This is a genomic window from Halomonas sp. McH1-25 (genome assembly GCF_022348165.1).
Taxonomy (GTDB): Bacteria; Pseudomonadota; Gammaproteobacteria; order Pseudomonadales; family Halomonadaceae; genus Modicisalibacter.
Window position 1 is genome coordinate 1 of the sequence record NZ_JAKRFI010000008.1, and the last position, 113,719, is coordinate 113,719.

Here is a 113,719-nt window from a genome sequence, read left to right on the forward strand (position 1 = left end):
CCGTTCGGCGGGGTCAAGGCCAGCGGTTACGGGCGCTTCGGCGGCAAGGCGGGGATCGAGGAGTTCACCGAATTGCGCTGGATGACCCTGCAGCTCGGCCCGCGCCACTATCCCATTTGAGCGGTCCATTCAAGCGCCGAGCCAAGGTATATCGCGCCAGCACTCACTCACCTATCTGGAGAAATACAATGACGATAAGAAAAACCCTCCTGACCAGCCTGTTCTTCGCCAGCGGCATGTCCCTGGCGACGACCGCACTGGCACAAGACACCGTCACGCTTCGTCTACATCATTTTGCGGCACCGACAACACCGGTCCAGGTTCAATACCTGGAGCCTTGGGCCGAGCGGATCGAAGAGCAATCCAACGGGGTCATTCAGGTCGAGATATTCCCCGCCATGCAACTGGGAGGGTCCGCGCCATCGCTTTACGATCAGGCCAAGGATGGAGTCGTCGATATCATCTGGACCCTGCTCAGTTATACGCCTAATCGCTTCCCCGAATCGGAGGCCTTCGATCTTCCTTTCATCCCCACCACTGGCGAAGCGACCAGCATGGCCGCTCACGAATACGCCACGCAGCACATGCAGAAGTCGCTCGAAGGCGTCTATCCGATCGCCGTCTTTGCGCACACGCCCGGTAAAATCCATACCAAGGATGTCACGATAGAAGATGCCGACGATGTCGAGGGCCGCACACTCAGGGCCCCCTCGAAAGCCATGAACCGCTTCTTCGCCAACCTGGGTGCGCGGGTCGTCGGTATGCCCTTTCCCCAGATTCCCGAAGCGGTTTCCCGGGGCGTCATCGACGGACTGACGCTGCCGTTCGAAAGCGCCGATGCCCTGGGCGTGCTCGACATGGCGAAAAACCATACCTTCTTCGAGGGAGATCATGGGCTGTATACCGCCATGATGGTGCTGGCCATGGATCAGGACTCCTACGACCGGCTATCGCCCGAGCTTCAGAAAGTGATCGATGACAATTCGGGGCTTCAGGAAGCTCAGCGCATCGGCCAGGTCATGGACCAGGCAGAGCAGGCCGCCATCGATAAGGTGGCGTCTCGCGATGACAGCAAGATGATCTATATCGCTGCAGATGCTCAGGCTGCATGGAAATCGGCGGCCGACGATACGATTCAAGAGTGGATTGGCAATATGAGCGAGCGCGGCCTGGACGGTCAGCAACTGTATGACGATGCGACAGCGCTGGTCGAAAAATACACCCGTCAGACTCAGTAACCTCTCTCCGGCCCCTCTCGATCACGAGGGGCCTTACCTACTCGCTTTTCCCGTTCAGTCCAGCGTGTCGAGCGCCAACGAATAACCCTTGCTGCCCAAGCCGGCAATCACGGCATCGGCGCGCAGCGAGACGTACGAATGGTGGCGGAAGCTCTCGCGCTTGTGAATGTTGGAAAGGTGCACCTCGATCACCTTGCCCTCGAAGGCATTCAGGGCATCGAGGATCGCTACCGACGTGTGAGTGTAAGCTGCCGGGTTGATCACGATCAGCCCGGTGCCGTCACGCCGTGCGGCATGGATGGCATCGATCAGTTCGCCTTCATGGTTGCTCTGCAGGCACTTGATATCCCATCCATTGATCGCCGCCTTCTCGTAAAGGCGGTTATTGATGTCGTCCAATGTCTCGTAACCGTAGATTTCCGGCTGGCGTTCGCCGAGCAGGTTGAGGTTGGGTCCGTGCAGGACGAGCACCTTGTGCGAACTCATTGACATTGCTCCTTCAGCAGCTTCTGTTTGTAGTGGGCGAACAGGGTCTCGGCCTGTTCGTCGGCGAGCTTACGCGTCTCGCCATCCTCGCAGAAGAACTTGAAAGCATCCACGCCCTGAAACACGAACAGGCTGACGCCACTCATCACCTGGGCGCCGGCTTTGCGGGCCGCCATGATGAATTCAGTGACCGCAGGCACGTAGACGGCATCGAAGATCCAGTGTTTCGCCTCGATGAGGTCCTTGGGCAGCGGACAGCCCGGGCTCTTTTCGTGGCCGATCGGCGTACAGTTGACCAGACCATCGCAGCGCCGGGCAGTATCGGCCAGGCTGCCCGGCGCTATCGTCGAGGCTGGAAAGCCGGCCTGGTTCAGCTCGTTGGCCAAGTTGGCGGACTTGCTCTCGTCGAGATCCATCAGGATGACCTCCTCGGCACCGAGCTTGCCCAGCCCGAAAGCAACGGCCTTGCCCACCCCCCCGGTACCGATTAGCAGCACACGTCCGGGAGGACGCTCGCCCAAGGTAGCCCGATAGCCGCTGATGAACCCGCTGAAATCGGTGTTCTCGGCCTGGATCTGCCCGTCTGAGAAGACCAGCGTGTTGGCCGAACCGACCAGGCGGGCGCCTTCCGATGCACGATCCGCAAGATGAACGGCGGCTTCCTTGTAGGGATAGGTGACATTGACACCCCGGTAGCCTTCGGCCATGACCTTGCTGACCTGGCTTTCCAGCGATTCGATGGGCATCTCGTTGGCATCGAACAGGTCATAGGTGGCTGGAATCCCGGTCAGTTCGCCAAGCCGCCTGTGCAGGTCCGGCGAGCTGGAATTCATGATTGCCTTGCCGATCAGGCCGAGTCGCATTGGCATTTCTCCTTATCGTGAAACCGGTCGCTTCTGGCTAGCCTGGGCTGCCAGGCGGATCGGCGCGTTGACGGCGCCGAACTGCGTATAGTTGCCACGCCGCTCGACCACTTCGAAGAAGAAGCGCCCCATGAAGGTCTCGGTATAGGCGTGGAAAAATTCCCCATCATCGTTGCGATCGTAGAGGATGTTGCGAGACCGCATGGCCTCGAGCAGGTCGTCATCCAGGTCGAAGCGTGCCGCCAGGTCGTCGTAGTAATTGGCAGGAATTCGCAGCATCGGCAGGCCACGGGCGCGCATGGCGTCGATGGTGTCGAAAATTTGCCCGGTGGCAAAGGCAATCTGCTGTACGCCTCCCTGATGCTCGGACAGGAAACGCCCCGGCAGGGTGTCCCGGGCGGAGGAGACGGTCAACGGAATGCGAATCGAACTGTCGGGGCTGATAGCCGCCTGGCTGACCACCATGCCGCGCGGGTCGGCAATTTCATGTTCACTACCGGCATCGAAGCCGAATACGGTGCGATGGAACAGCAGCCAGCCGAGCAATTGGGTCGGCGGCAGCACGTAGGACAGGTGGTCGACATTGAGTAGCCCGGCGTCGTCGACGTCACCATCCTCGAATAGCATGAAGTCGGTTTTCCACTGCACGTCGCGAGCCTGCGCATCGTTGACCAGATAGACCAGGCTGCCTTCGATACCGCGCAGGGCGGGAATTTCCATCTCGCCCTCGCCCACCGGGCCATGGAATACCGGTGCCTTGTAGAGCTTGGCCCGCGCCATGGCTGCGTCGAGGTCACCTACCCGGAATCCTACGGCACAGACCGAGGTGCCATGCAGCAGACGGAAAGTGTGCGCAAAACTATCGGTTTCGAAGTTGAGAACCAGATGAATGTCACCTTGGCGCCACAGCTCGACATTCTTGGAGCGATGCCGCCCGATATGCCGGAAGCCCAGTGCGGACAGGAATTCGCCAAGTGGTGCGGCACTTTCCTCGTCCAGGGTGAACTCGATGAAATGAATGCCCGAGTAGGCGGAGGCAGGCGGCTCCGCCAGTGACCAGGCTGCTCCCTCGGCGAGTTGCTCCAGCCAGATCAGCGAGCGCAGGCCATCCAGGGCAGTGGCCTCGGTTGGTGCGGCACGGAAGGCGTCATTGAAGATTTCCAGCGATAGCGGCCCTTCATAGCCGGTCTTGACCAACGCCTGCATGAATTCACGCAGCGGCAGACGGCCCTGGCCAGGGAAACAGCGGAAATGGCGACTCCACTGCAACACGTCCATGTCCATCAATGGTGCATCGGCGATCTGCACGAAGGCAATCTTGTCGGCGGGAATACTCGCCATGGTGTCGAGTTCGAGTCCACGCGACAAGATGTGGAAGCTGTCCAGTACCACCCCCAGTGCCGGATGGTCGGCGCGCTTGACCGCCTCCCAGGCATCGCGATAGTCACTGATGTGCCGCCCCCAGGCCAATGCCTCGAACCCAATGCGCAAGCCGCGCCTGGCGGCCCGCTCGGCTAGCTCGCGCAGGTCAGCGGCGACCCGATCCAGATCGTCGATGCACTGTGGCGACACGTTACTGCAGACCAGCAGGAAGTCCGTGCCCAGCTCTTCCATCAGATCGAACTTGCGCTCGGCACGCTCGAAGTTACGGGTCCGCTGGGGTTCCGGCATGCCCTCGAAGTCGCGAAAGGGTTGGAACGCCACGATCTTCAATCCCAGGCGTTCGCACAGGGTACGCAATTCAGAGGGGGTCCCGTCGAACGACAGCAGGTCATTCTCGAAGATTTCGACGCCGTCGTAACCGGCACGTGCAACAGCTTCCAGCTTGCTTCGCAGGTCACCGCTCAGGCATACGGTGGCAATGGCTCGCATGACAGTCTCCTGATGGCCGGGGGAAGTGACGCCATAACCAAGGTTAGTCACGACTGCCGGCAATGTTCGCATAGCGTCCTTTAGTTCGCATTATGGACGTTTTTCTGGACCTATTGTCAAGCAGGCCTACCGCTACAGAAAGCCTCTCGGCCGATTTTAGGGGGTGGTAAAGTAGCCAAGGCTACAAGCATATAGCGATATGACGCGCTTTTGTGAAACTGCGTTCTACATTAGTCGTAACCATGCGGAAAGTACATTGACACCATCCTGTGTCGACTCTAGTTTTGTTCGCAGTAAGGACGAGCATTCGGTTGGCGAACAAGCGCATTCAAAAGCCGCATTACTGCATCAAAATAATCAGATCCTCGGAGGACACCTGCCATGATGAAGAACATTCTAGCGACCTTGGTCGTTTCGACTGGCACGCTGGCCTTAGCTGCCTCTGCCTTCGCTGACTATCCGGAACGCAATATCGAAGGCATCATCCAGTGGGGCGCCGGCGGCGCCACCGATAACGTGGCACGCAGCCTGACGCCACACGTCGAGGAAGCGCTGGGCACCAGCATCGTGCTGACCAACCGCCCCGGTGGCACCGGCGTCATCGGCATGAACACCGTGCTCACCAAGCCGGCCAACGGTTACACCGTCCTCTACGGGGCCGAAAACCCTCAGCTTTACCCGATCATGGGCCTGGCCGACTTCACCTACGATGACATGACGCCGATCAACGTGATCGGCCAGGGCTTGGTCGTCATCGCCGCGCCGGCCGACAAGGAGTGGGCCAACTTCGGTGACTTGCTTGATGAGGCGCAGGCCAACCCGGGCACCCTGCGCATGGGTGGCACCGGCGCCGGCGGCCTGCCCAGCACCGTGCTGGCAATGATCAATTCCGTCGACGAGCTGGACGTGCGTAATGTCACCTTCGGTGGTGATGGCCCCGGCATTACTGCGATGCTGGGTGGACATATCGACTTCATGCCGCTGAGCCTGGCAGCCGCACAGGAACACATCGCGTCTGGTCGTCTCAAGGGCTTGGCTATCCTGACCAAGGAATCCATCGAGGAATTGCCGGACGTACCGCCGATTACCGAGTCTCTACCGCAGATCGAGTCCTACCTGCCGTGGGGTCCGTTCTGGGCAGTTGCCGTGCGTGAAGATACGCCCAATGACATCGTGAAGACATTGTCCGATGCCTACGAGCAAGGTGTCGCCAATGAGCAGTTCCAGCAGTTCCTATCCGAGAACGGTGCCCAGTCGCTCAACCTTCAGGGTGAAGAAGCAGAACAGTTCCTGAATCGTTGGCAGTCCGTCACCGCCTGGGCGCTGGAAAAGGCCGGTTCCGCCAAGGTGTCTCCCGAGGAAGTCGGTATTCCCAAGCCGTAACATTAGCGCGTAGAAACGGCGGAAGAGGCATGCCCCTTCCGCCGTTTCTACATGGAGATTCCCATGTCCAAACACACCAAACTCCAGCCAGGCGAGCGCGTTTTCAATATCTTGCTGCTGCTGTTCAGCCTGGGGGTACTTTACGAGGCATACCGGATTTCTGGACCGGGCTTCGAGTCGATCAGCTCCCCCGGCGCCTTTCCCGTTGGTTTGGGCCTTATTCTGATCGCCTCGATGATCGTGATCATCGCCGGCCAGTTTCGCAAGCCCAAGCCGGACACCAAGGGTGCCCTGGACGAAGCCCGGCAGTTCCTGCAGTTACACTTTCCGCTGCCCATCGTCGTCTTCTCTGCAATGGCCATCGGTTACCTGCTCTTGCTCGAACCGCTCGGCTTCGTCATCGCCACCTTGCTTTTCCTGTTCGTATCGATGGTTTACCTGCGCCATGGCCGCTTCGTGTCTTCGGCCATCATTGCCGCCGTTGCGATCGCCATCATCTACGCCCTGTTCAAACTGCTGTTCCAGGTCTACCTACCCTGACGAGGTCTTCCCATGGCTGACTCGCTTGCCTATTTCCTAATGTCGTGGACCGACCTGTCGCTGTTGACTCTGACGGCAGTCGGGACCTTTGCAGGCATCTATATCGGCGCCATCCCCGGTCTCTCGGTGACGATGGCGGTATCGATCCTGATTTCCTTCACGTTCGCCTGGGACGTCAACGACGCCTTGGCACTGATGGTCGGCGTGTTCTGCGGTGGCGTCTACGGCGGCTCGCGCACAGCCATCCTGCTCAATATCCCCGGTGCCCCTTCGGCAGTGGCCACGTCGTTCGACGGCTATCCGCTGGCCCAGCAGGGTGAGGCCGGGCAGGCCATTGGCCTGAGCACCGTCATGTCAGTCATCGGCGGCCTGCTCGGCGTTCTGGTGCTGGCCAGCACCGCGCCGGTGCTATCGGAATTCGCATTGCAGTTTGCGCCGCGCGATTACTTCCTGATTGCCGTGCTCGGTCTGCTGCTGGTGGGTAGTCTGGCAGCGGAATCGCTGTCACGCGGCATCTTCGCGGCTTCGCTGGGCGCCGTCATCGGTCTGGTGGGCATGGACCCGGTCACCGCCGAGGGCCGCTTCACCATGGGCAGCATGCAACTGTTGGGCGGTATCCACTATGTGGTGGTGATGATCGGTCTGTTCGGTGTCGCCGAAGCGTTCTTCCAATTGCATCAACTCAACGTCAAACCGGTACGTCAGAACGTCGAGAAAATCATTCCGTCGCTGAATTTGGTGCTGAAATTTTTGCCGCTGTCGATTCGCACCTCGATCATCGGTGTCATCGTCGGTGCGCTGCCCGGTACCGGTGGCGATATTGCCTCGCTGTTTGCCTATGACCACGCCAAGCGCTCGGTCAAGAATCCCTCCAAGCCGTTCGGCAAGGGTGCCTATGAAGGCCTGGTTGCCCCGGAGAGCGCCAACAACGCCGCCGTCGGTGGTGCCTTCGTGCCCATGCTGACGCTGGGCATGCCCGGCGACGCCGTGACCGCGGTAATGATTGGCGCCCTGGTCATTCATGGCCTCAATCCCGGCCCGATGCTGATGGTAACTACGCCGCATATCTTCTGGTTCGTGGTAGGGGCATTGGTACTTGCCAATATCTTCCTACTGATCTTCGGGTTGATGGGCATCAAGCTGTTCGCCAAGGTGGTCGAACTACCCAAGGCGATCCTGATCCCGCTGATTCTGGTGCTGTGTGTGGTGGGTAGCTACTCGTTGAATAACAGCATGACCGAGGTCTACTGGATGCTCGGCTTCGGTATTGCCGGCTATTTCCTGAAGATATTCGGCTTCCAGATGGGCCCGATCATTCTCGGCGTGATTCTTGGCCCGCTGATGGATAATTCCTACCGTCAGGCCATGGCCTCGGTGGGTGACAGCCTGCCGGCGTTCTTGACCGAGCTGATCACCAATCCGCTGTCGATCGTGCTCACCATTGCCATCGTCCTGTTGCTGTTGAGCAACTTCCCGCTGAAGCGGATGATACGGGGCAGCAAGAACGCCTCGTGACGACCTGCCCGGGCCAATACCCCGGGCATGCTTTTCTGTTGGAGTACTTGGATGAGGTCATCCTGGGATAGCCGCTTCGATGCCCTGGTCTTCGACTGTGACGGCGTGATACTCGACTCGGCAAGCCTAAAGCGGCAGGTCTTTGCCGATTTCTATGTCGACGAACCCGAGCCTTCTCGCAACGCCATTCTGGCCTATCTGGCCCGCGGCGGCGGCCAGCCCCGGGACGTCAAATTCCATCATATCGAAGCCCATATCCTCGGTCGGCCCATCTCGGAGACACGCATACGCGAGTTGTCTAGCGCCTTCGCCGAGCGCGTCGAAGCCAGGGTCGCCGAGGCACCTACCATCCCCGGTGCGATCGACTTCCTACGACGCTGGCATGACGTCCTGCCCTGCTACCTGCTGTCAGCTACCCCGCAGGCAGAGCTGCGGCGTATCATCGCCCAGCGCGGTTACGATGCACTATTCGAGGATGTCATTGGCGCCCCACCCGACAAGGTCAACGGTCTGCTCAACCTGATCACACGCCACGGCTACCGTCCCGAACGCACCGTGATGATAGGCGACTCCTATAATGACTATCGCGCCGCACGCTCCAACGGCACGCATTTCCTGGGCATCATCGATACAGATGCCGCACACTCACCGTTTCCGGGCAATGTACTAACCACACCGGACCTACATGGGCTGAATGCTGCCCTGGAAAAGCTGGGGTAATACCGGTAGCGAGCAGGCGTCCTTCATGCCGAATCCGCCTCGCTACTGGCCCGGCGTATCGACGAGGAAGATGTGAAATTCTTGCTGTTGAGCTCGGCGACCATCCTGCGCAACTTGCGGCGCTGGCGGATCGAGGCCAGACGCCGGGTATCCCAGGTCACCGGGGTCAAGGTGCAATAGTGTTCATTGTCGATCAGGTCGAAGCTACGCTCGGAACCTACCGGCATATCCTCCGATCCATAGACGCCGATAATGCGGATGGTCAGGCACTCGAACTGCAAATCTGCGCTCTTGGGACGATGGCCGGCCATCTCGATGTCTCCCTCGCGGGCCAGGCGCTTGATCAAGCCATCGAACGTGCCGATGTGCAGGAAGCCACCGGAATCGAGCGGCCCCTGACGCGTATTATCGCTGACATTCCCCTGCGTCAGGGTCCGCCGTTGCCCATCGCTGCCGTTACCCGGGTCGTCATCCTCGCTGTAATCCTGCTCGAAGTCGGTCACGTCCATGGTGATGGTGCCTTTCGAGGTCTTAAGCTCGGCGATGATGTACTCGATGAAGATCGACTCGGCACTCATGTTGCTGATGATGCACAGTGCATCGATGTCTTTCTTCTTGCCGCGGTTGATGATCAGGCGCGGGCGACGCTGACGCCGGAAGCCCAGATAGAGCAACTGGGCATACACCAGCCAGATGAGCAGCGTGCCAACGTTGGTAAAAAACATCAGCACTTTCGAATGCTGCGATATCCAATCAAACATAGACTTCCCTGTCTCTCGGCCGACTCGATCCGGCTTACAGCTTCCTGCCGTCATGCGATGCCGCATGTACCGGGATGGAGCGTAACCATGGCCCGTCATGCACGCTTCGGCATTATCCTGAATCAAGCATAGATCAAAAAAGCGCCACCCTTTCGGATGGCGTCCGTCATACGCCGCTCTGCGTATCAGCTCGTCCCGCCCGCTGCATCGGGCTCCAGCCAGCGCTGCCACAGGGCGGTCACGGTCTTGCGGTGATCATGGTAGTCATCGTCTCTTACCCGAGCAGTGGCTTTGGCCAGCGCATTGCGGTGCGATACGTGCCGATAGGTCAGGTAGGCATCGCGCAAACGCGCGGCATCGCCGGCGGTAAGCCGGCCGCTGGTCTCCAGGGTCTCGAGAATGCGCATGTTGTCGCTGTACTCCATCAGTGCCGGCGTCTCGGCGCTCATGGCCAGCACGGCATACTGGCACAGGAATTCGATGTCGATCATACCGCCGGCATCCTGCTTGAGATCGAACAGCCCCTCTTCACGGTCGCTCTGGCTGCTGCCCAGATGCTCGCGCATCTTGCGGCGCATCTTGACCACTTCGCTACGTAGCGCCTCGACGTCCCGCTCACGCCCCAGGGTCTCGCGGCGGATCTCGGCGAAGCGCTCACCCAGGCTGCGATTGCCGGCGACGACCCGGGCGCGTACCAGCGCCTGGTGCTCCCAGGTCCACGCCTCGCGACGCTGGTAGTCGGCGAATGCGTCCAGCGAGGCGACCAGCAATCCCGAATTGCCCGAGGGACGCAGGCGCATGTCGACCTCGTAGAGCGCCCCGGACGGCGTCACGGCGGTCAGCAGGTGAATGATGCGCTGGCCCAGGCGAGTGAAGAAGACCGCATTGTCGATGGCGCGCTTGCCGTCGGTGCTGCCCTGCGGCGCGCCGTCATGCAGGAACACCAGATCGAGATCCGAACCGTAACCGAGCTCGATGCCCCCCAGCTTGCCGTAGCCGACGATCAGGAAGTTGGGCTCGCTAGACCGTGAGCCATCCTTCGCCATGGGTAGGCCATGCTTGCGCGTCAGGTGGCGCCAGGCCATGACCAGTACCTGCTCCAGCACGACCTCGGCGATATAGGTCAGGTAGTCGCTGACCTTCATCAGCGCCCGGGCGCCGGCAATGTCGGAGGCCGCGACGTGCAGTACCTGGGCGTGCTTGAAGATACGCAACGCCTCGAGCTGGGCTTCCTCGTCCTCCTCGGGAATGCGCGCCAACGACTGGCGCAGCTCGTCGGCCAGCCGCGTCTTGTCGGCCGGCGTGTAGAGCGTCGCGGGCGTGAGCAGCTCGTCGAGCAGGATCGGATGCCGGGCGATCTGATCGGCGATCCAGGGACTGGCGGCGCACAAGGTCATCAGATGCCCCAGGGCTTCGGGGTTCTCGCGCAGCAGCGCCAGGTAGGCTGTTCGCCTCAGCACCCCTTCGATGAGCGGGAGGACGCGTTCGAGCACGGTGTCGGGCACCTCGCTCTCCGCCACGGCGGACAACAGCAGCGGCATGAGTGCGTCCAGACGCTCGAAGCCGATGCGCTGCATGCTCTGCACCGCTCGAGATTGACGCAGCGTGCGCAGCCGGCGCGCCGCCACGTCCGGATCGCCGAAACCGGCGCTCTCGAGCAGGTCGCGATCCTCTGCCTCGGTCAGCTCGCCACGCCACAGCGCACGCCACTCGTCGAGGGGTATCTCGTCCTCTTCGGTGGCTTCGGCAGTCGACTCTGGCGCCTCGGAGGTTTCCTCCGGGTCGGCGATCACCGCGTCGAAATGCCGACGTATCCGCTCGCGCACCTCCTCGAGCGAGGCCACCAGGGCCGGCCAGTCGTCGTACCATTGCTGTCCCGGACGGCTCATCGCCAACGCCAGGCGCTCCCGATCGATGTCGTCCTCGGGCAGCGTCTGGGTCTGGCGATCTTCCATGGCCTGCAGGGCATGCTCCAGATCGCGCAGGAAGACATAGTCGGGTTCGAGCTCGTCGATGACCTGTTGCGGCAGCAGGCCGAGCTGCGGCAATCGCTGCATGGCCGTCTTCAGCGACGTGACTTGCAGTTCGGTATCGCGCCCGCCACGGATCAACTGGAAGGCCTGGACGACGAACTCGACCTCACGGATGCCGCCGGGACCGAGCTTGATATTGCCGGCGATGCCCTTGCGGCGCACCTCGCGGTTGATCAGCGCCTTCATCTCGCGCAGCGATTCGATGGCGCCGAAGTCCAGATACTTGCGATAGACGAACGGGCGCAGGCTGGCCAGCAGTTCGCGGCCCGCCTCGATATCGCCGGCCACCGGCCGGGCCTTGAGCATGGCGTAACGCTCCCACTCGCGACCCTGGTCCTGGTAGTAGCTCGTCAACATGCCGAAGTTGCCCACCAGCGGCCCGCCATCGCCCAGCGGGCGCAGGCGCATATCGACGCGGAACGCAAAACCGTCGGCAGTCACTGCATCCAGCGCGGCGATCAGCTTCTGGCCGAGCCGGGTGAAGTACTCCTGATGGTCGTATTCGCGCTTGCCACCCTGGGTGGTGCCCTTCTCGGGAAACCCGAAGATCAGGTCGATGTCGGACGACAGGTTGAGTTCGCCGGCGCCCAGCTTGCCCATGCCCAGCACGATCAGGCGCTGCTCGCTGCCGTCCGCGCGCGGCGCGGGACGTCCCCAGCGCGGCGCGAAGTGTGCCTCCAGCCAGCCCAGCGCGCCATCGAGGCAGACCTCGGCCAGGCGCGATACGCTGGCTGCGGTGTCCCACATGGACAGGCCGTTCGGCCGGGTCAGGTCGCGCCACACGATGCCCAGCATGCGTGCCCGGCGGAAGCGGCGCACGGCAGCGTGCATCTGCGCCTCGTCCCCGGCGCTTTCCAGCGCATCAGCAAGCATCTGGCGCATCGTCTCGACGTCGGGCGCAGCGTCCAGTTCGCCACCCTCGTCGAGCATCGCCAGCCAGTCCGGAAACCGCATCAAGGTCTCGGCAGCGAACTCGGACACCACCATCACATGGGCCAGCTGCTCGCGATGTGCCGTTGATAGAGCGAGCCAGGCCTCACTGGGCGGCTCTACCCGGCGCATTTCCGCCAGATTATCGGCCTGACTCAACGACTCGCGCAGGCGTTGCTCCACCCTGCGCAACGTGTCGTGAAGCGAGGTGGGAATATCCGTCGCCGGCAGAAAGGAATCGGGAAGGGCCATGGGCATCTCGTGCTGAGTGATCGAATGCCCCTCAGCATAGCGAACGGGCCATGGCGGAAGAAGGGGCGGCCGCACGACCAAAGTTCACCCCGAGAATCTTGCCGCCTGGTGCGTGCGGCATCCATAGTTATTCAGCCAATGGTCTGCGTTTCGTATTGTATGAAAGGTCGACCACTATCGATGACGTTCTGCAGGGGTTCGCCACACCATGAGACTCAACAACAAGACGGCTCTGGTCACCGCTGCCGGGCAAGGCATTGGCCGCGCCACGGTCGAACGCTTTGTCGCCGAAGGCGCCCGGGTGATCGCTACCGACATCGACCCTCGCCTGCTCGAGAGCCTGGAAGGCTCGGGATGCGATATCGCTCCGCTCGACGTGACCGATCGTCATGCCATCGAACGCCTGGCCGACGAAACCGACGACCTGGACATTCTCTTCAACTGTGCGGGGATGGTACCCGGCGGCACGATCCTCGACTGCGACCGCGAGAGTTGGCAGCGCAGTCATGCTCTCAACGTGACCTCGATGTTCGACATGATCCAGATCTTCCTGCCGGGCATGCTCCAGCGCGGCGGAGGCAGCATCATCAACATGGCGTCGCTGGCGTCCAGCATCAAGGGCGTGCCCAACCGCTTCGCCTATGGCACCACCAAGGCCGCCGTGATCGGCCTGACCAAGTCGGTGGCCACCGATTTCATGACCCAAGGCATCCGCTGCAACGCCATCTGTCCGGGCACCGTGGAGTCGCCATCGCTGCACGAACGGATCGAGGCCCAGGCCCGTCAACAGGGGCGCGCCAAGGAGACGGTCTATCAGGAGTTCATCGATCGCCAGCCGATGGGCCGCCTCGGCCGTCCCGAGGAGATCGCCGCCCTGGCGGCCTTCCTGGCCTCCGACGAATCGGCCTTCATCACCGGCACCTGCCAGTTGATCGACGGCGGCTGGGCCAACTGACCTTCGCCAGCACGACAATCGAGGAGACTCGGCACCATGCAAACCGTAGTCTGTACCCAACCGCAGCAAATGACGCTGAGTGACGTGCCCGAACCGACCTGCGCGCCCGGCGAGGCCCTGCTGCGGATTCGTCGGATCGGCATCTGCGGCACCGACATTCATGCCTTCGGCGGCAACCAGCCCTACTTCGACTATCCGCGAGTGCTGGGCCACGAACTCGCCGGCGATATCGCCGCCGTCGGCGAGGGCGTCGACGCCGAACTGGTCGGCCAGAGCGCCTACGTCATCCCCTACCTGCATTGCGGCGAATGCCGGGCCTGCCGCCAGGGCAAGACCAACTGCTGCCAGGCCATCCAGGTCATCGGCGTGCACCGCGACGGTGGCATGGCGGATTATCTCAGCGTGCCCGTCGATCACCTGGTGACCTCGCCACGCCTCTCGCCGGACCAGCTCGCGCTGGTAGAGTGCCTGGCCATCGGTGCGCATGCCATCCGGCGCAGCGCCATCCAGCCGGGCGAACTGGCGGTCATCGTCGGCGCCGGGCCGATCGGCCTGGGCATCCTGCAGATCGCCAAGGCCCGGGGAGCCCGCACCGTGATAGTGGACACCAACCGCGACCGCCTGGCCTTCTGTCGCGACACCTTCGGTGCGGACGACGTACTGCATGCCATCGACGACGATCTGGAAGCCAGTATCGCGCGTCACAACGACGGCGCTCTGGCGGACGTCGTGTTCGACGCCACCGGCAACCCCGCCGCCATGAATCGCGGCTTCGATCTGGCCGGACATGGGGCGCGTTACGTACTGGTCAGCATCGTCAAGGCCGACATTACCTTCAGCGACCCTGACTTCCACAAGAAGGAACTCACCCTGCTCGGCAGTCGCAATGCCACCCGCGAGGACTTCGAGACCGTCACCCGGCTCATCGAGAGCGGCGACCTACGGCCCACGGCGATGATCACTCATCGCGGCCCGCTGGCCGAGGTGCCAGCGCTAATGCCGCAGTGGTGCGACCCCGCCACCGGCGTGATCAAGGCCATGGTGACCTGCGACACCCATCCCGACTGAGAGAGACGCCAAGCATGACCAGACAGCTTTCTGCCCAGGCGTCCATCGTCCAGTTCGGTACCAGCCGATTTCTGCTGGGGCACGTGGCTGCCTTCGTCAGCGTCTCGTTGGCGGCCGGGCACAGCGATCAACGTATTTTAGTGGTTCAGACCTCCTCCCGAGAGGAAGGCAAGCGCAAGGCCCGCGCCCTGGCCACACAACGCACCTACCCGCTGCACCTGCGCGGGCGTCGCGACGGTCGGGACATCGACGAGCAATGGACCGTCGACAGCGTGGCCGACGCCGTGATTGCCGACGAGGAGTGGCACACGCTGGAGCGCCACTTCGTGGCCCATGCCACCCATGTCGTCTCGAATACGGCGGATGCCGGCTATGTAGTCGGTGACGACAGCAGCCTTGCCCCGGTGCCCGCAAGCTTCCCGGGCAAACTCACCAAGCTGCTCAAGGCCCGCCACGCCGAGGGCAGCGCGGGCCTGATCCTGCTGCCCTGCGAACTGGTCACCGACAACGGCCAGCGTCTCAAGGCCCTGGTGGTCGACCTGGCCCGACGCGACTACCCCGACGATGCGGCTTTCCTCGACTGGCTCGAGACCGAATGCCTATGGGCCAACACCCTGGTGGACCGGATCGTCTCGGCGGCGCTCGAACCGGTGGGAGCGCTTGCCGAGCCCTATGCTTTATGGGCCATCGAGGAACAGCCCGGCCTGACCCTGCCCTGCCGACATCCCGACGTGATCCAGGTCGACGACCTGACGCCGTTCGCGATGCGCAAGCTGCACCTGCTCAACCTGTCGCATACCTATCTGGTGCATCGCTGGCAGCAGGCGGGGCGCGACACGCCACTGACGTTCGTTCGCGAAGCAATGGCCGACCCTGCCCTGTACCACGATCTGAAACGGGTCATCGACGAGGAAGTGATTCCGGCACTGGCGACACGTCTGGAGCGTGAGTCGCTGGTACGTTATCGCGACGAGGTCTTCGAGCGCTTTGCCAACCCCTATCTCGATCATCGGCTCGCCGATATTGCCCAGAACCACGCCATGAAATGCCAGCGGCGAATCCAGCCGGTCATCGACCTGGCCGAGCCTGCCGGCATCGCCACACCCGGCCTCCACGACGCCATGCAGGCCAGCGACGACGACTGGTCATAGAATTTGGGGTTGCTGCGCCTCTTGTGGCTTGGTCAAGCCCGCGCCAAGCTACGCTCTATCTGAAAAATGCCTGCGCTCAACCATACGGCGTTAAAAATCGACTCAAGATGCTCATTTACCCATGTAAACTCGAGCGCGAGCCCGGTCCGTCTTTCGTCAATTTTTGCCTTGTCTGGTTATCGCTCGCCGATTTTTCAAACAGAGCTTAATGTGATGTTCTGCCAAGGAGGGGCACATGCAGCATCTGGATCTACAAGTCATCGAACGGGCCATGCGCTGGGCGAATGCCGGCGAGACCGTCTGGCTATGCACGGTGCTCGCCACCTTCGGTTCGTCGCCGCGCGAACCCGGCTCGATGCTGGTGGCACGCGGCGACGGCAGCCACGTCGGCTCGCTGTCGGGGGGCTGCGTCGAGGAGGACTTTCTGGCGCAGTTGCGTGACGGCACCTTTTCCCAGCCCGTCGAGGTCATCCGCTACGGCAACAACGATGCCGATGGTCCACAGGTGGCGCTGCCCTGCGGCGGGATTCTCGATGTCCTGATCGAGCGGCTGGAACCCAGCGACAGCAACCTGCTGCACCTGGAAGTCCTGCATGCCACCCTGCTCGGCCGCCGGCCACTGATCCGCCGTGTGCTGCTCGAGGACGGCCGGGCGCATTTCGTCGAGGGCGATGCCCAGGGACCGCGTGTGGAGCGCGATGCCCAGAGCGTCAGGGTGCGTGTCGGTCCGTCGCTGCGCCTGATCGTTGCGGGCATCTCGCCGGTCGCCGCGGTCTGTGCCGATTTCGCCCGTACGCTGGGCTTCGAGGTGATCGTCTGCGACCCGCGCGCCGAGGCTCGGGCCGGCTTCGACGTGCCGGGTGTCGAGGTGCAGAACGCGATGCCGGCCCTGTTCATCGCCTCCGGTGCCTGCCATGCCGCCACGGCGGTCGTGGCGTTGACCCATGATCCGCGTATCGACGACCTGGCCATGATCGAGGCGGTGCGCACCCCGGCGTTCTACATCGGCGTGATGGGCTCGAAGAAAACCTCCGAGCAGCGCGCCGAACGACTCGCGCGCTCCGGCGGGCTGAGCGACGACGAGATTGCCAGGATTCGCATGCCGATCGGCCTGGACCTGGGCAGCAAGACCCCGGCGGAAATCGCCATGGCGGTCATGGCCGATATCCTGCGTGTGCAGCGCGGTCGGCCCCGGGATGCGCTATGAGCGGCCCACCCGCACCGACTCGCGTCATTGCGCTGGTGCTCGCCGCTGGCCACTCCCGGCGCTTCGGCACCGACAAGCGTCGGGCCCGTCTGGATGATGGCCGCCCCCTTCTGGCGGCCACCCTGGGCTTGGCCATGCGCTGCTTCGAGGAGGTCTGGGTGGTCCTTCGCCAGAGCGAGCAGCCAGCCGAGCTGGGCATCGATCCAGACTGCACCGTGGTGCAGGCACCCGGTGACGCGATTGGCCTGGGTACGAGCCTGGGCGCTGGCGCCAGGGCGCTGATCGAGGCGCAGGTCAACGCCACTGCCGTCGCCGTGATGCTCGGCGACATGCCGTGGATACAGCCGGCGACATGCCAGGCATTGAAGGAAAGAGCCAGCCCCGAACGTATCGTGCGCCCCCGTCATGCCGGCCAACCAGGCCATCCGGTCCTGTTCGGATGCGACTTCTGGCCCGACATGGCCCGTCTACGTGGCGACCGGGGTGCCCGTGACGTATTGAGCGCTCATGCTGCGGCCTGCCGTTACATCGACGTGGACGATCCCGGCATCCTGCTTGATATCGACGTTCCCGCCGACCTTGATTGTTGAGGTGCGAATGTTCATCGAAAAGTCGGCGAGCGCAGCCATTGTCTAACCGTGTACTCTTTCCCAGAGCAACAATCCCCAGGTTAGCCCGGCCATGATCAACGACAGCATGACCGCCGCCGAGCCGATGTCCTTGGCACGCCCGGACAGCACATGATGCTCGGGGCCAATGCGATCGACCACGGTTTCCACCGCGCTGTTGAGCAACTCGACGATCAGCACGAACACGCAGCTGCCGACCAGCAGGATCCATTCCACCGGCGTCTCGCCGATCCACCAGGCGAAGGGCAGCAACAGGGCGCAGATGCCCAGCTCCTGACGGAAGGCCGCCTCATTGAGAAAGGCGGCCTTGAGCCCCTTGTAGGAATAACGGGTCGAATGCTTCAGGTGGTTCCAGCCGGTGTGGCTCGGTTTCATGCGCAGGCTCTCGTGATGTGCCGAATCGACAATATTCAAAGAAAAAGCAATGCCATTCCAGACGTTATCCTACATGCAGCCGCAAACGGGAAAGTTTCATCCTGTCGGTTTCATTCAGGCCTGCAGCGTAGCGAGACAGCCTCAGGGACCATGGTCGCGTTGCCCGTAGTGCGCCTCAGAGACTAGGCTGAAGCATCGTTTTACGCATCGATTGACCATCCGTCGCATCAACGCCAGGAGAATGCCATGCCCCGTGTCTTGATGGTCCGTGATCAGCAGCCGCGCTGTCAGGTCGAGGACATCGACGACGACCAGTTGCCGAACCGCGCAGTCACCGTCGATATCGAGTATTCCGATCTGAATTACAAGGATGCCATGGCGGTCACCGGCAAGGGCAAGATCGTACGCGACTATCCGATGGTGCCGGGCGTGGATTTTGCCGGTGTCGTACGCGAGTCGAGCGACGACCGCTATGGCCGCGGCGACCGCGTGATCCTTACCGGCTGGGGCGTGGGCGAGCGCTACTGGGGCGGCTATGCCGAGACCATGCGCGTCGATGCCGGCTGGCTGGTGCCCTGCCCCGACCCGCTGACCACCCGTGAGGCCATGCAACTGGGCACTGCCGGACTGACTGCGATGCTCAGCGTGATTCGCCTGGAACAGGCCGGCCTGCCGGCAGGCAGCAAGGTGCTGGTCACCGGGGCGACCGGGGGCGTGGGCAGTTGGGCCGTGCAGATGTTGGCCCATCTCGATTACGAGGTGCATGCCGTCACCGGCAAGCCCGACCAGAGTCAGTGGCTCAAGACGCTCGGGGCGACGGAAATTCACGACCGCGCCGAGTTCGAGTCCGATACCCGTGCGCTGGAGAAAGGCCGCTGGGCCGGGGCGGTGGACAGCATCGGCGGCAAGGTGCTGGCCAATATCCTCGCCCAGATGGATTATCACGGCCGTGTCGCGGCGGTCGGCCTGGCCGGCGGCGCCGACCTGCCGACCACGGTGATGCCGTTCATCCTGCGTGGCGTCTCGTTGTTGGGCACCGACAGCGTGATGATTCCCTTCAAGCAGCGTCGGGTTGCCTGGCAGCGCCTGGCAGCGCTGCCCAACGGACTGTTCGCGAAGATGCATGTCGACGAGATCGGCCTCGACCAGGTCAGCGACGTCGCCGAGGCGATGATGGCCGGCAAGACCTACGGACGCGTGCTGGTCGACCCGCACAAGTAACGCTTTCACAAGGGCAGGTTGGCGCGCCTTGGTAACTCACCCTGGCTTTGCGCTAGAATCAACGCCTTGCGCTCTTAATGGATCGGGTTCGCCAGCCATGCCCCTGCGTATTGCCATCAACGGTTATGGCCGTATCGGCCAATGTGTATTGCGCGCCCTCGTCGAACGGCGCGCCCAGGCGGGCCTGCAGGTCGTAGCGATCAATGAGCTGTCCGACCTCGCCACCATCGCCTACTTGACCCGTTACGACACCACGCATGGGCGTTTTCCCGGCCACGTCGACACGCGAGGCGGCGAACTGCTCATCGATGGCCAGCCCATCCGCATTCTGTCCGAGGCCGACCCCGACCGCCTGCCCTGGGCCGAACTGGACATCGACCTGGTTTTGGAATGCTCGGGCAGTTTCAAGGATCGCGCCACTGCCGAGCGCCACCTGACCGCCGGGGCCAAGCGTCTGCTGTTCTCGCAGCCGGCCGAGGCGGACGTCGACGCCACCATCGTCGGGGGCATCAATGAACACACACTGCAGCCCGACATGCGGGTCATTTCCTCGGCCTCGTGCACGACAAATTGCCTGATCCCGATTCTCACCGTGCTCGACGAGGCATTGGGCATCGAGCACGGCGTGACCACGACCATTCATTCGGCGATGAACGACCAGCCGGTGATCGACGCCTACCACAAGGCCGACCTGCGCCTGACACGCTCGGCCATGCAGTCGATCATTCCCGTCGACACCGGATTGGCACGTGGCATCGAGCGTCTGATGCCGGCCCTGGCCGGACGTTTCGAATGCCTGCACGTGCGTGTGCCGACCATCAACGTCTCGGCCATGGACATGGCGATTTCCGTTCGCCGGCGCACCGATGCCGCCGAAGTCAATGCGCTGCTGCGCGACGCCAGCCAGACCCGCCTGGCCGGCCGGCTTGGCTACACTGAAGAGCCCATGGCCTCGGTCGACTTCAACCACGACCCGCGCTCGGGTATCGTGGACGCCACCCAGACCCGCGTGGCCGGCGGCCACCTGATCAAGATGCTGAGCTGGTTCGACAACGAATGGGGCTTCGCCAACCGCATGCTCGACATCGCCGAGCGCCTGGCAGGTTTCGAGGCCCCCAGCGAACCCGCCCTGCGCCAGCACCGCTTTGAAACGTAACGCCGGTTTGCAACGAAAAGAGGAACGAGCCACATGAACGTGCGCAAGATGACCGACCTGGACCTCGCTGGAAAGCGTGTACTGATCCGCGAAGATCTCAATGTGCCGGTCAAGCAAGGACGCGTCACCAGCGATGCCCGCATTCGTGCCTGCCTGCCGACCATCCAGGCGGCGCTGGATGCCGGCGCCAAGGTGCTGCTGATGAGCCACCTGGGCCGCCCCACCGAGGGCGAGCCGGCCGAGGAATTCTCCCTGGCGCCGGTAGCCGAGCACCTGAGTGGACTGCTGGACAAGCCGGTACGCCTGGTCAAGAACTATCTCGATGTCTCCCTCGACCTGATCGCCGGTGAGGTGGTGCTGCTCGAGAACGTGCGCTTCAACGAGGGTGAGAAGAAGGACGACGAGGCGCTGGCCCAGGCCTACGCCAAGCTCTGCGACGTCTACGTGATGGACGCCTTCGGCACGGCCCACCGCGCCCAGGCCTCGACCCACGGCGTGGCCCGCTTCGCCCCCGACGCCTGCGCCGGCCCGCTGCTGGCCAAGGAGCTCGAGGCGCTGGAGAAGGCCCTGGCCACACCCGAGCGGCCGATGGTGGCCATCGTCGGCGGCTCCAAGGTCTCGACCAAGCTCGAGGTGCTCAACGCACTGTCCGAGAAGTGCGACCAGTTGATCGTCGGTGGCGGCATCGCCAACACCTTCATTGCTGCGTCCGGTTACAACGTCGGTAAGTCGCTGTATGAAGCCGACCTGGTCGATCAAGCCAAGGAACTGATGGCCAAGGTCGAGATCCCGCTGCCTACCGACGTGGTCGTTGCCACTGAATTCTCCGAGTCCGCCGATGCCGTGATCAAGCCGGTCGACGAGGTCCAGGACAACGAGATGATCCTCGATATCGGCCCCGAGACGGCATCGCTCTTCGGCGGGCTGCTCAAGAATGCCGGTACCATCCTGTGGAACGGTCCGGTTGGCGTGTTCGAGATCGACCAGTTCGGCAAAGGCACCGAGGCATTGTCCAAGGCCATCGCCGAGAGCAACGGCTTCTCCATCGCCGGCGGCGGCGACACCTTGGCCGCCATCGACAAGTACGGCATCGAGGACAAGGTCTCGTACATTTCCACCGGGGGTGGTGCCTTCCTCGAATACGTCGAGGGCAAGGAACTTCCCGCCGTGGCTGCATTGGAGGCGGCCGCGAAGTAAAATACAGGGACAGCCAACCCTAGCGTCTGCCGGACGTCGGTCACGAGACCGAGTCCGGCTATTCAATTCAGGAAAGCAGAAACACATGGCCCTGATCAGCCTGCGTCAATTGCTCGACCACGCCGCCGAATACGGTTATGGCGTCCCCGCCTTCAACGTCAACAATCTCGAACAGATGCGCGCCATCATGGAAGCCGCCGACAGGACCGACTCGCCGGTCATCGTCCAGGCCTCCGCCGGTGCCCGCAAGTACGCCGGTGCGCCCTTCCTGCGCCACCTGATTCTCGCCGCGGTCGAGGAGTTTCCGCACATTCCGGTGGTCATGCATCAGGACCACGGCACCAGCCCCGCCGTGTGCCAGCGCTCCATCCAGCTCGGCTTCTCCTCGGTGATGATGGACGGCTCGCTGGGTGAGGACGGCAAGACGCCGACCAGTTACGAATACAACGTCGACGTGACCCGGCGCGCCGTCGAGATGGCGCATGCCTGCGGCGTCTCGGTGGAAGGCGAGCTGGGCTGCCTGGGTAGCCTCGAAACCGGCATGGCCGGCGAGGAAGACGGTATCGGCGCCGAGGGCAAGCTTTCCCACGAGCAGATGCTCACCGATCCGGAAGAGGCCGCCGACTTCGTCAACAAGACCCAGGTCGACGCCCTGGCCATCGCCATCGGCACCAGTCACGGCGCCTACAAGTTCACCAAGCCGCCCACCGGCGACACGCTGTCGATCTCGCGCATCAAGCAGATCCACGAGCGTATCCCCAATACCCACCTGGTCATGCACGGCTCCTCCTCGGTGCCGCAGGAGTGGCTGGAAATCATCAACGAATTCGGTGGCAAGATTCCCGAAACCTACGGCGTGCCGGTCGAGGAAATCGTCGAGGGCATCAGGCACGGCGTGCGCAAGGTCAACATCGACACCGACCTGCGCCTGGCCTCCACCGGCGCCATTCGCCGCTTCCTGGCCCACAATCCGGCCGAGTTCGACCCGCGCAAGTATCTCAAGGAATCGGTCAGCGCGATGCGCGATCTGTGTATCGCCCGCTACGAAGCCTTCGGCACCGCCGGCAATGCCAGCCGGATCAAGCCGCTCAGCCTGGATGCCATGTTTGAGCGCTACGCGCGCGGCGAACTGGACCCGCAGGTGAACTGAGACGCCCCGTCCTCAAGAAGGTCTTTCCCCCGGGAAAGGCCCTCAGGTTGATGACAAACCCGGTCCAGTTGGACCGCGAATGCTAATGAGCAGGATCGGGGCAGGCTGGCGCGAAGGTCATTCGGCATGGATGCCGAATGTAGCGCCCATGGATGGGTTCATAGCGCCTTCGCAAAAGCCTGCCACGATCAGGAACAGCACTTTGTCAGTAGTCTCAAGGCTTTTCCCTGGGAAAGGCCTTTTTTGTGGCTATCCTTCGGGGTCATGCAACGACTCAGGGAGGAGTCCGTGACGGGAAGTTTATGGATCATTGCCGCCGCCTTTCTGTGGGGCATCGGTGGCGGCCTGGCCGGCATCCTCATCGAGCGGGGCTGGGATCCGCTGGTGGCGGCTTTCTACCAGGGAGCCATCGGTTTCGTCTTGCCGTTCGTCTGGCTGCTGCTGCAGCCGAAGCGTCGCTGGCAAGGCAATCGCGCCCTGACTGCCTGGTCGGTGCTTGCCGGCCTGGGCATCGCCGGCAATATCTCGCTCTACTTCCTTGCCATTCAGCACATCAATGTCGCGGTGGCGGCCACATTGATGTACACCGCACCGATCTATGTCTATCTGGTGTCTTTCATCGCCGGGCTCGAACGCCAGACAGTCACCAAATGGCTGTGCATCCTGCTGGTCATGGCCGGGACCGTCCTGCTGACCGGCGTGCTTGGCACCGAGGCATCCAGCCTATCCCTTGCCGGCGTCGCCGCCGGGATCGGGGCCGGGCTGGCCTATGCCGTGTTCATTTTCGGTTTCAAGCATGCCTCGTTGTTCGGACAGCCTCATCTGGCACTGAATATCGTCCTGTTGACGTTCGTCGTGGTGCTGCTTCCGTTCATCGATTACCGACAGGCGGCCAAGGCCGCCGTATCCAGCGATATCGGCTGGTTCATTCTGCTGGGGCTGTTCGGCACCGGCATTTCGTTCCTTTTCTACCTTTACGGGCTGCGCCGCACCTCGCCCACGATTGCCTCGATCGTTGCCATGGTGGAACCCGCCACGGCATCCCTGTTCGGCGTCGTGATCCTCGGCGAGACATTGAATCTGGCCCAAGGTATAGGCATGGCGCTCATCCTGCTGACCGTGACCTACCTCAGCACACGCCAGGCTTGAGCATCCTCGTCATGCGATTCAGCGGGACGTATCGAACGCCAGCAGGTTGTCGAAGGCATCGGAGAAATAGCGCTCGTAGGTATCCTTCTCCACGTAGCCCAGATGCGGTGTGGCAACGAGGTTGGGCAAATCCAGCATGGGGTGCGCGAGCAACGGCTCCTGCTCGAAGACATCGATTCCGGCACGCCCCGGCCGCCCATGACGTAGCGCTGCTTCCAGCATGCCAGGGCCGATCAGCTCGGCACGGCTGGTATTGATCAGCATGGCATCGGGCGACATCGCCGCCAGATCCTCGGCGCCGACGATGCCGCGCGTATCGTCGTTGAGGCGCAGGTGCAGGCACAACACGTCGGCGCGTTCGAACAGGTCGCGCTGGCTGGCGGCCACTTCGAGCCCGGCGGCGCGCGCCCGCTCCTGCGAGCCCTCGCGGCCCCACACCAGCACCCGCATGCCGAACGCCTGCCCATAGCGGGCCACCAGGCTACCGATCCGCCCCAACCCGAAGATGCCCAGCGTGCGGCCATGCAGGGCGGTCCCCAGCGTGCGCTGCCAATGGCCGGCCTTGAGGTTCTCGACCTCCTGGGGCAGATGACGCGCCGTCGCCAGCACCAGCGCCCAGGTCAGCTCCGCAGCGGCGTGCGGCAGTCCGGACCCGGTGACGACCTGCACGCCGTGCCGCTCGCAGGCCTGCCTGTCGATATGGGCAGCGCCGCCGCCGGTCTGGCTGATTACCTTCAGGTCGGGCAGGCGCGACAGCAGCGCTTCGTCGATGCGCGTGCGCTCGCGAATCAGTACCAACCCCTCGACGCCGACCAGCCGCTCGGCCAACGCCTGCGGGTCACGGCAGGTGTCGTTGAAGACCAGCACCTCATGCCCGGCGAGACGGGTGAAAGCGTTCAATGTACGTACCGCATCCTGGTAATCGTCGAGAATGGCAATTTTCATGGCGAACCTCATGAAGTGGGGTAACGGGACGGGGAAAACGCTGACTGCCTACGACACAGTACGAGTCGGATGATTTGCCTGCTACACTTCGGGCCCTTGCCGTTTCGCCGAGCCCACCTTTCGATGCGTAGGACATAGCATGGTTTCCTCTTCCCCGTCTCTTCATCCTTCGCTAACGCTGCGTCACGGTGTCTGTCTGGCCGCCATTCTCGCCGTTCTGGGCTACCTGCTGTTGGGTCCGGCAGAGCCTATGCTATGGCGGGCCAGCGTTATCATTGCGCTTTCCATCGCACTGTGGGCCACGGGCTGGCTCCCCCAGTGGCTGACGGCATTCGTGTTCTTCACGCTGTGTACGGTCGCCGGTGTCGCCCCGGCCGGTACGGTGTTCGAAGGCTTCGCCTCGGCGGCGACCTGGCTGGTGTTCTCGGGGCTGGTGATCGGTGGGGCCATCCATCACACCGGACTGGGCAACCACCTGGCCAACCGGGTAGGGCCCCGGCTCTCGTCGTCGTACACCACGGCGATCGTCGGCGTGGTAACGCTGGGGGTGTTGATGGCGTTCGTCATGCCGTCGGGCATGGGACGCATCGTGCTGATGGTGCCGATCCTGATCACGCTGGCCGATCATCTCGGCTACGCAGCCGGCCGCCAGGGACGCACCGGCATCGTCCTGGGCGGGATCATGGGTACCTTTCTGCCCACCTATGCCATCCTGCCTGCCAACGTGCCCAACACTGTGCTGATGGGGGCGGCCGAAGCCGTTCTCGGCGAGCCGCCGACCTACAGCGGCTATCTGCTGCTGCACTTCCCCGTGCTCGGCCTGCTCAAGGCGATACTCCTGACGGGACTATTGCTGAAACTCTATCCCGATAGCGATCCGACTCCCCTTTCCCGGCCCACCCCCGATAGCGCCTCGCTGGGATGGCATGAACGTGCCCTGGCGTTGCTGCTGGGCATCGCCGTCGTGTTGTGGTTCACGGATAGCTGGCACGGAATTTCTCCGGCCTGGATCGGCATGCTCGCCGCCCTCGCCTGTCTGTTTCCCGGTACCGGGCTGATGCCCGACAAGCCGATGCAGTCGTTGAATTTCGAGCCGTTTGTGTATGTCGCCGGTATCGTCAGCCTGGGCGCACTGGCCCATGACAGCGGTCTGGGCGATCGGATCGCCGAAGGCGTGCTGACGCTGTTGCCGTTATCGACGGCAGCCGACTGGCAGATATTCGGCATGCTCTCGGGCCTGGCCACCGCCCTGGGCACATTGATCACGCTTCCTGGTGTGCCGGCCGTCCTGACCCCATTGGCCCCGGAACTGGCCAATATCACCGGCTGGTCGGCAGACGCCATCTACATGACCCAGGCCGTGGGCTTCTCGACCGTGCTGCTGCCTTATCAGGCGCCCCCACTCATCGTCGGGATCCTCATGGCCAAGCTGTCGCTTCGCGAAGCAACACGGGTCTGCTTGATCATGGCAGCAGCGAGCATAATCCTGCTCTGGCCGCTCGATTACCTGTGGTGGCAAGTGTCGGGCTGGCTCTGAAGACGTCCGAGCTTTCCTATAAAAAGCGAGCGCGAAAATGATGCTCACCCGGAGCAGTATCGTTGTACACCGCTTCGAGCAGTAACGGGTCCAGCGCCGGATCGTCTACCTCCAGCAGGCCACACTGGCAGAGCGCTTGGCGCAGGGTCATTTGTGCATCGAGGCGCTCGTAAATCACCCGTACGCAACAGGGCATACGCTCGCTATTGTCGGCAACGCCCAGCTTGAGCCCGGACAATCGCGATACGCGGCTTTGAAAGCTGGGAAACAGGATGGTCTGGGTGAGTTCGTGCCCATTGATGGTTTCGTGATCGATGAGGAAGATGCGTTCGGCGAGCTTTAGCGCAACCCCTTCGTAGCGGTTGTGGCAGGGACGCCCACCGGGATGGGGGTGGAGGCGCTCGGTACGCTGATAGACGATGCCGTCGCCGCGGGACTCGAGAAACACCAGTGTGCGCAATAGTTTGCCCGGCTGCGCCATCGAGCGGTAATACTCGAAGTAGCGTCCAAGATAGCGCTCCATTCCCTCGCTGCCGCGTGCCCAGAGCGCTGCAGGCCAGGCCGGCTCGCCAGCGGGCACTGCCGCCTTGCGCCCTGCCTGCACCAATGTCTGGAAGGTCTCGTGCGGCATCGCCAACTCGTCTTCCTTCACGCCGAAAAAGGTGCAGATCTGTCGCAGCGCAACATTGCGCGGCCGATAGCGCCCGCTGAGATAGCGGTTGAACTGGGCACGGTTGATCGACAGTCGCCGGCAGACATCGGCAATGGAAGGGTAGTAGCTACAAAGCAGGCGCAGGTTGGCGGCGAAATCGTCGTGCATGGTTGTCGTTCCCAAAGCCTGTCGTTCTGTCAGGCAGGTGGTGCAGTCTGGTGCAGTCGATGCCGCGCATAATGCACCAGAGTGCAGCGCAGCGCCAAATTCCGCATCCGGTTCCAACTGGTTAAATGTTCTCCGCGCTACCAACAACACAACAGCGGAGGCATCTGCATGCTCGATTTTCTCAATGACCTGCTCTGGGGCAAGGTCCTCCTCGTACTATTGGTTGCAGTGGGAGTTGGCTTCTCGCTGGCTTCACGTTTCGTCCAGTTTCGCTATTTCGGTCGCATGTTCCGTATCCTTGGCGCCAGCGAGGCCTTTCGCAAGGACAAGTACGGCCATCTCAGCTCCTTCCAGGCTCTGGTCCTATCAGTCGCCGGTCGCGTCGGTGGCGGCAATATCGCCGGCGTTGCCGTGGCGATCACGTTGGGCGGCCCCGGCGCGGTATTCTGGATGTGGGTGGTCGGCCTGATGGGCATGGCCACCAGCTTCCTCGAGTGCACCCTGGCGCAGACCTACAAGCAGGCCGTCGGCGACGGTACCTACCGTGGCGGCCCGGCCTATTACATCGTCAAAGGACTGGGCAAACGCTGGGCCTGGCTGGCTGGCCTCTATTCGCTGCTGCTGTTGCTGACCTTCGGCTTCAGTTTCACTGCCCTGCAATCCTATGCCGTGTCCACCTCCTTCAGCGATGCCTTCGGTGTCCCGGTCCTTTACAGCGGCATTGCGCTGGCCATGGTCGTCGGCCTGATCATCTTCGGCGGGATCAAGCGCATCGCGCGGATTTCCGAAGTGCTGGTACCCATCATGGCCGGCGGCTACCTGCTGATCGCCCTGCTGGTGTTGGGTCTCAATATCGAGAAATTGCCCGAGGTTTTCGTGCTGATCGTCAAGAGCGCGTTTGGCCTGGAGCCTGCCGTGGCCGGCGGTATCGGCGCCGCCATCATGATGGGCCTCAAGCGCGGCCTGTTCTCCAACGAGGCCGGGCTGGGCAGCGCTCCCAACGTGGCTGCAGTCGCCTACGTGCCGCACCCCGCCAACCAGGGCGTGGTCCAGGCCTTCTCGGTGTTTATCGACACCGTGGTCATCTGCTCCGCGACCGCGTTCCTGATCCTGCTCAGTGGCATCTACGATCCGGCTGCCGGCGGCAGTGTCGAGGGTATTGCCCTGACCCAGGCCGCATTGGCCGACCACGTTGGTGAGTGGGGCCGTGCCTTCGTCAGCGTCGCACTGCTACTGTTCGCTTTCAGTACCATTCTCTACAACTATTATCTGGGCGAGAACAGCCTGAACTTCTTCAGCCGCAACAACCAGAACCTGTTCAATGCGTTTCGTGTCGCCATCGTATTGCTGGTGTGCTGGGGTGCGACCACGGATCTGGGCACGGTCTTCGGCTTTGCCGATGTCACCATGGGCCTGTTGGCGGTGGTCAACCTCATCGCGCTGATTCTGCTGTTCAAGCAGGGCCTGCGCATCCTCAAGGACTTCGACAACCAGATTCGTGACGGCATCGACCATCCGGTCTTCGATGCCAACCAGCATCCTGACATGAACCTGGATCCAGCCTCCTGGGAACTCGAGCCGGAAGATCGTGACCGGTTGCATCGCCGACTCGGCAATGCACCGGATGTCCCCTCGTTCTGAGGCGACTTGCCCGCCCCCTCCAGCGGAGCCCCGTGCACGGGGCTCCGCTACGCTGCTTCCCTGAAAAAGCGAACGCCGACATGAATACAGTGACAGAAACAGGCCTGACAGCTGGCAAAAACCCGGTGGCGCCTTCACTGCCTGATAATGTGTGCATGCCGAGCCTCTCGGTGGGAGTTTGCCCATGACGCGTGTGCTTGTGCTACATACCGGCGGCACTATCGGCATGCAGGCGTCTGCGCATGGCTACGTGCCTGCGCAAGACTTTGCCGAGCGACTCGCCACGCACCTCGTCGCCGATGCCCGGCGATCATTGCCTGACTACGACCTGGAAGAATTGCATCCATTGATCGATAGTGCCGACCTGGCGCCGAACGACTGGAATCGCCTGGTCGCTCGGCTGGCCGTGCACTGGCCGGCCTATGATGGCTTCATCGTATTGCACGGCACGGACACGATGGCCTATACCGCCTCGGCGCTGTCGTTCATGCTCGGCGCGCTGGATAAACCCGTGCTGCTGACAGGCGCCCAGATTCCTCTCGGCGAGCCCCGCAGCGATGCATTGGACAACCTGGTCACGGCGTTGCAAATGGCGGTGCACCCTGATGTGCCACGTGAGGTGGGGATCGTTTTCCATCAGCGCCTGTTGCGTGGCAACCGCGCCCGCAAGGTGCATAGCCAAGGCATGGCCGCTTTCGACTCGCCCAATGCCCCTTGGCTTGGCGAGGCCGGAATCCAGTTGCGCTTCACTTCTCGAGGTCTGCCAGCAGGCGCCGCGCCCGATTTCACGCCGGTGGGTTTCATTGCTGATGCGGTAGCACTATTCACGGTGCATCCCGGTCTCTCTGCGACACTGCTTGATAATGTGCTGGAGCACGCCGGGCTGAAGGCGCTCGTATTGTCCACTTACGGAGCCGGCAACCCACCGGGACTCGAGGGCCGGCTCGTCCCGGCACTGCATGAGGCTAGCCGACGCGGTGTCGCCATCTTCAACCTGACGCAGTGCCTGCAGGGCCATGTCATCCAAGGGACGTACGCAACGGGAGGGGCATTGACGGCTGCCGGGGTGACCGGCGGGCAGGACATGACGCCCGAGGCCGCGATCAGCAAGCTTCACGTACTGCTAGGACGTGGCGTGACCGGGGAAGCTCTAAAGGTGGCCTTCCTGTGTCCGGACCGTGGCGATATTACCCCAGGTTGAGCTGACAGCTCCTGCAATGCCGAGTCAAGGCTCCAGCTTGTCCAGTACCTTGCGGGCCCGGCTCGCCCCGCGGGCCCGACGCACGGCTTCCTGGCCGGCACGCCGTCCGACAACACGTGCCACGCCCGCCAGCATCCCGGTCGCCGCGCCCCACACCAGGGCATCACGCCATTTCACATCGGGATCGTCGGGGTTCATGGGCGGCTTGCCCAACTGACGCTCATAGGCTTTCACGGCACATTTGCGTGCCGTCACGCCGGCGGCAACCGCGACACCCGTACTGAGCAATGACCAGAGTCTGTCCTCGCGCATGATTAATTCCTAATTGAGCAAACGTCACACTACGTCAGCGTAGACGCGTGTCAGTCATCATGTCGAAACCTAGGTTATTGCAGCGCAGCAAAAACTAGCCTATCAATGGTGGCGTATTCTCGCCGTTTCACTCCAGCATCCCTTGCGACAGGAGCCTCACCATGCGCCAGACATCGCACAATTCCCCTCTCTCCACTTTCTCACCAGCGGCTTTTTTCGATATCTGGAAAGTCGGGGTCATGTCGTTCGAGCTATGGACGACCTCGCTGGCGACCATCGCCATGCGTAACCAGCTCTGGTGCACCCAGGCGCCGCACAGCGCAAACATGATCAAGGAAAACCAGCGCATGGTGACCGAAAAGCTCGAGGCGAGCATGGAGATCGGCCTGGCGCTGCAAAAGGCCATGTTCAACATGGCTGCCGGCACTTATGCGCCCTGGTGGGTAACCAGCCGCAGCGCCCTGTTGCCGCTGCATCGCCGGACCATGGCCAACTCGCGTCGGCTTTCCCGGCGCCGGTAAGATCGATTCCGCATTCTTCTTGATCTGCGTCTTGGTAGGACATGTTCGATCTTTCTACAGTGAAGTCAGGCACTGCTTCGCCAAGGAGAGAGCGGCATGAGATCCCAGTCGATATATCGCAATACCTTCGCCATGCTACTGGCTGCTGGCCTAGGGGTGTTTTCCGCCACCGGCCAGGCCCAGGAGAACGCCGACGCGAGTATGGTCCGTTCCATAGAGCAGGCACCCTACGGCACCTATCTGACCGATCAAGAGGGCATGAGCCTGTACCTGTTCGATCAGGATACCCAGGGTGGCCCGAGTACCTGTCTCGATGCCTGTGCCAACGCCTGGCCTCCCTATACCACCTCACTGCCGCCCGAAGCCGGCGAAGGAATCAGCGAAGACAAGCTCGGGACCATCCAGCGCGAGGGAGGCACCCAACAGGTCACCTATGCCGGCTGGCCGCTGTACTACTTCCAGGGTGACAAGCAGGCCGGCGACGCGCTCGGCCAGAACATCAGCAACCTGGGGGGTCGCTGGTTCCTGGTCTCGCCCGAGGGCGAACCGATCACCGAAGGGCAACGCAGCGAAGAACCCGCCATGGAGATCGCCCCCAGCGAAGGTGAGGAACCGGCCAGCCGGGGCCAGGAGGTTCACGACCGCACCGAGGACGTCGAAGGCGCGGATTACGATACCTGAGGGCTGATCGCGCCCCAACGTGTCGGGCATCAGCGTCGTCCGACACGTTCCCTTCCCCATCGCCTCCGTTCGTCTGCTACCATTCTCGGCTTCGTCGACTTCCGTGGTACTGCCATGACGTTGCTTCGGGGCTTTCTGCTACTCACCGGTTTCTTTCTGCTCGGCGAATCGATCGCCTTCGTTCTCGCCTGGCCCGTCAGCGGCGGCGTGGTCGGCATGATCCTGATGACGCTGTTCCTGATGCTGCGCGGCCGCGTCAATGAAGACCTCGGTACGGCCAGCCAGTCGCTGATCGCTTTTCTGACCATGCTGATCATGCCCGGCGTGGTGGGAATCTATTTCCTGGGCGAGGAACTCGCCGGACAATGGCTGGCGATTGCCGGCAGCCTGGTCGTCGGCACGCTGTTGAGCGTGCTAACCACGTTGTGGCTGATGGCACGTTTCATGCCCCGCGCAGACCGGGAGACCACGCGTGACTGATCTGGTTCAGCGCTGGCAAGCCCTGCCCGAGCATTTGCTCGATACGCCGCTGCCGGCCATCGCCATTACCCTGCTGGCGTTCATGCTCGGCACGCGCCTGTTCCGCCTGCTCAAGCAGCCCAGCTGGTGCCCGCCGGTACTGATCGCCAGCGCCGTGGTCGCCCTGCTGCTGTGGGGGCTCGACATCGAGTTTTCACGCTATCGGGAGGGCGCCGCATGGCTGATGCTGCTACTCGGCCCGGCCACGGTGGCACTGGGCGTGCCGCTCTTTCAGCAGTTTCATCACGTTCGCGCCCTGTGGCGGCCCGTGCTGCTCACCCTGCCGCCCGCGGCGATGCTGGCGGCAGGCTATGCCGCCGGGCTGGCCTGGGCGTTGGGCGCCTCGCGCGAGGTCATCGCCTCGCTGGCGCCCAAGTCGGTGACTGCCCCCATCTCGCTGGGGATCATCGAACAGACCGGTGGCTCGGCGTCGGTACTGATGGGCGGACTGCTGGCCACCGGCGTGGTCACCACCTTGGCGGTCAGCCTGTTCGCCCCGCGGCTGGGTATTCATGACGAGCGTGTGCTGGGCTTCGTGCTGGGAATCAACGGACACGCCATCGGTACGGTGCGCGCCTTCGAGATCAGCCCGACCGCCGGCGCCTTCGCCTCGCTGGGCATGGGCCTGACCGGGATCTTCACCGCCCTGTTCCTGCCGCTGGCCTGGGCGCTGATCGCCGGTCAGTAGCCGGCCGACGGTTCGCTGGTCTGCATGTCGCCGCGATAGCGCGCCAGGGTATCCACCGCCGCCTGGCGCAGCAGGATGATATCCAGCGCCACGGCAATGAAATGGCATCCCAGCGCCGCATAGCGGCGGGCGTCGTCCTCGAGTGGCGCCAGGATGCCGCAGGCCTTGTTCGCGGCCAGCGTCGCCTGGATGGCATGTTCGATATGCCGCTGGACTTCGGAATGGTTCGGCTCGCCGGGATAGCCCAGGGCGGCAGACAGGTCCATCGGCCCCACGAAGACCGCATCCACTCCCTCCACGGCGGCGATCGACTCGACGTTTTCTACGCCCAGTTGCGTCTCCACCTGTACGATCAGGCATATTTCCTCGTGCGCCCGGGCCATGTAGTCGGCAACGTCACCCCAGCGCGAGGCGCGTACCAGCGCGCCACCCACGCCACGCATGCCATGGGGGGAATAGCGCATGGCGCGCACCAGGGCGCGAGCCTGCTCGGCAGTCTCGACCATCGGCACCATCAGCGTCTGGGCGCCCACATCGAGCAGTTGCTTGATCAGAGCCGGGTCGTCATTGACCGCACGCACCACCGGGGCGGTGGCATACGGCGCCACCGCCTGCAATTGTGCCAGGATCGAAGGCACCGTATTGGGCGCATGCTCGCCGTCGATCACCATCCAGTCGTAGCCTGCCGTAGCGCACAGCTCGGCCGCATAGCCGGTGCCGAAACCGGCCCAGATGCCATATTGCGGGCCGCCACGCGCGACCGCCGTCTTGAACAGGTTGGGAGGCAATTCCATGGTTCGCTCTCGCTGACTGTATGAAAGGATACCACCTGAAGTGTGTCCGCTACGGCAGCGAATGGCGAGGAAATACCGACCGACACGACTAACGTCTACCCCGCCTGAATTGCCTAGGCCCTGCGAGCCACCTAGGATGGGAACGGTTCCATCGACACCGGACCCAGCATGTCCTCGCTACCCGCCGCCTCGCGCTCCACCATTCTCGAAGTCGCCCGCGATGCCGGCGTCTCCAAGACCAGTGTGTCGCGCTATCTGGGCGGCGAGCGCCACCGCCTATCGATCGCCATGCAGACACGAATCGCCACCGCCATCCAACGCCTGGACTATCGCCCCAACCAGATGGCGCGAGGCCTCAAGGGTGGACGCTCGAAACTGGTCGGCATGCTGGTGGCGGATATCCGCAATCCATTCTCGGTAGCTGTCCTGCACGCTATCGAGCAGGCCTGTCGTGCCCGCGGCTTTTCGCTATTGGTCTGCAATACCGACAACGACCCGGACCAGGAGCGCGATCATCTGGCCTTGCTGGCGTCATATCGCGTCGAAGGCGTGGTCATCAACGCCGCCGGGCGGCCCAGTGCCCAGCTCAAGGCGCTGGCCGACCAGGGAACGCCGATCGTACTGCTCGATCGCAGCCTGAACGACGTCGAAGCCGATGCGGTCGGCCTCGACAATGCCGGTGCCATCGACATGGCGCTGGGCCACCTGCTGGACCGGGGCTATCGCCACGTGCTGTACGTGAGCGAGCCGCCCGAGGGTGCCAGTTCGCGTCAATTGCGCCTGGAACGCTTTCGTCAGCGCCTGGCCCAGGTACCGGAACTCACCGGCGAGACGACCTGCCTGCCCATGCAGCGCGACAACGATGCACTGCGCCAGACGCTCCACGAGTTTATGTCCGGGGGCGGTCCGGTGCCGCGAGCCATCCTCTGCGCCAACGGCAACGTCACTCTGCAGGTGGCGCATGCCTTGAACGCCCTAGGAGTGACCCTGGGCGAGACAGGCCTGCTGGGTATCGATGAGCTCGACTGGTGCGCCCTGGCCGGCCCCGGCATCACCACCCTGGCCCAACCGACCGAGGCCATCGGTCAAGCCACTGTCGCCAGTCTCATGCAGCGCCTGGAACCCACGGGCCGCCAGGCGCCGCCGCGACGCACCGAATATGCCGCACGCCTGATCGCACGCGGCTCGACGCGACGCCCCTGATGGCCCATTCATTCATGACTGCCCCATCCGCTCGACACCAGGAGCCACCATGACACGACAGACCGCCCCCGAGATACTGACTTTCGGCGAAGCCATGACGCTGTTCGCCGCCGAGGAAACCGGCGACCTGGCCGAGGTCGAGCGTTTCCGGCGCGGCATCGCCGGCGCCGACACCAACGTCGCCATCGGCTTCGCCCGCCTGGGATTCCATGTCGGCTGGCTGAGCCGGGTCGGTGACGACAGCTTCGGCCGTTTCATCCAGCATACGCTGGAAGCCGAAGGCCTCGACTGCCGCCATCTGCAGCATGACCCCGACCATGCCACCGGCCTGGTCTTCAAGACCCGCGCCGAGCGTGGCGAGGATCCGCATGTGGAATACATACGCCGCGGCAGCGCCGCCAGTTTCCTGTCCACGGCGGATGCCGCGGCGGTGGAGTTCCCGGCGGTACGTCACCTGCACGCAACCGGCATCCCCCCTGCACTGTCTCCCTCGGCACGCGAGCTGTCGAACCACATGCTCGAGCGCGCCCGCGACGCCGGCGCCAGCATCTCCTTCGACCCCAATCTGCGTCCCAGCCTATGGAAAAGCGAACGGGAGATGTGCGAGACCATCAACGACCTCGCCGCCAAAGCGGACTGGGTACTGCCGGGGCTTGCCGAAGGTCGCCGTCTGACCGGGCTGGAAAGCGCGCATGACATTGCCGGCTTCTATCTCGATCGTGGCGCCAAGGCGGTGATCATCAAGCTCGGCCCCGAAGGCAGCTTCTACCGTAGCCATGAGGACAGCTTCACTGTCGAGGGCTTCAAGGTCGTCGAGGTCATCGATACCGTAGGGGCCGGCGACGGTTTCGCCGTAGGGGCGGTCAGCGCCCTGCTCGACGGGCTGTCGCCGCGCGCCGCGGCACGTCGTGGCAACCTGATCGGCTCGTTGGCGGTGCAGGTGCCCGGCGACATGGAGGGCCTGCCCCATCGCGACACGCTGACTGCACTCGAAGCCAAGCTTCCGGCGCTGGACTGAACCGACAACAACCTGGATACCCCACAATGAAAAAACGCATCGTCGCCTTTCGCCGCCTCAACGACCAGCAGATCGCCCAGCTGCGCAAGCAGTTCCACGTCGACTACTTTCCCTCGCTCGATGGCGTCGACGATCCCGGCTTCCGCGAAGCCCTGGCCGAGGCTCACGGCCTGGTCGGGGCCAGCTTGAAGATCACGCCGGAACTCCTCGACGAGGCACCTCACCTCGAAGCCATCGCCAGCATCTCGGTGGGCTACGACAACTATCCCGTCGACGAACTGACCCGGCGCGGCATCCTGCTCTGCAATACTCCCGACGTACTCACCGAGACCACCGCCGATACCGGCTTTTCGCTGATCATGGCCACTGCCCGCCGGGTGGTCGAACTGGCGGAATTCGTCAAGCGTGGCGACTGGAAGGAGAGCATTGGCGAGGCGCAGTTCGGTTGCGACGTGCATGGCAAGACACTGGGCATGATCGGCATGGGGCGCATCGGCGCGGCCGTGGCACGGCGGGGCGCCCTGGGCTTCGGCATGAATGTTCTCTATAGCTATGCCTCGCCCAAGCCCGAACTCGAGACCGAGCTCGGAGCCCGGCGCTGCGAGATGGACGAGCTGCTCGAGCAAGCCGACTTCGTCTGCGTAACTGTGCCGCTGACGCCGGAAACCACCCACCTGTTCGGCGCCGAGCAATTCGCGCGCATGAAGACGAGCGCCATCTTCATCAATATCGCCCGCGGCAAGGTGGTCGATGAGAAAGCCCTGATCCAGGCGCTGAACGACGGCCAGATTCGCGGCGCGGGTCTCGACGTGTTCGAGCAGGAACCGCTGCCTGCCGACTCGCCCCTGCCGCACATGGCCAACGTAGTGGCCCTGCCGCACATCGGCTCGGCGACTCACGAGACGCGCACCTCCATGGCCCAGCGCGCCGTCGACAACATCACTCTCGCCCTGACCGGCGAGCGGCCGATCAGCCTGGTCAACGAACCCGCCTGGACCGCACGCTCACGCTGAAAGGCCGGTTGGCCGCGCCGGTTCTATCGCGCCCCGGCATCCCAGCCGGGGCATCGCTTGCCTGAAAAAGCGAACTTGTTCTACGACTTTCGGTCTAGATGTGAGAAGCGCGACGAGATAAGCTACGCTGTTAGTGAACGCTGTTCGTAAAGTCGTGAAATTCACCCTCAATGATGGGCTTCGCCCGCCGATAACAGAAAAACAAGGCTAGTAAGCTCAAGAAGAGACCGTAAGAGGTCACTATGTCACAACCCCTGTGTTTGTTGTTCGACTGTGACGGAACGCTTGTAGACAGCGAACCCCTGCTCGGCCAGGTCATGGCCGATGTCCTGCCCCGTGCCGGCCTGCCCTTTTCCTCCGATCAGTACCTGGAAGAGTTTCGTGGCGTGCGCTTCATGAACATCGTCGCCGAGCTCGAACGTCGCCATGGCGCCCTCGACGATGCCGTTCGCACCGCCGCCGAAACCGAGATGCGCAGCACCCTGGCCGAGCGCATGAAGCATGAGCTTCAGGTCATTCCCAACGTTCGCGAAACCCTGGATTTGCTCGCCGACCACCCGCGCTGCGTGGCCTCCAATGGGCCCGAGCACAAGATCCGTACCGCTCTCGACAGTACTGGCCTGCGTCCCTATTTCGAGGATCGCCTGTTCAGCGCCTATACCCTGAACGCCTGGAAACCCGAACCCTTCCTGTTTCTGCAAGCTGCCCGCAGCATGGGCTACGAGCCCGAGCAGTGCGTGGTGATCGATGACGCTGCCGTGGGCGTCACCGCCGGATTGCGCGCGGGTATGCGCGTGGTCCATATCAACCGCTTTGGCGAGGCGACGCCGCAGGGCGCCATCCGCATGACCGACATGGCCCAGTTGCCGAGAATCGTCGCCAGGCTCGGTCAACTCGAGGCTGCGGTCGCCAAGTAATGCCGGGCGACGCCTACGGGCGTCGCTGCATGTCGCCAGCTGCGCTATCATCGCGACGATGAATCGCTAGCGACAGGAGTTGTTATGGCCTCCCTTCAGGACCAGCTACGCGGCCTGGTCTATTCCACCGAACACGGCGAGACCTGCCCCGCCTGCCGGCGGCCCCTCGCCGAGTGCGAATGCAACGAACGCTCCGAAGCCGAGCGCATCGCCGCTCTCGATGGGGTCGTACGTATCCGCCGTGAAACCAGTGGCCGCAAGGGCAAGGGCGTGACTACCGTCAGCGGTGTGCCACTGATCGAGGCCGAGCTCAAGGTGTTGGCCAAGGATCTCAAGAAGCGCTGTGGCACCGGCGGTGCCGTCAAGGACGGCGTGATCGAGATCCAGGGCGATCACCGTCAGGTCCTCAAGTCCGAACTCGAAACCCGCGGCTATACCGTGAAGCTCGCCGGCGGCTGAGCTGAATCCGCTTTCCTACGCCCGGAACGCAATCCGGCGATCCTCAGGAGTCCTGACATGCCCTTGTGTATTCGTTGGCCCAATGTTGCCATATCACTTACGCTGGCCTTCGCCTTGATGGCCGGCCTTGGCGCCTGCGCGAGCGGGCCGAATTTTGCCAACCTCGAAGCCCGGGTCGTCAGTGACGAACCGCTCGACCTACCGCCCGATGCCGAACTCAGCGTACGCCTGACCGACATGAGCCAGACTGGCGCCAATCTGATTGCCGAAGCCAGCTACGTGCGTCTTGGCAACGGCCCCATTCCGGTCATGCTGCGCTACGACGCAGAGGCCATCGACGAAGGCGATACCTACGTGCTGCGTGCGGATATCCGCACCGACGACCGGCTGCTCTATACCACGACCGATCCTGTACCGGTGCTGACCGGCGACGCGCCGGACAACGACGTGACTCTGGCCGTCGAGCGCGTCGAACGTTAGCGACGTAACTTGTCAGTTGGGCGGGGGGCGGCCACTCTGTGTACGTTGATCAGTGACGTCATGGAGTGAGACGAGACATGCAGACCCTGGAAATAGCGAATACCGGTATCAGTGCCTCTCGCATCGGCCTGGGCACCTGGGCCATGGGCGGCAGGCAATGGGGCGGCGCCGACGACGCGCAGGCTATCCGCACCCTGCATACTGCGCTGGATCGCGGTATCACCCTGATCGATACCGCGCCGGCCTACGGCTTCGGCCATGCCGAAGAAGTCGTCGGCAAGGCGCTTGCCGAGTCCGGCCAGCGCGACAAGGTGGTTCTCGCCACCAAGGTAGCGCTGGAATGGGGCGAAGGTATCGCCGCCGTAGTGCGCAACGCCACGCCCAGGCGTATCGAGAAAGAAGTCGAGGACTCGCTGCGCCGTCTGGGCGTCGAGGCCATCGACCTCTACCAAGTGCACTGGCCCGATCCCAAGACACCGATGGAAGAGACGGCACGCACCATGGAACGCCTCTACCGAGACGGTAAGATTCGCGCCATCGGGGTCAGCAACTTCTCCCCCGAACAGTGCGACGCCTTCCGCGAGGCGGCCCCGCTGCATGCCGTCCAGCCGCCGTTGAACCTGTTCGAACGCGAAGCCGAACGCGACATCATCCCTTACGCCAAGCGCGAGGGACTGACCATGCTGACCTACGGGGCCCTGTGTCGTGGGCTGCTATCCGGCAAGATGCGCCGCGACATCACCTTCAACGGCGACGACCTGCGCAACACCGACCCCAAGTTCCAGCAGCCGCGTTTCGACCAATATCTGGCCGCGGTAGACGCGCTGGATAATTTCGCCCAGGAGCGCCATGGCAAGCGCGTTCTGGCGTTGGCCGTGCGTTGGCTGCTCGACCGTCACGACAACGGCATTGCCCTGTGGGGCGCACGTCGCCCGGATCAGGTCGATCCCGTCGCGGACATCGTCGACTGGCAGCTTTCCGACGCTGATCTCAGCGAGATCGAACGCATCGTCGACGAACACGTCAAGGATCCGGTGGGCCCCGAGTTCATGGCGCCGCCGACCCGCGACGTGTAAGGCTTTTTGACCCTGCAACGACAATGCCCGGCCGTTGGCCGGGCATTGTCGTTTAGCTGGCAACCGCTCAGAAGGTGTATTCGATACCCACCACGGCGACTGGATAGACGCTAAACTCATCGACGTCATCCTGCAGGTCGTCTTCTTCCTGCTGCAGGTCACGCTGAAAGTCCGGGTCGTTGGCAACAGGCCCAGTGGCGCTGAGATTCACTTCGGCATCGGTGAGGAACACGCCGACCTGACCGAACAGACCGAAGCCCGGCTTGTGGCTGCCGCGCCAGCCCAGGCCCAGATAGGGCTGGATGGAATCGCCGAGCACCACGTCGCCTTCCAGCGTGCCGACCTGGTCGGAGGTATAGGTCTCGCCGTTGAATTCATAGCTCTGGCCTGCCTTGGGGCGCCCCACCACGCTCATGGCAATGTCCGGGCGCACGGCGCCGGCGGACAGGAAGAAACGTCCGGCAAACGGAAAATAATCCAGCGTCAGGCCGTACACGTCGACATCGAAATCGCCTTCGTAATCGGCGTCATCGCTTTCGTAATCCAGCCCGTCGTAAGTGAAGCCACTATAGCCGGCGCTCAAGGCCAGATTGTCGTGGAAGCGGTAGCTCACGCTGCCGCCATAGCCGGTGGTACCGACACCGGCGCCTACCGACCAGTTGTCGGCGGCCACTGCGCCGGCAGGTACGCTCAGCGCGACCAGCGCGCCCGCCATTACGGCATGGTTGATGAATCGCATCGTTTTCCCTGTCGCTATGTCGTTATGGTTATCGCCTTCTGGCGAGGCGATAACCGCACTAACGGCACGACTTGGGAAAACTTGAGTCACGGCATCATCACAACCGCGCGGCCAACTGCGTCAAGGTTTGCCCTATCGGCGCCTCGACCTTGAGGGTGTAGAGGTCGTCGGCACGGGTGCGCCCCAGGTTCAGGCAGGCAATGGGCTTGCCGTCACGTGCCGCCTGACGGGCGAAACGGTAGCCCGAATAGACCATCAGCGACGAGCCGACGACCAGCAACGCATCGGCGTCATCCAGAGCGGCGAAAGCCGCATCGACTCGTGCACGCGGCACGTTGTCGCCAAAGAACACCACGTCGGGCTTGAGTACGCCACTACCGCAGCGTGAGCAGTCCAGCACCCGGAAGGACGAAAAATCCAGGCCGTCGAGATCGGCATCGCCATCGGGACCCACGGCGGCATCGAGATCGAGCCACGTCGGATTGTTGGTGGCCAACTCCGCATGCAAGTCGTAGCGCATGCGCTGACTGCCGCAGCTCATGCAACGCACCATCTCGGCCCTTCCGTGCAGGTCGATCACCCGACGCGACCCCGCACGCTGATGCAGCCCGTCGACGTTCTGGGTTACCAGGGCCGTGACATGACCCAGCGCCTCCAGGCGTGCCAGGGCATGATGGGCAGGCCCCGGTCGCGCTTCCTCGATGGCCCGAAAACCGATCAGGCTGCGTGCCCAGTAGCGCTGACGCGTCGCCAGGCTACCCATGAATGCCTGATGCTGTACCGGTGGCTTGCGCTTCCACTCGCCCCTTGCGTCGCGGTAATCGGGGATCCCGCACTCGGTACTTACCCCAGCCCCGGTCAACACCATCAGACGGGGATATTGGTGCAGAAAATCGTACAGCGCTTGGCTATCGGCGCCTGCCAGGGCGAAGGAAGCGCCCTGAGGCGCAGAATCATTGGTCGAGAGCATGCGGATCGCTACCGGCTGAGTCACGGATGGAATTGGCTGTTCTTGGCTCGATTTTTCAGATCCCTCCTGGGACCACAATAACCTAGGCTAGTTTGCCATGCGTTACGCATGGCCCCCGCCGCGCCCCTTGGCTAAAATGGACGCTCGGCTCACCCTCGGGCAAGGACACACGATGGCCTGGCTGGAATACCTGTTACCGCTGATCTTTCTGGCTCCACTCGGGGCCACCACGGTCGTGGTCCTGGCCCTGCGCAACCTTCACGATGCCCGGATTCGCTCACCGTTCGACGCTCATCTGCTGCGCGAGCCCGGCCAGGCGCTACGCGACCGGCTCGACCGCGCCTTCGCCCGCCTGTTTCTGAATGGCGCCCTGGGGCCCATCGCCGTGCTCACGCCGATGGTCTACGGCATGGGCCGCATGCTCTTCGCCGCCGACCAGAATTGGCTGGAGTGGATGCTCTACGGCCTGCTGACGACGGCACTGGCGTTGCTGTTCAGCATCCTGCTGATGCGCGACTACCAACGCATTCGGCGTCTCAAGCTCGGCCTGGCCTGCGAACTGGCCGTGGGCCAGGAACTCGAGCGCCTGATTCGCCCCGAGGCGCATCCCTATTTCGTCTTTCATGACATTCCCAGCGATACGTTCACCATCGATCACGTGGCGCTGACGCCGCGCGGCGTGTTCGTGATCGAGACGCGGGCGCGCACCCATCCGCTCAGCCCCAGCGGCGAGCCGCAGCGCACGGTGGCAGTGGAGAACGAACGCCTGCGGTTTCCCGGCTGGAGCGAGCGCCAGCCGTTGCGCAAGACCCAGCAGGCGACCCGCTGGATGCGCCACTGGCTGGCTCGCGAGTGCGGTGTCGAGGTGCCGGTTCGCGGCGTACTGGTGCTGCCGGGCTGGTACATCGACACCGAACAATCTCACGCCGAGCTGGTAGTGGTCAGCGGCGAGGGGCTGGCCAAGCTACTCGCCGAGGCACGCCCTGGCGAGCTTGACGACGCGACCCACAACCGCGTTGCCCGTGCCCTGGAGCGCCGCGGGGCGCTGCTCGACGATGGCCGCCTCGAGCGGCCATCGGTCTAGTGGCGTCAGGTCGTTTCCTCCATGGGCGAAGCAAGGTGGGCCATTTCGCTCAATACGGCAGGCTTCAGTGCCGTCAGTGTTTCGCCGGACAAGCCACTAATGACCAGCACCCGATGCCGCTTTCGCTGCCTGGCATACCCCAGCCAGATCGGTAGTTGCACCGTTTGTGGCGACTCTAGCGCTAATGACGCTTGCCAGCGTCTCAACGTCATCATGCGCTCCCAGAACCATAGCCGGGACACAGTACCGCGATCCGGCGGCGGCCGCTTGGCCAGGACCAGTTCGTCATGGGGCGGGGCGTTACCGGCAGGCAACGCCTCGCCCAGCAGTAGGGCCCGATGCATGTCAGCATGGCAAAGCAGCCAGGCGGCAGGCGCCTCCTGACTGGTGGTAACGGCATAAGCCCACAACCGCAACCATGCCGGCTCGAGGCTGTTTGCCCCCAGCCGATGCAAGCGCCGCATGGCCTGCGCTTCGTTGCAACGGCGAAGCAAAGCGCTCTCAGGCATTGGCCCACCCCTGGAATATCGCCAGACCGGCCAGCAGCACGAAGAACCAGATGATGAGCCCCAGGCAACGGCGCCGGGTAAGTCGCGCGTCGGGACCCATACTGTGTGCCCGCTCGGCACGTTGAGACAGCAACGCCTGCATGTCGGGCGCGGTTTCCTCGATCACCACATCGCTGAGTTGTTCCCGGCGCGGGGCCGCGGAAAACAGGCTGACGCCATAGCCCACCCCGACCGAGGTCACCACACCGATCAGATTGTTGTAGAGCCAGGATATATCCAGCGAACTGGAGACCCACCAGACCATGGCCATACCGGCAACCAGCCCACAGAAGGCGCCGCGCGCGTTGGTGCGATGACTGAGCATGGCCAGCAGGAATGTCCCGAGCAGCGCGCCATAGAACCACGAGCCGATGCGATTGACGGCTTCGATCACCGGGCCGAGATTGCCGGCAAAGAAGGCGAACAACGTCGCATAAACGCCCCAGAAAACCGTCGCCCAACGTGACACCTTGAGATAATGCGCTTCGCTGGCATCGGCGCGCACATAACGCGTGTAGAAATCCCGCACACTGACTGCAGACAACGAATTGAGCGCGGAGTCGAGGCTCGACATGGCGGCGGCGAACACTCCGGCGATCACCAGCCCCGCCAGTCCCGACGGAAAGGCGTTGACCACATAGCGCGGGAACAACTCGTTGAGATTGTCCGGTGCCGTCAGGCCGTGCTGGTCGTAGTAGGTCGCCAACATCACCCCGATGAACAGGAACAACAGCATCTGCGGTACCAGCAGATAGCCGCCGATCAGCAGCGAACGCTGCCCCTCCTGAATGCTCGGGCTGGTCAACACGCGCTGGATCTGGCTCTGGTCGGTACCGAAATAGGCGATATGCAGAAACACACCGCCGAAGAGCCCTGCCCACAGCGAATAGGTCACCGATGGCGACAGGGAAAGGTCGATGGCATTGAACATGCCTTGCGCCGCGCCGTAGCTGAACACATCCGCCCAGCCCCCGGGCAGGCTGGAGATCATCAGGAACATGCTGACGATGGCGCCCATCCAGAGCACGAACATCTGGATGACATCCGTCCAGATGACTGCGCTGATTCCGCCCAGCACGGTATAGCTGACTGCAAGCACGGCCATCACGACGATGGTCAGGTTGACGCTCCACCCCGTCACCACCGATAGCACCAGCGCCGGCGCATAGAGCACCACACCGGTCGCCAGACCACGAGCGATCAGGAACAACAAGGCACTGAGGCTGCGCGTCGCCGGCCCGAAACGACGCTCCAGCAGTTCGTAGATGCTATAGATGCCTGCGCGGTGGAAGATCGGCACGAACAGGAAAATCAGCACTGCCATTGCCAGCGGCACATTGAGAAAGGTGACCAGGCGTTCCAGACCGCCCTCGAATCCCCAGCCCGGCGCCCCGATGAAAGTGATGGCGCTGGCCTGGGTGGCCATCACCGACAAGCCGATCGCCCACCCGGGCACCTTGCGCCCACCGAGAAAGTAGTCCTGTGTGCTGGCCTGCCCGCGCCCGACCCGTGCACCGATGAAGGCGATGGCCACTATGTAGACCACCAGCACCACGCTATCCAGCCAAGTGAACTCGCTCACATCCTTGTCCTTATCGAGAGCCTGCTACCAAATTAGCAGAGTTTCGAATCGGACTGCGCTGCAGCAAATCTCATTCCAAGCCGGGCGGAGCAGCGAGGCGTACCGTCGGCGCGCAGCGCCCGCGCCGCAGCGGCACCAGGCTTTGCGCCTGCGGAAAGTCCGCCAGTCGCTCGGCATCGATGCCGATACGCACCTCGGTCAGCACGCGATTGCCGCGACCGTCGCACTGCAGGCTCAGCGCCCTCCCCGTGTCTTCGCCGAACGCCGCCTCGAAGGCCTGAATCAACGCATTGCGTGGTACCTCGCCGCCGCGATGAATCATCACGTAATCGACGAAGGCGCTGGCGTTGACGACTTCCAGCAGATCGACCGCCGTATCGAAGTAATCCTCGGCGGGTAGCGACAGGCAAGCGGCATGCTTGGCGTACTCGTAACGATCCAGGCAACTGGCACGCCCCGGCATGGCGCGGTCGAGTTCGTCATCGAGCGACTCCTCGAAATCGAACGGTGCGTGAGCGCGGCAGAAGCCGCCATCGGCACGCGGGCGTTCGAGAAAGCAGCCCTGCGACCACCAGCGCTGGCGGGTCACGCCATCGTCGGCAAAGCGCTCGGGCAGCGACGGCCATAACCCGTGCAACACGAAGCCGTCACGCGCACCCGCGCTCAGCGACGGTTCGCGGCATTCTCGCGGCGGGCTGCCCTGTGTCTGGCAGAAGCCGGGATGCCAGGTCAGCGCCAGGGTGTAATGCTCGAAACCCTCGGCTTTCAGCGTTTCACTGGCCGGAGCCACGCCACTCACCACGCTCCACAACACCACGGCAAGCCAGCCCAACGCCACCGTCAATCCTTTCCTGGTCATCGCCATGAGTCGCCTCGCTCCGGCCGTCCAAATGTCGTATGAAAAAGGCGCCAGCAGGGGCTTGCCGGCACCGTAACGCTCGCTATAATCCGCCGCGTCGTAGCTCTCAGGAGACGGCGCTTTCGCCACCCGATGAATATCGTCTCATTCGATGCATTTCGCACCCTGGGCCTGCCTGGCGTCCGCTACATCAAGCCCGAACGCATGTATGAGCATCTCGACGACATCCAACGCGCCGACTGGGTGCTGTTTCCCGAATACTGGCAAGTCCATACTCTGGTCTATGCGCTCAAGAAGCGCATCTTTCCCAGCCTGGCCAGCTACCACCTGGGCCATGACAAGGTAGAGCAAACCCGCGCCTTCCTGGCGATCTGCCCCGAGCATGTGCCGCCGACCGAGATCCGAGCCAGCACGCGCGACAACGTCGAGCTGATCGACACACGCTTCGCTTATCCCATGATCGCCAAACGCATCAAGAGCTCGATGGGCGAAGGCGTATCGTTGATCGAGAATCGCGCCCAGCTCGAACGCCACGCCGAGGCGGAACCGGTACTCTACGTACAGGAGCGCCTGCCCATCGACCGCGACCTGCGCATCGTGCTGGTCGGCGACGAGGTGCTCACCGCCTACTGGCGCGTCACCCCGCTGGGCGGCTACCGCTCCAACGTCAGCCAGGGCGGCCAGGTGGACTACGCCGCCATTCCCGACGCGGCTATCGCTCTGGCACGGCGCCTGGCCAAGGAGCTGGGCATCAACCATGCCGGCTTCGATATCGCCATGGCCTGGGGCCACCCCTTCGTCTTCGAGTTCAACCGCCTGTTCGGCAATCAGGGCATTCCCGACAGTTCGCGGCGATTGGGCCAGGCCATCCTGCGCGCCCTGCAGCGCGAGGACGACATGGGCCCCGGCAGCCGCCCGCCGTTCGGCCTGACCGGCTAGTCGCCCTTGAGCCGCCCACCCATCTCCTGGGCCAGATCCACCGCGTAGTGATCGGTCATGCCGCCGATGAAATCGAGCATGCGCCGGTAGCTGTCGTAGCGCGACTATCCCAGCCTAAAATAATCCTCACGCTCGCAAGGATCATTTGGGCCATCCTAGAATCTTTGGTGTTATCCTCACAGGCGTAAGGATTTTCTAAGCCGTTTACCGCTAACGGTTACGTATCCTCTGGTACGTGAGGTTCAACGTGAAATACATCCTCGATTCTCCCAAGACCCTCGGCACCCTCATTCGTGCCAGCCGCAAGGCGATGACGCTTCGTCAGGATGATACAGCCGGCAGCATCGGAGTCAGCGAGAACTTCCTCGGCAAGGTGGAAAGCGGTAACGACACCGTACAGTGGGGCAAGCTTTTCCGGGTCATGACCGAGCGTGGACGTGCCGGACGATTTTGCCGAGCGCACGGAAATGTACCGGAAATCGCTTCGTGACAAAGAGCAACACCTAGCCCAGCCGCCTTCTCCACGTGAGGCTGAGTGAGGCGGCCCTTTAGTCTGGCGTCTTTTTATGACCTGCTGTGTACTGCCGTCTACGCGACACGCGCGTACGGCTAGAAAGAATAAGTGGCCTGACTTGACGAGTCTGGTCTGGCCCGTGCAGGGAACGCAACGCCTGAACGAGATCGACAAACCGACGCTCATTGCAGCCGGCGAAGCCATGGGCATCAAGGCGGCTACCGCCCGCAACGCCATTACCGCTTTGGTCTCGGCAGTTCCTCACAAAGCTCGGGCGCTGCTGGACGAGACGAACCACTTCTTCGCGGGGCTACACATCTAGCAATATCATGCTGGTGAGGACTGATTTGGCTCTTGCAATGAAGTGGGCCAGCGAGCCTTTTCGACACTGCTTGTCTATTGGAGAGCCATGTACAAAGTTATGTACGTAGCAAAATCACCAATAATGATGTGGGTAATGATAATTAAAAAACACAACTGGTTAAAAATATAGATACTGAGTTACTCCACTATAGCCAATAGCAATAAAAAAACATGTATAGCATTATACCCCAGCCGCAAATATGACAAATAATAGGCCATAATGCGGCTGAGATAAAGAAGCTTTTATATATTGTCCATGATAGAGAAAGAGGAATCTTTAGGCTCATCCAAAGATGATTGAGGAAAGCCATGCGCTTTGCAAACTTCTAACCATACGCTATTAACTGATTCAAATGAATTAAATATGCTGGCATTTACAATCAAGCCATCTAAAACTATTTGCAAAAGTCCAGATGTCACCTGAGGCGAAGGCACATGCAGGTCCGAAAGGACTTGACGAAGCAACTCGGCCACCCAAAGCTTGTGCTCGCGTGATACCGAAAGGAACTCATTAGTATCGTGAAACTCTCCTGTTGCTTTAATAAACATACATCCATGGAAGTCTTGCGAAAAAAACCAACGAGCATGCCAGTTAAATATTTCCTTAAGCTTATCATAGGGCTTGTCAAAGCTAGCCACAGAAGATTCAAGAGAATATTTAAACAAATCATGGCGCAGCTTTAACACCTCCTCAACCAACTTTTCTTTATTTGAGAAATGATTATAAAGTGTCATTTTAGATACTTTGGCTTCATCTCTAATACGGTCAACGCCTACGGCATGGTAACCATGCTCGTTAAATAGCTTTAGAGCTGTTGAAAGGATATCGTCTCGCTTGCTCATAGATTAACCCTATTAAAAACTTGTTTCCGATAGGCAAAAAATGGCTTGAAGCTAAGCCAAACGTTACCTAATGTACAGACCTGTCTGTACACATTAGCACAGAGGTTCACAAATGTTTCATAAAATGAAAGGTGTTGGGGTTTGTCCCGCTCGTCCCACCTACCTACAGATACTAACAGGCTTGCTGGGTGGAGTTGCTGGTATCGGTGCGATTGCTTATCTCACCCAAATAGCTGGAGTCCCACTGCTCATGGCTCCCTTCGGAGCGACATGCGTTTTGTTGTTTGCAGCCCCTGCTGCTCCCTTGGCGCAGCCACGGAACGTGATTGGCGGCCACCTGATATCAGCCTTGGTCGGAATGGTGATATTGCATCTATTTGGCACCGGGTTGTGGCAGATGGCTGTAGGGGTAGGGGTCGCGATTGCACTAATGCAACTTTTACGTGCCGTACATCCTCCAGCTGGGGCGAACCCGCTTGTCGTGCTTACGGCTGGGGTTGAGGACTGGTCATTTTTGATCACTCCAGTCCTGGTTGGCTCGGTAATCCTCGTACTTATCGCTTTGTTCATCAACAACGTCGGCACAGAGAAACGCTGGCCACACTATTGGATCTAAAGGGAAGCAACATGCCTATTATAAATGTGATTTTCAAACTGGGCGACGGTTCAAAACTGAACAATGATTCATTTGGTTTATTGGCACAGCGTCTTACTGAGAGCACAGTCAGGGTCTTGAAAAAGAAAAGAGAACTAACCGTGGTTCGTATCAACCATGATACAAGTAACGCTCAATGGTTCTCAGGCGGCAAACCGCTTCTAGGAAACGCCTTTGAAATAACAATCAAGATCACGAATAAATCCAATACTCAAGAAGAAGTCAGTACATGGTCAAGAGAGGCCTACGAAAGCGTTATCCACGAGCTAGGCGGTTTTGAAGGACCCAACTACATATCAGTCCTTCAAAATGACGAAACTAACTGGGGGTTTAATGGATTGACACAATATGCAAGAAAGCAATGGGCGTCTTAGACAAAATTTAAACACTCAAAAAGTAAGAAAAGGGATGAATATGGAAGCCATTTCTAGAAAATTTGAGCAGAGTCAAGAGGATGAAAGGGATCACAGAAGCCGAGCATTGAAAGAGACCGAAACCTTCCCTGATCATCCGGAGGCGCAAGATAAGGTTATTCGATTACTAATGAGTGAAGCAAGGATTCCAGACATTGACTTCACACCAATGGAGCCAGGACTCAGAGATAATGTCTTAATACACGTATTATTCGACAATAAAGGTAGCGACCCTACTGGATCGGATGCAGCTTTAATTAAGTATCTTCCAGGAGCATTTGTCCCACTACATTTACACAGAGGTTACGAAATGGTCTTGGTCCTTCAAGGTGAGTATATTGAAAATGGAGAATCACACATGCCTGGAAGCTTGATAATAAGAGCACCAGGAACCACTCATAGCATGCGTTCAAATACAGGATGCATAATTTTGGCGATGCGTGACATTCCTGTTAAACAGTTAACATAAGCATCTTAGGCGAGGAATAATAATGGAGATAATGACCCCGCCTCAGGCTGTCAGTTTAATAAAGTCGGGAGCCACCTTGGTTCCGGGAGGATTTGGAAGCTGCGGCCATCCCGACCTATTAACTGAAGCGCTAGAAATAAGGTACTGTGAAACTGGCCAACCGAATAACTTAACATTGCTTTTTGCTTCAGGCGCTGGAGACAGAAAAAAACGAGGGCTAGATAGGCTGGCCCATTCTGGGCTTATAGCAAAAGCTATAGGCGGCTTTTGGAATCTCTGCCCAAAGCTGCGAGATCTCGGAGAGAAAGGTGAAATAGAAGCTCATAACTGGCCGCAAGGTGTGATAAGCAAGCTCTTTTCAGCAATTGCAGAAGGCTCTCCAGGCATTATCACTAAGACGGGCTTAGGCACATTCATAGACCCTAGAGTAGAAGGCGGTAGCTTTATTCCTAGTGAATACAGGTCACTACTTGAAGTGATATACCTGAAGAATGAGAATTACTTATTCTATCCATCTCTGAAGGTTGACTTTGCGCTTCATAGGGGGACAGTGGCCGATCATAGAGGTAATATATCTCTACGGGAAGAAGCTTCACGAATGGATGCCTTTTCGCAGGCTCAGGCTGCAAGAAATAGCGGTGGAAAAGTTTTAGTACAAGTCAAAGAAGTAACAGACAAAAAATTAGAGGCTGAAGACGTAGCCATTCCAGGGCATCTGGTGGATGTGGTTGTAGTGGCAGATAGTCATGACCACCCTTTCACCTATGGATATGCCAAATGCCCAAATGATACTGGCAATATGATATACAGCGAATTGCCATTAGCTAGGAAACGAATAATAGATAGAGCACTAGAAGAGCTTCCGACCGGACCTTTTCACAAAAAGGTCATAAACTTCGGCATTGGAATCCCTGCCGAAGTAGGAGCATGCATGACATTTAAGCAGAGAAATTCTTACACCATAACAATTGAATCAGGTGTAATAGGTGGTACTCCTCTGTTTAAAGACGCATTCGGCGCCTCAATACAGCCTGATGCTCGGATAGATCAATCACAACTTTTCACTTTCTACGACGGTGGCGGTATAGATAAGGCGTTCTTGGGATTCGCCCAGATAGATAGCCTTGGACATGTCAACGTTAGTAAATTTAACGGTTGCAGGCCTGGAGCTGGTGGCTTTATAAATATAACCATGAATGCAAAAGAGTTAATATTTTGCGGCACCATAACTGCCAATGGCGTAAAAAAACTGGTAGAAAAAGTTGAACAAATCACTTTTAATCCAGTGACATCAAAATGCAACCGTATAAAGATTATAACTGAGCTGGCTGTCTTTGAAATAAAGCGCAGCCGACTAGTGCTCACAGAGTTGCTAAGTAACATAGGTATGGATGAGCTTCGCTCATACATTGATTCCTCATTTACAGTTGATCCTGACATTAAAATCAAACCATTGTAATCTGGAGCTGAACATGGAACGGGTTCTGTCACTTATTGGTGGTGGCGCAGCATCAATCGCCTTTATTAACAACTTTCTAAAAAAATAAGCTCTAAAGAGCCTTATCGCTATACTATTTACGTTATTGAAAAAAACTCGACGTTTGGCCCTGGCGCTGCATACAACGATGACCTAGAAACAAACCTGCTAAACACGAAAACAGGTTATATCACTATTTTCCCTGAAAAAAAATCTGACTTTTTTAACTGGCTTCACAATCACCCTGAAAAATGGCAGTGGAAGTACCCTTCTTTTGTACCTGATGAAAATAGCTATGCTCCAAGACCATTGTTTGGACAGTATCTCCAGCACTCTTTTGCAACGTTGATAAGCTACGGTGTAAAGAAGAATGTAAAAATTATCCCCGTTAATGCAGAGGTCGTGGATCTGAAAAAAATGCGTGACAGTTATTCAGTGATAACTGCATGCAATATCACTATTAGATCGGACTATGTTTTTCTTATGTGCGGCACTTTGGAGAACAAGAAACAAGACACTCCAAAAATGAAAAAAGGAGTGATTAGCAATCCTTACCCTGTTTCAAAATTAACAAGCCATTTCAACAGAGAGGCTTCTGTCGCAATCGTTGGCTCAAGACTGAGTGCAATAGACACGGTTATTGCTTTGAAGGAGTCTGGGCATGTTGGCACAATCGATATGTTTTCACGTAGTGGTTTTTTTCCTTCTGTCAGAGGAACCCAAGGTAGGTATACTCCCAAGCACCTTACAACAGAGAAATTGAATAACATAAGATTGGCAAAGGGCTGCCTAAATCTGTCTGATTTATCTTCTCTGGTAGTTAAAGATATTGATCAGTACCATATTGAAAACCCAGATCACCCACGTGAGCCACTAGCGATTCCCTCACCTGCTGAGTGTCTTTCCACATTTCTAAAGAAAGAAATAGCACTTGCTGAAAAACCAAGAGGCTGGCAAGCAGTACTTTATTCTACAAACGTCATCATTGATAAAATGTGGAATTCACTAGATAATAATGAACAAGAAAGATTTAAAAACAACTTTCTAAGCACTTTCCTTTCCTACCGGGTATCGATTCCGATGGAAAATGCCGTAAAAATTCTTTCTTATCTAAACGACGAAAGTTTAAGGTTTTTCTCGGGGCCAATATCTATCAGCTATAATGATTCAGGAAAACCTGAAATACTAAATGATGCGACCTTGGATAAGACTGCGTATGACCATGTCGTAATAGCGACAGGAAGCCCCAAGTCATATAAAAATAGCAACTCTCAGCTATTGGCTAGTTTAGAAGAGCGCGGCTCAATTTCGCCGCATCCATTTGGTGGAATAAACGTAGATGAAACCACATACAATATTATTGATAGGAACAATATCGCTGATGAAAAAGTCTACGCAATAGGGGAGATCACTTCTGGAAAATTCTTTTTTACAAGTGCTTTGGATATTATTTGCCGTCATGCCGAAAACTGCGCGAACAGCTTTTACGAAGCTCAAAATTTTTCCGAGAAGCGTAAGCTAAGCAAAGTTTATTAGAGTATCGATATACCATTTTTATAATCTGCTGATTAGTTACAAAAAAGACGGGGTGTTTGCCCCGCCTCCTCGTTTAATGCTTTTGTAAGTTCCTTTTCGAACGCTAGGTGTATGGTCCTGCGAAGAAGTGGCTCGGGTCGTCATGAGGTATCTGGGGTACTGTTTGCCATTGCTCAAGGAGAAACCCAATCAGTGTTTTGCCCTTGAGTGCCCTGAGGGGTCGGGCACTTTTATAGGCCCATGGATAGTCCGTCAAGTGGGATTGCAATTGATCCAGCCAGGCATAGTGAAATGCCCGGGTCGTCGCCTCCTTGGTGGTGCGATTCATCGTTCGTCCTGCCCGTTGGTCCAAGGATGGAGGGGCTTCGTCAACCGGTGCTCGATCCCGTGGCGGAAGCAGACAACATCGAAGATATGCGGCTTGTAGGCTTCTGTCCCGGCCTTCTTCGCGAACTCCGTTATCAGTCAACACCGTGTGGGCGCGGTAAGCCAGAGCCTGCAGCGTGTCTTCGGAAGCGATCTGCCTCGTCATCTTCCGGTATAGCTGCGCATGGACGGACTTGGAGGTTCGATCCACGGCGATAAACAGGTAGGCTTTGCCCTCGTCGGTACGGATTTCGCTGATATCAATGTGCAGGTAGACAATCGGGTAGCGCTTGAAACGCTTATTCTCGCGGTTCTGGTTGCCAGCCTTAGACAACTGACTGATGCCATGTCGCTAGTAAAGCCGGTGCAGGCTTGACCGAGTGAGCGAAGGGTCTCGAGCTGGAGGGCATGAAGGCAGTCATCGAGAGGCAGCAAGGTCTTTTTGCCGGAAGGGGACGGCCGCGGCTTCCTTTAGGGGCGTCAGCGACGTGGAGCGAGCCGCCTTGGGACCCATTCGAGAGTCTTCGACGGTATCCCGGCTGCGCCATTTGCGTACGGTCTTGGGGTTGATGCCGTAGCGACGGCTCAGCGTCGCGATCGAATCCGTCGATCGCTGTATTTTTGCTCGGATGGCGTGCGTGTTCTTGGCGCGTTGATGAAGAATCTGAGCCATGCTCATCCTCCGATAGGGGCTCGTAAAATAGACCATCACTCCACGGGACCACACACCTCATAAACATTATCATGTTCGAAATGGCGAACCGACTGACATGACCGCTGGCCTGATCAGCTAAGTGCCAGCCAGGCTTGCCTAGTCGCCCTTGAGCCGCCCGCCCATCTCCTGGGCCAGATCCACCGCGTAGTGATCGGTCATGCCGCCGATGAAATCGAGCATGCGCCGGTAGCTGTCGTAGAGGTTCCAGGAGGAGCGTGGCGTGTTTTCGCCGATCAACGCCAGCACGCGCTGATGCTTGAACGACGAGCTGCCGTGATAGTGCAGCTCGTGAGCCGCACCGATAAAGGCCTCGAGCAGGATACCCAGCGTGGTATAGGCGCCGATCTCCAGCTTGGCCTTGCGCTCGTTCTGGAAGATGCGCTCGCGGGCCAACTGCTTGGCCGCCTGCACGCCCCAGCCAAGGTCGGGATGGCAGAGTTCCAGCAGGTCCTCCTGCAGCGCCCCATTGAGCAGTTCCTGCTCGTGCTGGACGAACACCTCGCCCACCTCGTTGACCGCGCGTTCCATCGCCGCGCCACGCAGCGCCGCGATACGTCGCCGCTGGGATACCCCATCCTGCCCCATGCGGGCATATTCCGGCGGCTCGCCTCCGGCAATCTGGATGAGTACATCCGCCACTTCGTCGTAGCGCAGGATGTCCATCTCCAGGCCATCCTCGAGATCCAGCAGCGCGTAGCAGATATCGTCGGCGGCCTCGACCAGATACGCCAGCGGATGGCGACACCATGCCGACTCGCTGCGTGAACACATGCCCAGCCGCTCGGCGACCTCGACCAGCATGTGCTTTTCCGACTGGTAGGCGCCGAACTTGCCCATCGTGCCACCGTGTTCCACGGTCCACGGATATTTCAGCATCGTGCCCAGCGTCGCGTAGGTCAGACGCATGCCGCCGCGAAACTGGTTGTATTCGATCTGCGTGACGATGCGAAAGCCCTGGGCATTGCCTTCGTAAGTGAGCAGATCGGCGCGCTGGGTGTCGGTCAGCCCCTCCAGTAACCCGCTGCCGTCCTTCTCGGCGCGCTTGAACCAGTCGCGGATCGCGTACTCCCCGGCATGGCCGAACGGCGGATTGCCGATGTCGTGCCCCAGGCATGCCGCCTGGATGATCACCCCCAGGTCGGCCGGGGTGATCCATGCCGGCATCCGCTCGCGCAGCCCCTCGCCGACGATCATTCCCAGGCTGCGGCCCACGCAGCCCACCTCCAGCGAATGGGTCAACCGGGTGTGGATATGATCGTTGTCGGTCAGCGGGTGGACCTGGGTCTTGCGGCCCAGCCGTCGGAACGAGCCGGCGAACACGATGCGGTCGTGGTCCTTGTGGAACGGGCTACGCCCGATCTCATCCCGCGAGCCGCGGGGCTTGTCGTTGAGGCGATGCGGGTCGAGCAAGCGCTCCCAGTGCATCTGCGTCATGAAACGTCCTCGGTCGGGGCGCGAAGGCGCGGTGGCGAATGGTGGGAGTAGTTTACGCCACAAGATCACCAAATGGAGGGGAGCCTCATGGTCCGCTTCCGGCCAGAAGCCGCCCTTCAGTGAAGGCTGATATAGTGCCACGTTCACCGAATTGTACGGCGCTACACTTTATCATTAACTCTCTTTGTCTTCTTCCTCTAAATCAAGGACAAGACTGTTTTCAGGCCAGCCCTCTCTCGAGAAATCTTGATACTTCCCATCGAACCCGATTTTCAGAAGAAGTAAGATGTTAAAAAGATTCTGACATTTATAGATATCATCAATATAGCTTTGAAGCTCGCCTATGTCTTCGTCTAGGCTGTCTGCATGTGCAGATTTATTTCTGAGCGAAACCCAAGCATCTACCATGGCCTTATCCACTTTTCCTTCATCGGCAAGTCTATACAATGCATTCTTTGGGCTAGATGATTTAACTTGGCCAATATTTGATTGTATTCTGCTCTTTATTCGTTCGCCAATGACTAGCTGCTTAATTAGATGTTTTGCCTCATTCGCTTGCTGCACTATCTCATCGTCCGGAAAACCATACGTCGAGTAGTAATGCTTAATTATCCCTTCGATCGCTGTAGTTATGGTAAGTGCCGCACTTTCAATCCCACCTTGCCATGATCGATTTATCTTATGCCAATAGCCGAAAAATGCATCGTGCTTAACTTCGAAGCTATTGAGATATTTTTCTATGAACTCTTGAAAGTTTGAAACTTCCCAAGGAGCATGATGCTTGATTGGAGAAGCAATTTTTTGATTTGGCGTGTTTCTTGAAATACTTCTAAGAACAGTTCTTCTCGTGTTATTCTCAGAATATGAATAATATAAGACAGGACATAGCTTGCCGAATACGATGCTTATCGCCTCGATAAAGCGCTCTTTGAAGCTTTCGCCCATACTTCCAGCAGGGTCTTCTGCTCTTACTGTTAAACTGTTTTCTCTATCTTTGATTACAAAATCGACACCCAAAATATTTAACTTGCAGGTATTTAATGTCCAACCCCCTCCTTTACTTTCTTCTCGCTCATTACATGGAATCCTATGCTTTCCGGGGATAATCAGGAAAAAGAAACTTGATGCTTTATTAACAACACCTTCTCTCTCGTTCTCACAATATAAGCTCCTAATTCTACTTTCGACAATCTTTCCTGTTGCAGGTAGAGAGAAGCCATCGGGCACAGAGATGTCATCCGCTGTCCATATATTGCCGGACATATCCACTGCCTCCATGCTAAAAACTCTTCTTTACCAATAATTTTTCCAGGCACACTATCACCAAGCTCTGGCATCAACTCTTTGGTAACATCCTTAAAGGAATGGTAAAGCTTTAAGTGAAAATCTCCATCTGGCTTCTGTGTTATTGATCCAGGCCCGCAGTAAATAATTTGATCATCATTTTTTTGTTGCTTTAGTTCAATTTTAATACAGTCAATTTCAAATTGGTTAGCCAATAACAGCTTTAGTTTTTTATCGTTAAGATCCACTAAATTTCCTCATTAGGCTTGCATAACGTCGCTCAGCACGCGCGGCTACGGAATGGAGGCGAAGCCCCAATGGGGTAGACGTCGCCATGACTGGCATAGTTAGAAATAGTTCAACAGGACACAATTATTCCTGTACCGGCTCCCGTTTAGTACTTTTTACTGTCACCTCGTCACCATTGATGACACATGCTTGAACGCACAGCATAACTATTGACTGCGCCGACGAATCGTAACCACTGTGAGAAGTCGAAACTGAATATCCGCCACTATGGTGCACAACGACACGGCCTTTTGGCTCGGCAGTATGGCCCCAATCATAGTGCCGGCTGCATAACATGGATGGATAAGCTGGCCTCCTTGCTGTCATGGCCGCTTTGGGTCGGCCCGCGACTGGTGGCGAGGTCAAGCCCACGCTAGGCATGGATTGAGCCACACTCTCCTCTCCACCTGTGGGAACCATGCCATGAATGCTACAATAATTACAATCCGTGAGCCTTGGAACAAAGGCAAACTGGTCGGCCAAAAAGCACCGCTTCGACTCAAAGACATCTGGGCTATTCGTGTTCGGCTACAGCTTGCTGGGAAGCCACGCGACCTAGCGCTTTTCAATCTTGCGATAGACAGCAAGCTAAGGGCCTGTGATCTGGTCACTCTGCGTGTCCGAGATATTGTTCATGGAGACCGCGTATCGCCAAGAACCGTTGTCATGCAGCAGAAGACCCAGCGGCCAGTGCAGTTCGAGATAACCGAGCAGACACGCACGGCCTTAACCGACTGGATTCAGAGTGCTCGGCTTCGAAGCGAAAACTATCTGTTTCCGAGCCGCCTCAGTAGCTCAGAACACCTATCGACACGACAGTATGCTCGTATCGTCAAAGCTTGGGTAACCTCCATTGGCCTGGATCCTTCAATCTATGGTACGCATACACTGCGCCGTACCAAAGCATCGCTGATATACCGTCGGACGAGAAACCTGAGAGCCGTTCAACTGCTCCTAGGCCGTACGAAGCTGGAAAGCACTGTCAGATACCTTGGGATTGAGGTAGATGATGCCTTGGAGATGGCTGAGCAAACGGAGGCATAGCAGGAGCCGGAGACGGCCTGGTTCGGGCCGCCTCTACTGGCCAAGAGCGGACACTTGGAGAAGACGGCACGTTAGCGATTTCTACTAATAGTTATCCATTCACGCATGCACACGAGAGGATCAAAGGTAGTAGCTAACTCTAATAATAGCACCCAAAGAGACGATATCTTACCTTTATGAATTCAGATGGTGATTGAAATCTCAAGCGTATAGAAACCTACCACGGCCTTGTTGGATTGGCATGCTCTGGTATTGATGTCAGGTCATCGCCATATCTGTTACCCATCCTGCAACCAGTGCGCCTACGATCCCCAGGGTCAGATAAAGGCCAAAAATGGCTGGGCGCACCAGGCTCCATACCGCAATGGCCGAGTATAGACTGATGGCCGCTCCTGAAATCAGAAAGGCCATCGCGGCACCGAGTGTCAGCCCCATATCGATCAGCCCTCGCAGCAGTGGGAGGGCTGCATATCCTTCTATATACAGCGGACCACCGATAGCTACCGCTACAGGTACCGCCCAAACACTATTTGCCGCGGTGAGTATCGAGTAGCCGACGTCTCCGAGATGAACGCGAACCAGGGCTTCCAAGGTCAGCGCGAAGGCAAGCCAACGCACGACCAGGCCGAAGGTAGCTTTTGCCTCGGCGACAAAGCGCGACTGCGCTGATAAATCGCAGGAGGAGGTAGCACTTTGCTGCAAGGCTCCTTCGCGGACCCAGCGAGACTGTGGCTTCCAGTAACTCAATATCTGCGCAACGACACCGGCAACCAAACCGAGCAATAACGCTGCAAGCAGTTTTCCGATAGCGAATGGCCACCCGAGGATGCCTGCCGTCAGGATCAACATGCCTGGATCTGTAATCGGGGAGGATAGCCAAAAGGCCATTGCTGCAGCTATGGGAATACCCTGCCGCAGCAAAGCGGCCACCAAGGGTACACTGGCAATACCGCAAACTGGTGTCACGGTACCAATCAGAGCGGCAAAGAAGATGGCGTGCCATGGACGACTGTCTAACGTGTTGCGCAGCCGATTCGCTATTGTGCTCGATGCAAGCCAACCCGCCATGAGGGCAACGAACACGGTTAGCGGCAGCAGCGTGACGAGCTCGCCAAGCATGGAGCGAAGCAGCCCGGTTCGGGGCTCGGGCCATAGCGACCCAAGGGCCAACATCGCCACGGTGACCCACCAGACGAAAGAAAAGCGCGTATTCATGAATGATGCTCCTAGAACTGTTGCTTGGCTCTAGGATGCGTCTGGCTATAAAATAAGAGAAACGAATTTATATTATCCCATGTATCAGGAACTCTGATGACAAGAGGCTTGAGAGGCGACTGGCTGGTGGCTTTCGTCGCTGTGGTAGAAACGGGAAGTTTCACGGGTGCTGCGAAACGAATGCATCGCACTCAATCTGCGGTCAGCATGCAAATTCAGCAACTGGAATCGGTGGCAGGCACGGCACTACTGGTGCGCGAGCGTGCCGGAGTCACGCCTAATGCCGCTGGCGAGCGGCTCCTACCTCACGCTCGGCGTGCCGCCGAGGCACTTCATGATGCTGCAACTTTATTCGAGGCCCCCGATGTGGCATCGGGGCCGTTGCGAGTCGGCATACCAGAAGAATACTCCGGCATCGAGCTCCCCAAGTTACTGAGTCATTTTCAGCGCAGCCAACCGAGCGTCGAACTACTCGTTCAATGTGCCAGCAGTGATCGACTGGAGGCGGCAATCGCGCAAGGCGACTTGGATCTGGGGCTCATCGTGGCGGACGATAAAAGACGCCGCGGTGATGCGTTACTGTACGATCCGACATGGTGGGCCATGGCAGAGACATTGGAACTGCCAACACACGGGCCGCTGCCACTCGTGCTCTTCGATCAGGCCTGTTGGTGGCGGCAATGGGCGCTGGACCGGGTAAGTGAAACCAAGCGCGAATGGCGCATCGCTTATACCAGCGATAGCATCGCTGGCGTTGCCGCTGCGATTCAGGCCGGGCTTGGCATCGGTGTGCTAGGACTCAGTACGGTACCCAAGGGAGTCAGGCAAGTGCCGGAAGCATTGGGGCTACCCACTCTGCCAGGATCTCACTTGATGTTGCAGATGACAGATCGCGATGCGCCGGGAGCGGTAGAAATGGTGCGGCTGATTCGACAACACTTCGCTGCGCATGGCCATTATTTCCGGTGACGGTATCCTCACCGCACTAGCGGCCCGAAGCGTACACCTCTTTCAGAAGACCCCCATTCCGCCGGCAGCCCGAGCGCCATGATTGCGCTCAGCAGCACTAATCGGCCAGAAGCCGCCATTGAGACTTTCCTGATGTAACGCCTACATTCAGCAGCGGCCTTTACGTAGCGAAGCGGAGAAAAGGCTGCCCGGTGGAGGGGCGAAGGCCCGGAACGAACTAGATTTTTAGTTAGATTGAAACAATATCTGCACGGCCTGCGCTGCCTGATGCGACTCCGAGCAGGTACTGAAAGCCGCCGCCACGCTCATCATGCATACCCGACGGGTGACCGGAAGCGAAATGCAGTCGTTGATCTAAGGTTAGAAAAACGGATACCTGATTTCCGACCACGGACATGTCTGATGACTGACTACTTTGTTCAGGCGTTTATTTACCTGGTGGCGGCGGTAATCGCGGTGCCGCTGGCCAAGCGGTTCGGGCTGGGGTCGGTGCTCGGTTACCTGGTGGCCGGTGTGGTCATAGGGCCGGTGACCGGACTGGTGGGCCAGGAGGCCGTCACTCTTCAGCATTTTGCCGAGTTCGGCGTGGTAATGATGCTATTTTTGGTAGGGATGGAGCTTGACCCCAAATCCCTCTGGGCCATGCGGGTCCGGCTGCTCGGTCTCGGCGGCCTGCAGGTTATACTGACTGCAGCCGCCGCCACCGGTTTTGCCTGGTCCCTGGGGATGGCCTGGCAAACAGCCGTGGCGGTCGGGTTCCTCTTCTCCCTGTCCTCAACAGCGATTGTCCTGCAGACGCTTACCGAAAGGGGCCTGGTCAAAACCGAAGGTGGCCAGAGTGCCTTCTCAGTGCTGCTTTTCCAGGACATTGCGGTGATTCCCATGCTGGCCATCATCCCGCTGCTGGCCGTGTCCGGAATCTCCGCTAGTGGCAGCGAGGGCGGACACAGCAGCCTCAGCCTGGTTGAGAACCTGCCGGGCTGGGCGCATGGGCTGGCCGTTGTCGGTGCGATCGTGATCGTGATTGCCTGTGGCCATTACCTGAGCCGGCCGCTGTTCCGCTATGTGGTGCAGTCCCGCATGCGGGAGATATTCACAGCTACATCCCTGATGTTGATTATCGGAATCGCGGCGCTCATGAGCCTGGTGAACCTGTCGCCGGCGCTCGGTGCTTTCCTGGCCGGTGTGGTTCTTGCCAACAGCGAATTCCGGCATGAGTTGGAAGCAAATATCGAACCTTTCAAGGGGCTGCTGCTGGGGCTTTTCTTCATTACCGTCGGCGCGGGGATCAATTTCGGTGTTCTGGCGAACTCCTGGGATACGGTCTTTCTTCTCGCCCTGGCGATTATCATTGGCAAGGCGCTGATTCTGACTGGCCTGGCTTTCACATTCGGCATCCGCGGCAGTGAAGGCTGGCTGTTCAGCCTCGGGCTGGCCCAGGCCGGTGAGTTCGGGTTTGTGCTGCTGACCTACAGTACCCAGAATCAGGTTATCCCTGCAAACACCGCACAGGTGTTTTCACTGGTGGTGGCCCTGTCCATGTTCCTGACGCCGCTGTTGTTCATCGTCTATGACCGGGTGGTGCTACCGCGCTATCAGAAGGCATCCAATGAAGAAGCGGAGCCGGATGAGATAGAAGAGCAGGCCCCGGTGATCGTGGCAGGGGTCGGCCGCTTCGGACAGATCGTGTGTCGCTTGCTTCGCGCCAACAACATTCCCAGCGTTGCCCTGGACCATGCCCTGGATCAGATCGAAAATCTGCGCCGGATCCAACTGAAAAGTTACTTTGGCGACGCCACCCGCATCCAGTTGCTGGAAACCGCCGGCATTGCCGAGGCACGCCTGCTCATTGTCGCCATCGATGACCGTGACCGGGCCGTGAGCCTGGTGCGTCACGTCAAACAGCTTTACCCGGAGGTCTGGATACTGGCTCGCGCCTTCGACCGCGGCCATGGTTACGAGTTACGTGAAGCCGGTGCCGACGACGTGGTGAGCGAGACATATTACTCCGCCCTGGAACTTGGCAGCGGGGCCCTCACGGCCATGGGCGTCCACCCACAACGCGCCCGCCGGATGACCCGCTCCTTTATCGCCAGCGAAAAAGCCCACGAAGATCAGCTGTTCGACACCTGGCGCGATATCGAAGAAGGCATCCACTTCAGCCCGCGCTACGGGGAGTTGTTCATGAAGCTCGAAGAGTCAATGGGGCACGCCATGAAGGAGGACGCACGACGAACCGAGGACGAAGCACCGGCGTGGACACCACCAAGGGATAATGGCTGACCGCGAAGACAAAGAGGCACTAGAAGGCCGTCCCGCGTTTGTTTGCGGTTTTCTTTGTCGCGCGTATCAGCGCTTATTCGCTTCTTGGTTGCGGCGTCGCTGCCGGTACCCGTAAGTGGCGTTCCTGACGGTTTCTTCATCTTCCAATCCGGCCCCCAGGGCGCCAACGATGGTGGCCACGGAGGTCGCGAGCCAGGCGAGAACGATGTAGTCGAGAAGCCCGGCCGCATGACCGATATTTGATTCCAGCATGCTGGCCGGAACGAAAACGAGAACCGCGAGACAAAACAACCCCAGCAGGATCGCGTAATAGAAAACGACACCGGCGCCCAGCGTTAACACGGTGACAGCATTGTAGAGGCGAGCCAAGTGTGGCGAAAAAGCTTTTCTTACCGATTCCCAGAGATTGTGAGCAAGAATGATCCAGGCGACCATGGCCACCATGGCGACGCTCATCAGCAGGACGAGTCGTGGCCCGCCATAATTGGCGCTGAGCTGCCAGAGGGTGGGAAATACCAAGCCATAGGCGCCAGTCGCGAACGCGGCGGCAATGACGCCCTTGAACGCCGGGAAGATGGTCCAGGGACGGTTGGCGCGTACCATGCCAGCGAGAATACGAAGATTGCCGTTGATCCAGGTATCGGCAATGAAGCGTACGTCGAAGGAATCTCCCTTGCCCGGCAGCGTTATCCGCCGTATCGGAAACAGCTTCTCGTAGAGGTGTCTACCCAGTAGTTTCCGGGCGCCTTTGCCACGCAGGCTCTCGTGGACTTTATCGGATTGCTGGGTGCGCTGCTCTTGGCGAGCACGGTCCTCTTCCGAACTGCCATGATGCAATTCGTTGACCAGTTGCAGAATCGCTTCGCTCAGGCGATGGCGTATCGCGGTAATGCCGAAGGCAGGCAATGAGACCATCGCAACGCCATGCACCGTGCTGGTTTCAGCGATCACGAAGCGTCCATGCTTGTAGATTGGCAAATCGGTGATACAGATCGCGTAGTCCCACTGCCGATCCCGCTTGTACTCGAGAATACTTTCGATGATATCGGTGGAAGCCTCTGCAGCGCCGATCAACGGATCGACGATCAGTTGCACCTCCCAACTCAACCGGTCATCGACGTAGTTGGCCAAAAGTTCGGGCAAGTGGTCGATTATCTGTTCGGCCATCTCAGCGGACATCTCCGGGGCGGGTACCAGGCCCACCACCTTTCGGCATGCGTTGACCGTCCGGCTCCCTTCCTCTGCTGGTTCCTTGGCGTAGACCTCGTTCCGGGCCTTGGACATAAGCTCTCCTGACGACGTAGCCAGCGCATTAGGGAGTGGCCCTGTAAAAAACCACCTTGGCATATCCAAGCTTAGATGAAGATCCGCATACCGCGACTCACGCTGTAGTCATTGAAAAACAGATATGTCCCGGATTTTGTTAATTCTGATGGCCTTGGCGAACCACCTGCCTTGACCGTTTTGCTACCCGTTTGCGCTCAGGGCCCGGTGGCACCCGGCCACCCCAAAAGACCCAAGGCACTTACCAACTAACAGGTATTAAAATGCAAAGTATATCGGATGAACGTGTTCACTGCCTGTGCCCGCATGGCCGCTTTGGGTCGAGAGCCGCCCTTACATACTCCAATCGGCAGTTGCCCATTATTCTTTACCCTGTCTTGCAATCTATCTTCGCTGTGGAGCTAGAAACGTACGCTCCGGCCGAGCCTTATTGCAGTGCATGGTACGAACCAGGGCTCATAAAAATGCCCCAGCGAGCCGGGGCAAAGCAAACACAGCCCATACGCAATGGGCATACCCAGTGTTGTAACCAGCATGGATTAGCACAACCTGATAGAAGCCATCGAAAGCATAGACGTTGCCTATCGGTATCTAGCCCAGAGAGAGGCTGGAGCCATGCCTCTGGTTGAGAATCGCCCCGCCTACGCGGGGCGATGATAGAGCTACGCTGTTCGGCCCAACGCTTGCTCGGGCTATTCAAGCTATCTATCCGTTCGGCTCAGAACTCAGCCCACTCCTCCTCTTGCGCCACGGCCTTCTTGGCCGGCAAAGCTGGCTGCTTGGCCTCAGGTTGCGGCAGCCCCCGAGACTGGGGAGCACGCGCTGCCTTGGCCGCCTCGGCAATCCGGAACGTGGCGATCAGGTTGGCGAGCTGCTGGGCCTGTTCTTCCAGCGATGCGGCGGCCGCGCTGGTCTGTTCCACCAGTGAGGCGTTCTGCTGGGTCACGGAGTCCATCTGGGTGATGGCGACGTTGATCTGTTCGATGCCGCTGTTCTGTTCGCGGGTAGCGGAAGAGATCTCGGACATGAGCTTCGAGACCTGACGGATCGAGGTGACCGTTTCGTTGATGGTCTCTCCGCTGCGTTCGGCCTGTTGGGCGCCGGTTTCGATCTGGGTGGTCGTCGCTTCGATCAGGGCACGAATCTCCTTGGCGGATGCCGCACTGCGGCTGGCCAATGAGCGAACTTCGCTGGCCACCACGGCAAAGCCACGGCCCTGCTCGCCTGCACGCGCCGCTTCGACGGAGGCGTTCAGCGCCAGGATGTTGGTCTGGAAGGCGATGGAGTCGATTACCGAGATGATGTCATTGACCTTGCGAGCGCTGGCGGCGATCTCGCGCATCAGTTTGACGGTCTGCTGTACTTCCTGTCCGCCATTTTCGGCAGCCTGGGAGGCCAGCCCTGACAAGCGGTCGGCTTCGAGAGCAGAATCCGTGCTGTGACGCACCGTCGAGGTCATCTGCTCCATGCTGGAGGCGGTTTCCTGCAATGCTGCGGCTTGCTCTTCGGTACGCGATGACAGGTCCTGGCTGCCGGAAGCGATTTCACCGGCGCCGGTGAATACGCTATCGCTACTGCTACGCAGCGACTTCACTAGCGTAACCAGATTTTCCTGCATGCCTTTCAAACCGGCGTAAAGTTGGCCGATTTCGTTGGTACCCCGGCTTTCGACCTTGCCGGTCAGGTCGCCCTTGGCAATCCTGTCGAAGTGGGCAAGGGCACCATTCAGCGGGCGAATCACGATTCGGATCAACCCGACTCGCAGGATGATCGCGGCTCCCAACGACAGGATGAGCAGCACGATGCCGGTAATCTCGACGAATTGGCTGGTGCGATCGGTCTCGGCGATCAGTTCCTGACCGCGCGTTTCAGCGTAGTGAATGAAATCTCTGATCGCTTCGTCCAAGGCAATGGAGCGCTCGGTTAGATCACCCTGCGCCATGCGAATTTCGAAACGGTCCGGGTTGGCCAGCAGCGGCTCCATCGTTTCGACGACCAGTGCCTGATACGCCGCCTTGATGGCATCCACATAGGGATCACGGCGACTGTCTTCGCCGACCCGGATGGTTTCGAAGGTAGCGAAGCGCTCTTCTGCACGCTCTAGTGCCTTTTTCGCTTCGACCGGCAACTGCTGAATTTGCGCATCATCCTGCGTCGCTGTGCTGGCGGCATACTGCTCCAGCATGATTCGGGTGCGCAGGATATTGACCTGCGTACGATTGAGCGTATTGCTCTGCTTGACGTTGATTTCGGTCAGCTCGCTGAGCGAGTCACCACTGATGTCGTTCGAGTAGAACCCCAGCCCGCTGATGGCGGCACTCAGGGCGACCAGCAGCACGAGGGCTGCGGTCAGGCTGTTTTTTATTGACCAGTTCTTCATGTTCTTCTCATGTCGTCGCTACGGGCCGGGTAGCCAGGGAGGAAACGGCCCGTACCCCCTATCGGCAGACAAGTCGATAGGTGTAGCCACCTGCCATACCGTAAGCTGGCCAGGCGGCCATTTCCGGATAGTTGTTGACGCCCTCTCTCCCGCTTTCTACGTTGCAGTTAACCATTGATAACGCTAGTGCAGCCTCTTTGTGGGCTGTCTTGCGGTGGCGTTTTGCATGGATCGGCAATTGAAACGCACCGTAGGGAAATACAGGCCAGCCGGCCTGGATTCATCGCATCGATGTCTTTCAATGAATGGACATATGGAGAAAGGAGTCACTATGAAACATCTACATCGCTTGATCCCGCTCTGCGCCGCTGCCCTGCCCTTCGCGGCGATGGCGGCGCCCGAGGACCTGAGCGACTGGCAGAATCAGCGCGGCGACCCCTCGGCGTCCTGGGCGATCACTCAGCTATTGGGCGACGACGTGATCGCGGGCGAGAACACCGAGGTCGGGGAAGTGGCCGATGTGATTCTCGATGCTCAGGGCAACATCCAGTCGCTGCTGGTCTATTCCAACGGCAACGCCGTGGAGCGTGGTTTCTATACGACCGAATGGCCGGTGAAACTGTTCGAACCGTCGGATGTGCTGCTGTCCATCGACCAGCAGCCCGAGGAGTTCGCCGACCAGCAACACAGCACCTCGCCCCAGCAGTTCTTCAACGAGGACCAGTACAGTGCCAGCTCGATCCTCGGCATGGGCGTGCAGGTCGAGGAATCGGCCTATGCGGAAGTCGAGGATCTGGTCGTGAACGATCAGGGCCAAGTGACCAGCGCAATCATCGACCCGGATGGCATGGATACCGACAACTACTGGGTGCCTACCGATCTTGGCTGGGTCAATCCGGCGTGGATTCTGGTCGTGCCGTATTCGCAGAGCGATATTGAACAGTCCGGGGCATATCAGGGCAATATCGGCAACGGTAGCGCTAGCGGCAACAACGGCGGTAGCGGCAACAGCGGCGGTAGCTCTGGGTCGTCTTGAGCGGCATTCGGGATGCCTTACTCCCATAATGATGCATAAAAAACGGCAGCTGAGTTCTCAGCTGCCGTTTTTCTTGCCAACGCTCGAGCTATGACTTAGCTGCCATAGACGTCTTCCACGCTGGTCAGCGGATAGTGCGAGGGATACGGTCGACGGGCGACGCCGGTATCGACGGCGGCCTGGGCCACGGCGGATGAAACGCGGTCGAGCAGGCGCGCATCCATCGGCGTGGGGATGATGTAGCCACGGCCGAACTCCAGCGTGTCGACTTCGTAGGCGTCGAGAACGTCCTGAGGCACCGGCTCGCGGGCCAGATCCTTGAGGGCATGCACGGCCGCGATCTTCATTTCCTCGTTGATGCGCGTCGCACGGACGTCCAGCGCACCGCGGAAAATGAACGGGAAGCCGAGCACGTTGTTGACCTGATTGGGGTAATCGGAGCGGCCGGTCGCCATGATCACGTCGGGGCGCGCTTCGTTGGCCACGTCCGGGTGGATCTCTGGATCCGGGTTGGAGCAGGCGAAGACCACCGGATTGTCGGCCATCTTCTTGAGCTGCTCGGCACTCAGCAGATTGGGGCCGGACAGACCGATGAACACATCGGCGCCTTCGATGGCTTCGTTCAGGGTGCGCAGCTCGGTGTCGGTGGCGAACATCGCCTTGTACTGGTTGAGGTCGTCACGGCCGCTGTGAATGACGCCCTTGCGGTCGAGCATGTAGATGTTCTCGGCCTTGGCGCCGCAAGACACCAGCAGCTTCATGCAGGCAATGGCGGCAGAGCCGGCACCCAGGCAGACGATGCGTGCGTCTTCGAGTTTCTTCTCGGCGATGTCCAGTGCGTTGAGCATGCCGGCGACAGTCACGATGGCGGTGCCGTGCTGGTCGTCGTGAAAGACCGGAATGTTGCATTGTTCGATCAGCGCGCGCTCGATCTCGAAGCACTCCGGCGCCTTGATGTCCTCGAGGTTGATGCCCCCCCAGGTATCGGCAATGCGTGCCACGGTATCGATGAAGGCTTGCGGACTCTCGGCATTGACTTCGATATCGATGGAGTTGATACCGGCGAAGCGCTTGAACAGCAGCCCCTTGCCTTCCATGACCGGCTTGCTGGCCAGCGCGCCCAGGTTACCCAGGCCGAGGATGGCGCTACCGTCGGAGATGACTGCGACCAGGTTGCCCTTGCCGGTGTACAGGTAGGCGTTTTCGGGATCCTTGGCGATTTCGCGAACCGGCTCGGCAACCCCGGGGCTGTAAGCCAGTGCCAGATGTTTGGCGGACGAGGTCGGCTTGGTGATTTCAACGGATAACTTGCCGGGAATCGGCTGGGAATGATAATCCAGCGCTGCCTGCTTTTTCGCGTCTGTCATGCGTCTTAATCCGGTATGATCTTTGAGATGTCCGGCAAGAATATAGAAAAAAGCACTGCCGAACAACTTGAGCCAAGTTGCTGTCTTTCCTAACTTTTAGCCGCTCGTTTGAAAACGTTTCCAGATATTTGCTGCAGCTTATGCCTGCCGTTGCCAGCATAAGTCGCAGCTTATTGCCGTCCACATTCAGGCAATAAAAAACCCGCCTCGAGGGGCGGGTTTTTTCACCAAGCGATGATTAACCACGCTTGAGGGCGGCACCGAAACGCTTGTTGAAACGCTCGACGCGGCCACCGGTGGTCGCCTGCTTCTGCTTGCCGGTATAGAACGGATGGCAGTTGGAGCAAACGTCCAATGACATGTCTTCGCCAGCGGTGCTGCCGATCTGGTGAACAGCGCCACAGGAACAGGTCGCCGTGACCTTCTTGTATTCCGGATGGATAGCTTGTTTCATCTTGATGCCTCACGAGTCTGTGTACCGCCACCTGATCCTGGATCGGTTAGGTCAGGCACCGCACACGGGTTGAGTGAACCGGATTCCTGCGACGGCGCGAACAAGCAGCGCCATTCAGGAAGGCCGGGTATTATAGCAGAGCCATCATGGGAGTCCAATTGCCTTCATCGCCCACCACACCGCCCGCCCCCAAGGTTCTGGGCGTTGCCGTTCCCACCCCGCTGCGCAAGCTGTTCGACTATCGCCCCTGCCAACCGGGGCCGTCCGATGGCTGGCAGCCTGGAATGCGCGTCAGGGTGCCGTTTGGGCGTCGCGAAGTCGTGGGCATCGTCGTCGAGTGTCGCGACACCAGCGATCTCGAGCTTGCCTCGCTGAAACCGGTCAGCGCCTGTCTGGACAGCCAGCCATTGCCGGCGGACTGGTTGTGGCTGTGCCGCTTCACGGCGCGTTACTACCAGCACGCCCTGGGCGACACGCTGCATCAGGCGATGCCGGTGCTGCTGCGCCAGGGCCGGCCGCTGGAGGCGCGTACCCGTGAGCGCTGGCAACTGACCGCCACCGGCCAGGCCACGGACGCCGCCAGCCTGGGTCGGGCGCGCCGCCAGGCCGAGCTGCTCGAGCTGCTGCGCCAGCATCCGCGTGGCGTGGTGGGCTCGGTGATCAGCGCCCAGGGCTTCACCCGCGCCCAGCTCAAGGCGCTGGCCGAAAAGGGCTTGGCCGAGTGCCATGAAGAGCCGCTCACGGCCGCGCCTGCCACGCCGGGCGGCGCATTGCTCGCCGAGCCGGCACTGACATTGAATCGCGAACAGGCCACGGCGCTGAGCGAGCTGCACCAGGGGCTCGACCGCTACCATCCCTGCCTGTTGCAGGGGGTCACCGGCAGCGGCAAGACCGAGGTGTATCTGCAACTGATCGAGGCCATCGTCGCCCAGGGCCGCCAGGCGCTGGTGCTGGTGCCCGAGATCGGCCTGACCCCGCAGACCCTGGCGCGCTTTCGTCGGCGTTTCCGGGTACCGGTGGTGGCGCTGCATTCCGGGCTGACCGATGCCGAGCGCCTGGATGCCTGGGAAGCGGCGCGCGCCGGACGCGCGCCCATCGTCATCGGCACGCGCTCGGCGATCTTCACGCCGTTGGCCCGGCCCGGGGCGATCATCGTCGATGAGGAGCACGACGGCTCTTACAAGCAGCAGGACAGCCTGCGCTACCATGCCCGCGACCTGGCCATCGCCCGCGCCCACAAGCATGACATCCCGATCGTGCTGGGCAGCGCCACGCCGTCACTGGAAAGCTTGGTGCAGGCGCGTGCCGGCCATTACCGCCACCTGCGCCTGACACGCCGCGCCAGTTCGCATGCCCCGGCCCGCCTGGAATTGATCGACCTGCGCGGCCGCTCGCGCCAGGGCGGATTGATTCCGCCGGTGATCGATGCCATCAAGGGCGCGCTGGGCGCTGGCGGCCAAGTGCTGGTGTTCATCAACCGGCGCGGCTTTGCCCCCACCCTGGCCTGCCACAACTGCGGCTGGCTGGCGGAATGCGACTGGTGCGATGCGCGCCTGACCCTGCATCGTCAGCCGCCGCAACTGACCTGCCACCACTGCGAGCGCCAGCGCAGCATTCCCGAAGCCTGCCCCGACTGCGGCAGTGCCGATCTGCGCCCGCTGGGCACCGGCACCGAGCGCAGCGAAGAGAGCCTGGGCGAACTGTTTCCGGGGGTCTGCGTGCACCGCATCGACCGCGACAGCACCCGGCGCAAGGACGCCTTCGAGAACACCCTGAACGAGATACGCCGCGGCGAGCCCTGCCTGCTGGTCGGCACCCAGATGCTCGCCAAGGGCCACCATTTGCCGCATGTCACCCTGGTGGTCGTGGTCAATGCCGATGCCGGGTTGTACGCCAGCGACTTCCGCGCTCTGGAGCACAGCGCCCAACTGTTGATCCAGGTTGCCGGCCGGGCCGGCCGGGCCGAGCGCCCGGGGCGCGTGCTGGTCCAGACCCTGCACCCCGACGACCCGCACCTGCGCCTGCTCGCCGAAAGCGGCTACGACGCCCTGGCCGAAAACCTGCTCGAAGAGCGCCGCATCGCCGGCCTGCCGCCCTACCGCTACATGGCGCTGCTGCGCCTGGAGAGCCCCCGCGAGGCCGATGGCCTGACGCTGGCCGGCGAGGCGGCAGGCGCCCTTCGCCAATGGCTGCAGGAACGCAGCTTGGCGGTGGACTGCCTGGGCCCGGTGCCGGCGCCAATGGAGCGCCGTCAAAACCGCTATCACGTGCAGGTCATGCTCTCGGCGGCCAAGCGCAGTCCGCTTCATGAAGCCTGCGCCTACCTGACCGGCTGGATGGAACAGTCGCCACTGGCCCGTCGCGCCCGCTGGAATCTGGACGTCGATCCGCAGACGTTGAGCTGAAGCGTGGATCGACAGAGGTTTAAAGCCGAGCCGCAATTGCCGATAATGTGCGGCCATGCTCGAAAAATGAGCGACGTATCGACGCCGCTGCACCGCCGCGAGAATTTCGGTTGCCACGCGCTCGCGCACCGCCAGGGCCACAGGACAAGCACGCATACCCATGAAAGACACCATCACCGCACTGCTCGAAGAGGCACTGGCCTCGCTCAAGCAGCAGGGCCTCGTGCCCGATGACGTTTCGCCCTCCTTCAAGGTCGACCCGACCAAGGACAAGGCCCACGGCGACTATGCCAGCAACCTGGCGCTGATGCTCGCCAAACCCGCCGGCAAGAAGCCGCGCGATGTGGCCGAGGCGCTGATCGAGGCACTGCCGGCCACCGACGCCGTGCGCAAGGTGGAGATCGCCGGCCCCGGCTTTCTCAATTTCTTTGCCGCCACCGATGCCGTGGCGCAGATCGTGCCGACCATCCTGGATGGCGGCGACACCTTCGGCCGCAGCCTGCGGGGCGCCGGCGAAAAGGTCCAGGTGGAGTTCGTTTCCGCCAACCCCACCGGGCCGCTGCACGTCGGGCATGGCCGTGGCGCGGCGATCGGTGACTGCCTGTGCCGCCTGCTCGAGGCCACCGGGTATGACGTGACTCGCGAGTTCTACTACAACGATGCCGGCGCTCAGATCAGCAACCTGGCCTTGTCGGTGCAGGCACGCGTCAAGGGCCTGACGCCCGAGGATCCGAGTTGGCCCGCCGACGGTTATCGTGGTGACTACATCACTGACGTCGCCAACAGCTACCTGGCCGGCGAGACCATCGACGCCGACGACCAGCACGTCACCGGCGCCGCCGATGCCGACGATCTCGAGGCGATCCGGCGCTTTGCCGTGGCCTACCTGCGCCGCGAGCAGGACCTGGACCTCAAGGCGTTCGGCGTCGAGTTCGATGTCTATTTCCTGGAATCGTCGCTGTACCGCGACGGCAAGGTCGAGCAGACCGTGCAGCGCTTGATCGATAACGGCCATACCTACGAGCAGGACGGCGCCCTGTGGTTGCGTACCACCGACTTCGGCGACGACAAGGATCGGGTGATGCGCAAGACCGACGGTGGCTACACCTACTTCTTGCCCGACGTCGCCTATCACCTCGACAAGTGGCAGCGCGGCTTCAAGCAGGTCATCGACGAACAGGGCGCCGATCACCATTCCACGGTGACCCGTGTGCGTGCCGGCCTGCAGGCCCTTGAAGTGGACATCCCCCAGGGCTGGCCGGACTACGTCCTGCACCAGATGGTGCTGGTGACGCGCTCCGGGGTGGAGGTGAAGCTTTCCAAGCGCGCCGGCAGCTACGTCACCCTGCGCGACCTGATCGACGAGGTCGGCCGCGACGCCACCCGCTACTTCCTGGCGGCCCGGCGCGCCGACTCGCAGCTGACCTTCGACATCGACCTGGCGCGCTCGCAGTCCAACGACAATCCGGTCTATTACGTGCAGTACGCTCACGCCCGCCTGTGCAGCGTGATGCGCAAGGCCGAGGCCGACGGCCTGCCCTTCGACCGCGAGCTCGGCTTCGCCAACCTGGCCAGCCTCGAGACCGACCAGGAAAAGGCACTGATGAACCGCCTGGCGCGCTTCCCCGAGGTGGTCGAGCACGCCGCGTTCAGCCGCGAACCGCAACAGATCGCCCAATACCTGCAGGATCTCGCCGCCGACTTCCACACCTGTTACAACGCGGTCAAGGTGATGGTCGAGGACGCCGCGCTGCGCAATGCGCGTCTCGCCCTGGGCCTGGCCACCCGCCAGGTGATTCGCAACGGCCTGGACCTGCTGGGCGTCAGCGCACCCGAGGAGATGTAAGCCATGGCCCGCCGCAGCGCTTCGCAAGGTTCCAGTCGTCGCGCCCCGCCCAAGGGCGCCACGACCCGCCGCGCCCCGCGTCAGAAGGAGCACCGCAGCGTACCCGGTTGGCTGTGGGGGATCACCGGTCTGATCGCCGGCTTCGCGCTGTCGCAGTATCTGCAGGAAACCGCACCGCCATTGGCTACCGTGGTGCCCAAGCCGCCCAGCGCGCAGCAGGCCAGTCAGCCAGCGCAGGCGCCCTCCGGCGACAAGCAGCCCGCGGCCGCCAGCGAGCCGCGCATGCCGACCTTCGAATTCTATACGTTGCTGCCTGAATCCGAGGTCATCGCGCCCAAGGTCGAGGATGTGCCGAGCACACCGGCCACCACGGCGGTCGCCGACGTGGTCGAAGCCAGCGCACCGGCCAGCACGGCCACCCAGAAACCGACCGCCCCGCCCCCGTCCGAGAGCCAGGCGAGCTACATGCTGCAGGCTGCCTCGTTCAAGGAGCCCGCCGACGCCAAGCGGCTCGCCGGACGCCTGCAGGACTTCGGCCTGCTGGCCAAGATCACCGAGGTCAAGGCCCAGGGCAACCAGACCTGGCACCGCGTCCAGGTCGGCCCCTATCAGGACACCCGCGAGCTCAATCGCGCCCAGGATCTGATGATGACCCAAGGCATCGAGCCTCTGCTGATCAAGCTTCAGAACTAGTACGCTTGATTTCCGGGCAGCGTGCCCACACTTCCTGTCAATGATTCCGGATCGGGGCGTGTCTCGTCGACACGCCCCCCCATTCATCGGGCGGGCCTTGCCTGCCCCCAGGGAGTTTTTTCACATGACGACGATCGTATCCGTGCGTCGCGGTGAACAGGTCGCACTCGCCGGTGACGGCCAGGTATCACTGGGTGATACGGTAATGAAAGGCAACGCCAGCAAGGTCCGCCGCCTCTACCGCGGCAATGTCCTGGCCGGTTTCGCTGGCGGCACCGCCGACGCCTTTACCCTGTTCGAGCGCTTCGAGTCGCAACTGGAGAAATACCAGGGCCATCTGGTCAAGGCCGCCGTCGAGCTGGCCAAGGACTGGCGTACCGATCGTGCCCTGCGGCGCCTCGAGGCAATGCTCGCCGTCGCCGACAAGAACGCCTCGCTGATCATCACCGGTACCGGCGACGTGCTCGAGCCGGAACGCGGCATCATCGCCATCGGTTCCGGCGGCAACTATGCCAAGTCGGCCGCACTCGCCCTGCTCGAGAACACCGACCTGGGCGCCCGCGACATCACCGAGAAATCACTGAACATCGCCGCCGATATCTGCGTCTACACCAATCATCACATCACGCTCGAAGAGCTGTGAGCAACGAGTCCGGAGCCATGTCCCAATCCCAGATGACGCCTCGTGAAATCGTCCATGCGCTGGACCAGTACATCATCGGCCAGCACGATGCCAAGCGCGCCGTGTCCATTGCCCTGCGCAATCGCTGGCGCCGCATGCAACTCGACGAGACGCTGCGCCAGGAAGTCACGCCCAAGAATATCCTGATGATTGGCCCCACCGGCGTCGGCAAGACCGAAATCGCTCGCCGCCTGGCCAAGCTGGCCCGCGCGCCGTTCATCAAGATCGAGGCCACCAAGTTCACCGAGGTGGGCTACGTCGGCCGCGATGTCGAGTCGATCATCCGCGACCTGGTCGAGATGGCGATCAAGATGGTTCGCGAGCAGGCCAAGGAAGAAGTGGGCAACCGCGCCGAGGATGCCGCCGAGGATCGCATCCTCGATGCCCTGCTGCCCCGCCCGCGTGGCAGCGAGTACGACAGCGCCCGTGACGATTCCTCAACCCGTCAGATGTTCCGCAAGAAACTCCGCGAGGGGCAGCTGGACGACAAGGAGATCGATATCGAGATCACGCCGCAGTCTGCCGGCATCGACATCATGACCCCGCCGGGCATGGAAGAGATGACCAGCCAGCTGCAGAGCCTGTTCTCCAACATGGGCAAGCAGAAGACCGAAACCAAGCGGGTCAAGGTCAAGGACGCCTGGCAGCTGCTGCGTGACGAGGAAGCCGCCAAGCTGGTCAATGACGAAGAGATCAAGCGTCGCGCCGTCGAGGCCGTGGAACAGAACGGCATCGTGTTCCTCGACGAGATCGACAAGGTCGCCAAGCGCGGCGAGACCGGCGGCACCGATGTCTCCCGCGAGGGGGTGCAGCGCGACCTGCTGCCGCTGATCGAAGGGTCGACCGTGTCGACCAAGCACGGCATGATCAAGACCGACCACATCCTGTTCATCGCCTCCGGCGCGTTCCATCTCTCCAAGCCGTCCGACCTGATTCCCGAATTGCAGGGTCGCCTGCCGATCCGCGTCGAACTCGAAGCGCTGTCTCCGGACGATTTCAAGCGCATCCTCACCGAACCCTCCGCCGCGCTGACCAAGCAGTACCAGGCGCTAATGGCCACCGAGGGGCTGGAAATCCAGTTCACCGACGACGGCATCGCACGCATCGCCGAGATCGCCTGGCAGGTCAACGAAGGCACCGAGAATATCGGCGCCCGCCGCCTGCACACGGTGATGGAGCGCCTGCTCGAGGAGGCCTCGTACCAGGGCGGCGACATGCAGGGCCCGCTGGTCATCGACGCCGACTACGTCAATTCCCAGCTCGGCGAGCTGGCGATGGACGAAGACCTGTCGCGGTATATCCTTTAAGCCATGCGCGATGCACTCCGGCCGCCCGTCGCTCGGGGTGCATCGTTCCATGTGCGCAGCCAGGAGACAGTCATGAGCGCCCCGATTCCCACCCGCGTGCATTATCACAAGCAGGCCCGCGAACTCGAGCTGGGTTACGCCAACGGCGAGACTTACCGGCTGAGCGCCGAGTATCTGCGCGTCTATTCGCCCTCGGCCGAGGTGCGTGGTCATGGGCCGGATACCGAAGTGCTGCAGACCGGGCAGAAATACGTCGGCCTGCAGAACATCAGCCAGACCGGCCGCTACGCGCTCAAGCTGCATTTCGACGACGGCCACGATACGGGCCTGTACAGCTGGGAGTACCTCTACGATCTGGCGACGCACCACGACGCCTACTGGGACCACTACCTGCGCCGTCTGGAAAAGGCCGGCGCCTCGCGAGAGCCGCTGGGGATCCCCGTCAAGCAGGTGTAGAGGCGGTATCGATACAGGTGCGTCAAAACCGCTGACGCAGCCGAGACGAAAAAGACAAACGCTACTGGGCGACGCTACAATGTCGCCCAGTTCTTTTTATCCTGCCCGGGCCCGACAAGGATCGACGACCAACATGGAAAAGCGTACGACTCACTTCGGCTATCAGGAGGTACCGGTCGAAGAGAAAGCCGCCAGAGTGGCTGATGTCTTTCATTCGGTGGCGGCTCGCTACGACATCATGAACGACCTGATGTCGCTGGGCATCCATCGCCTCTGGAAACGCCTCACCCTGGAGCGCGCCGGCGTTCGCCGCGGCCATAGCGTGCTCGATATCGCCGGCGGTACCGGCGATCTGACGCTCAAGTTTTCGCGCCTGGTCGGCCCGACCGGCCGTGTGGTGCTGGCCGACATCAACCAGTCGATGCTTCAGGTAGGCCGTGACAAGCTGCTCGACAACGGCGTTGGCGACAATGTCGAGTACGTCCAGGCCAATGCCGAGCGTCTGCCGTTCCCCGACAATACCTTCGATTGCATCACCATTGCCTTCGGCCTGCGCAACGTCACCGACAAGGACGCCGCTCTGGCCTCGATGGCGCGCGTACTCAAGCCTGGCGGCCGTCTGCTGGTGCTGGAGTTTTCCAAGCCGGCCAACCCGGTGCTGTCGAGGGCCTACGACAACTATTCCTTCAACGTGCTGCCACGCATGGGCCAACTGGTCGCCAACGACGCCGACAGCTACCGTTACCTGGCCGAGTCGATCCGCATGCACCCCGACCAGGAAACGCTCAAGGCAATGATGGAAAATGCCGGGCTGGAACGGGTGGAATATACCAACCTGACGGGGGGCATCGTCGCCCTGCATCGCGGCATCAAGCTGTGAGGATTTCATGTCGTTGACCCCGACACTGCTGTTGGCCTGTGCCGAAAAATGCCTCAACGCCATGCTCACGCGCGACCCGGCCGCACCTACACGGCTGCGTCGACTGGCCGGCAAGCGGCTGCTGTTGCGCCTGGAACGGCCGCGTGTGGACCTGCTGGTGGCCTTTCATGAGCATGGCCTGGGCCTGATGCGTCATCCGCATGCCGAGGAAGGCGATGCCAATGCCGTCGTCGAGGTCGACAGCGAGACGCTGGGCAGCCTGCTGGCCGGCGAGTCGCTCGAGCATCTGATGTTCAACGGCCGCCTGTCCATCCGCGGCCAGACGCATCTGCTCGAGGACGCCCGCGCCTTGCTCATGGATCTCGACCTCGACTGGGAAGGCGCCCTGGCCGAATGGTTCGGCGACCTGCCCGCCAGCAGTCTGGCCGAGGGCCTGCGCCGCTTCGCCCGTTTCGGCATGCGCAGCCAACGCGAGCTGCGTGCCGATCTCTCCGAGTACATTTTCGAGGAGGCTCGCCTGCTGCCCGGCCATGCCCAGCGCGAGACGCTGCGCGACCACTTGACCGAACTCGAGGTCGCCACCGACCGGCTCGAAGCGCGCCTGGCACGCTTGCAGCGCAAGCTCACCGACCGTCAGGAGAGCAGCGAGTGAGCCTGCGTCTGCTGCGCATCTTCTGGATGGTGTCCCTGTACCGCCTGGACACCCTGATTCCCCTCGAGCGACTACCGGCACTGCTGCGCCTGGCTTTCCGGCTGTCGCCGCTGCGGCTGATCCCGACCCGTGGCCGTTCACGCGGGCAGCGCCTGCGCCTGGCCCTGGAGTCGCTGGGCCCGGTATACATCAAGTTCGGCCAGATGCTGTCGACGCGACGCGACCTGCTGCCGCCCGATATTGCCAACGAACTCAAGCGTCTGCAGGATCAGGTGCCGCCGTTTCCCGGCGACCAGGCACGGGCCCTGATCGAGGAAGAGCTCGAGCGCACCATCGACGAGTGCTTCGCCGAGTTCGACACTGCGCCGATGGCTTCGGCCTCCATCGCCCAGGTGCATGCAGCGCGACTGCACACCGGCGAGGACGTCGTGGTCAAGGTGATTCGTCCGCGCATCGAGCATGTCATGCGCCAGGACATTGGCCTGATGTACGCCTTCGCGCGCCTGCTCAAGCGTATTCCCGAAGCGCGCCGTCTACGCCCGGTGGAGGTGGTTGCGGACTACGAGTCGACCCTGCTCGACGAACTCGACCTGCGCAAGGAAGCCGCCAACACCTCGCAGCTCAAGCGCAACTTCAAGTATTCGCCGCTGCTTTACGTACCCGCCATCCACTGGCCGCTGACCCGGCAGCGAGTGATGGTACAGGAACGCATCCACGGCATTCCGGTCGCCGACATGGAGCAGCTCGCCGAACAGGGCACCGACCTGCGCAAGCTGGCCGAGCGCGGCGTGGAGATTTTTTTCACCCAGGTGTTCCGTGACAATTTCTTCCACGCCGACATGCACCCGGGCAACATCTTCGTATCCCGGGAGAATCCCGACGACCCGCAATATATCGCCATCGATTGCGGCATCGTCGGCAGTCTGACCCGCGAGGACCAGGACTACCTGGCACGCAACCTTCTCGCCTTCTTTCATCAGGACTATTACGAAGTCGCCGTGCTGCACATCGAGTCGGGCTGGGTCGGCGAAGGCACCCGAGCCAACGAGTTTGCCGCGGCGATTCGTACCGTGTGCGAGCCGATCCTCGAACGCCCGCTCAAGGAAATCTCCTTCGGCCAGGTACTGCTGGGCCTGTTCCAGACCGCCCGGCGCTTCAATATGGAGGTTCAGCCGCAACTGGTCCTGCTGCAGAAGACGCTGCTCAACATCGAGGGGCTGGGCCGCCAGCTCTATCCCGACCTGGACCTGTGGACCACGGCCCGCCCCTACCTCGAACGCTGGATGAAAGATCGTGCCGGGCCGCGTGGATTCTGGGCCTCGTTGCAAAAGCAGGCGCCCGAGCTCAGCCAACAGATTCCCGAATTGCCGATGCTGGCGCACCAGGCCCTGTCCCGGGCGGACACCGACCTGCGCCAACGGCGTCAGCAGGCCGAGGCGCTGACCCGCCTCGATCAGCAATTGACCAAGGCGGGGCGCAGCGGCCGCCGCTTGCGCCTCGGTCTGTTGATTCTCGCCCTGGCGCTGGCCTGGCAACCATTGTCCGTGTGGGCCATGAATCAGCCGTGGCCGGTACTGGCCGCCGCCGCCCTGGGAGTCATTCTGCTCGTCTGGCGTTAGCCCGCGAAAAACCAAAACTAACGTATTGAAGTGCTTTGCTTTCTTCTACACTGACTCAGGATTGTCATCGATGAGCGATATTCTTCACCAGCTCGCCGAGGTTCTCGACCAACGCCGCCACGCCGACCCGGATTCTTCCTATGTGGCCTCGCTGCATCACAAGGGGCTCAACAAGATTCTGGAGAAGGTCGGCGAGGAAGCGACCGAGACCATCCTTGCCGCCAAGGACGCCGAACACGGTGTTGAGCGCGAGCGACAGGCAGTGGTCGCCGAAACCGCTGACCTGTGGTTTCATAGTCTGGTGATGCTGTCGCATCTGGGCATCGACTCGCAAGACGTGCTCGATGAGCTGGCACGCCGTTTCGGCATATCCGGGCTGGACGAAAAGGCCGCCCGCACAACGAAATAATTGGGTTCCGGCCCGACGGGAGAACGACATATGTTAGGTGGCATCAGTATCTGGCAACTGCTGATCGTGCTCGGCATCATCATTCTGATTTTCGGCACCAAGAAACTGCGCAACGTGGGCGGCGACCTGGGCGGTGCGGTCAAGGGCTTCAAGAAAGCCATGAGCGATGAAGACGCCGACAAGAAGGAAGACGACACCACCCATCGTCAGGTCCAGCATGGCGGCAAGGGCGAGACTTACGACGTCAAGCCCGAGCAGCGTATCGAAGACAAGGAAGAGCGGAACTAACCCGCCATGTTCGATATCGGCTTTCTCGAACTGTTGATCATCGGCGTAGTGGGCCTTCTGGTGCTCGGTCCCGAGCGGCTACCCAAGGCCGCTCGCACCGTGGGCCTGTGGATCGGCAAGACCAAGCGCACCGTGGCCAATATGCAGCGTGAAATCAATGCGCAACTGGAAGCCGAGGACCTTCGTCAGAAACTCAGTGAGCAGGAGAAGAAGCTCAACGCGAGTCTCGACCGGGCCCGGCAGGAAGTCGAAAGCTATGCCGACTCGCCAACGGCCAAGACCCAGCCCGAGGCTTCCACTGACGACCCCGTGGCCAGCGGTGAAGGGGCGTTACCCCGCCATGACGAGGCAGGTAGTAGCGTGCCCCATGCCGTGCCTTCCGAACACGAACCGGTCGCACCGTCCACGACGCCGACGTCTTCCACGGCCTCCGATGACAAGGATTCCCAGTCGCGATGAGTGAAGCCTCCTCCCCACGTGACAAGAAGCCGAAAACCGAGCACGCCCAGGCCCCGCTGATCGAGCATCTCATCGAGCTGCGCTCGCGTCTGATGCGGGCGGTCATCGTGGTCGTGGTCGTTTTTCTGGCGCTCTACGCGTTCTCGAACGACATCTATGCCTTCGTTGCCGACCCGCTGATGGCGCTGTTGCCTGAAGGCTCGCAGATGATCGCCACAGAGGTCGCCTCACCGTTCCTGGCGCCTTTCAAGCTGACGCTGGTGGTCGCCGTCTTCGTGGCCATCCCTTTCGTTCTGCATCAGATGTGGGCCTTCGTCGCCCCCGGTCTCTACGAAAACGAGAAGCACCTGGCGATACCGCTACTGGTCTCCAGCGTTGCGCTGTTCTATGGTGGCGCGGCCTTCGCCTATTACGTGGTGTTTCCACTGCTGTTCGACTTCTTCGTGCATACCGGCCCGGAGAACGTCGCGGTGATGACCGACATCAACCAGTATCTCAATTTCGTTCTCAAACTGTTCTTCGCCTTCGGTATCGCCTTCGAGATTCCGATCGCCACGTTTCTGCTGATCTGGACTGGCGCGACGACCGTCGAGAGCCTGTCGAAGAAGCGCCCCTACGTCATTCTTGGCTGCTTCGTCATCGGCATGCTGATGACGCCACCGGACGTGATCTCGCAAAGCCTGCTGGCGATCCCCATGTGGCTGCTCTATGAGATCGGCATCATATTTGGGCGTATCGTAAAACGCAGACAGATCAGGAAAGAGCAGGAAGAAGAACCTCAGGAATGATTCGATACCCCCGCCGAACGGCGGGGGTTTTTCGTTCATGAGGTCCGCCTAGTCCATCATCTCGCTGAGCTTGTCGACCAGTTTGAAAATGCCCTTGGCCGCCTCGCTGATCCGCGTGGTCAGCATGAAGGCCGGTGTGGTGATCACTCGATGTTCCCGATCGATGACCACGTCTTCTGCGCCACAACTCTTGTGCAGTCCCCCCATGCTGCTGATGGCCCCAGCAACGCCGGCATCCTGACCCACAGTGACGGGTATGGCCTTTCCCAGTAGTCGGGGCACCAGCACCGATGCGATGCACATCATGCCGATGGGCTTTTGGGCCTCGAAGAACGGCAATATCTTGTCGCGCAGCAGTGGCAGCACGGTCATCTCGGAGCCGGCTTCGGCGAAATCCGACAGATTGCGGGCCACCCCGAAGCCGCCAGGCAGCACGACGCCATCGAAATCCTCGGGGTCGAGATCGTCCAGCGAATCGATGTCGCCACGTGCCAGACGCGCGGACTCGACCAGCACGTTGCGCGACGCTTCGGGCATCGGCTCGTCGGTTAAATGGTTGATGGTCTGGTGTTGCTCGATATCGGGCGCAAAACAGCGATAGCCGATACCCAGTTGATCCAGGCGCAGCAATACCAGAGTCGTTTCGTAGATTTCCGAGCCGTCCTGGACACCGCAGCCAGAGAGGATCACTGCAACCCGTTTGCTCATGCCGTTCTCCTTGTCGATTGCCGGCATCTTGCCGTTTCACTATCGGAAAGCCACCATGCCGGAATGCACGGCGAAATTACAATCTAGAATGTCGCCCAAGGTGCGACAAGACGCCAAAAGCATCCCATGCCGCGCCGTTGCTATACTGGCAAACCCTTTGCCGCCGCTGTCATCGTATTGTCATCGCTCTGCCGCACACTCGATGCCACGGCGGTCGCGCCCCAACGACTGGAGAAGGTGTTTTGAGTCAACTCACTTCACGTCAGTACCCTGCGACACGCATGCGCCGTATGCGCAAGGACGATTTTTCGCGCCGCCTGATGCGCGAATCGACACTCACGCCGGATGATCTGATCCTGCCGGTCTTCGTGCTCGACGGCGACAACCGCCGCGAGCCAGTCACCTCGATGCCCGGTGTCGAGCGTCTGTCGATCGACCTGCTGGTCGAGGAAGCGCGCGAGGCCGCCTCGTTGGGCATCCCCGCCCTGGCTCTGTTCCCGGTGGTCGACGCCAGCCACAAGAGTGAACTGGCCGAGGAAGCCTACAACGCTGGCGGCTTGGTCCAGCGCACGGTACGCGCCCTCAAGGACGCCTGTCCCGAGCTGGGCATCATCACCGATGTAGCGCTCGATCCTTACACCAGCCACGGCCAGGACGGTATTCTCGACGAGCAGGGCTACGTCATGAACGACCGCACCGTCGAGACCCTGCTCAAGCAGGCCCTGTCGCATGCCGAGGCCGGCGCGGACGTGGTCGCCCCTTCCGACATGATGGATGGCCGGATCGGCGCGATCCGCTCGGTACTCGAGCAGGAGCACCTGCACAATGCCCGGATCATGGCCTATTCGGCCAAGTACGCCTCGCGCTACTACGGACCGTTCCGCGATGCCGTAGGCTCGGCGGCCAACCTCGGCAAGGCCGACAAGTGCACCTATCAGATGGACCCGGGCAATAGCGACGAGGCGGTCCATGAAGTCGCCCTCGATATCGCCGAAGGCGCCGACATGGTCATGGTCAAGCCCGGCATGCCGTACCTGGACGTGGTCCGCCGCATCAAGCAGGAACTCAAGGTGCCGACCTTCGCCTATCAGGTCAGCGGCGAGTATGCGATGCATATGGCGGCCTTCGAGAACGGCTGGCTGGATGCCGACAGCGTGATTATCGAGTCGTTGATGTGCTTCAAGCGGGCCGGCGCCGACGGCGTACTGACTTATTTCGCCAAGCGCGCGGCCCAGTTACTGAATCAATAACGGGAGAGCCGCACCGACTCTCTCATCGACGCAGGAGCCAGTGCGATGGACGAGTCGCGTGCCCAGGAACCGTCAGGTAGCCAGGAAGACGGTCAGGAATCGCTCAACACCGAGTCGGCCAACGATGCCCCGCTGCGGGTCAACCGGACCCGCACCGGCATTCATGCCAAACCGACGCCCTCGCCGGAGGCCGACCTCAACGACCCCTCGCTCTATTTCAATCGCGAGCTCTCCCACCTGCAATTCAACATCCGTGTCCTAGAGCAGGCGCTGGATACCGCGCATCCGCTAGCCAACCGGCTGATGTTCCTGCTGATCTTCTCGTCGAACCTCGACGAGTTCTTCGAGATCCGCGTTGCCGGCCTGAAGCACCAGCTCATGCTCGGGCGCGAGGACACCGGCGCCGACGGCATGACGCCGCAACAGGTACTCGCCGAGATCTCACGCATCGCGCACGATCAGGTGGATCGCCAATACCGGATTCTCAACGAGTCGCTGATTCCCGCCCTGGAAGAACAGCGCATTCGCTTCATTCGGCGTGACCAGTGGACGGACGCTCAGCGCGCCTGGGTGCTCGACTATTTCGAGGACGAGATCATGCCGGTGATCAGCCCCATCGGTCTCGATCCCTCGCATCCCTTCCCGCGGCTGGTCAACAAGAGTCTCAATTTCATCGTCGAGCTGGAGGGCACCGACGCCTTCGGGCGCGAAGGCGGGCTGGCGATCCTGCCCGCGCCACGCTCGTTGCCGCGCCTGATTCGCCTACCGGCGGAACTCGCCGGCGAGGGCTATACGGACTACATTTTCCTGTCGTCGATGATGCACGCCCATGCTCAGGAAGTCTTTCCGGGCATGCAGGTACGCGGTTGCTACCAGTTCCGCCTGACCCGCAACGCCGACCTGTCGGTGGATCCCGAGGAAGTCTCCGACCTGGCCTCGGCGCTGCGCGGCGAGTTGCTGGCACGCCGTTATGGCGACGGCGTACGCCTGGAGGTCGCCGAAAACTGTCCCGACGAGCTGGCAGCCTTCCTGCTCAAGCAGTTCGAACTCGAGGAGCAGGACCTTTACCGTGTCTACGGGCCGGTCAATCTGGCCCGGATGATGGCGATGCTCGACGACGTGGAGCGCCCCGACCTGCGCTATCGCCCGTTCACCCCCGGCCTGCCCAAGAACCTCAAGCCGGAGTGCAGTCTGTTCGACACCATTCGTCAGGGCGACGTGCTGCTGCATCACCCCTTCCAGTCGTTCGCCCCCATCGAGGACCTGATGCGCGAGGCCGCCCGCGACTCGTCGGTGCTGGCCATCAAGCAGACCCTTTACCGCACCGGCGCGGAATCGCCGATCGTCGGCGCCCTGGTCGAGGCGGCTCGCAACGGCAAGGAAGTCACGGTGGTGATCGAGCTGCGTGCCCGCTTCGACGAAGCCGACAACCTGGCATTGGCATCGCGCCTGCAGGAAGCCGGCGCCATCGTGATCTATGGTGTCATGGCCTACAAGACCCACGCCAAGATGATGCATATCGTGCGTCGCGAAGGCGGGGAACTGCGCTATTACGTGCATTTGGGCACCGGTAACTATCACTCCAAGACGGCCAAGCTGTATACCGACTACAGTCTGCTCACCGCCAACGAGACGCTATGCGAAGACGTGCACATGGTCTTCCAGCAATTGTCGGGCATGGGCAAGCCACGCAATATTCAGACTCTGCTGCATGCTCCATTCGTCCTGCATGGCAAGCTGATCGAGATGATCCAGCGCGAGACCAGGATTGCCGAAAAAGGCAAGCGTGCCCATCTGATCATCAAGTGCAACTCGCTGACCGAGCCCAAGCTGATCCGGGCACTGTACAGCGCTTCACGCGCCGGCGTGCAGTGCGACCTGATCATTCGCGGCATGTGCTGCCTGCGTCCCGGCGTTCCCGGCATTTCCGAGAACATTCGCGTACGCTCGATCATTGGCCGCTTTCTGGAACACACCCGGGTGTTCTACTTCGCCAATGGCGACAAACCCGAAGTCTGGGCGTCGAGTGCCGACTTCATGGAGCGCAACATGTTCCACCGCGTCGAGACCTGTTTCCCCATCCTCGACAAGAAGCTGGCCCAGCGTGTGCGCAAGGACCTGGAAACCTACCTGGTCGACAACTGCCAGAGTTGGATTCTATGCGAGGACGGCAGCTATCAACGCAACGAATCCGGTGAGGCCGCCCCCATCAGTGCCCAGGAGACGCTGCTCTACGCCTATGCCGCGAAATCCTGACGCCGCCTGCCGATACGAAAAACCCACGGCGAAAGCCGTGGGTTTTTACTTGTCACTGTAGTGCGGAAAGGAGGCTGGCCGATGCCAGCCTCCTGGCCTTAGACGCCGATCTGGCCGCCATCGGCCTTCTGGATTACCACTGTCGAGGCACGCGGACGCACGTCGCCGCTGGCTGCGTTAGTGGCTGGCTGCGTAATGGCCCCGGGATCGGCCGGCCAGTTGCCCGGATGCTGGATGTTGATGAACAGTGCCGTCTTGTCAGGCGTGGCGAAGATACCCGTTACCTCACAACCGTTCGGGCCCACCGCGAAGCGCTTGAGCTGCTGCTGCTCACTGGGATCGATGACGGCTGCATCGCCTTCACTCATGCTGACCGAGTTAGGCACGACGGCCAACAGCTGATCGTTGGTGTAATCCGTGACCCCTTCGTAGCCGTTGTCAGTCTGGATCCACAGGATACCTTCACCGTCACCACGCTCGTCGTACCACAGACCATCCGGGCTGGCGAACTGGTTGAGCTCGGTCAGTCCGGACAGGTTGTCCTGGTCGCCTGCCGCCGCGCCGAAGACGAACACTTCCCACTCGAAGGTGGTCTCGCCCGCTGACGGCTCGCGCCAGCGAATGACCTGACCGCCTTCGTTGTTGGCACGCGGGTTGGGTCCATTGACCGGCGCGGTGGCGTAGCCCACACCCAGTTCGTCGGTGTCGCTGCCGCCATTGGTGTAGGTCGGGTCCGTGCCTTCCTCGGTGCGCCGGCTATTGTTGGTCAGGGTCATGTAGACCTCACCGGAAACCGGATCGACGGCACCCCATTCCGGACGGTCCATGGGCGTGGCGCCCATCAGATCGGCGGCATCGCAGGTGTGGATGATGATCCCTGCCTGATCGTCGGCAGCGAGGCCCAGTGCGCTGGCAAGGGTCTGGCCGTCGGGCGTCCGAGTGCTCGGCGTCAGCGGCAGCCACTCACCGGTACCGTCGGCATTGAACTTGGCGACGTAGAGGGTGCCTTGGTCCATGTACTTGGCGCCGATGGCCAGACGGTCATAGTTGCCACCGGCCCGATTGGCGTCGGCCGGATCCCAGACAGCGTCGGAGACGAACTTGTAGATGTACTCGTTGCGCGAATCGTGACCGGAATAGAAGACCACCGGCTGGCCCTCGACCAGCTTGCCCGGCCAGCAGCCTTCGTGGCGGAAACGCCCCAGGGCGGTGCGCTTGACGGCACGTGTGTTGGTGTAGGGGTCGATCTCGACGATATAACCGAAGGCGCGCGGCTCGTTGCGGTAATCCTCGGCCGCGGTGGCGCCTGTCGGATCCGCAATGAAGCGGGCGAACTCGGCATTGGTCTCAGATGCGTCACCGGCAGCGGTTTCCCAGCCGTAGCGACCGCGTCCCTCGCTGATACCCAGGCGTCTATCATCGATACGACGGTCGGTATCGCGGATGAAATAGCCCGGCCAGTTCTCTTCGCAGGTCAGGTACGTGCCCCACGGGGTATAACCGCTGGCACAGTTGTTATTGGTGCCGCGCGTCATGGTGCCGTCGGTTGAATAAGCGGTAACGACATATTCGCTACCACGCACCGGCCCGGCGAGTTCCATCGGCGTGGCCGACGTGAAACGACGGTTGTAAGGCGAGTTGGGAACGTGCGCCCAGGTACCGTCCGACTGCTTCTGTACGCGAACGATAGTTACGCCGTGAGCGTTGATTTCAGTGCGCACTTCATCGGCGGGGCGACTCTCGCCAGTGCCAGTACCTGTAGGCCCACCCTGTGGTGCCCACAATGCACTTTGATCGATATATTCGTTATTCAGGGCGAGCAGAAAATCATTGGACGCGTCTGCTTCACTCAACGGGAAATGGTACATGCCATCGTGGTGCATGCCGACGCTATTGGCCTGAATTTCCGGCGTCATCGAACGGTCGGCAGACCAGTCAGGCGCCATGCTGTTCAGCGGCGTCCCCCAGGGAATCAGGACCTGAGCGGTATAACCTTCCGGCACCACCACGGCATCGGTCATCGAGCCGGCAATCGACTCGAAAGCCAGGGCCAACGCGGTCTTTTCCGGCAGTTCACCTGCTTGTGCACCATCATCGTCGTCGCTATCGCTACATCCCGCCAGGCCGAATCCGCCCAGTACCGACATCGCAGCGACCCCCAGGCCACCCTGCATGATACCGCGCCGCGAGACATGCTTTTCCAGGATGGAAGAGAACGGCTCATTGCTGCTGCGGTTCAGAATGCGATGATCTTCGATTTCCTTGCTCATGATCCCCTCACTAGTAGGTACGTAGACGAATTTTTTCTGTTGGTAACATCAGCCTGACGCGGGGAAAGACGATAGAGCCGAAAAATGACAAGCAGGTTAACGATATAGGTCAGCCATAAGTATTTATTGTGAAAGGTCGCGCTCATGCCATCACAAAACTGTCATGGACCAGTCATTAACATTCACGCATTAGCGAGGGAGATTGCCCAGCTTTCCTTGCCACTACCACGTCAATAATTACCCATTGGGCAGGAAAGAGTCCGTCCAGTATGGCTTTGTTCATCGACCGCAAGACATCCCGCTCGTCCAACGATCCCGAGCGCAATACTGGCTTTTTTTCGCGCCGTCATATCCTGCAAGGCGCCGGAGCTGCCTTGTTGATGCCGTGGTTCGCCGGCTGCGCCTCGACGGGAACCCAGCGTCGGATGAGTGCGGCAAGCGGCTCGCCCCGGGTCGACGTGCTTTATTACGCCGATACGCTGGATACCCGCCAGTCCGGGTTCCCCATCGTGCCGGCAACGCGGCTGGGCCCCAGCGAGCGTCTGGGGCAGGCCCCTTGGGCAACCGCCGCTGGCGTGGCCGCACTGACCGGGCCGTTGGACATGACGATGCGCCAGCTTACCGACCCGACACAAGCCACCCAGCAGCGCTTCGGAGGCTACGCCCGACTGGCCGCCAAGCTGGCCCATTTACGCCGCCAGTTGGGCCCGCAGACGCTGACGCTGGAAAACGGCCAATGCTGGAACGGCAGCGGCCTGAGCCACTTCACGCAGGGGCGTTCCGGCATCGCGGGCAGTCGTCTGCTTGGGGCCGATGCCCGGGTCAGCAGCGACGAACGCGTGATCTGGCCGGACAGTGCCGCGTCCTGTTACCGCGAGTTCGCTGCGCCGGTGCTGGGCACACTCACTGCAGAGCAAATCCCCGAGGATACGGTGCTGCCCTTCGCCCTGTTCGAGCGTGGCGGTATCAACGTCGCCGCAGTGGGCGTGAGCGACCCCTATGCCCACGATGAAACCCGATCATTGGACGCCTGGTACGACGACGTCCGCCGCCAGGTACAACTGGCCCGCGAGCAGGCCGACCTGGTCGTGGTGCTTGCCGACACCGGTACCGGTCCGGGCCTGTGGCTGGCCGAACGCCTGGAAGACGCCGACTTGATGCTGTGCGCCCGCGGGCAGGATTTCTGGCCGGAAACGGTCGACGTGGCACGCCGCAACGGCAGCCACATTCCTGTGTGCCTGGCCGGAACCCGCGGCATCGGCGTGTACCACCTCGCCTGCGAGTTCCGCGATGGTCGCTGGCAGGTCGATGGTCGATTCCATGCAGTCACCGCATCGACGCTGAGCGCCGAGGAAACGCGCGAGGCGGAAGCCCTGCAGGCATCGCTCGATGCCGAGCGAGCGCCCTATGCGGCATGGCTCGATCGCCCGTTGGCCAATGCCCCCGATTGGCTGTGGCGGCGCGATGTGGTCAGCGGCAGCTGGGATGCACTGATCGGCGCCGCACTGCGCCGCGAAGTGGCGGACCGTCATACGCTGTCGCCCGGCTTGCGCTACGACGTGGTCGTTGCGCCTGGCGAGGCGATCACCCGTGAACATCTCATCGTGCTCAGCGGTGGCCATGACGCCCCGGTCTTCACCATCGATGCCGGTCACGAGTCGATGCATGCACTCTTCGAACGCGCCTGCGACCAGAGCTTCGGCTACCCCCTGCTGCTCGACAATGCCGAGGACCTGCCGCGCCTCGACGCTGCCGACTGGCAATGCCGCTATGGGGCCGGCACCGGTCGACGCATCACCTTGCAGACTGGCGACATTTCACAGTTGGTGACCTGGAGCATTCATCCCGATGCACCCGAGGGCGAGCCGCTGTGGCAGGTCATGGAGCGCTTTCTCACCGATCAGACCGCGGACTGGACGTTGCCCCAGCGACCGGGGGGCACGTTCACTTACGTCGACGGGCATCCCGGCTGGCATCCTGAAATCCGACTCGGCTCATGAACTCGCTACGCTCCCTGCTCATGGCCACCAAACGGCTGAAGCCGGTGGGCTATTGGCTGGCCTGGTGCCTGCTGGCCTTGCTGAGCGCTCGCGTGATCGCCGATGGCGCCAGCCTGGCCTGGCGTCTCTCCCACTCCTCGTCAGCGACGCCATCGGCCTATACGCCGCCCGTGGCGGCATTGCCGGTGACAGGCAGCGCGCTTTGGCAGGACGAGCGCCCCGCTCAAGGGCCGGCGCTGCCAGTGACTCGCCTGCCGCTGACCGTCGCCGGCGTGGCGCGCGGCATGCCATTGAGCCACTCGGTTCTCATCCTCGACATGCCGCAGGGACAGCAGGTGGTGACATTGGGCGAGCGCATCGACGATCAGGTGCGCCTCGTCGACATCACTACCGAAGGCCTGATACTCGATAACCGGGGTCGTCAGGAGCGTCTGCCATGGCCGCAAACCCAGCCAGCCAGCCGAGATCCCGTCGTTGTCGCGACATCCCAACCTGAGGCCTCTCCGAGTCCCTCACCCCAAGCGGACAATGTCGAGGCGACACCGCGGCCGGTCGACTGGCCAGACAGGGCGTTTTCGGCCCGCTTCGGCGCGGACTACCGTCAGTCGCTGTTCAATGACCCCACGCCACTGCTGCGCTATTTCCAGGCGGCCCCGGTGCTGGAAGGCCAACAGCTAAAGGGCTATCGCTTGCGCCCCGGCACCGATGCCTCGCTGTTCGATGCCCTGCCATTACAGAGCGGCGACGTACTCGTCGGCGTCGAGGGGCACGCCATCCGCGACAGCGACGCCCTCGCCCTGCTTCAGCAGCGCCTGAGCCAGGCCAGCTCGTTATACGTCCAGTTGCAGCGCGACGGACGTCCGATCACGTTGAAAGTGGAGTTTTCCTCATGACGATCCGGCATACGCTCGTTGCCTTCCTGCTCACGACGGTCGTTTCGTCGGCACTCGCCCAGATGGTCGACCCGGTGGCTACCGAGAGCGGCACGACTCGCTACGCGATCGATTACAACGATGTCAGCCTGCAGGAATTCATCGACAGCGTCGGTCGCATCACCGGCAAGCACTTCATCGTCGACCCCCGGGTACGCGGCAACATCAGCCTGGAAAGTCAGCGCAGCCTGAGCGCCGAGGAACTCTACAGGGTCTTCCAAAACCAGTTGCAGATCAATGGCTACGCTACGGTCGAACTCGGCGACGGACAGGTGCGCATCGTGCCTGACCAGGTGGCACGCAGCCAGCCGTTACCGCTGGGCAGCGAGACCGACAACGGCAATGTCATGGCCACCCAGGTCATCGAGACCCAACACCTGGATGCCGCGACCCTGGCCAGCATTCTTCAGCCATTGGTCGATGCGCGCGTCGGCACGCTCACGCCGTACCCGGACAGCAACATGGTGGTGGTCACCGACTGGCGCGACAACCTGCAGCGCCTGACCCGCCTGGCCACGCTGCTCGACAGCAACCGCGACACTGGCGCCGAGGTGGTGTCGCTCGACTTCGCCGATGCCGAGGAACTGGCCGAGACCGTCGACAGCGCCATCCAGGGCGAAGGCGGCAACACCCGCGTTATCGCCGCGCCCCGCGCCAATGCGCTGGTGGTGTTCGGTACCCAGCGCGATCGGCAGCGCGCCCAACGCCTGATTGCCGCCCTCGACAAGCCCAGCGAGAACCAAAGCACCAATACCCGCGTCATCTATCTCAACCACGCCAGCGCCGATACCGTCGTCGAGGTGCTGCGCAACCTGCGCGACGGCGGCGGCTATGTCTCCAGCATCCAAACGACCGAGTCCGACACCCGCAACGTGATGGGCATACCGGTCGGCGACGAGGACGTTTCGCCGGGTGATACGGCCTCGGCGCTGGGCAACGGTGGCCTCACCGCCCGAACCCTGCGCGTATCCGGAAGCGACAACGTGGCCTTCGCCGTGCACCCGTCGACCAACGCGCTGGTGCTGACCGGCCCGCCCTCTCAACTCGACGCCTACGAAAGCATCATCGAGCGCCTCGACATTCGCCGCGCCCAGGTCGCCGTGGAAGCGATCATCGCCGAGATCACCGAGTCCCGGGCCCGCGAACTCGGCGTGCAATGGCTGTTCGCCGACACCAGCGGCAGTGGCACCTTTCCCGTCGGCGGCGTCAATTACTCCACGTCGTCGTCACCGGGCATCAACCAGCTCGCCGCCGCCGTGGCCAGCGACGACACCAGCGCGCTGGGATCGCTGCTCGGCAGCCTCAACGGCGTCACCCTGGGTGTCGGCAGGCTCAGCGACAGTGGCATCAGCTTCGCGGCGCTGCTCAACGCCCTGCGCAGCGACTCCGACACCAATCTGCTTTCCACGCCGTCGCTGACCACCCTCGACAATGCCGAGGCCTATATCCTGGTCGGCCAGGAAGTGCCGTTCGTGACCGGCTCCACCACCGTCGACAACGCCAACCCCTACCAGACCATCGAACGCGAGGATGTCGGCATCAGCCTGCATATTCGTCCCTCGATCAGCGCCGACAATACCATCCGCATGGAGATCACCCAGGAGGTCTCGTCGATCGCCGACAACGTCGACGCCAGCGACGTGGTCACCAACAAGCGCGAGATCGAGACCACCGTGCTCGCCCAGGACGGCGGCATCATCGTGCTGGGCGGTCTGATCAGCAACCAGAGCAGCAATACCCGACAACAGGTGCCGCTACTCGGCGACATCCCCCTGCTCGGCAACCTGTTCCGCTATTCGGGCCGTTCCAACGAGAAGCAGAACCTGATGGTGTTCATCCGCGCCCGGGTGCTGCGCGATGCCCAGACTCTCAATGCCGCCACGGCGGAGAAGTACCGTTTCATGCGGGCCCAGCAGTTGCTCAACGATTTCGACGCCGACCAGACCCTGCCGGCGCTCGACACCCGGGGCGGTACGCTGTCGATTGACACACTCTACCCATCGGCGCGCGACCGGCTGGGAGCGCTGGCCCAATGAACGCGCCGCTCGACAGTCTCAAGGCGGTCTCGCCGGCCCCCGACTTCAGGGATCATGCTGCCGAGCGCCTGTTGCCCTATCGTCTGGCGAAGCGTGCCGGGGCCGCCATCGAATGGCGCAATGCGGGCTACCACCTCCTTTGCCGTGACGACGTCGATGTCGGCATCCTGCTGGAGATCCAGCGCGTGCATGGCGATCCGCTGAGTTGCGAGTGGCTCGGCGACGATGTCTTCGACCACCGCCTCGGACGCCTCTACGATGCCAGCCGGGCAAGCACCGAAGCGCTCATGGAGGGGCTCGCCGAGCACGTCGACCTCGACCATCTGCTGCAGGAACTGCCACGCACCGAGGATCTGCTCGACGCCGAGAACGAGGCGCCGGTCATTCGTCTGATCAACGGCATCTTCTCCGAGGCCCTGCGCCTGGAAGCCTCGGACATCCACGTCGAACCGTTCGAGCACGAGCTGGTGGTACGCCTGCGCGTCGACGGGGCGCTGCGCGTCGCGCTGCGCCCGCCACGCGTGCTGGCGCCGATGCTGATCTCGCGCATCAAGGTCATGGCCAAGCTCGACATCGCCGAGAAGCGCCAGCCCCAGGACGGGCGCATCACCGTGCGCACCGCCGGGCGTCATGTGGACATCCGCGTCTCGACGCTGCCCGGCATTCACGGCGAACGCGTGGTCATGCGTCTGCTCGACAAGCAGGCTTCGATGCTCAACCTGGATGCCATCGGCATGCCCGAGTGCATGCTCGCGGCCTACCGGGCGACCCTGGCCCGCCCCAACGGCATCCTGCTCAACACCGGCCCCACCGGTTCGGGCAAGACCACCACACTCTACGCCAGCCTGGCCCATCTCAACGACAGCCAGCGCAACATCCTCACCGTCGAGGATCCGGTGGAATACGCCATCCCGGGCATCGGCCAGACGCCGGTCAACCCGCACGCCGGGCTGACCTTCGCCCGCGGGCTGCGCGCCATTCTGCGCCAGGACCCCGACGTGATCATGATCGGCGAGATCCGCGACGTGGAAACCGCGGCGATTGCCGTCCAGGCCAGTCTCACCGGCCACCTGGTGCTATCCACCCTGCACACCAACAGCGCCCTGGGCGCCGTGACCCGCCTGCGCGACATGGGCATCGAACCGTTCCTGCTGGCGACCAGCCTCAAGGGCGTGATGGCCCAACGCCTGGTTCGGCGGCTGTGTCCGGACTGCCGACGCTGGCGGGCCGTAACCGCCGCCGACACAGGACGCCTCGATGGCCTGGACACGCTAGAGCGTATCGCCGAGCCGGTCGGCTGCGAGTCCTGCGACCACACCGGGTTCCGTGGCCGCCTGGGTATCTACGAGTTCATCGCCATCGACGACACCCTGGCGGGCATGATTCACGACGGCGCCGCCGAGTCGGACATGACCCGGCATGCCTTCGCCACGCACATGACGCTGGTGCAGTGCGCCGCAAATCGTCTGCAAGCGGGAGACACCAGCGTCGACGAAGTGCTGCGGGCGATTCACCAGTGAACGACCGAAAACTGCAACATGCTTTTGCCACGCTGAGGCGTGACAACGAAACCAACCCGGGAAGCCCATGCCGACCTATCGTTATCTTGCTCTGACAATCGATGGCGCCCGCCGGCGCGATGTCCTGCAGGCCGATAGCGAGCGTCAGGCGCGCCAGTTGCTGCGCGACCAGGGGTTGTTTCCCCGCCATCTGGTAGCGGTGCGCGACAAGGCCAGCAGCGTCTCCCGGCGTGGCCGGGTGGACAACGACACGATGGCGCTACTGACGCGTCAGTTGGCGACACTGGTCGACGCCGGCATCCCGATCGGCGATGCCCTCGATGCGCTGTCGCGGCAGGCCCAGAAGGAGCGCCCTCGCGCGATGCTGCTGGACATCGTGGCCCGCGTGCGTGAGGGCTACAGCCTGGCGGACAGCCTGGGCACGCATCCGTCGACCTTCGACACGCTCTATCGCTCGCTGGTCGCCGCCGGCGAACGGGCCGGACGCCTTGCCCAGGTGCTGGAGCGCCTGGCCGATCATCTGGAACGGGTCCAGCAGCAGCGTCAGAAGGCACGCACCGCGCTGGTCTATCCACTGGTGCTGGTTGGCGTGTCGATTGCCGTCGTGGTGGGCTTGATGACCTACGTGGTGCCCCGCCTGGCAGAACAGTTCGAGCGCTCGGACATGGCATTGCCCTGGCTGACGCGGGCACTGATTGCCTTCTCCGAACTCCTTCAGCTTGCGGGGCCGGGGCTACTGGTCACCGGCGTACTCGGGACCGTGATTCTGCAACGGCTATTGCGCCGGCGCGCCGTGCGCCAGCGCTGGCACGCCTGGCTGTTGCGCCTGCCGCGCCTGGGCGAGCTGATCGTGCTGTTGGACACCGCCCGTCTGACACGCACGCTGGCCATCCTCACCCGCAGCGGCATTCCCCTGCTCGATGCACTCAAGGTCAGCCGCGACACGCTCGGCAACCTGGTGATGCGCAACGCCGTCGACCTGCTGAGCGAGCGCGTTGCCGCCGGGGTCAGCCTCAATCGCGCCATGACCGAAAGCGGCCGCTTTCCGCCGACCATGCTGCACATGATCGCCAGCGGCGAATCCAGCGGCACGCTCGACCGCATGCTGGAGCGTGTGGCCGACACCCAGGAAACCACCTTCAACCGCCGCGTCGACATGGCTCTGGCGCTGTTCGAACCGGTGATGATCCTGACCATGGGCGGTGTCGTGCTGACCATCGTCCTGGCCATTCTGCTCCCGATCATGCGCCTCAATGGCGCCATGCAATACTGACCGTCGAGGACATTCCAATGACACGCTCACGCCTCTCCCGCCCTTCCCCCGTTTGCCGTCGCGAATGCGGCTTCACCCTGCTGGAGATCATGGTGGTGATCTTCATCATCGGGCTATTGGTCGCCATCGTCGCGCCCAATGTGCTCAGCAATCAGGACGACGCCATGCAGCAGAAAGCGCGCGCCGACCTGTCGACCCTGGAGCAGGCCTTGGACATGTACCGCATGGATAACTATCGCTACCCCTCCACTCGCCAGGGCCTGCTGGCGCTGGTCGAGGCGCCGAGCCAGGAGCCGCTGCCCAAGAACTATCGCGAAGAGGGTTACATTCGCCGCCTGCCCAGCGACCCGTGGGGCAATGAGTACCAATACCGTAGCCCGGGCGAGAACGGCAGCGTGGACATCTACAGCCTGGGTGCCGACGGGACGCCCGGCGGCGAAGGAATCGACGCCGATATCGGCAACTGGATGCTATGAACTGCAGTCACGCTCGCGGCTTCACGCTGCTCGAGCTGCTGGTCGTCGTCGTGATCGTCTCGCTGGCAACGACGCTCAGCGTCGCCTGGCTGGGTGGCGACGATCACCGGCGCCTGGATGCCGCCGCCGAGCGATTGCACAGCGACCTGAACCTGGCGCGTGACATGGCCTTTCTCGATCAGCGGATCATCGGCTGGCAGGCGGATGCCCAGGGCTATCGTTTCGTCACCTGGCGCTACGTGCCGGACAGCGGTGTGTGGCGCTGGGTCCCGCTGGAAAGCCAGCGCCTGACGCCGCAGCCCTGGCCGATGCCACTCGCGGTGGAAAGCGTCACTGCCAAGGCATCGTCGGCCGACGATACCGACATGCCCCGGTTGGTGTGGTGGCCCAATGGCGAAGTGATCGGTGGGCGCTTGGTCCTGGACCATGACGGCGCACGGCGTGCCCTGGAAGTCGATGCGCTGGGCGTCTATCGGGTCAAGGCGACAGATCTATGACACGCGTCACCGGCAGGCGCTCAGGTAGCGGCTTCACCCTGCTCGAAGTCATGGTCGCCCTGTTCATCCTGGCCATCGTTGCCGTGACGGTCAGCCAAGGCGTTCATCAGCGCACCCGAGCCAGCCTCGTCGAGACGCAGCGCGTACCGTTGATCCTATGTGCCCGCGCGTTGGGCAATGAGTTCACGCTGACCCGCTACTGGCCAAGCACCGGCCGCCACGAGGGCCAGTTCGACCAGGCCGGCCAGACCTGCTTCTGGCGTCTGGACGTCGGTTCCACACCAGTGCGCAACATGCGGCGTGGCACGCTGAGTCTGTTCGACGAGGCCGCCCGCGAACACGCGGACCTGAGTTTCACCCTGTTCTTTTCACCATGACTCGGCTCTTTTCGACATGACGCGCCACCCTCGGCAACGCGGCTTCACCCTGCTCGAAGTCATTGTCGCCATCGCCCTGACCGCATTGATCGGCGTCACCGTGGCTGCATTGGTCAACGGCGTGGTGACGACTCGTGAGCGCTTCAACGAGCCACCGGCGCTACGCCAGGATGCGCGTCTCGCTCGATTTCTCGAGCAACGCCTGGAGGCGCTGGTCGTGCGCCCCGTGCATGTCCAAGGGCAGCGTTTGCTCAACGCACCGCTCGACTACTTGCCCGCTACCCAGACAATGGAATGGGTGGCCCAGGGCGACTGGCCATTGCCGATGGGCGATCACCACACCCGGCTGCGCCGCCAGCGGCTGGTATGGGATAGCGACGAGCATCGCCTGTGGCTCGGATCGACAGGCCTGCTCGATGACGCCGCCACGCCGCAGTGGCAGACCTCGGCCCAGCTCGACGGCGTCGAGCGGGTGCAGTTCGAATTCTATGACGGTGCCCGCTGGCGGGAGGCGCCTTCCGACGATGCTCTACCGACGGGCATTCGCCTGCAGTGGTGGCGAAACGGCGCGCGCTTCCAGATGAGTGCCTTGCTGCCGTACTGGGAGGCCTCGTGATGCTGCGACAGCGTGGCGTTGCCCTGCTCATGGTACTGCTGTGCCTGGCACTGGTCGGCATGGTTCTGGCCTCGCTGGCCGAGGACGGCCGCAACGACATCCATCGCCTGGGCTTGCTGCAGGCCGAGACCCAGGCTCGCTTCCACATCCAGGGCGCCGAGATCATCGCCCGACGTGCGCTCACCGATGCCGCCGTGCGCCAGGCCAGCCTGTGGTGGCAGAGCCTGGCCGGCAAGCCGCTGGAGTACCCCACCGATGAGGGCCGTATCCGCCTGGTGGTGCGCGACCTGCGCACCTGCTTCAATCTCAACGCGCTGGCGGGTAGCGACGCAGCGCTGGCCGGCGAACAACTGTCCCGGCTACTGGCCGACCGCCAGCCCTCGACCCTGGGCGGACTGACCCCGAGCGCCTTCGTGGCTCGCCTCGCGGACTGGATCGATGCCGACACCCAGCCGCGCGAGAACAGTCTGGATGGTGTCGATTACGCGCGTGGCTCGCCCCCACGGGTCAGTGGCGACACGCCATTGGTGGATCTCAGCGAAATCAACTGGCTGGAACCGCTCGACACTGCCCGCTTCCAGAATTTCCAGGACCTGTGCGTGCTGCCCGACACCGGTGCCTGGCGTCTCAATCTCAACAGCGTGCAATTGACGCAACTCCCCCTGCTCGAGGCGTTGTTCGAAGGACAGGTGGCGCGTGGTGACCTGATTCGCCTGATCAATGCCCGCCCCGCTATCGGCTATTCGGGGATCGATGCCGTACGTGCACAACTGGGCGGCGATAACGAATGGCTCGAACGCTATGGCGACCGCCTCACCTTGACACCCGATTACGTCGAACTGGCCATCACCGTCGAGGTGGGCGGCTATCGCTTTCATGCCAAGCGCCTGCTCAAGGCCGAAGGCGTCAGTAGCTGGTCGCCGTACGCTCCCGCCTCGCGGGTACGCATTGTTTCCCGCAGCGACGACCTCAGCGCCTGGATGATGTCGCCCGCCTCCTTACCCCAAGGGTCTGCCCCATGAATGCCTTGCTACGTTCTCTGTCTATCGACCGGCATCGCTTGTCTGCCCGTCGGTGCGGCGTCACCGGGTCGTCGCGCCCCAGGCTACTGTTGCTCTGCGAATCGCCCGAGCCTCCGTCGGCGGAAACCGATCATGTCGCTATCCACTGGATCGCGACAGGCCTGCCTGGCCACGCCGGAAGCGGGCGGATCGCCGCCAGCGATGACACAACGCCTGCTCATCTGGCGAAGCTCAGCCAGCAATACGATAGCGTGCTGTTGCTGAGCCCCACCGCGACCAGTCATTTCCATCTGGCCGCGCCCAAGGGGCTGCGCCAGCGTGAATGGCCGCTGCTCATCGAGGACCAACTTTGCAGCGACGACACGCCGGAGCTGGCGGCACTCAAGCAGGGCCGCGACCATCTCGAATTGTTGGTGACCGGACGCGAGCGTCTCCTGGGCTGGCAGCGCTGGCTATCGACACGCGGCATCCGTACGACACACTGGGCCTCGGTCTTTATGGCCCTGCCGGCACCGGCATCGGCCGGGCATGCCAATATCGTGAATCATGGCCATCATCTGCTGATCAAGACACTGGCGGAACCGCCGTCCCCCCATGCGCCAGCGACAGAGCACTGGCTGGCCTGGCCGCGCGACTGGCAGGCTCATTTGCCTGTGACGCTACGCGAGAAGACCTGGCATTGGCCATGGCAGGACAACGACGACACAGCCAGCCCCGATTCGTCCATGCGTTTGCAGCACTATGCGCGGCACCTGCCGAAAACGCTGCCGACCATGCCCGGCAACAAGTCGACCGCGTTTTCTCTACGTCATGCGGCCCTGCCCCTGGGCCGGCCCGCCCGCCGCTTGGCCGCGGCCATTGCCGCTCTGGCGCTGCTGAACATGGGGACCATCGGCTGGCAGGGCTATCTCGACCAACGCGCCCTGGCCGCCGATACGCAGGCTCGCCTCGAGAGCTTGTTTCCGGTCGATACTGGGGCTCCTTCCCTACGCTGGATGCAGGATCGCCACGTCGCTCTGCGCTCCCTCCAGCAACGCAACCAATGGCTGACAGAAGCGCTCGAGCGCATCGACCGACAGACCCGTTCCCTCCCGTTGAAGCTGGCCTATCTCAGCGTCACCGGCACGCAGTTGATCCTGCATTGGCAGGTCGTCGATGACGTTACCAGCGACGGTCCCGAACTCGCCGCACACCTTGCCAACCTGGGCGAGACCGAATGGCACGCCGAGACGCAGCGCCTGTCGCTGCACGTGGCACTGACCGAAGAGACGCCGCCCGAGGAGGCCCACTCATGATGCTCGCCAAGCCACTATTCACGAATGCGCGCCAGGCCTGGCAGCGTCGCCCTGCGGCAGAGCGACGGCGTCTGAGTATCGGCACCGGCATCAGCCTGATGCTGGCCGGCTATCTGCTGATTCAGCAGGTCGACTTCACCGGAATGACAGGCACTGGATCGGGTGATGCGCCTTCCCTGCGCGACGCGCGCCTGCTCACCGCCCTGCCTCCCGTCACGTCGATGACCGCCGATACCTGGCGGCAGGGAGCGCTGCGTCATTCCCTGGTCCTGGATCGCCTGGAGGCGAGCGACGATGGCTGGCGATTGGCAGGTCGCGCCGACAGCCTAGAAGCGTTCGAACGCTTCAGCACCTGGGCCGCCCAGCAGGGCTGGTGGGCACTCGACTGGTCGCTGTCGCGAGACGACGAGACCGGCCTGGCCGTCGAGGCGCGTTTCGTTGCCCAACTCGAGCGCGAACCGACAGCGGCATTCGAGGAGACGACACCATGATGCGCTGGCTATGGCGTGGCCTGGCGGCAGCCTCCGTCGCGCTGATCTTTCTCGTCACCCTGGCGCTCTACTGGCCATTGCCTGTGCTGGCAAGCTGGGTGAAGGACGATGGGGGAATCGGGATCGGCTGGCAAGGGGTCGAGGGCCGCCTGCTGGATGGCCATATCGAACGACTGTCCTTCGCCCCGCAAGGCGCCTTTCCCCTTGCAGTCGGTCCCGTCAACTGGCAGGTAACTTGGCCGGGCCGCCTCGATCTTACGCTAGGGGAGCCCGCACGGGCCTGGACATTGACGGCGTCGCTCGATGGTATGGCTGTCGACTGGCAGCTCGAAGGCGGCTCGCTGCAAGCCATCGACACGTCGCAGTTGCCACTCAGCCCGGCCGGCGATTGGCTGGGCAAGCTTGTAGTGACCACGCAGGGCCAGCGTTGCATCAGGGCGCAAGGCGGCCTGACCAGCAATGCGCTGAGACTACTGACGCCGGATCCCGTTTCGCTGGGCCAGGCACGCCTGACGCTGGGCTGCGATGACGACGGCTATCGCTGGCAGCTCACCATGAACGATCCGCCGGGTCTCGAACTGACCGGCACACTCGCCATGGCCGCCAGTGGCGGTGCCCGGGGGGAACTGACCGGCCGCCTCGCTCAGGATCATCCGCTGGCGACCTGGCGGCGCCTGCTGGAGCCGAACGCCACCGACGACACGCTGCACCGGGAATTCGGCTGGTAGCCGACAAGAAGACTACCGAAACGCGTCCAGCGTCCTGAGGTCGACACCGTCGACCTCATCGGGAAGTCGACATTCCTCGCGTGCCTGGCGGACCCGCAAGCGTTCGGCCAGCCGAACTGCCCAGCCACGACCACCGCAATGAATTTCGCCTTGCGACGATACTGCCGAGGATCGTGGGTCTAGAAACGCAAACGCATGCCGGACAGTCTCCTGCGTGTCATGTCGGGTTGTTGTCGCGCAGCCGAGCTGCCATAAGGTCGAGCAACTGCTCGGTGGTTTCCCATCCCAGGCAGGCATCGGTTACCGAGACACCGTAGCGAAGCGCCTCCATCTCGAGCGCCTGCTTGCCTTCGTTGAGATGACTTTCGAGCATGACGCCGACGAGTGCAGTCTCGCCAGCCAGACGCTGCGCCAGCACATCGAGCAACACCTCGCTTTGACGCCGATGATCCTTGCGCGAGTTGGCGTGGCTGCAGTCGACCATGAGGTTGGGCCGCAGGCCGGCTTCTTCCAGTTGACGGCGGCTGTCAGCGACACTTTCGGCATCGTAGTTGGGCCCACCATGACCACCACGCAGCACGAGGTGCGTATACGCATTGCCCTGCGTCTCGTGCATGACCGGCCGACCATGAAGATCCATGCCGAAGTGGCGATGCCCGTGGGCAGCGGCGCGCATGGCGTCGATGGCTACGCCTACGCCACCGTGAGTGGCATTCTTGAAACCGACGATCGCTTCCAGCCCACTGACCATTTCGCGATGAATCTGCGACTCGGTGGTCCGCGCCCCGACTGCCGCCCAGGCGAGCAGGTCGTCGAAATAGGCCACTGCCATGGGTTGCAGCAATTCGCTGGCGACAGGCAGGCCCAGCCTGGCGACATCGCGCATCAATCGGCGCGATAACGCCAGACCGTGGGCCATATCGTCGCTGCCGTCCAGGTGGGGGTCGTAGGCCAGTCCCTTCCAGCCCACCGTAGTGCGCGGCTTTTCGACATAGACGCGCATCACCAGCAACAGGCGGTCCTCGACGCGCCGGGCCAGTGCCGCCAGGCGCTCGGCATATTCCAGCACTGCACGGGGGTCGTGGACGGAGCATGGCCCGACCACCACCAGCAGGCGATCGTCCTCGCCATCGAGAATGGCCTGAATGGCCTGGCGCTGTTCGGTCAGGGTCTGGCGAAGTTCATGATCGAGAGGAATCTGCCGGCGCAGTTCGGCAGGGGTCGGCAAGACGTTCCCCGGCTGGCGGGTGGGGGTGGAATCGATCAGGGTGTCGAGTTGGGACAATGAAGCGGTCATGGGTGCAATTCCTGGCTTGCTCGCAGCGGCGAGCGTCAATGATTGACAAGACATCGAGATTGTCGTGTGCCACCCAGGATGCTCCGGCCGGAGGCGGCAGACTGAACCGACCGGGCGACACTAAATCGCCAATACCCCTCGCCATAGCCGTAATAATGCTTGCCATGCGTGGTGGGGGCGACGGGTGCGGTGGTCATCTGCTTGGCTCCTTGTCGAGAAGGTAAGTTATGCGGTACTGAAACGAAAAACCCCCGGTCGGGTTGCCGACCGGGGGTTTTCAAGTGGAGGCAACCCTGCTGGTCAGGGTGCGCCTCTTGGCTCAGGCCGTATCGGCCAGGCCGTCGGGCGCACCGCGACTAAACCAATACCAATAGCCATAACCCGCCCAACGGCACGCACGCACTTCCACCAGCGACTGCTGGGCAAGGCTCGTGTGTGTGGCAAGCATGAGGTACATGGTTGTCTCCGGTATTCGTAGGCTGCAGACATGACGCGTCGCAGCGTTTTTTCATCCTACACGGAAGATGCCGTTTGGCAACCCCGCCCTAGGTCAACGTTACAGCCCGAAATATTTGATCCATACGATGGTCGCCGGCAGACAGCTCATGCCGATCACGACGACCAGCCCCAGAAAGAGCGTCATGAATCCGCTGGAGTCCTTGAAGTTGGGATCGTACTCAGCCATGTGGTGGTCTCCTTGTCGTTACCGGGTCAGATTGGCCTGCATTCTAGCCTGTTCCGACGATGCCCGCAGGTTCAGCGCAGGTGCCGCCCCCCATCCACGGGCAGGGTAATGCCGGTGACATAGCGGTTGTCGAGCAGATAACGCAGGCTCTGGTAGATCACGCCCGGCCCGGGCACCATCTCCATTGCCGACTTGGCCCGCGCCTTGGCGGCGTACGCCTCGTCGTCGTCCTCGTTGAGCATGATCAGCGCCGGAGCGATGGCATTGACCTGAATGTCCGGTGCGTACATGGCCGCGAACGACAACGTGAGGTTGTCCAGCCCCGCCTTGGTGGCAGCGTAGGCAGCGTGCTTTTTCGAACCTTTGCCGGCGACGTAGTCGGTCATGTGCACGATATCGCGCTGCGGCTCGCTACAGGCATCGAGCAACCCGCGGCAATGCAGGTTGATCAAGTACGGCGCCTGCATGTGGACGCGGAACAAGCGTTCGAAGTTGCTTCCGGCATCGTCGCCGCTCGAGTCCGGCGCCCAGTCGCTGGCATTGTGCACGATGGCACGTAGCGAGCGTGTCTGGGACTTCAGGCGGTCGATGAAATCGAGAATGCCAGCCTCGCTGGAGAAATCCCCCGGCAGCGTGACGATCCCCTGCTGTCGCAGCGTATCGAGTTCGGGACGCTCACGGCGATAGGTGACGATGACCTCATGTCCATCGGCAGTCAGCCGTTCGGCGCAGTGACGGCCCAGACGCTGGACACCGCCAGTGATCAGGATCGGCGAGGCGCTCATGCTCCGCTCTCCGGCGAATCGTCAGGTGACGATGGAATCAGCGGGTCGCGCGGTGCGTAGGCGAAGACATCGGAGCGCACGCGGGCTGCATCGAGCCCACGCGGCGCCAATGCATCGACACAGGCATAGACCATCCCCGGGGAACCGGACAGATAGACGTCATAGCCGGAGACGTCCGAGAGCGTGGCCGCCAATGCCTCATCGATGCGGCCCAGGTGAGCATGGATGCCGGGACCAGCGAAATCGTCGTCCAGCAGGGTCTCCGACACGGCATGAAACGTGAAATTGGGATGCGTCTCGGCCCACTCGCGAGCCAGCGTTTCCAGATAGAAATCGCGCCGCTCGCGCACCGCCCACCAGAACGAGACCGGCAGGTCACGGTTGGCTGCGAAGGCTGCCTCGAGCAGGGCTTTCATCTGGGCGAAGCCGGTCCCCGCCGCCACCATCAGCATCGGCCGGCCACTCGTTGCATCCAGTATGCATTCGCCGCTGGGCATGCGAATCGTCAGGCGTTGCGACTGCTGGATCATCTCGCGCATACGCTGCGAGTTGGAGCGCTCCGGCCAATGCTGAATGTGCAGCTCGATGATGCCGTCGCCGCGATGGGCATTGGCGATGGAGAATGGCACCCAGGTGTGTTCATCGAGCAGCAGCTCGAGGTACTGCCCGGGCGCATGGGCGACCGCCTCGCTGCGGCCTTCCAGTTGCACGCGAAAGACGTCGGGGGTCAGATCCTCTACCGAGATGACCCGGCAGGTCAGGGTCCTTGGCGTCATGCTTTCCTCAAATGGCTTGATCGGGGCGCATCAGCGATGCGTTGCAGCGGGCAACGGGATGCCCAACTCGTCCCAGCGTTCATCGACACGGGTTTTGATTTCGCCATCCATGACGATGGGTGTCCCCCACTCGCGCTCGGTCTCGCCGGGCCACTTGGCGGTGGCGTCGAGCCCCATCTTCGACCCCAGCCCGGCTACCGGCGACGCGAAGTCGAGATAATCGATGGGCGTGTTCTCTACCATTACCGTATCACGTGCCGGGTCCATGCGCGTGGTAATGGCCCAGATCACGTCCTCCCACTGACGGGCATCGACATCGTCGTCGAGTACGATCACGAACTTGGTGTACATGAACTGGCGCAGAAAACTCCATACCCCCATCATCACCCGCTTGGCATGACCGGGATACTGCTTCTTCATGGTCACCACCGCCATGCGATAGGAACATCCCTCGGGCGGCAGGTAGAAATCGACGATCTCGGGAAACTGCTTGCGCAGGATCGGCACGAAGACCTCGTTGAGCGCCAGCCCAAGGATCGCGGGCTCGTCCGGGGGGCGACCGGTGTAGGTCGAATGATAGATGGGATCGCGACGATGGGTGATGCGCTCGACGGTAAACACCGGGAAGGTCTCGACCTCATTGTAGTAGCCGGTGTGGTCGCCATAGGGGCCTTCCGGGGCGGTATCGTCGGGATAGATGAAACCTTCCAGCACGATCTCGCTGGATGCCGGCACCTCGAGATCGGCATGCCCGCATTTGACCAGCTCGGTGCGCGAGCCTCGCAACAGCCCGGCAAAGGCATACTCGGAGAGCGTGTCCGGTACCGGCGTCACCGCGCCGAGGATGGTCGCCGGATCGGCCCCCAGCGCCACGGCCACCGGAAACGGCTCGCCGGGGTGGGCCTGCTGCCACTCCTGAAAATCCAGCGCTCCACCGCGATGCGACAGCCAGCGCATGATCAGGCGGTTCTTGCCAAGTTTCTGCTGCCGATAGATGCCCAGGTTCTGGCGCGTCTTGTGCGGGCCCTTGGTGACCACCAGCGCCCAGGTCACCAGCGGCGCCACGTCGCCGGGCCAGCAATGCTGGATGGGGATGCGATCGAGGTCGACCGCATCGCCTTCGAGCACGACATCCTGCACCGGCGCCTTGCGCAGCGTCTTGGGGCCCATGCTCATTACCTGACGGAACACAGGTAGCTTGTCGATGGCGTCGCGGAACCCCTTGGGCGGCTCCGGCTCCTTGAGAAAGGCCAGCAACTCGCCCACTTCGCGCAATGCCTCGACCGATTCCTGCCCCATGCCCAGCGCCACTCTTTTGGGGGTGCCGAACAGGTTGCCCAGCACCGGCATGCTGTGTCCCTTGACGTTCTCGAACAGCAACGCCGGACCGCCGGCGCGCAGCGTGCGGTCGCATATCTCGGTGATTTCCAGGTAAGGGTCCACCTCGGCACGTACCCTCACGAGTTCGCCGGATTCCTCCAGCGCCGCGATGAATTCACGCAAGTCCTTGTACTTCATGCGGTAAACCCTTCTCCCGAACGACAGAAGGGGCAGCATATCATGCCACCCCTTCGGGGGTTTCGTTCACATTGCCATTCAGCGCCAGAGGCGTTGAGAGATGGCAGTGCGAACGAAGACGATGCAAGGCGGAAAATAGCGACAAATCGTCAGGATCGGCGATTTGGGCAGCTCCGCTGCTCGCAGAGCGAGCGACATGGACGTCGCGAGTCCAAAGCGGAGTTTACTGTAGTAAATGAGCAGCTTGAGCTATTTGCCAACACCGCATCGTCGAGTGCAGCCGGCCAGCATCAACGCCTTTTCATGGCCTCGAAGAACTCCAGATTGGTCTTCGTATCTTTCAACCGATCGATCAGGAATTCCGTCGCCGCCACGTCATCCATCGGATTGAGCAGCTTGCGCAGGATCCACATGCGCTGCATCTCGTCCTCGGAAGCGATGAGATCTTCGCGACGCGTGCCGGAGCGGCGGATGTTGAGTGCCGGGTAGACACGCTTCTCGGCCAGTTTGCGGTCGAGGTGGGCCTCCATGTTGCCGGTACCCTTGAACTCCTCGAAGATCACTTCGTCCATCTTGGAACCGGTGTCGACCAGTGCAGTGGCGAGGATGGTCAGACTGCCGCCCTCCTCGATGTTGCGCGCGGCACCGAAAAAGCGCTTGGGCTTTTCCAGGGCATGCGCATCGACACCCCCGGTGAGTACCTTGCCGGAGGACGGCACCACGGTGTTGTAGGCACGCGCCAGACGAGTGATCGAATCGAGCAGGATCACCACGTCCTTCTTGTGCTCGACCAGACGCTTGGCCTTCTCGATGACCATTTCGGCGACCTGCACGTGACGCGCCGGCGGCTCGTCGAAGGTCGAGGCGACCACTTCGCCGCGCACGGTGCGCGACATCTCGGTCACTTCTTCCGGGCGCTCGTCGATCAGCAGCACGATCAGGTGACACTCGGGGTTGTTGCGGGTGATCGAGGTGGCGATGTTCTGCAGCATCAACGTCTTGCCGGCCTTGGGCGGCGAGACGATCAGGCCACGCTGGCCTTTGCCGATGGGCGCAGTAAGGTCGATGACGCGGGAGGTGAGATCCTCGGTGGAGCCGTTACCCAGCTCCATGACCAGGCGCTCCTGGGGGAACAGCGGGGTGAGGTTCTCGAAGAGGATCTTGTGCTTGGCGTTTTCGGGCTTGTCGAGGTTGATCTGATTGACCTTCAACAGCGCGAAGTAGCGCTCGCCTTCCTTGGGCGGACGAATCTTGCCGGAAATCGAATCGCCCTTGCGCAGGTTGAAGCGGCGGATCTGCGAAGGCGACACGTAGATGTCGTCCGGGCCGGCCAGGTAGGAACTGTCGGCACTGCGCAGGAAGCCGAAGCCATCCTGAAGGATTTCCAGCACGCCATCGCCGTAGATATCTTCGCCACTCTTGGCGTGCTTCTTGAGGATGGCGAAGATGATGTCCTGCTTGCGGGAGCGTGCCAGGTTATCGATACCCATTTCCTGGGCGATTTCCAGCAGTTCCGGCACGGATTTTTGCTTGAGTTCGGTAAGATTCATCGGTTTGTCAGAAATTGCTCTTGTCAGCGTGGCAGCGTGAGCTGATATAGGACAGGAGGCGGTGACGATGCGCCGCGCGGTGCGTTCAGAGCCCTGGGATTTCCTCTCGCCGAAGATAGCCGTTGGACGACGACTCCCATGGGGAGGTCAGAAGCATTATCGGAATCGAGGGAGGCGCTGTTCCTTATCGCCTGGTATTCACTGCAGAAACGAAACAGCGGGCTTACTGACGGCTTGGAAACTGACCGCGTGGCGGCCCGGAAAGCTTTTTGGAACAGGCGAACGTCTGGATGGTAGTTAAGCCGGACGGTAAACGCAAGCCCCCTGTATGCCTGCGCTTCATACCGTACGCTGAAATTATACCAGATCAAGGGCGCAGTTACAGCGCCGCATCGATGAAGGCGTTCAACTGGTCGTCATCCAACGCCCCGACACGAGTCGCCTCGAGGTCGCCATCCATGAACAGCACCAGCGTAGGCAGGCCGCGCACGCCATACTTCTGCGCCGAGGCGGGATGCTGGTCGGCATCGATCAGATAGCAGCCCAGCTGTGCCGGGTAGCGGCTGGCCAGCCTGTCGAGACGCGGCGCCAGTGCCTGGCAGGGCGGACACCACTGCGCCATGAACACGACCAGCGCCATGCCCGGCTGGGTCAGCAAATCCTCCAGTCCTTCGTCCGTAAGCCATTCCATGGACGTGTCGGCCATCGTTTACTCCATCAGCGGTTAGCGCTCCCATTGGACGCTGCCAGAACGCGATTGACAAGCTTACCGAGGCCCTACAACCTTAACGCAGAACAGCATAGGGATAGCGCATGAGCGGGACGCCTGCGGAAACACGGACTCCTCGCCGCCTGGCGGCCATCGATCTGGGGTCGAACAGCTTCCACCTGTTGGTGGCCAATTATCATGAACAGCAGTTGCAGGTCGTCGCCAAGCTGGGTGAAAAAGTGCAATTGGCTGCCGGCCTCGATGAGGATGACCACCTCAGCGAAGAGGCCATTCAGCGTGCCCTCGACTGTCTGGCCCGGTTCGCCCCTTTCATCACGGATGTCGCGTCGCGCAACCTGCGTGTCGTGGGCACCAATGCCCTGCGCAATGCCGCCAATAGCGAGGCGCTGATCCGCCGTGCCGAAGCCTTGCTCGGCCACGAGATAGAAATCATTGCCGGACGCGAGGAAGCGCGCCTGATCTATCTGGGTGCCGCGCATGCCTTGGCCGACGTGCATGGCAAACGGCTGATCGTCGATATCGGCGGTGGATCCACCGAGTTCATCATCGGCGAGCGTTTCGAGCCGCTGGCCCTGGAAAGCCTGCATATGGGCTGCGTGGCTTACACCAGCCGTTTCTTCGCCGATGACGAAATCACCGAGAAGCGCTTTCGTCAGGCCGAACTGGCAGCCCTGTCGGAATTGGCCAACATCCGCCGGCCCTATCTCGCACTGGGCTGGACCGACCCGGTCGGTTCCAGCGGTACCATCAAAGCCGTTTCTGCCGTGCTTGCCGTCAATGGCGACAGCCCGGACGGGCTGATCCACCGTGAAGGGCTGATGAAGCTGCGCAAGCAGTTGATCAAGACCAAGCGACTCGACAAGGTCGCCATGGAAGGACTCAAGGCCGATCGCGCCCGCGTGTTTCCAGCCGGGGTGGCCATCCTTTGCGCCATTTTCGAGGCGTTCGATCTCGACTACATGCGCTACTCCGACGGGGCGCTGCGCGAAGGCGTGCTCTACGACCTGGCAGGCCGTAACACACCCGAGGATTCCCGCTTTCAGACGCTAGGCGCCTTGCAGCGCCGCTACGGTGTAGAAACCCGTCAGGCTGACAACGTGGCGGCCAGTGCCCGCCATGCCTTTGAGCAGGTACGCGATACCTGGCAGCTCGACGACGAGCAGAAACAGTTCCTGACCTGGGCGGCACAGATCCATGAGCTGGGTCAGGCCGTGTCGCACAGCCAATTCCATCGCCACGGCGCCTACCTGCTGGAACATTCCGATCTGCCGGGCTTCTCCCGGCCGGAGCAGAAATCGCTGGCCTTCCTGGTCCGGGCCCATCGGCGCAAGTTCCCTACCAAGGAGCTCGAGGCCCTGCCCGAATCGCTGCGAGGACGCTACGCCCGGCTGGCCCGGCTGCTGCGTCTCGCCGTCATTCTCAATCACTCGCGTCCCGAGCATCCTGTCGTCGACTTCACCCTCGTCGCCGAGGGCGATGCCCTGCGCCTGACCCTGCCCGAAACGTTCACCGAACACGTCCTGCTCATCAACGACCTGCAGCAGGAAATGGCGTTGCAACAAGCGGCAGGTTTCACCTTCGAAATCGAGCCGGAGCCAACCGACGCCTGACGTTACCCGGCAGCCATCTCCCACCCCTCGGCAACGGCCACCCCCAGGACGGCGACCAGCGTATCGCCGTCCCAGGCCAGTAACTGTCGATCGCGCAGCCATGGAGGGATACCGGCGTCCTGCAGCAGTCGCTTGACGTCGCGCCGGCCACGTCCGGCAACGCGCAACGTCTCGCCCCCTTTCCGCCAGGTCAGACGCAACCGGCATGGCCGCGCGTTGCTGGGTACAAGGCTCACTTCGACCGGGCCTGCCGGCGTCCTCATCCCTGCATGCCCGTTCCACTCGGCTTGCCAGTTTTCCGGCACGGGCACCAGCGGCGCCTGCAGATAGAGCGCGCCGCGCCAGCGTCGTGCTTCGCCGCCCGGCCACTCGATGGCCACCTTGGCATCCTCGCGGGCGCCGAGTTGAGAAAGCAACGCGGCCAGACGGCCGGCAGGCGGCGTGGGCAATGCCAGCCGCTGGCAGGCATGACGGATCAGCAACCGCTGACGTGGCGGCGAGAGTGTCATGAGGTATGCCAGCGCCAGACGACCGGCATCGCTTCCTGCCGCCTCGAGATCGAGCGCCGCCAGTTCGTCGAGCAGGGTATCGGCTTCACCGGACAATGTGGCGCTGCGCGCCAGCGACGAGGACGCTACCGGCCAGCGTGCGGCAAGACGAGGAAGGATATCGCGGCGTAGGTAATTGCGATCGATTGCGAGATCCTGGTTACTCGGATCGTTCACCCAGGCCACTCCCCGCGCCTGCGCCTCGCGCTCCAGCTCGCCCCGCGTGAAGGCCAGCAACGGCCTCATCAGGCATCGTCCCGCCCAGTCGCGCTGCGCCGGCATGCCGGCCAGGCCGCGCACGCCGCTACCGCGCAGCGCCGCCAAGAGCAGGGTTTCGGCCTGGTCGTCGGCGTGCTGCGCCAGCCACAGTGCGTCACCGACACCTACCCGTTGCGCAAAGGCCGCGTAGCGGGACTCGCGTGCTGCCGCTTCCAGCCCCTGCCCTCGCCTGTCGACCCTCACCCGCTCGACGTACAGCGGCACCCCTAAGCGGCTGCACAGCACGCGGCAATGATGCTCGAAGTCGCCTGCCGCCGTTTGCAGGCCATGGTTCACGTGAAGGGCATAGATCGGGTGGGGATAGCGACGTGACGCCTGTACGGCGAGCGTCAGTAACAGGCAGGAGTCGAGGCCGCCCGACAAGGCGACCCAAACAGGACGCCCCGGCGGTACAGCCGCCAGGGCGTCATCGATCGCGGCGTGCAGCGGCACTGGGTTATGCAGGTGCTCCATAACTCATCAGCCGCTCATAACGCCGCTCGAGCAACGCATCGGTCTCCATGGCCTGCAGTCGGTCGAGGCTGGCCAGCAGCGCCTCCTTGACCCGCTCGGCGGTGGTGGATGGATAGCGGTGCGCCCCACCCAGTGGCTCTTCGATCAGGGTATCGACGAAGCCCAGCTCCTTCAGGCGCTCGGCCGTAATCCCCATGGCATGGGCGGCATCAGACGCCTTTTCGGCGCTCTTCCACAGGATGGAAGCGCAGCCCTCGGGCGAGATGACCGAGTAGGTGGAATACTGCAGCATGGCCAACTCGTCGCAAACGCCGATGGCCAGGGCCCCACCGGAACCGCCCTCACCGATCACCGTGGAGATGATCGGTGTCTTCAGCCGCGACATGACCGCCAAGTTGTAGGCGATGGCCTCGGACTGGCCGCGCTCCTCGGCATCGATGCCCGGATAGGCGCCCGGCGTATCGATGAAGGTCAGGATCGGCATCCTGAAGCGCTCGGCCATTTCCATCAACCGGCACGCCTTACGATAGCCTTCGGGACGCGGCATGCCGAAATTGCGACGCACCTTCTCCTTGACGTCGCGCCCCTTCTGGTGACCGATCACCATGACCGGCTTGTCGTCGAGACGCGCAATGCCGCCAACGATGGCCGCGTCATCGGCAAAGTGGCGATCGCCGTGCAACTCATCGAAGTCGGTGAAGACGTGGTGCAAATAATCGAGGGTGTACGGGCGCTGTGGATGACGCGACAGTTGCGACACCTGCCAGGCCGTCAGATCGCGGAAGATCGACTCGGTGAGCTTCTGGCTCTTTTCCTCGAGACGCCCGATCTCGTCACTGATGCTGATCTTGCTGTCGTTGCCGACCAGGCGCAGTTCCTCGATCTTTGCCTGCAGTTCGGCGATGGGCTGTTCAAAGTCCAGGTAGTTGGGATTCATAGGGCTTCGCTTTTTGAAGTAGACAGCCTGGAGGCCACGGCTGAAACGCGACAATGCGCAATCGATAACTGCGCATTATCGCACCTTGACTTGCACACGCAAGGCACGTCTCTCGGCGAGACGCTGGCAGATTAACCGCGATAGCGGAGTCTGACGCCATCCTGCCCTTCGACATCGTGCAAGGCAGCCATCAGCTCGTCGGCCGGCGACACTTTCCAGTCGTCACCCAGCTCGAGCCAGCCACTGGCTTGGGCATTGCGATACTTTAGGCGCACCGGCAGGCCGTCGTCGCTGCGCCATGGATCGAGACTGCCGCGCAGGCTGGAAATAAAGCGACCATTCAGGCGATTGCCGTCCACGGAGAGTTCTACCGCCTCGCCATAGCGCCGGCGCGCATCGACCATCATCGTGATCTCCTTGCCACGCAGACGCAAGCCGCCGGAGAAATCGTCGCTCTGCACTTCACCTTCGACGATCAATACCTGGTCCTGGCCGAGCGTGGCGCGCACTTGGTCGAACAGTTCACCGAACAGCGAGGCCTCGATGCGGCCGGTGCGATCGTCGAGGGTCACGAAGGCCATGGTATCGCCGCGCTTGGACTTCATGGTGCGCATCGCCACCACCAGTCCGGCGACCCGCTGTGGTTCGCGGGACGGCTTGAGCGAACTGATGCGCGTAGAGACGAAACGCGTCAATTCCTTCTCGTACTCGTCGATGGGATGACCGGTCAGATAGAGCCCCAGGGTATCCTTCTCGCCGGCCAGGCGCTCCTTGTCGCTCCAATCGCGTACCTGACGGTACTCCGCATAGGCGTCGCCGGCCTCGGGCTCGGCGAAGGCCTCGCCGAACATGTCGATCATGCCCAGGTTGGCATTGGTGGTGCTCTGCTGCGCGGCCTTGATGGCATCGTCGAGCGCAGCGGCCAGCACCGCGCGTGACGGCCCCAGATTATCCAGCGCGCCGGCGCGGATCAACGCCTCCAGGGTGCGCTTGTTCATGCGCTTGGCATCGACCCGGCGGCAGAAGTCGAACAGGTCGCTGAACGGGCCGTCGACACGACGGGCCTCGACGATCGCCCCGATCGGCCCCTCGCCAACGCCACGGATCGCGCCCAGGCCGTAGACCACGCGGCCCTGTTCATCGACGGTGAACTTGTAGTCGCCGACGTTGACGTCCGGCGGGGTCACCGTCAGCCCCAGATTGCGACACTCCTCGATCAGCGGCACGACCTTGTCGAGGTTGTCCATGTCGGTGGACAGCACCGCGGCCATGAACGGCCCCGGGTAGTGGGTCTTGAGCCAGGCGGTCTGATAGGACACCAGGCCGTAGGCAGCCGAGTGCGACTTGTTGAAGCCGTACCCGGCGAACTTCTCCACCAGGTCGAAGATATTGCCGGCCAGATCCTTGTCGATGCCGTTGGCCGCACACCCCTCCATGAAGCCCGCACGCTGCTTGGCCATCTCCTCGGGCTTCTTCTTGCCCATGGCGCGACGCAGCATATCGGCCTGACCGAGCGTGTAGCCGGCCAGCACCT

At 61.5% G+C, this 113,719-nt stretch carries 108 protein-coding genes and 1 pseudogene (1 of these 109 cut by a window edge); 72 read left to right on the forward strand and 37 right to left on the reverse strand.

Going from position 1 to position 113,719, the window contains the following annotated elements:
* Together MHM84_RS17310 and MHM84_RS17315 are read left to right on the forward strand one after the other, a co-directional pair.
* On the forward strand, positions 1–120 hold a 120-nt coding region (locus MHM84_RS17310; RefSeq protein WP_239267973.1), incomplete at its 5' end, for an aldehyde dehydrogenase family protein.
* Between the two features lie 68 nt (positions 121–188).
* Positions 189–1,238 (forward strand): TRAP transporter substrate-binding protein, encoded by a 1,050-nt coding sequence (locus MHM84_RS17315; protein ID WP_239267588.1) that lies wholly within the window; start codon positions 189–191, stop codon positions 1,236–1,238.
* Between the two features lie 54 nt (positions 1,239–1,292).
* Here MHM84_RS17315 and aroQ read toward each other — a convergent pair whose 3' ends face one another.
* From aroQ to MHM84_RS17330, 3 genes are read right to left on the reverse strand one after another with little or no spacing between them, the layout of a single operon-like run.
* A complete protein-coding gene (gene aroQ, locus MHM84_RS17320) occupies positions 1,293–1,724 on the reverse strand; it encodes a type II 3-dehydroquinate dehydratase (protein ID WP_239267589.1) in 432 nt (143 codons plus the stop codon).
* Entirely contained in the window at positions 1,721–2,587 is an 867-nt protein-coding gene (locus tag MHM84_RS17325; RefSeq protein WP_239267590.1) for a shikimate dehydrogenase, read from the reverse strand. The genes aroQ and MHM84_RS17325 overlap by 4 nt, the downstream gene beginning before the upstream one ends.
* Positions 2,588–2,599: 12 nt before the next feature.
* The gene (locus MHM84_RS17330; RefSeq protein ID WP_239267591.1) at positions 2,600–4,459 is read right to left on the reverse strand and encodes a sugar phosphate isomerase/epimerase and 4-hydroxyphenylpyruvate domain-containing protein; all 1,860 of its coding nucleotides are present in this window, start codon (positions 4,457–4,459) and stop codon (positions 2,600–2,602) included.
* Between the two features lie 381 nt (positions 4,460–4,840).
* Here MHM84_RS17330 and MHM84_RS17335 point away from each other — a divergent pair, with 381 nt between their 5' ends.
* The 4 genes from MHM84_RS17335 to MHM84_RS17350 all read left to right on the forward strand — a co-directional run bounded on the left by MHM84_RS17335 (position 4,841) and on the right by MHM84_RS17350 (position 8,617).
* Entirely contained in the window at positions 4,841–5,842 is a 1,002-nt protein-coding gene (locus MHM84_RS17335) for a tripartite tricarboxylate transporter substrate binding protein (protein WP_239267592.1), read from the forward strand.
* Positions 5,843–5,905: 63 nt separating this feature from the next.
* A complete protein-coding gene (locus MHM84_RS17340; RefSeq protein WP_239267593.1) occupies positions 5,906–6,382 on the forward strand; it encodes a tripartite tricarboxylate transporter TctB family protein in 477 nt (158 codons plus the stop codon).
* Positions 6,383–6,394: 12 nt separating this feature from the next.
* Positions 6,395–7,897: a tripartite tricarboxylate transporter permease gene (locus MHM84_RS17345; protein ID WP_239267594.1), complete on the forward strand. Its 1,503-nt coding sequence runs from the start codon at positions 6,395–6,397 to the stop codon at positions 7,895–7,897.
* A gap of 51 nt (positions 7,898–7,948) precedes the next feature.
* Positions 7,949–8,617, forward strand: a complete 669-nt coding sequence (locus MHM84_RS17350) for an HAD family hydrolase (RefSeq protein WP_239267595.1) — start codon at positions 7,949–7,951, stop codon at positions 8,615–8,617.
* Positions 8,618–8,640: 23 nt separating this feature from the next.
* Here the strand turns inward: MHM84_RS17350 and MHM84_RS17355 are convergent, their stop codons facing one another.
* Complete coding sequence (locus tag MHM84_RS17355; RefSeq protein ID WP_343218299.1) at positions 8,641–9,342, reverse strand: hypothetical protein; 702 nt, start codon at positions 9,340–9,342, stop codon at positions 8,641–8,643.
* Between the two features lie 221 nt (positions 9,343–9,563).
* On the reverse strand, positions 9,564–12,593 hold the full coding sequence (gene glnE / locus MHM84_RS17360) for a bifunctional [glutamate--ammonia ligase]-adenylyl-L-tyrosine phosphorylase/[glutamate--ammonia-ligase] adenylyltransferase (protein WP_239267597.1): 3,030 nt from the start codon (positions 12,591–12,593) through the stop codon (positions 9,564–9,566).
* A gap of 208 nt (positions 12,594–12,801) precedes the next feature.
* Between glnE and MHM84_RS17365 the strand changes: the two genes are divergently transcribed.
* From MHM84_RS17365 to MHM84_RS17385, 5 genes are all read left to right on the forward strand, one after another.
* Positions 12,802–13,548, forward strand: coding sequence for an SDR family oxidoreductase (locus MHM84_RS17365; protein WP_239267598.1), 747 nt, complete (start codon positions 12,802–12,804; stop codon positions 13,546–13,548).
* 36 nt (positions 13,549–13,584) lie between these two features.
* Positions 13,585–14,616, forward strand: coding sequence for a zinc-binding alcohol dehydrogenase family protein (locus tag MHM84_RS17370; RefSeq protein ID WP_239267599.1), 1,032 nt, complete (start codon positions 13,585–13,587; stop codon positions 14,614–14,616).
* A 14-nt stretch (positions 14,617–14,630) separates the two neighbouring features.
* Complete coding sequence (locus MHM84_RS17375; RefSeq protein WP_239267600.1) at positions 14,631–15,767, forward strand: mannitol dehydrogenase; 1,137 nt, start codon at positions 14,631–14,633, stop codon at positions 15,765–15,767.
* Positions 15,768–16,002: 235 nt separating this feature from the next.
* Positions 16,003–16,974: an XdhC family protein gene (locus tag MHM84_RS17380; RefSeq protein ID WP_239267601.1), complete on the forward strand. Its 972-nt coding sequence runs from the start codon at positions 16,003–16,005 to the stop codon at positions 16,972–16,974.
* Entirely contained in the window at positions 16,971–17,564 is a 594-nt protein-coding gene (locus MHM84_RS17385; RefSeq protein WP_239267602.1) for a nucleotidyltransferase family protein, read from the forward strand. The genes MHM84_RS17380 and MHM84_RS17385 overlap by 4 nt, the downstream gene beginning before the upstream one ends.
* Positions 17,565–17,606: 42 nt before the next feature.
* On the opposite strand, the gene MHM84_RS17390 is transcribed toward MHM84_RS17385, so the two are convergent.
* Complete coding sequence (locus tag MHM84_RS17390) at positions 17,607–17,978, reverse strand: diacylglycerol kinase (protein ID WP_239267603.1); 372 nt, start codon at positions 17,976–17,978, stop codon at positions 17,607–17,609.
* 246 nt (positions 17,979–18,224) lie between these two features.
* Between MHM84_RS17390 and MHM84_RS17395 the strand changes: the two genes are divergently transcribed.
* The 5 genes from MHM84_RS17395 (at position 18,225) to MHM84_RS17415 (ending at position 23,851) form a co-directional block, all read left to right on the forward strand.
* Positions 18,225–19,199, forward strand: coding sequence for an MDR family oxidoreductase (locus tag MHM84_RS17395; protein ID WP_239267604.1), 975 nt, complete (start codon positions 18,225–18,227; stop codon positions 19,197–19,199).
* A 97-nt stretch (positions 19,200–19,296) separates the two neighbouring features.
* A complete protein-coding gene (locus MHM84_RS17400; RefSeq protein ID WP_239267605.1) occupies positions 19,297–20,355 on the forward strand; it encodes a glyceraldehyde 3-phosphate dehydrogenase NAD-binding domain-containing protein in 1,059 nt (352 codons plus the stop codon).
* Positions 20,356–20,388: 33 nt separating this feature from the next.
* Positions 20,389–21,552 (forward strand): phosphoglycerate kinase, encoded by a 1,164-nt coding sequence (locus MHM84_RS17405; RefSeq protein ID WP_239267606.1) that lies wholly within the window; start codon positions 20,389–20,391, stop codon positions 21,550–21,552.
* Positions 21,553–21,637: 85 nt separating this feature from the next.
* A complete protein-coding gene (gene fba / locus MHM84_RS17410; RefSeq protein WP_239267607.1) occupies positions 21,638–22,702 on the forward strand; it encodes a class II fructose-bisphosphate aldolase in 1,065 nt (354 codons plus the stop codon).
* A 288-nt stretch (positions 22,703–22,990) separates the two neighbouring features.
* Positions 22,991–23,851 carry an EamA family transporter gene (locus MHM84_RS17415; protein ID WP_239267608.1) on the forward strand — a complete coding sequence of 287 codons (861 nt, stop codon included), beginning with the start codon at positions 22,991–22,993 and terminating at the stop codon, positions 23,849–23,851.
* An 18-nt stretch (positions 23,852–23,869) separates the two neighbouring features.
* On the opposite strand, the gene MHM84_RS17420 is transcribed toward MHM84_RS17415, so the two are convergent.
* Complete coding sequence (locus MHM84_RS17420) at positions 23,870–24,796, reverse strand: D-2-hydroxyacid dehydrogenase family protein (RefSeq protein ID WP_239267609.1); 927 nt, start codon at positions 24,794–24,796, stop codon at positions 23,870–23,872.
* 139 nt (positions 24,797–24,935) lie between these two features.
* Here MHM84_RS17420 and MHM84_RS17425 point away from each other — a divergent pair, with 139 nt between their 5' ends.
* Positions 24,936–26,333, forward strand: coding sequence for an SLC13 family permease (locus tag MHM84_RS17425; protein ID WP_239267610.1), 1,398 nt, complete (start codon positions 24,936–24,938; stop codon positions 26,331–26,333).
* Between the two features lie 16 nt (positions 26,334–26,349).
* Here the strand turns inward: MHM84_RS17425 and MHM84_RS17430 are convergent, their stop codons facing one another.
* Complete coding sequence (locus MHM84_RS17430) at positions 26,350–27,153, reverse strand: helix-turn-helix transcriptional regulator (protein ID WP_239267611.1); 804 nt, start codon at positions 27,151–27,153, stop codon at positions 26,350–26,352.
* A 168-nt stretch (positions 27,154–27,321) separates the two neighbouring features.
* On the opposite strand from MHM84_RS17430, the gene MHM84_RS17435 reads away from it, so the two are divergent.
* Both MHM84_RS17435 and MHM84_RS17440 read left to right on the forward strand, forming a co-directional pair.
* Positions 27,322–28,794, forward strand: coding sequence for an alanine/glycine:cation symporter family protein (locus MHM84_RS17435; RefSeq protein WP_239267612.1), 1,473 nt, complete (start codon positions 27,322–27,324; stop codon positions 28,792–28,794).
* 184 nt (positions 28,795–28,978) lie between these two features.
* The gene (locus MHM84_RS17440) at positions 28,979–29,995 is read left to right on the forward strand and encodes an asparaginase domain-containing protein (RefSeq protein ID WP_239267613.1); all 1,017 of its coding nucleotides are present in this window, start codon (positions 28,979–28,981) and stop codon (positions 29,993–29,995) included.
* Positions 29,996–30,019: 24 nt separating this feature from the next.
* Here MHM84_RS17440 and MHM84_RS17445 read toward each other — a convergent pair whose 3' ends face one another.
* Positions 30,020–30,307 (reverse strand): DUF4235 domain-containing protein, encoded by a 288-nt coding sequence (locus tag MHM84_RS17445; protein WP_239267615.1) that lies wholly within the window; start codon positions 30,305–30,307, stop codon positions 30,020–30,022.
* 161 nt (positions 30,308–30,468) lie between these two features.
* Between MHM84_RS17445 and MHM84_RS17450 the strand changes: the two genes are divergently transcribed.
* The 4 genes from MHM84_RS17450 to MHM84_RS17465 all read left to right on the forward strand — a co-directional run bounded on the left by MHM84_RS17450 (position 30,469) and on the right by MHM84_RS17465 (position 32,716).
* Positions 30,469–30,828, forward strand: coding sequence for a hypothetical protein (locus MHM84_RS17450; RefSeq protein ID WP_239267617.1), 360 nt, complete (start codon positions 30,469–30,471; stop codon positions 30,826–30,828).
* A 96-nt stretch (positions 30,829–30,924) separates the two neighbouring features.
* Positions 30,925–31,509, forward strand: a complete 585-nt coding sequence (locus MHM84_RS17455) for a hypothetical protein (protein ID WP_239267619.1) — start codon at positions 30,925–30,927, stop codon at positions 31,507–31,509.
* A gap of 114 nt (positions 31,510–31,623) precedes the next feature.
* Positions 31,624–31,989 (forward strand): CidA/LrgA family protein, encoded by a 366-nt coding sequence (locus tag MHM84_RS17460; protein WP_239267621.1) that lies wholly within the window; start codon positions 31,624–31,626, stop codon positions 31,987–31,989.
* Positions 31,982–32,716 (forward strand): LrgB family protein, encoded by a 735-nt coding sequence (locus tag MHM84_RS17465; protein WP_239267623.1) that lies wholly within the window; start codon positions 31,982–31,984, stop codon positions 32,714–32,716. The genes MHM84_RS17460 and MHM84_RS17465 overlap by 8 nt, the downstream gene beginning before the upstream one ends.
* Here the strand turns inward: MHM84_RS17465 and MHM84_RS17470 are convergent.
* Positions 32,710–33,510, reverse strand: coding sequence for an HpcH/HpaI aldolase/citrate lyase family protein (locus MHM84_RS17470; RefSeq protein ID WP_239267625.1), 801 nt, complete (start codon positions 33,508–33,510; stop codon positions 32,710–32,712). The two genes, MHM84_RS17465 and MHM84_RS17470, sit on opposite strands and share 7 nt — an antisense overlap.
* Positions 33,511–33,678: 168 nt before the next feature.
* Between MHM84_RS17470 and MHM84_RS17475 the strand changes: the two genes are divergently transcribed.
* The 7 genes from MHM84_RS17475 to MHM84_RS17505 all read left to right on the forward strand — a co-directional run bounded on the left by MHM84_RS17475 (position 33,679) and on the right by MHM84_RS17505 (position 39,676).
* On the forward strand, positions 33,679–34,713 hold the full coding sequence (locus tag MHM84_RS17475) for a LacI family DNA-binding transcriptional regulator (RefSeq protein WP_239267627.1): 1,035 nt from the start codon (positions 33,679–33,681) through the stop codon (positions 34,711–34,713).
* 49 nt (positions 34,714–34,762) lie between these two features.
* Positions 34,763–35,731 (forward strand): sugar kinase, encoded by a 969-nt coding sequence (locus MHM84_RS17480; protein WP_239267629.1) that lies wholly within the window; start codon positions 34,763–34,765, stop codon positions 35,729–35,731.
* A gap of 26 nt (positions 35,732–35,757) precedes the next feature.
* Positions 35,758–36,744 (forward strand): D-glycerate dehydrogenase, encoded by a 987-nt coding sequence (locus MHM84_RS17485; protein WP_239267631.1) that lies wholly within the window; start codon positions 35,758–35,760, stop codon positions 36,742–36,744.
* 242 nt (positions 36,745–36,986) lie between these two features.
* A complete protein-coding gene (locus MHM84_RS17490) occupies positions 36,987–37,661 on the forward strand; it encodes an HAD-IA family hydrolase (protein ID WP_239267632.1) in 675 nt (224 codons plus the stop codon).
* Positions 37,662–37,745: 84 nt separating this feature from the next.
* Positions 37,746–38,120, forward strand: a complete 375-nt coding sequence (locus MHM84_RS17495) for a translation initiation factor Sui1 (RefSeq protein WP_239267634.1) — start codon at positions 37,746–37,748, stop codon at positions 38,118–38,120.
* A gap of 57 nt (positions 38,121–38,177) precedes the next feature.
* Positions 38,178–38,600 carry a YbaY family lipoprotein gene (locus tag MHM84_RS17500; RefSeq protein WP_239267636.1) on the forward strand — a complete coding sequence of 141 codons (423 nt, stop codon included), beginning with the start codon at positions 38,178–38,180 and terminating at the stop codon, positions 38,598–38,600.
* A gap of 77 nt (positions 38,601–38,677) precedes the next feature.
* The gene (locus tag MHM84_RS17505; protein ID WP_239267638.1) at positions 38,678–39,676 is read left to right on the forward strand and encodes an aldo/keto reductase; all 999 of its coding nucleotides are present in this window, start codon (positions 38,678–38,680) and stop codon (positions 39,674–39,676) included.
* Positions 39,677–39,743: 67 nt separating this feature from the next.
* Here the strand turns inward: MHM84_RS17505 and MHM84_RS17510 are convergent, their stop codons facing one another.
* Together MHM84_RS17510 and MHM84_RS17515 are read right to left on the reverse strand one after the other, a co-directional pair.
* Complete coding sequence (locus MHM84_RS17510; RefSeq protein WP_239267640.1) at positions 39,744–40,415, reverse strand: hypothetical protein; 672 nt, start codon at positions 40,413–40,415, stop codon at positions 39,744–39,746.
* Between the two features lie 97 nt (positions 40,416–40,512).
* Positions 40,513–41,385: an NAD-dependent protein deacetylase gene (locus MHM84_RS17515; RefSeq protein WP_239267642.1), complete on the reverse strand. Its 873-nt coding sequence runs from the start codon at positions 41,383–41,385 to the stop codon at positions 40,513–40,515.
* Positions 41,386–41,557: 172 nt separating this feature from the next.
* Here MHM84_RS17515 and MHM84_RS17520 point away from each other — a divergent pair, with 172 nt between their 5' ends.
* Positions 41,558–42,469, forward strand: a complete 912-nt coding sequence (locus MHM84_RS17520) for a nuclease-related domain-containing protein (protein ID WP_239267644.1) — start codon at positions 41,558–41,560, stop codon at positions 42,467–42,469.
* A 5-nt stretch (positions 42,470–42,474) separates the two neighbouring features.
* Here the strand turns inward: MHM84_RS17520 and MHM84_RS17525 are convergent, their stop codons facing one another.
* The 3 genes from MHM84_RS17525 to MHM84_RS17535 form a co-directional block, all read right to left on the reverse strand.
* A complete protein-coding gene (locus tag MHM84_RS17525) occupies positions 42,475–42,978 on the reverse strand; it encodes a hypothetical protein (protein WP_239267646.1) in 504 nt (167 codons plus the stop codon).
* Positions 42,971–44,599 (reverse strand): sodium:solute symporter, encoded by a 1,629-nt coding sequence (locus tag MHM84_RS17530; protein WP_239267648.1) that lies wholly within the window; start codon positions 44,597–44,599, stop codon positions 42,971–42,973. Before MHM84_RS17530 ends, MHM84_RS17525 begins: the two co-directional genes overlap by 8 nt.
* Before the next feature lie 70 nt (positions 44,600–44,669).
* Positions 44,670–45,464: a ribonuclease I gene (locus MHM84_RS17535; protein ID WP_239267649.1), complete on the reverse strand. Its 795-nt coding sequence runs from the start codon at positions 45,462–45,464 to the stop codon at positions 44,670–44,672.
* A 126-nt stretch (positions 45,465–45,590) separates the two neighbouring features.
* On the opposite strand from MHM84_RS17535, the gene MHM84_RS17540 reads away from it, so the two are divergent.
* The 3 genes from MHM84_RS17540 to MHM84_RS17550 all read left to right on the forward strand — a co-directional run bounded on the left by MHM84_RS17540 (position 45,591) and on the right by MHM84_RS17550 (position 47,233).
* Complete coding sequence (locus MHM84_RS17540; RefSeq protein WP_239267651.1) at positions 45,591–46,397, forward strand: hypothetical protein; 807 nt, start codon at positions 45,591–45,593, stop codon at positions 46,395–46,397.
* A 247-nt stretch (positions 46,398–46,644) separates the two neighbouring features.
* On the forward strand, positions 46,645–46,887 hold the full coding sequence (locus MHM84_RS17545; RefSeq protein WP_239267653.1) for a hypothetical protein: 243 nt from the start codon (positions 46,645–46,647) through the stop codon (positions 46,885–46,887).
* Between the two features lie 142 nt (positions 46,888–47,029).
* Positions 47,030–47,233: a hypothetical protein gene (locus MHM84_RS17550; protein WP_239267655.1), complete on the forward strand. Its 204-nt coding sequence runs from the start codon at positions 47,030–47,032 to the stop codon at positions 47,231–47,233.
* Between the two features lie 284 nt (positions 47,234–47,517).
* Here the strand turns inward: MHM84_RS17550 and MHM84_RS17555 are convergent, their stop codons facing one another.
* Complete coding sequence (locus tag MHM84_RS17555; RefSeq protein ID WP_239267657.1) at positions 47,518–48,117, reverse strand: TetR/AcrR family transcriptional regulator; 600 nt, start codon at positions 48,115–48,117, stop codon at positions 47,518–47,520.
* Between the two features lie 250 nt (positions 48,118–48,367).
* On the opposite strand from MHM84_RS17555, the gene MHM84_RS17560 reads away from it, so the two are divergent.
* The 5 genes from MHM84_RS17560 to MHM84_RS17580 all read left to right on the forward strand — a co-directional run bounded on the left by MHM84_RS17560 (position 48,368) and on the right by MHM84_RS17580 (position 52,667).
* Positions 48,368–48,733 (forward strand): HPP family protein, encoded by a 366-nt coding sequence (locus tag MHM84_RS17560; RefSeq protein WP_239267975.1) that lies wholly within the window; start codon positions 48,368–48,370, stop codon positions 48,731–48,733.
* Between the two features lie 11 nt (positions 48,734–48,744).
* Entirely contained in the window at positions 48,745–49,146 is a 402-nt protein-coding gene (locus MHM84_RS17565) for a hypothetical protein (protein WP_239267659.1), read from the forward strand.
* Positions 49,121–49,654, forward strand: a complete 534-nt coding sequence (locus MHM84_RS17570; protein ID WP_239267661.1) for a cupin domain-containing protein — start codon at positions 49,121–49,123, stop codon at positions 49,652–49,654. The genes MHM84_RS17565 and MHM84_RS17570 overlap by 26 nt, the downstream gene beginning before the upstream one ends.
* Positions 49,655–49,676: 22 nt before the next feature.
* On the forward strand, positions 49,677–51,113 hold the full coding sequence (locus MHM84_RS17575) for a CoA-transferase (RefSeq protein WP_239267663.1): 1,437 nt from the start codon (positions 49,677–49,679) through the stop codon (positions 51,111–51,113).
* Between the two features lie 84 nt (positions 51,114–51,197).
* Complete coding sequence (locus MHM84_RS17580) at positions 51,198–52,667, forward strand: FAD/NAD(P)-binding protein (RefSeq protein WP_343218302.1); 1,470 nt, start codon at positions 51,198–51,200, stop codon at positions 52,665–52,667.
* A 103-nt stretch (positions 52,668–52,770) separates the two neighbouring features.
* On the opposite strand, the pseudogene MHM84_RS17585 reads toward MHM84_RS17580, so the two are convergent.
* The 3 genes and pseudogenes from MHM84_RS17585 to MHM84_RS17595 all read right to left on the reverse strand — a co-directional run bounded on the left by MHM84_RS17585 (position 52,771) and on the right by MHM84_RS17595 (position 56,445).
* Positions 52,771–53,706: pseudogene (locus tag MHM84_RS17585) on the reverse strand (integrase core domain-containing protein).
* Between the two features lie 138 nt (positions 53,707–53,844).
* Positions 53,845–55,182 carry a deoxyguanosinetriphosphate triphosphohydrolase gene (locus MHM84_RS17590; protein ID WP_239267665.1) on the reverse strand — a complete coding sequence of 446 codons (1,338 nt, stop codon included), beginning with the start codon at positions 55,180–55,182 and terminating at the stop codon, positions 53,845–53,847.
* Positions 55,183–55,356: 174 nt separating this feature from the next.
* Entirely contained in the window at positions 55,357–56,445 is a 1,089-nt protein-coding gene (locus MHM84_RS17595; RefSeq protein WP_275445832.1) for a hypothetical protein, read from the reverse strand.
* Positions 56,446–57,177: 732 nt separating this feature from the next.
* Here MHM84_RS17595 and MHM84_RS17605 point away from each other — a divergent pair.
* Complete coding sequence (locus tag MHM84_RS17605) at positions 57,178–57,798, forward strand: tyrosine-type recombinase/integrase (protein ID WP_239267669.1); 621 nt, start codon at positions 57,178–57,180, stop codon at positions 57,796–57,798.
* A 258-nt stretch (positions 57,799–58,056) separates the two neighbouring features.
* On the opposite strand, the gene MHM84_RS17610 is transcribed toward MHM84_RS17605, so the two are convergent.
* Positions 58,057–59,013 carry a permease gene (locus MHM84_RS17610; RefSeq protein ID WP_239267671.1) on the reverse strand — a complete coding sequence of 319 codons (957 nt, stop codon included), beginning with the start codon at positions 59,011–59,013 and terminating at the stop codon, positions 58,057–58,059.
* 96 nt (positions 59,014–59,109) lie between these two features.
* On the opposite strand from MHM84_RS17610, the gene MHM84_RS17615 reads away from it, so the two are divergent.
* Together MHM84_RS17615 and MHM84_RS17620 are read left to right on the forward strand one after the other, a co-directional pair.
* Positions 59,110–59,982, forward strand: a complete 873-nt coding sequence (locus MHM84_RS17615; protein ID WP_275445833.1) for a LysR family transcriptional regulator — start codon at positions 59,110–59,112, stop codon at positions 59,980–59,982.
* Between the two features lie 402 nt (positions 59,983–60,384).
* Positions 60,385–62,265: a monovalent cation:proton antiporter-2 (CPA2) family protein gene (locus tag MHM84_RS17620; protein ID WP_239267675.1), complete on the forward strand. Its 1,881-nt coding sequence runs from the start codon at positions 60,385–60,387 to the stop codon at positions 62,263–62,265.
* 66 nt (positions 62,266–62,331) lie between these two features.
* Here MHM84_RS17620 and MHM84_RS17625 read toward each other — a convergent pair whose 3' ends face one another.
* Positions 62,332–63,549, reverse strand: coding sequence for a hypothetical protein (locus tag MHM84_RS17625; protein ID WP_239267677.1), 1,218 nt, complete (start codon positions 63,547–63,549; stop codon positions 62,332–62,334).
* Positions 63,550–64,267: 718 nt separating this feature from the next.
* The gene (locus MHM84_RS17630) at positions 64,268–65,929 is read right to left on the reverse strand and encodes a methyl-accepting chemotaxis protein (protein ID WP_239267679.1); all 1,662 of its coding nucleotides are present in this window, start codon (positions 65,927–65,929) and stop codon (positions 64,268–64,270) included.
* Positions 65,930–66,260: 331 nt separating this feature from the next.
* Between MHM84_RS17630 and MHM84_RS17635 the strand changes: the two genes are divergently transcribed.
* Positions 66,261–66,965: a PRC-barrel domain-containing protein gene (locus MHM84_RS17635; protein ID WP_239267681.1), complete on the forward strand. Its 705-nt coding sequence runs from the start codon at positions 66,261–66,263 to the stop codon at positions 66,963–66,965.
* 95 nt (positions 66,966–67,060) lie between these two features.
* On the opposite strand, the gene MHM84_RS17640 is transcribed toward MHM84_RS17635, so the two are convergent.
* Both MHM84_RS17640 and rpmE read right to left on the reverse strand, forming a co-directional pair.
* A complete protein-coding gene (locus MHM84_RS17640; RefSeq protein WP_239267683.1) occupies positions 67,061–68,332 on the reverse strand; it encodes a malic enzyme-like NAD(P)-binding protein in 1,272 nt (423 codons plus the stop codon).
* A 238-nt stretch (positions 68,333–68,570) separates the two neighbouring features.
* A complete protein-coding gene (gene rpmE / locus MHM84_RS17645; RefSeq protein ID WP_239267685.1) occupies positions 68,571–68,786 on the reverse strand; it encodes a 50S ribosomal protein L31 in 216 nt (71 codons plus the stop codon).
* Positions 68,787–68,932: 146 nt separating this feature from the next.
* Between rpmE and MHM84_RS17650 the strand changes: the two genes are divergently transcribed.
* The 13 genes from MHM84_RS17650 (at position 68,933) to tatC (ending at position 81,270) form a co-directional block, all read left to right on the forward strand.
* Positions 68,933–71,191: a primosomal protein N' gene (locus tag MHM84_RS17650; protein ID WP_239267687.1), complete on the forward strand. Its 2,259-nt coding sequence runs from the start codon at positions 68,933–68,935 to the stop codon at positions 71,189–71,191.
* A gap of 160 nt (positions 71,192–71,351) precedes the next feature.
* Positions 71,352–73,037: an arginine--tRNA ligase gene (gene argS / locus MHM84_RS17655; RefSeq protein WP_239267689.1), complete on the forward strand. Its 1,686-nt coding sequence runs from the start codon at positions 71,352–71,354 to the stop codon at positions 73,035–73,037.
* A 3-nt stretch (positions 73,038–73,040) separates the two neighbouring features.
* Entirely contained in the window at positions 73,041–73,730 is a 690-nt protein-coding gene (locus MHM84_RS17660) for an SPOR domain-containing protein (protein ID WP_239267691.1), read from the forward strand.
* A 124-nt stretch (positions 73,731–73,854) separates the two neighbouring features.
* On the forward strand, positions 73,855–74,373 hold the full coding sequence (gene hslV / locus MHM84_RS17665) for an ATP-dependent protease subunit HslV (RefSeq protein WP_239267693.1): 519 nt from the start codon (positions 73,855–73,857) through the stop codon (positions 74,371–74,373).
* Between the two features lie 17 nt (positions 74,374–74,390).
* Complete coding sequence (gene hslU, locus MHM84_RS17670) at positions 74,391–75,719, forward strand: ATP-dependent protease ATPase subunit HslU (protein WP_239267696.1); 1,329 nt, start codon at positions 74,391–74,393, stop codon at positions 75,717–75,719.
* A gap of 72 nt (positions 75,720–75,791) precedes the next feature.
* On the forward strand, positions 75,792–76,175 hold the full coding sequence (locus MHM84_RS17675) for a DUF971 domain-containing protein (protein WP_239267698.1): 384 nt from the start codon (positions 75,792–75,794) through the stop codon (positions 76,173–76,175).
* Positions 76,176–76,308: 133 nt separating this feature from the next.
* Positions 76,309–77,055: a bifunctional demethylmenaquinone methyltransferase/2-methoxy-6-polyprenyl-1,4-benzoquinol methylase UbiE gene (gene ubiE, locus MHM84_RS17680; protein ID WP_275445834.1), complete on the forward strand. Its 747-nt coding sequence runs from the start codon at positions 76,309–76,311 to the stop codon at positions 77,053–77,055.
* A 7-nt stretch (positions 77,056–77,062) separates the two neighbouring features.
* Positions 77,063–77,707 carry an SCP2 sterol-binding domain-containing protein gene (locus MHM84_RS17685; RefSeq protein ID WP_239267702.1) on the forward strand — a complete coding sequence of 215 codons (645 nt, stop codon included), beginning with the start codon at positions 77,063–77,065 and terminating at the stop codon, positions 77,705–77,707.
* Positions 77,704–79,326, forward strand: a complete 1,623-nt coding sequence (ubiB, locus tag MHM84_RS17690; RefSeq protein WP_239267704.1) for a ubiquinone biosynthesis regulatory protein kinase UbiB — start codon at positions 77,704–77,706, stop codon at positions 79,324–79,326. Before MHM84_RS17685 ends, ubiB begins: the two co-directional genes overlap by 4 nt.
* 70 nt (positions 79,327–79,396) lie before the next feature.
* Positions 79,397–79,735: a phosphoribosyl-ATP diphosphatase gene (locus tag MHM84_RS17695; protein WP_239267706.1), complete on the forward strand. Its 339-nt coding sequence runs from the start codon at positions 79,397–79,399 to the stop codon at positions 79,733–79,735.
* 30 nt (positions 79,736–79,765) lie between these two features.
* Positions 79,766–80,023 (forward strand): Sec-independent protein translocase subunit TatA, encoded by a 258-nt coding sequence (gene tatA / locus MHM84_RS17700; RefSeq protein ID WP_239267708.1) that lies wholly within the window; start codon positions 79,766–79,768, stop codon positions 80,021–80,023.
* Positions 80,024–80,029: 6 nt separating this feature from the next.
* Positions 80,030–80,482, forward strand: a complete 453-nt coding sequence (gene tatB, locus MHM84_RS17705) for a Sec-independent protein translocase protein TatB (RefSeq protein WP_239267710.1) — start codon at positions 80,030–80,032, stop codon at positions 80,480–80,482.
* Positions 80,479–81,270, forward strand: coding sequence for a twin-arginine translocase subunit TatC (tatC, locus tag MHM84_RS17710; RefSeq protein ID WP_239267712.1), 792 nt, complete (start codon positions 80,479–80,481; stop codon positions 81,268–81,270). Before tatB ends, tatC begins: the two co-directional genes overlap by 4 nt.
* Before the next feature lie 48 nt (positions 81,271–81,318).
* Here tatC and elbB read toward each other — a convergent pair whose 3' ends face one another.
* Positions 81,319–81,978: an isoprenoid biosynthesis glyoxalase ElbB gene (elbB, locus tag MHM84_RS17715; protein WP_239267714.1), complete on the reverse strand. Its 660-nt coding sequence runs from the start codon at positions 81,976–81,978 to the stop codon at positions 81,319–81,321.
* A 242-nt stretch (positions 81,979–82,220) separates the two neighbouring features.
* Between elbB and hemB the strand changes: the two genes are divergently transcribed.
* Entirely contained in the window at positions 82,221–83,228 is a 1,008-nt protein-coding gene (hemB, locus tag MHM84_RS17720; protein ID WP_239267717.1) for a porphobilinogen synthase, read from the forward strand.
* A 45-nt stretch (positions 83,229–83,273) separates the two neighbouring features.
* The gene (gene ppk1 / locus MHM84_RS17725) at positions 83,274–85,484 is read left to right on the forward strand and encodes a polyphosphate kinase 1 (RefSeq protein ID WP_239267719.1); all 2,211 of its coding nucleotides are present in this window, start codon (positions 83,274–83,276) and stop codon (positions 85,482–85,484) included.
* 98 nt (positions 85,485–85,582) lie between these two features.
* Here ppk1 and MHM84_RS17730 read toward each other — a convergent pair whose 3' ends face one another.
* Positions 85,583–87,754, reverse strand: coding sequence for a PhoX family phosphatase (locus MHM84_RS17730; protein ID WP_239267721.1), 2,172 nt, complete (start codon positions 87,752–87,754; stop codon positions 85,583–85,585).
* A gap of 269 nt (positions 87,755–88,023) precedes the next feature.
* Here MHM84_RS17730 and MHM84_RS17735 point away from each other — a divergent pair, with 269 nt between their 5' ends.
* From MHM84_RS17735 to MHM84_RS17795, 13 genes are all read left to right on the forward strand, one after another.
* Positions 88,024–89,754 (forward strand): hypothetical protein, encoded by a 1,731-nt coding sequence (locus MHM84_RS17735; protein ID WP_239267723.1) that lies wholly within the window; start codon positions 88,024–88,026, stop codon positions 89,752–89,754.
* Positions 89,751–90,647 (forward strand): type II secretion system protein N, encoded by an 897-nt coding sequence (locus tag MHM84_RS17740; RefSeq protein ID WP_239267726.1) that lies wholly within the window; start codon positions 89,751–89,753, stop codon positions 90,645–90,647. Before MHM84_RS17735 ends, MHM84_RS17740 begins: the two co-directional genes overlap by 4 nt.
* Entirely contained in the window at positions 90,644–92,722 is a 2,079-nt protein-coding gene (gspD, locus tag MHM84_RS17745; RefSeq protein WP_239267728.1) for a type II secretion system secretin GspD, read from the forward strand. The genes MHM84_RS17740 and gspD overlap by 4 nt, the downstream gene beginning before the upstream one ends.
* Positions 92,719–94,242: a type II secretion system ATPase GspE gene (gspE, locus tag MHM84_RS17750; protein ID WP_239267730.1), complete on the forward strand. Its 1,524-nt coding sequence runs from the start codon at positions 92,719–92,721 to the stop codon at positions 94,240–94,242. Before gspD ends, gspE begins: the two co-directional genes overlap by 4 nt.
* A 67-nt stretch (positions 94,243–94,309) precedes the next feature.
* Positions 94,310–95,515, forward strand: coding sequence for a type II secretion system inner membrane protein GspF (gene gspF / locus MHM84_RS17755; RefSeq protein WP_239267732.1), 1,206 nt, complete (start codon positions 94,310–94,312; stop codon positions 95,513–95,515).
* Positions 95,516–95,532: 17 nt separating this feature from the next.
* Positions 95,533–95,991, forward strand: a complete 459-nt coding sequence (gspG, locus tag MHM84_RS17760; RefSeq protein WP_239267734.1) for a type II secretion system major pseudopilin GspG — start codon at positions 95,533–95,535, stop codon at positions 95,989–95,991.
* A complete protein-coding gene (gene gspH, locus MHM84_RS17765; RefSeq protein WP_239267736.1) occupies positions 95,988–96,488 on the forward strand; it encodes a type II secretion system minor pseudopilin GspH in 501 nt (166 codons plus the stop codon). The genes gspG and gspH overlap by 4 nt, the downstream gene beginning before the upstream one ends.
* A complete protein-coding gene (locus MHM84_RS17770) occupies positions 96,485–96,865 on the forward strand; it encodes a type II secretion system protein (RefSeq protein ID WP_239267738.1) in 381 nt (126 codons plus the stop codon). The genes gspH and MHM84_RS17770 overlap by 4 nt, the downstream gene beginning before the upstream one ends.
* Positions 96,866–96,881: 16 nt before the next feature.
* A complete protein-coding gene (locus tag MHM84_RS17775; protein ID WP_239267740.1) occupies positions 96,882–97,481 on the forward strand; it encodes a type II secretion system protein GspJ in 600 nt (199 codons plus the stop codon).
* Entirely contained in the window at positions 97,481–98,503 is a 1,023-nt protein-coding gene (gene gspK, locus MHM84_RS17780; RefSeq protein WP_239267743.1) for a type II secretion system minor pseudopilin GspK, read from the forward strand. Before MHM84_RS17775 ends, gspK begins: the two co-directional genes overlap by 1 nt.
* Positions 98,500–99,798, forward strand: coding sequence for a hypothetical protein (locus MHM84_RS17785; RefSeq protein WP_239267746.1), 1,299 nt, complete (start codon positions 98,500–98,502; stop codon positions 99,796–99,798). The genes gspK and MHM84_RS17785 overlap by 4 nt, the downstream gene beginning before the upstream one ends.
* On the forward strand, positions 99,795–100,289 hold the full coding sequence (locus tag MHM84_RS17790) for a hypothetical protein (protein WP_239267749.1): 495 nt from the start codon (positions 99,795–99,797) through the stop codon (positions 100,287–100,289). Before MHM84_RS17785 ends, MHM84_RS17790 begins: the two co-directional genes overlap by 4 nt.
* Positions 100,286–101,017, forward strand: coding sequence for a hypothetical protein (locus MHM84_RS17795; protein WP_239267751.1), 732 nt, complete (start codon positions 100,286–100,288; stop codon positions 101,015–101,017). Before MHM84_RS17790 ends, MHM84_RS17795 begins: the two co-directional genes overlap by 4 nt.
* A gap of 217 nt (positions 101,018–101,234) precedes the next feature.
* On the opposite strand, the gene MHM84_RS17800 is transcribed toward MHM84_RS17795, so the two are convergent.
* From MHM84_RS17800 to MHM84_RS17830, 8 genes are all read right to left on the reverse strand, one after another.
* Positions 101,235–102,314: a 3-deoxy-7-phosphoheptulonate synthase gene (locus MHM84_RS17800; protein WP_239267755.1), complete on the reverse strand. Its 1,080-nt coding sequence runs from the start codon at positions 102,312–102,314 to the stop codon at positions 101,235–101,237.
* Between the two features lie 319 nt (positions 102,315–102,633).
* Positions 102,634–102,771, reverse strand: a complete 138-nt coding sequence (locus MHM84_RS17805) for a hypothetical protein (protein ID WP_239267757.1) — start codon at positions 102,769–102,771, stop codon at positions 102,634–102,636.
* 99 nt (positions 102,772–102,870) lie between these two features.
* On the reverse strand, positions 102,871–102,999 hold the full coding sequence (locus MHM84_RS21510) for a hypothetical protein (protein ID WP_275445835.1): 129 nt from the start codon (positions 102,997–102,999) through the stop codon (positions 102,871–102,873).
* Between the two features lie 71 nt (positions 103,000–103,070).
* Positions 103,071–103,784 carry a dihydromonapterin reductase gene (gene folM / locus MHM84_RS17810; protein ID WP_239267759.1) on the reverse strand — a complete coding sequence of 238 codons (714 nt, stop codon included), beginning with the start codon at positions 103,782–103,784 and terminating at the stop codon, positions 103,071–103,073.
* The gene (locus MHM84_RS17815; protein WP_239267761.1) at positions 103,781–104,560 is read right to left on the reverse strand and encodes an NAD(P)H-flavin reductase; all 780 of its coding nucleotides are present in this window, start codon (positions 104,558–104,560) and stop codon (positions 103,781–103,783) included. The genes folM and MHM84_RS17815 overlap by 4 nt, the downstream gene beginning before the upstream one ends.
* Before the next feature lie 30 nt (positions 104,561–104,590).
* Positions 104,591–106,078 (reverse strand): 4-hydroxy-3-polyprenylbenzoate decarboxylase, encoded by a 1,488-nt coding sequence (gene ubiD, locus MHM84_RS17820; RefSeq protein ID WP_239267763.1) that lies wholly within the window; start codon positions 106,076–106,078, stop codon positions 104,591–104,593.
* Positions 106,079–106,368: 290 nt separating this feature from the next.
* A complete protein-coding gene (gene rho, locus MHM84_RS17825; protein WP_239267765.1) occupies positions 106,369–107,628 on the reverse strand; it encodes a transcription termination factor Rho in 1,260 nt (419 codons plus the stop codon).
* A gap of 379 nt (positions 107,629–108,007) precedes the next feature.
* Positions 108,008–108,334: a thioredoxin family protein gene (locus tag MHM84_RS17830; protein ID WP_239267768.1), complete on the reverse strand. Its 327-nt coding sequence runs from the start codon at positions 108,332–108,334 to the stop codon at positions 108,008–108,010.
* Positions 108,335–108,441: 107 nt separating this feature from the next.
* Between MHM84_RS17830 and ppx the strand changes: the two genes are divergently transcribed.
* Complete coding sequence (gene ppx, locus MHM84_RS17835; RefSeq protein ID WP_239267770.1) at positions 108,442–109,968, forward strand: exopolyphosphatase; 1,527 nt, start codon at positions 108,442–108,444, stop codon at positions 109,966–109,968.
* A 2-nt stretch (positions 109,969–109,970) separates the two neighbouring features.
* On the opposite strand, the gene tilS is transcribed toward ppx, so the two are convergent.
* From tilS to dnaE, 3 genes are all read right to left on the reverse strand, one after another.
* On the reverse strand, positions 109,971–111,227 hold the full coding sequence (tilS, locus tag MHM84_RS17840) for a tRNA lysidine(34) synthetase TilS (RefSeq protein ID WP_343218300.1): 1,257 nt from the start codon (positions 111,225–111,227) through the stop codon (positions 109,971–109,973).
* Positions 111,228–111,231: 4 nt separating this feature from the next.
* The gene (gene accA / locus MHM84_RS17845) at positions 111,232–112,185 is read right to left on the reverse strand and encodes an acetyl-CoA carboxylase carboxyl transferase subunit alpha (protein ID WP_239267775.1); all 954 of its coding nucleotides are present in this window, start codon (positions 112,183–112,185) and stop codon (positions 111,232–111,234) included.
* Positions 112,186–112,316: 131 nt separating this feature from the next.
* On the reverse strand, positions 112,317–113,719 hold the end of the coding sequence (gene dnaE, locus MHM84_RS17850; RefSeq protein ID WP_239267777.1) for a DNA polymerase III subunit alpha. It continues 2,101 nt past the right edge of the window; the window shows 1,403 of its 3,504 coding nt (coding positions 2,102–3,504); its start codon lies off the right edge, out of view; its stop codon occupies positions 112,317–112,319.

What these genes read in the sequence shown, in the direction of transcription:
- MHM84_RS17570 (WP_239267661.1), top strand. Translation starts at nt 49,121, where the DNA reads ATGCAAGAAAGCAATGGGCGTCTTAGACAAAATTTAAACACTCAAAAA.
- gspE (WP_239267730.1), top strand. Translation starts at nt 92,719, where the DNA reads ATGAACGCGCCGCTCGACAGTCTCAAGGCGGTCTCGCCGGCCCCCGAC.
- MHM84_RS17510 (WP_239267640.1), bottom strand. Translation starts at nt 40,415, where the DNA reads ATGCGATTCATCAACCATGCCGTAATGGCGGGCGCGCTGGTCGCGCTG.
- MHM84_RS17515 (WP_239267642.1), bottom strand. Translation starts at nt 41,385, where the DNA reads ATGCTCTCGACCAATGATTCTGCGCCTCAGGGCGCTTCCTTCGCCCTG.
- folM (WP_239267759.1), bottom strand. Translation starts at nt 103,784, where the DNA reads ATGAGCGCCTCGCCGATCCTGATCACTGGCGGTGTCCAGCGTCTGGGC.
- MHM84_RS17660 (WP_239267691.1), top strand. Translation starts at nt 73,041, where the DNA reads ATGGCCCGCCGCAGCGCTTCGCAAGGTTCCAGTCGTCGCGCCCCGCCC.
- gspH (WP_239267736.1), top strand. Translation starts at nt 95,988, where the DNA reads ATGAACTGCAGTCACGCTCGCGGCTTCACGCTGCTCGAGCTGCTGGTC.
- MHM84_RS17505 (WP_239267638.1), top strand. Translation starts at nt 38,678, where the DNA reads ATGCAGACCCTGGAAATAGCGAATACCGGTATCAGTGCCTCTCGCATC.
- MHM84_RS17620 (WP_239267675.1), top strand. Translation starts at nt 60,385, where the DNA reads ATGACTGACTACTTTGTTCAGGCGTTTATTTACCTGGTGGCGGCGGTA.
- elbB (WP_239267714.1), bottom strand. Translation starts at nt 81,978, where the DNA reads ATGAGCAAACGGGTTGCAGTGATCCTCTCTGGCTGCGGTGTCCAGGAC.
- MHM84_RS17400 (WP_239267605.1), top strand. Translation starts at nt 19,297, where the DNA reads ATGCCCCTGCGTATTGCCATCAACGGTTATGGCCGTATCGGCCAATGT.
- MHM84_RS17335 (WP_239267592.1), top strand. Translation starts at nt 4,841, where the DNA reads ATGATGAAGAACATTCTAGCGACCTTGGTCGTTTCGACTGGCACGCTG.
- MHM84_RS17345 (WP_239267594.1), top strand. Translation starts at nt 6,395, where the DNA reads ATGGCTGACTCGCTTGCCTATTTCCTAATGTCGTGGACCGACCTGTCG.
- MHM84_RS17385 (WP_239267602.1), top strand. Translation starts at nt 16,971, where the DNA reads ATGAGCGGCCCACCCGCACCGACTCGCGTCATTGCGCTGGTGCTCGCC.
- MHM84_RS17685 (WP_239267702.1), top strand. Translation starts at nt 77,063, where the DNA reads ATGTCGTTGACCCCGACACTGCTGTTGGCCTGTGCCGAAAAATGCCTC.
- tatA (WP_239267708.1), top strand. Translation starts at nt 79,766, where the DNA reads ATGTTAGGTGGCATCAGTATCTGGCAACTGCTGATCGTGCTCGGCATC.
- ubiE (WP_275445834.1), top strand. Translation starts at nt 76,309, where the DNA reads ATGGAAAAGCGTACGACTCACTTCGGCTATCAGGAGGTACCGGTCGAA.
- gspK (WP_239267743.1), top strand. Translation starts at nt 97,481, where the DNA reads ATGCTGCGACAGCGTGGCGTTGCCCTGCTCATGGTACTGCTGTGCCTG.
- MHM84_RS17815 (WP_239267761.1), bottom strand. Translation starts at nt 104,560, where the DNA reads ATGACGCCAAGGACCCTGACCTGCCGGGTCATCTCGGTAGAGGATCTG.
- glnE (WP_239267597.1), bottom strand. Translation starts at nt 12,593, where the DNA reads ATGGCCCTTCCCGATTCCTTTCTGCCGGCGACGGATATTCCCACCTCG.
- hslU (WP_239267696.1), top strand. Translation starts at nt 74,391, where the DNA reads ATGTCCCAATCCCAGATGACGCCTCGTGAAATCGTCCATGCGCTGGAC.
- MHM84_RS17800 (WP_239267755.1), bottom strand. Translation starts at nt 102,314, where the DNA reads ATGACCGCTTCATTGTCCCAACTCGACACCCTGATCGATTCCACCCCC.
- MHM84_RS17445 (WP_239267615.1), bottom strand. Translation starts at nt 30,307, where the DNA reads ATGCGCGAGGACAGACTCTGGTCATTGCTCAGTACGGGTGTCGCGGTT.
- MHM84_RS17575 (WP_239267663.1), top strand. Translation starts at nt 49,677, where the DNA reads ATGGAGATAATGACCCCGCCTCAGGCTGTCAGTTTAATAAAGTCGGGA.
- ppk1 (WP_239267719.1), top strand. Translation starts at nt 83,274, where the DNA reads ATGGACGAGTCGCGTGCCCAGGAACCGTCAGGTAGCCAGGAAGACGGT.
- ppx (WP_239267770.1), top strand. Translation starts at nt 108,442, where the DNA reads ATGAGCGGGACGCCTGCGGAAACACGGACTCCTCGCCGCCTGGCGGCC.
- MHM84_RS17425 (WP_239267610.1), top strand. Translation starts at nt 24,936, where the DNA reads ATGGTTTCCTCTTCCCCGTCTCTTCATCCTTCGCTAACGCTGCGTCAC.
- MHM84_RS17380 (WP_239267601.1), top strand. Translation starts at nt 16,003, where the DNA reads ATGCAGCATCTGGATCTACAAGTCATCGAACGGGCCATGCGCTGGGCG.
- rpmE (WP_239267685.1), bottom strand. Translation starts at nt 68,786, where the DNA reads ATGAAACAAGCTATCCATCCGGAATACAAGAAGGTCACGGCGACCTGT.
- ubiD (WP_239267763.1), bottom strand. Translation starts at nt 106,078, where the DNA reads ATGAAGTACAAGGACTTGCGTGAATTCATCGCGGCGCTGGAGGAATCC.
- MHM84_RS17625 (WP_239267677.1), bottom strand. Translation starts at nt 63,549, where the DNA reads ATGTCCAAGGCCCGGAACGAGGTCTACGCCAAGGAACCAGCAGAGGAA.
- MHM84_RS17375 (WP_239267600.1), top strand. Translation starts at nt 14,631, where the DNA reads ATGACCAGACAGCTTTCTGCCCAGGCGTCCATCGTCCAGTTCGGTACC.
- MHM84_RS17405 (WP_239267606.1), top strand. Translation starts at nt 20,389, where the DNA reads ATGAACGTGCGCAAGATGACCGACCTGGACCTCGCTGGAAAGCGTGTA.
- MHM84_RS17330 (WP_239267591.1), bottom strand. Translation starts at nt 4,459, where the DNA reads ATGCGAGCCATTGCCACCGTATGCCTGAGCGGTGACCTGCGAAGCAAG.
- hslV (WP_239267693.1), top strand. Translation starts at nt 73,855, where the DNA reads ATGACGACGATCGTATCCGTGCGTCGCGGTGAACAGGTCGCACTCGCC.
- accA (WP_239267775.1), bottom strand. Translation starts at nt 112,185, where the DNA reads ATGAATCCCAACTACCTGGACTTTGAACAGCCCATCGCCGAACTGCAG.
- MHM84_RS17395 (WP_239267604.1), top strand. Translation starts at nt 18,225, where the DNA reads ATGCCCCGTGTCTTGATGGTCCGTGATCAGCAGCCGCGCTGTCAGGTC.
- MHM84_RS17520 (WP_239267644.1), top strand. Translation starts at nt 41,558, where the DNA reads ATGGCCTGGCTGGAATACCTGTTACCGCTGATCTTTCTGGCTCCACTC.
- tatB (WP_239267710.1), top strand. Translation starts at nt 80,030, where the DNA reads ATGTTCGATATCGGCTTTCTCGAACTGTTGATCATCGGCGTAGTGGGC.
- MHM84_RS17485 (WP_239267631.1), top strand. Translation starts at nt 35,758, where the DNA reads ATGAAAAAACGCATCGTCGCCTTTCGCCGCCTCAACGACCAGCAGATC.
- MHM84_RS17630 (WP_239267679.1), bottom strand. Translation starts at nt 65,929, where the DNA reads ATGAAGAACTGGTCAATAAAAAACAGCCTGACCGCAGCCCTCGTGCTG.
- MHM84_RS17590 (WP_239267665.1), bottom strand. Translation starts at nt 55,182, where the DNA reads ATGACGCAGATGCACTGGGAGCGCTTGCTCGACCCGCATCGCCTCAAC.
- MHM84_RS17460 (WP_239267621.1), top strand. Translation starts at nt 31,624, where the DNA reads ATGACGTTGCTTCGGGGCTTTCTGCTACTCACCGGTTTCTTTCTGCTC.
- tatC (WP_239267712.1), top strand. Translation starts at nt 80,479, where the DNA reads ATGAGTGAAGCCTCCTCCCCACGTGACAAGAAGCCGAAAACCGAGCAC.
- MHM84_RS17695 (WP_239267706.1), top strand. Translation starts at nt 79,397, where the DNA reads ATGAGCGATATTCTTCACCAGCTCGCCGAGGTTCTCGACCAACGCCGC.
- fba (WP_239267607.1), top strand. Translation starts at nt 21,638, where the DNA reads ATGGCCCTGATCAGCCTGCGTCAATTGCTCGACCACGCCGCCGAATAC.
- MHM84_RS17540 (WP_239267651.1), top strand. Translation starts at nt 45,591, where the DNA reads ATGAATATCGTCTCATTCGATGCATTTCGCACCCTGGGCCTGCCTGGC.
- MHM84_RS17370 (WP_239267599.1), top strand. Translation starts at nt 13,585, where the DNA reads ATGCAAACCGTAGTCTGTACCCAACCGCAGCAAATGACGCTGAGTGAC.
- MHM84_RS17610 (WP_239267671.1), bottom strand. Translation starts at nt 59,013, where the DNA reads ATGAATACGCGCTTTTCTTTCGTCTGGTGGGTCACCGTGGCGATGTTG.
- rho (WP_239267765.1), bottom strand. Translation starts at nt 107,628, where the DNA reads ATGAATCTTACCGAACTCAAGCAAAAATCCGTGCCGGAACTGCTGGAA.
- MHM84_RS17390 (WP_239267603.1), bottom strand. Translation starts at nt 17,978, where the DNA reads ATGAAACCGAGCCACACCGGCTGGAACCACCTGAAGCATTCGACCCGT.
- MHM84_RS17735 (WP_239267723.1), top strand. Translation starts at nt 88,024, where the DNA reads ATGGCTTTGTTCATCGACCGCAAGACATCCCGCTCGTCCAACGATCCC.
- MHM84_RS17490 (WP_239267632.1), top strand. Translation starts at nt 36,987, where the DNA reads ATGTCACAACCCCTGTGTTTGTTGTTCGACTGTGACGGAACGCTTGTA.
- MHM84_RS17355 (WP_343218299.1), bottom strand. Translation starts at nt 9,342, where the DNA reads ATGTTTTTTACCAACGTTGGCACGCTGCTCATCTGGCTGGTGTATGCC.
- MHM84_RS17605 (WP_239267669.1), top strand. Translation starts at nt 57,178, where the DNA reads ATGAATGCTACAATAATTACAATCCGTGAGCCTTGGAACAAAGGCAAA.
- MHM84_RS17595 (WP_275445832.1), bottom strand. Translation starts at nt 56,445, where the DNA reads ATGTCCGGCAATATATGGACAGCGGATGACATCTCTGTGCCCGATGGC.
- MHM84_RS17430 (WP_239267611.1), bottom strand. Translation starts at nt 27,153, where the DNA reads ATGCACGACGATTTCGCCGCCAACCTGCGCCTGCTTTGTAGCTACTAC.
- MHM84_RS17455 (WP_239267619.1), top strand. Translation starts at nt 30,925, where the DNA reads ATGAGATCCCAGTCGATATATCGCAATACCTTCGCCATGCTACTGGCT.
- MHM84_RS17350 (WP_239267595.1), top strand. Translation starts at nt 7,949, where the DNA reads ATGAGGTCATCCTGGGATAGCCGCTTCGATGCCCTGGTCTTCGACTGT.
- MHM84_RS17315 (WP_239267588.1), top strand. Translation starts at nt 189, where the DNA reads ATGACGATAAGAAAAACCCTCCTGACCAGCCTGTTCTTCGCCAGCGGC.
- MHM84_RS17675 (WP_239267698.1), top strand. Translation starts at nt 75,792, where the DNA reads ATGAGCGCCCCGATTCCCACCCGCGTGCATTATCACAAGCAGGCCCGC.
- argS (WP_239267689.1), top strand. Translation starts at nt 71,352, where the DNA reads ATGAAAGACACCATCACCGCACTGCTCGAAGAGGCACTGGCCTCGCTC.
- gspF (WP_239267732.1), top strand. Translation starts at nt 94,310, where the DNA reads ATGCCGACCTATCGTTATCTTGCTCTGACAATCGATGGCGCCCGCCGG.
- MHM84_RS17420 (WP_239267609.1), bottom strand. Translation starts at nt 24,796, where the DNA reads ATGAAAATTGCCATTCTCGACGATTACCAGGATGCGGTACGTACATTG.
- MHM84_RS17500 (WP_239267636.1), top strand. Translation starts at nt 38,178, where the DNA reads ATGCCCTTGTGTATTCGTTGGCCCAATGTTGCCATATCACTTACGCTG.
- MHM84_RS17770 (WP_239267738.1), top strand. Translation starts at nt 96,485, where the DNA reads ATGACACGCGTCACCGGCAGGCGCTCAGGTAGCGGCTTCACCCTGCTC.
- MHM84_RS17435 (WP_239267612.1), top strand. Translation starts at nt 27,322, where the DNA reads ATGCTCGATTTTCTCAATGACCTGCTCTGGGGCAAGGTCCTCCTCGTA.
- MHM84_RS17475 (WP_239267627.1), top strand. Translation starts at nt 33,679, where the DNA reads ATGTCCTCGCTACCCGCCGCCTCGCGCTCCACCATTCTCGAAGTCGCC.
- MHM84_RS17470 (WP_239267625.1), bottom strand. Translation starts at nt 33,510, where the DNA reads ATGGAATTGCCTCCCAACCTGTTCAAGACGGCGGTCGCGCGTGGCGGC.
- gspG (WP_239267734.1), top strand. Translation starts at nt 95,533, where the DNA reads ATGACACGCTCACGCCTCTCCCGCCCTTCCCCCGTTTGCCGTCGCGAA.
- MHM84_RS17740 (WP_239267726.1), top strand. Translation starts at nt 89,751, where the DNA reads ATGAACTCGCTACGCTCCCTGCTCATGGCCACCAAACGGCTGAAGCCG.
- MHM84_RS17775 (WP_239267740.1), top strand. Translation starts at nt 96,882, where the DNA reads ATGACGCGCCACCCTCGGCAACGCGGCTTCACCCTGCTCGAAGTCATT.
- aroQ (WP_239267589.1), bottom strand. Translation starts at nt 1,724, where the DNA reads ATGAGTTCGCACAAGGTGCTCGTCCTGCACGGACCCAACCTCAACCTG.
- MHM84_RS17730 (WP_239267721.1), bottom strand. Translation starts at nt 87,754, where the DNA reads ATGAGCAAGGAAATCGAAGATCATCGCATTCTGAACCGCAGCAGCAAT.
- MHM84_RS17650 (WP_239267687.1), top strand. Translation starts at nt 68,933, where the DNA reads ATGGGAGTCCAATTGCCTTCATCGCCCACCACACCGCCCGCCCCCAAG.
- MHM84_RS17440 (WP_239267613.1), top strand. Translation starts at nt 28,979, where the DNA reads ATGACGCGTGTGCTTGTGCTACATACCGGCGGCACTATCGGCATGCAG.
- MHM84_RS17635 (WP_239267681.1), top strand. Translation starts at nt 66,261, where the DNA reads ATGAAACATCTACATCGCTTGATCCCGCTCTGCGCCGCTGCCCTGCCC.
- MHM84_RS17565 (WP_239267659.1), top strand. Translation starts at nt 48,745, where the DNA reads ATGCCTATTATAAATGTGATTTTCAAACTGGGCGACGGTTCAAAACTG.
- MHM84_RS17495 (WP_239267634.1), top strand. Translation starts at nt 37,746, where the DNA reads ATGGCCTCCCTTCAGGACCAGCTACGCGGCCTGGTCTATTCCACCGAA.
- gspD (WP_239267728.1), top strand. Translation starts at nt 90,644, where the DNA reads ATGACGATCCGGCATACGCTCGTTGCCTTCCTGCTCACGACGGTCGTT.
- MHM84_RS17805 (WP_239267757.1), bottom strand. Translation starts at nt 102,771, where the DNA reads ATGTACCTCATGCTTGCCACACACACGAGCCTTGCCCAGCAGTCGCTG.
- MHM84_RS17340 (WP_239267593.1), top strand. Translation starts at nt 5,906, where the DNA reads ATGTCCAAACACACCAAACTCCAGCCAGGCGAGCGCGTTTTCAATATC.
- MHM84_RS21510 (WP_275445835.1), bottom strand. Translation starts at nt 102,999, where the DNA reads ATGGCTGAGTACGATCCCAACTTCAAGGACTCCAGCGGATTCATGACG.
- MHM84_RS17535 (WP_239267649.1), bottom strand. Translation starts at nt 45,464, where the DNA reads ATGGCGATGACCAGGAAAGGATTGACGGTGGCGTTGGGCTGGCTTGCC.
- MHM84_RS17365 (WP_239267598.1), top strand. Translation starts at nt 12,802, where the DNA reads ATGAGACTCAACAACAAGACGGCTCTGGTCACCGCTGCCGGGCAAGGC.
- MHM84_RS17830 (WP_239267768.1), bottom strand. Translation starts at nt 108,334, where the DNA reads ATGGCCGACACGTCCATGGAATGGCTTACGGACGAAGGACTGGAGGAT.
- MHM84_RS17525 (WP_239267646.1), bottom strand. Translation starts at nt 42,978, where the DNA reads ATGCCTGAGAGCGCTTTGCTTCGCCGTTGCAACGAAGCGCAGGCCATG.
- MHM84_RS17555 (WP_239267657.1), bottom strand. Translation starts at nt 48,117, where the DNA reads ATGAGCAAGCGAGACGATATCCTTTCAACAGCTCTAAAGCTATTTAAC.
- MHM84_RS17450 (WP_239267617.1), top strand. Translation starts at nt 30,469, where the DNA reads ATGCGCCAGACATCGCACAATTCCCCTCTCTCCACTTTCTCACCAGCG.
- MHM84_RS17640 (WP_239267683.1), bottom strand. Translation starts at nt 68,332, where the DNA reads ATGACAGACGCGAAAAAGCAGGCAGCGCTGGATTATCATTCCCAGCCG.
- MHM84_RS17560 (WP_239267975.1), top strand. Translation starts at nt 48,368, where the DNA reads ATGGCTCCCTTCGGAGCGACATGCGTTTTGTTGTTTGCAGCCCCTGCT.
- MHM84_RS17480 (WP_239267629.1), top strand. Translation starts at nt 34,763, where the DNA reads ATGACACGACAGACCGCCCCCGAGATACTGACTTTCGGCGAAGCCATG.
- MHM84_RS17615 (WP_275445833.1), top strand. Translation starts at nt 59,110, where the DNA reads ATGACAAGAGGCTTGAGAGGCGACTGGCTGGTGGCTTTCGTCGCTGTG.
- MHM84_RS17795 (WP_239267751.1), top strand. Translation starts at nt 100,286, where the DNA reads ATGATGCGCTGGCTATGGCGTGGCCTGGCGGCAGCCTCCGTCGCGCTG.
- MHM84_RS17790 (WP_239267749.1), top strand. Translation starts at nt 99,795, where the DNA reads ATGATGCTCGCCAAGCCACTATTCACGAATGCGCGCCAGGCCTGGCAG.
- MHM84_RS17785 (WP_239267746.1), top strand. Translation starts at nt 98,500, where the DNA reads ATGAATGCCTTGCTACGTTCTCTGTCTATCGACCGGCATCGCTTGTCT.
- MHM84_RS17325 (WP_239267590.1), bottom strand. Translation starts at nt 2,587, where the DNA reads ATGCGACTCGGCCTGATCGGCAAGGCAATCATGAATTCCAGCTCGCCG.